This is a genomic window from Acidovorax sp. SRI_002 (assembly GCF_057586455.1).
In genome coordinates, this window is sequence record NZ_JBYCZW010000004.1 from 115,344 (window position 1) to 227,406 (window position 112,063).

The 112,063-nt window shown below is 64.3% G+C and carries 101 protein-coding genes (2 of these 101 only partly in view); 45 read left to right on the plus strand and 56 right to left on the minus strand.

The features are described from left to right. The 5 genes from AC2YJX_RS11805 to AC2YJX_RS11825 form a co-directional block, all read left to right on the plus strand. On the plus strand, positions 1-495 hold the 3' end of the coding sequence (locus tag AC2YJX_RS11805) for a TonB-dependent siderophore receptor (protein ID WP_487256160.1). Its footprint begins 1,692 nt before the window's first position; 495 of the gene's 2,187 nt are visible here — the last part of the coding sequence; its start codon lies beyond the left edge, outside the window; its stop codon occupies positions 493-495. 179 nt (positions 496-674) lie between these two features. Then, entirely contained in the window at positions 675-1,511 is an 837-nt protein-coding gene (locus tag AC2YJX_RS11810; RefSeq protein WP_487256161.1) for a glycosyltransferase family 2 protein, read from the plus strand. Then, complete coding sequence (locus AC2YJX_RS11815) at positions 1,508-1,924, plus strand: sugar 3,4-ketoisomerase (protein WP_487256162.1); 417 nt, start codon at positions 1,508-1,510, stop codon at positions 1,922-1,924. The genes AC2YJX_RS11810 and AC2YJX_RS11815 overlap by 4 nt, the downstream gene beginning before the upstream one ends. A gap of 5 nt (positions 1,925-1,929) precedes the next feature. Further along, positions 1,930-3,138: an FAD-dependent oxidoreductase gene (locus tag AC2YJX_RS11820; protein ID WP_487256163.1), complete on the plus strand. Its 1,209-nt coding sequence runs from the start codon at positions 1,930-1,932 to the stop codon at positions 3,136-3,138. 482 nt (positions 3,139-3,620) lie between these two features. Further along, positions 3,621-4,586 (plus strand): porin, encoded by a 966-nt coding sequence (locus AC2YJX_RS11825; RefSeq protein ID WP_487256164.1) that lies wholly within the window; start codon positions 3,621-3,623, stop codon positions 4,584-4,586. Positions 4,587-4,706: 120 nt separating this feature from the next. On the opposite strand, the gene AC2YJX_RS11830 is transcribed toward AC2YJX_RS11825, so the two are convergent. The 4 genes from AC2YJX_RS11830 to AC2YJX_RS11845 form a co-directional block, all read right to left on the minus strand. Further along, positions 4,707-5,051 (minus strand): PepSY domain-containing protein, encoded by a 345-nt coding sequence (locus AC2YJX_RS11830; RefSeq protein ID WP_055399544.1) that lies wholly within the window; start codon positions 5,049-5,051, stop codon positions 4,707-4,709. A 211-nt stretch (positions 5,052-5,262) separates the two neighbouring features. Further along, positions 5,263-5,946: a GNAT family N-acetyltransferase gene (locus AC2YJX_RS11835; RefSeq protein ID WP_487256165.1), complete on the minus strand. Its 684-nt coding sequence runs from the start codon at positions 5,944-5,946 to the stop codon at positions 5,263-5,265. Further along, positions 5,943-6,491: a MarR family winged helix-turn-helix transcriptional regulator gene (locus AC2YJX_RS11840; RefSeq protein WP_055399548.1), complete on the minus strand. Its 549-nt coding sequence runs from the start codon at positions 6,489-6,491 to the stop codon at positions 5,943-5,945. The genes AC2YJX_RS11835 and AC2YJX_RS11840 overlap by 4 nt, the downstream gene beginning before the upstream one ends. Before the next feature lie 232 nt (positions 6,492-6,723). Further along, a complete protein-coding gene (locus AC2YJX_RS11845) occupies positions 6,724-8,160 on the minus strand; it encodes an NAD-dependent succinate-semialdehyde dehydrogenase (RefSeq protein WP_055399550.1) in 1,437 nt (478 codons plus the stop codon). Between the two features lie 88 nt (positions 8,161-8,248). On the opposite strand from AC2YJX_RS11845, the gene AC2YJX_RS11850 reads away from it, so the two are divergent. Further along, a complete protein-coding gene (locus AC2YJX_RS11850; protein ID WP_377806688.1) occupies positions 8,249-9,421 on the plus strand; it encodes a pyridoxal phosphate-dependent aminotransferase in 1,173 nt (390 codons plus the stop codon). A 997-nt stretch (positions 9,422-10,418) separates the two neighbouring features. Here AC2YJX_RS11850 and AC2YJX_RS11855 read toward each other — a convergent pair. The 4 genes from AC2YJX_RS11855 to AC2YJX_RS11870 form a co-directional block, all read right to left on the minus strand. After that, the gene (locus AC2YJX_RS11855) at positions 10,419-11,918 is read right to left on the minus strand and encodes an efflux transporter outer membrane subunit (RefSeq protein WP_238385702.1); all 1,500 of its coding nucleotides are present in this window, start codon (positions 11,916-11,918) and stop codon (positions 10,419-10,421) included. 100 nt (positions 11,919-12,018) lie between these two features. After that, positions 12,019-15,252 carry an efflux RND transporter permease subunit gene (locus AC2YJX_RS11860; protein ID WP_487256166.1) on the minus strand — a complete coding sequence of 1,078 codons (3,234 nt, stop codon included), beginning with the start codon at positions 15,250-15,252 and terminating at the stop codon, positions 12,019-12,021. 28 nt (positions 15,253-15,280) lie between these two features. After that, positions 15,281-16,534: an efflux RND transporter periplasmic adaptor subunit gene (locus tag AC2YJX_RS11865; protein WP_487256167.1), complete on the minus strand. Its 1,254-nt coding sequence runs from the start codon at positions 16,532-16,534 to the stop codon at positions 15,281-15,283. 500 nt (positions 16,535-17,034) lie between these two features. Beyond that, a complete protein-coding gene (locus AC2YJX_RS11870; RefSeq protein ID WP_176886528.1) occupies positions 17,035-17,913 on the minus strand; it encodes an alpha/beta hydrolase in 879 nt (292 codons plus the stop codon). Between the two features lie 176 nt (positions 17,914-18,089). Between AC2YJX_RS11870 and AC2YJX_RS11875 the strand changes: the two genes are divergently transcribed. The 3 genes from AC2YJX_RS11875 to AC2YJX_RS11885 are packed head-to-tail and all read left to right on the plus strand — an operon-like array spanning position 18,090 to position 19,647. Beyond that, a complete protein-coding gene (locus AC2YJX_RS11875; RefSeq protein ID WP_055400927.1) occupies positions 18,090-19,007 on the plus strand; it encodes a LysR family transcriptional regulator in 918 nt (305 codons plus the stop codon). Positions 19,008-19,050: 43 nt separating this feature from the next. Beyond that, entirely contained in the window at positions 19,051-19,383 is a 333-nt protein-coding gene (locus AC2YJX_RS11880) for a VF530 family protein (protein ID WP_121420665.1), read from the plus strand. A 6-nt stretch (positions 19,384-19,389) separates the two neighbouring features. Further along, positions 19,390-19,647 carry a hypothetical protein gene (locus tag AC2YJX_RS11885; protein WP_487256168.1) on the plus strand — a complete coding sequence of 86 codons (258 nt, stop codon included), beginning with the start codon at positions 19,390-19,392 and terminating at the stop codon, positions 19,645-19,647. A gap of 199 nt (positions 19,648-19,846) precedes the next feature. On the opposite strand, the gene AC2YJX_RS11890 is transcribed toward AC2YJX_RS11885, so the two are convergent. From AC2YJX_RS11890 to AC2YJX_RS11905, 4 genes are all read right to left on the minus strand, one after another. Further along, positions 19,847-20,806, minus strand: coding sequence for an alpha-E domain-containing protein (locus AC2YJX_RS11890; protein WP_055400923.1), 960 nt, complete (start codon positions 20,804-20,806; stop codon positions 19,847-19,849). Then, on the minus strand, positions 20,800-20,955 hold the full coding sequence (locus tag AC2YJX_RS11895; RefSeq protein ID WP_228899455.1) for an alpha-E domain-containing protein: 156 nt from the start codon (positions 20,953-20,955) through the stop codon (positions 20,800-20,802). Before AC2YJX_RS11895 ends, AC2YJX_RS11890 begins: the two co-directional genes overlap by 7 nt. A 2-nt stretch (positions 20,956-20,957) precedes the next feature. Beyond that, entirely contained in the window at positions 20,958-22,493 is a 1,536-nt protein-coding gene (locus AC2YJX_RS11900) for a circularly permuted type 2 ATP-grasp protein (RefSeq protein ID WP_055400921.1), read from the minus strand. A gap of 67 nt (positions 22,494-22,560) precedes the next feature. Then, positions 22,561-25,041: a DNA internalization-related competence protein ComEC/Rec2 gene (locus AC2YJX_RS11905; RefSeq protein WP_487256357.1), complete on the minus strand. Its 2,481-nt coding sequence runs from the start codon at positions 25,039-25,041 to the stop codon at positions 22,561-22,563. A 265-nt stretch (positions 25,042-25,306) separates the two neighbouring features. On the opposite strand from AC2YJX_RS11905, the gene AC2YJX_RS11910 reads away from it, so the two are divergent. After that, positions 25,307-25,765 carry a RidA family protein gene (locus AC2YJX_RS11910; RefSeq protein ID WP_121505846.1) on the plus strand — a complete coding sequence of 153 codons (459 nt, stop codon included), beginning with the start codon at positions 25,307-25,309 and terminating at the stop codon, positions 25,763-25,765. 132 nt (positions 25,766-25,897) lie between these two features. Here AC2YJX_RS11910 and AC2YJX_RS11915 read toward each other — a convergent pair whose 3' ends face one another. The 5 genes from AC2YJX_RS11915 to AC2YJX_RS11935 form a co-directional block, all read right to left on the minus strand. Then, positions 25,898-27,703, minus strand: coding sequence for a methyl-accepting chemotaxis protein (locus AC2YJX_RS11915; protein ID WP_487256169.1), 1,806 nt, complete (start codon positions 27,701-27,703; stop codon positions 25,898-25,900). Positions 27,704-28,034: 331 nt separating this feature from the next. Further along, positions 28,035-29,141 carry a winged helix DNA-binding domain-containing protein gene (locus tag AC2YJX_RS11920; RefSeq protein WP_487256170.1) on the minus strand — a complete coding sequence of 369 codons (1,107 nt, stop codon included), beginning with the start codon at positions 29,139-29,141 and terminating at the stop codon, positions 28,035-28,037. A gap of 4 nt (positions 29,142-29,145) precedes the next feature. After that, positions 29,146-31,503: a DNA topoisomerase IV subunit A gene (gene parC, locus AC2YJX_RS11925; protein ID WP_487256171.1), complete on the minus strand. Its 2,358-nt coding sequence runs from the start codon at positions 31,501-31,503 to the stop codon at positions 29,146-29,148. Further along, positions 31,500-32,333: a lytic transglycosylase domain-containing protein gene (locus AC2YJX_RS11930; protein ID WP_228899446.1), complete on the minus strand. Its 834-nt coding sequence runs from the start codon at positions 32,331-32,333 to the stop codon at positions 31,500-31,502. Before AC2YJX_RS11930 ends, parC begins: the two co-directional genes overlap by 4 nt. 39 nt (positions 32,334-32,372) lie before the next feature. Then, a complete protein-coding gene (locus AC2YJX_RS11935) occupies positions 32,373-34,355 on the minus strand; it encodes a DNA topoisomerase IV subunit B (RefSeq protein WP_487256172.1) in 1,983 nt (660 codons plus the stop codon). 131 nt (positions 34,356-34,486) lie between these two features. Here AC2YJX_RS11935 and AC2YJX_RS11940 point away from each other — a divergent pair, with 131 nt between their 5' ends. The 6 genes from AC2YJX_RS11940 (at position 34,487) to AC2YJX_RS11965 (ending at position 39,465) form a co-directional block, all read left to right on the plus strand. After that, positions 34,487-35,704, plus strand: a complete 1,218-nt coding sequence (locus AC2YJX_RS11940; protein WP_487256173.1) for an MFS transporter — start codon at positions 34,487-34,489, stop codon at positions 35,702-35,704. 32 nt (positions 35,705-35,736) lie between these two features. Beyond that, on the plus strand, positions 35,737-35,892 hold the full coding sequence (locus AC2YJX_RS11945; RefSeq protein ID WP_487256174.1) for a hypothetical protein: 156 nt from the start codon (positions 35,737-35,739) through the stop codon (positions 35,890-35,892). Positions 35,893-35,973: 81 nt separating this feature from the next. Further along, positions 35,974-36,528, plus strand: coding sequence for a class I SAM-dependent methyltransferase (locus AC2YJX_RS11950; RefSeq protein ID WP_487256175.1), 555 nt, complete (start codon positions 35,974-35,976; stop codon positions 36,526-36,528). 30 nt (positions 36,529-36,558) lie between these two features. After that, a complete protein-coding gene (gene dapA / locus AC2YJX_RS11955) occupies positions 36,559-37,455 on the plus strand; it encodes a 4-hydroxy-tetrahydrodipicolinate synthase (protein WP_487256176.1) in 897 nt (298 codons plus the stop codon). A gap of 45 nt (positions 37,456-37,500) precedes the next feature. After that, positions 37,501-38,592: an NlpB/DapX family lipoprotein gene (gene bamC, locus AC2YJX_RS11960; RefSeq protein ID WP_082437569.1), complete on the plus strand. Its 1,092-nt coding sequence runs from the start codon at positions 37,501-37,503 to the stop codon at positions 38,590-38,592. 90 nt (positions 38,593-38,682) lie between these two features. After that, positions 38,683-39,465, plus strand: a complete 783-nt coding sequence (locus AC2YJX_RS11965) for an MBL fold metallo-hydrolase (RefSeq protein WP_487256177.1) — start codon at positions 38,683-38,685, stop codon at positions 39,463-39,465. A 133-nt stretch (positions 39,466-39,598) separates the two neighbouring features. Here the strand turns inward: AC2YJX_RS11965 and AC2YJX_RS11970 are convergent, their stop codons facing one another. From AC2YJX_RS11970 to AC2YJX_RS11980, 3 genes are all read right to left on the minus strand, one after another. After that, positions 39,599-39,853, minus strand: coding sequence for a hypothetical protein (locus AC2YJX_RS11970; protein ID WP_082437568.1), 255 nt, complete (start codon positions 39,851-39,853; stop codon positions 39,599-39,601). Positions 39,854-40,054: 201 nt separating this feature from the next. Then, the gene (locus AC2YJX_RS11975) at positions 40,055-40,576 is read right to left on the minus strand and encodes a hypothetical protein (protein ID WP_218300622.1); all 522 of its coding nucleotides are present in this window, start codon (positions 40,574-40,576) and stop codon (positions 40,055-40,057) included. Positions 40,577-40,602: 26 nt separating this feature from the next. Further along, positions 40,603-41,727 (minus strand): JmjC domain-containing protein, encoded by a 1,125-nt coding sequence (locus tag AC2YJX_RS11980; RefSeq protein ID WP_228899423.1) that lies wholly within the window; start codon positions 41,725-41,727, stop codon positions 40,603-40,605. 54 nt (positions 41,728-41,781) lie between these two features. Here AC2YJX_RS11980 and AC2YJX_RS11985 point away from each other — a divergent pair, with 54 nt between their 5' ends. Next, entirely contained in the window at positions 41,782-42,306 is a 525-nt protein-coding gene (locus tag AC2YJX_RS11985; protein ID WP_487256178.1) for an FKBP-type peptidyl-prolyl cis-trans isomerase, read from the plus strand. Between the two features lie 59 nt (positions 42,307-42,365). On the opposite strand, the gene AC2YJX_RS11990 is transcribed toward AC2YJX_RS11985, so the two are convergent. From AC2YJX_RS11990 to coaBC, 4 genes are all read right to left on the minus strand, one after another. Next, positions 42,366-42,857 (minus strand): outer membrane lipoprotein, encoded by a 492-nt coding sequence (locus AC2YJX_RS11990; protein ID WP_436129729.1) that lies wholly within the window; start codon positions 42,855-42,857, stop codon positions 42,366-42,368. 195 nt (positions 42,858-43,052) lie between these two features. Continuing rightward, on the minus strand, positions 43,053-43,499 hold the full coding sequence (gene dut, locus AC2YJX_RS11995) for a dUTP diphosphatase (protein WP_121505833.1): 447 nt from the start codon (positions 43,497-43,499) through the stop codon (positions 43,053-43,055). Between the two features lie 2 nt (positions 43,500-43,501). Next, positions 43,502-43,972, minus strand: a complete 471-nt coding sequence (locus AC2YJX_RS12000; RefSeq protein ID WP_487256179.1) for a hypothetical protein — start codon at positions 43,970-43,972, stop codon at positions 43,502-43,504. A 21-nt stretch (positions 43,973-43,993) separates the two neighbouring features. Next, a complete protein-coding gene (coaBC, locus tag AC2YJX_RS12005; protein ID WP_487256180.1) occupies positions 43,994-45,217 on the minus strand; it encodes a bifunctional phosphopantothenoylcysteine decarboxylase/phosphopantothenate--cysteine ligase CoaBC in 1,224 nt (407 codons plus the stop codon). A 114-nt stretch (positions 45,218-45,331) separates the two neighbouring features. Here coaBC and pyrG point away from each other — a divergent pair, with 114 nt between their 5' ends. The 6 genes from pyrG to AC2YJX_RS12035 all read left to right on the plus strand — a co-directional run bounded on the left by pyrG (position 45,332) and on the right by AC2YJX_RS12035 (position 50,394). After that, positions 45,332-46,990 (plus strand): CTP synthase, encoded by a 1,659-nt coding sequence (gene pyrG / locus AC2YJX_RS12010; protein WP_108496941.1) that lies wholly within the window; start codon positions 45,332-45,334, stop codon positions 46,988-46,990. Between the two features lie 12 nt (positions 46,991-47,002). Next, positions 47,003-47,857 (plus strand): 3-deoxy-8-phosphooctulonate synthase, encoded by an 855-nt coding sequence (kdsA, locus tag AC2YJX_RS12015; protein WP_121420680.1) that lies wholly within the window; start codon positions 47,003-47,005, stop codon positions 47,855-47,857. A 12-nt stretch (positions 47,858-47,869) separates the two neighbouring features. Further along, positions 47,870-48,175 carry a DUF1330 domain-containing protein gene (locus AC2YJX_RS12020; RefSeq protein ID WP_121420681.1) on the plus strand — a complete coding sequence of 102 codons (306 nt, stop codon included), beginning with the start codon at positions 47,870-47,872 and terminating at the stop codon, positions 48,173-48,175. 24 nt (positions 48,176-48,199) lie between these two features. Then, positions 48,200-49,486 (plus strand): phosphopyruvate hydratase, encoded by a 1,287-nt coding sequence (eno, locus tag AC2YJX_RS12025; RefSeq protein ID WP_055400881.1) that lies wholly within the window; start codon positions 48,200-48,202, stop codon positions 49,484-49,486. 23 nt (positions 49,487-49,509) lie between these two features. Then, positions 49,510-49,788, plus strand: a complete 279-nt coding sequence (locus AC2YJX_RS12030) for a septum formation initiator family protein (protein ID WP_121420682.1) — start codon at positions 49,510-49,512, stop codon at positions 49,786-49,788. A gap of 111 nt (positions 49,789-49,899) precedes the next feature. Continuing rightward, the gene (locus AC2YJX_RS12035) at positions 49,900-50,394 is read left to right on the plus strand and encodes a hypothetical protein (protein WP_487256181.1); all 495 of its coding nucleotides are present in this window, start codon (positions 49,900-49,902) and stop codon (positions 50,392-50,394) included. A 61-nt stretch (positions 50,395-50,455) separates the two neighbouring features. On the opposite strand, the gene AC2YJX_RS12040 is transcribed toward AC2YJX_RS12035, so the two are convergent. The 3 genes from AC2YJX_RS12040 to AC2YJX_RS12050 all read right to left on the minus strand — a co-directional run bounded on the left by AC2YJX_RS12040 (position 50,456) and on the right by AC2YJX_RS12050 (position 52,745). After that, the gene (locus tag AC2YJX_RS12040; protein ID WP_121420683.1) at positions 50,456-50,944 is read right to left on the minus strand and encodes a CZB domain-containing protein; all 489 of its coding nucleotides are present in this window, start codon (positions 50,942-50,944) and stop codon (positions 50,456-50,458) included. A gap of 229 nt (positions 50,945-51,173) precedes the next feature. Then, on the minus strand, positions 51,174-52,166 hold the full coding sequence (gene hslO / locus AC2YJX_RS12045; protein ID WP_487256182.1) for an Hsp33 family molecular chaperone HslO: 993 nt from the start codon (positions 52,164-52,166) through the stop codon (positions 51,174-51,176). Positions 52,167-52,220: 54 nt separating this feature from the next. Next, on the minus strand, positions 52,221-52,745 hold the full coding sequence (locus AC2YJX_RS12050; RefSeq protein ID WP_055398609.1) for a gamma carbonic anhydrase family protein: 525 nt from the start codon (positions 52,743-52,745) through the stop codon (positions 52,221-52,223). A 110-nt stretch (positions 52,746-52,855) separates the two neighbouring features. Here AC2YJX_RS12050 and AC2YJX_RS12055 point away from each other — a divergent pair, with 110 nt between their 5' ends. The 3 genes from AC2YJX_RS12055 (at position 52,856) to AC2YJX_RS12065 (ending at position 56,471) form a co-directional block, all read left to right on the plus strand. Next, entirely contained in the window at positions 52,856-53,659 is an 804-nt protein-coding gene (locus tag AC2YJX_RS12055; RefSeq protein WP_487256183.1) for a ferritin-like domain-containing protein, read from the plus strand. Between the two features lie 184 nt (positions 53,660-53,843). Further along, positions 53,844-55,109, plus strand: a complete 1,266-nt coding sequence (locus tag AC2YJX_RS12060; RefSeq protein WP_055398607.1) for an EAL and HDOD domain-containing protein — start codon at positions 53,844-53,846, stop codon at positions 55,107-55,109. Between the two features lie 81 nt (positions 55,110-55,190). Beyond that, positions 55,191-56,471: an EAL and HDOD domain-containing protein gene (locus AC2YJX_RS12065; protein WP_431149890.1), complete on the plus strand. Its 1,281-nt coding sequence runs from the start codon at positions 55,191-55,193 to the stop codon at positions 56,469-56,471. A 66-nt stretch (positions 56,472-56,537) separates the two neighbouring features. Here the strand turns inward: AC2YJX_RS12065 and AC2YJX_RS12070 are convergent, their stop codons facing one another. The 3 genes from AC2YJX_RS12070 to AC2YJX_RS12080 form a co-directional block, all read right to left on the minus strand. Next, positions 56,538-57,503: a Bug family tripartite tricarboxylate transporter substrate binding protein gene (locus AC2YJX_RS12070; protein WP_487256184.1), complete on the minus strand. Its 966-nt coding sequence runs from the start codon at positions 57,501-57,503 to the stop codon at positions 56,538-56,540. A 67-nt stretch (positions 57,504-57,570) separates the two neighbouring features. Continuing rightward, the gene (gene xerD / locus AC2YJX_RS12075) at positions 57,571-58,470 is read right to left on the minus strand and encodes a site-specific tyrosine recombinase XerD (RefSeq protein ID WP_121505825.1); all 900 of its coding nucleotides are present in this window, start codon (positions 58,468-58,470) and stop codon (positions 57,571-57,573) included. Positions 58,471-58,549: 79 nt separating this feature from the next. Further along, positions 58,550-59,515 carry a tripartite tricarboxylate transporter substrate binding protein BugE gene (locus AC2YJX_RS12080; protein ID WP_055398604.1) on the minus strand — a complete coding sequence of 322 codons (966 nt, stop codon included), beginning with the start codon at positions 59,513-59,515 and terminating at the stop codon, positions 58,550-58,552. A gap of 127 nt (positions 59,516-59,642) precedes the next feature. On the opposite strand from AC2YJX_RS12080, the gene AC2YJX_RS12085 reads away from it, so the two are divergent. Together AC2YJX_RS12085 and AC2YJX_RS12090 are read left to right on the plus strand one after the other, a co-directional pair. Continuing rightward, a complete protein-coding gene (locus tag AC2YJX_RS12085) occupies positions 59,643-60,548 on the plus strand; it encodes an AEC family transporter (RefSeq protein ID WP_121505824.1) in 906 nt (301 codons plus the stop codon). After that, positions 60,545-61,222, plus strand: coding sequence for a GDSL-type esterase/lipase family protein (locus AC2YJX_RS12090; RefSeq protein ID WP_487256185.1), 678 nt, complete (start codon positions 60,545-60,547; stop codon positions 61,220-61,222). The genes AC2YJX_RS12085 and AC2YJX_RS12090 overlap by 4 nt, the downstream gene beginning before the upstream one ends. 97 nt (positions 61,223-61,319) lie before the next feature. On the opposite strand, the gene queG is transcribed toward AC2YJX_RS12090, so the two are convergent. Continuing rightward, complete coding sequence (queG, locus tag AC2YJX_RS12095) at positions 61,320-62,369, minus strand: tRNA epoxyqueuosine(34) reductase QueG (protein ID WP_487256186.1); 1,050 nt, start codon at positions 62,367-62,369, stop codon at positions 61,320-61,322. Positions 62,370-62,381: 12 nt separating this feature from the next. On the opposite strand from queG, the gene tsaE reads away from it, so the two are divergent. The 3 genes from tsaE (at position 62,382) to AC2YJX_RS12110 (ending at position 64,824) form a co-directional block, all read left to right on the plus strand. Further along, the gene (gene tsaE, locus AC2YJX_RS12100; RefSeq protein WP_431149905.1) at positions 62,382-62,900 is read left to right on the plus strand and encodes a tRNA (adenosine(37)-N6)-threonylcarbamoyltransferase complex ATPase subunit type 1 TsaE; all 519 of its coding nucleotides are present in this window, start codon (positions 62,382-62,384) and stop codon (positions 62,898-62,900) included. A gap of 6 nt (positions 62,901-62,906) precedes the next feature. Then, positions 62,907-64,358: an N-acetylmuramoyl-L-alanine amidase gene (locus AC2YJX_RS12105; protein WP_487256187.1), complete on the plus strand. Its 1,452-nt coding sequence runs from the start codon at positions 62,907-62,909 to the stop codon at positions 64,356-64,358. 124 nt (positions 64,359-64,482) lie between these two features. After that, the gene (locus tag AC2YJX_RS12110; RefSeq protein WP_487256188.1) at positions 64,483-64,824 is read left to right on the plus strand and encodes a cupin domain-containing protein; all 342 of its coding nucleotides are present in this window, start codon (positions 64,483-64,485) and stop codon (positions 64,822-64,824) included. 24 nt (positions 64,825-64,848) lie between these two features. On the opposite strand, the gene AC2YJX_RS12115 is transcribed toward AC2YJX_RS12110, so the two are convergent. Next, complete coding sequence (locus AC2YJX_RS12115) at positions 64,849-66,414, minus strand: methyl-accepting chemotaxis protein (protein WP_436129741.1); 1,566 nt, start codon at positions 66,412-66,414, stop codon at positions 64,849-64,851. A 308-nt stretch (positions 66,415-66,722) separates the two neighbouring features. On the opposite strand from AC2YJX_RS12115, the gene AC2YJX_RS12120 reads away from it, so the two are divergent. Then, a complete protein-coding gene (locus tag AC2YJX_RS12120) occupies positions 66,723-66,962 on the plus strand; it encodes a YMGG-like glycine zipper-containing protein (RefSeq protein ID WP_082437237.1) in 240 nt (79 codons plus the stop codon). A 109-nt stretch (positions 66,963-67,071) separates the two neighbouring features. Here the strand turns inward: AC2YJX_RS12120 and AC2YJX_RS12125 are convergent, their stop codons facing one another. After that, positions 67,072-67,719 (minus strand): DedA family protein, encoded by a 648-nt coding sequence (locus tag AC2YJX_RS12125; RefSeq protein ID WP_121420696.1) that lies wholly within the window; start codon positions 67,717-67,719, stop codon positions 67,072-67,074. Positions 67,720-67,828: 109 nt separating this feature from the next. Between AC2YJX_RS12125 and mutL the strand changes: the two genes are divergently transcribed. Continuing rightward, a complete protein-coding gene (gene mutL / locus AC2YJX_RS12130) occupies positions 67,829-69,871 on the plus strand; it encodes a DNA mismatch repair endonuclease MutL (protein WP_487256189.1) in 2,043 nt (680 codons plus the stop codon). Positions 69,872-70,038: 167 nt separating this feature from the next. On the opposite strand, the gene AC2YJX_RS12135 is transcribed toward mutL, so the two are convergent. Next, the gene (locus AC2YJX_RS12135) at positions 70,039-71,202 is read right to left on the minus strand and encodes a glycerophosphodiester phosphodiesterase (protein ID WP_121505819.1); all 1,164 of its coding nucleotides are present in this window, start codon (positions 71,200-71,202) and stop codon (positions 70,039-70,041) included. A gap of 254 nt (positions 71,203-71,456) precedes the next feature. Here AC2YJX_RS12135 and gdhA point away from each other — a divergent pair, with 254 nt between their 5' ends. The 5 genes from gdhA to AC2YJX_RS12160 all read left to right on the plus strand — a co-directional run bounded on the left by gdhA (position 71,457) and on the right by AC2YJX_RS12160 (position 76,853). After that, positions 71,457-72,800 (plus strand): NADP-specific glutamate dehydrogenase, encoded by a 1,344-nt coding sequence (gene gdhA, locus AC2YJX_RS12140; RefSeq protein ID WP_487256190.1) that lies wholly within the window; start codon positions 71,457-71,459, stop codon positions 72,798-72,800. 140 nt (positions 72,801-72,940) lie between these two features. Continuing rightward, positions 72,941-73,774: an alpha/beta hydrolase gene (locus AC2YJX_RS12145; RefSeq protein WP_218300608.1), complete on the plus strand. Its 834-nt coding sequence runs from the start codon at positions 72,941-72,943 to the stop codon at positions 73,772-73,774. A 160-nt stretch (positions 73,775-73,934) separates the two neighbouring features. After that, positions 73,935-75,176 carry a multidrug effflux MFS transporter gene (locus AC2YJX_RS12150; protein WP_426304700.1) on the plus strand — a complete coding sequence of 414 codons (1,242 nt, stop codon included), beginning with the start codon at positions 73,935-73,937 and terminating at the stop codon, positions 75,174-75,176. Beyond that, positions 75,169-76,200, plus strand: coding sequence for a tRNA (adenosine(37)-N6)-dimethylallyltransferase MiaA (miaA, locus tag AC2YJX_RS12155; RefSeq protein ID WP_487256191.1), 1,032 nt, complete (start codon positions 75,169-75,171; stop codon positions 76,198-76,200). Before AC2YJX_RS12150 ends, miaA begins: the two co-directional genes overlap by 8 nt. Further along, positions 76,197-76,853: an ABC transporter ATP-binding protein gene (locus AC2YJX_RS12160; RefSeq protein ID WP_218300605.1), complete on the plus strand. Its 657-nt coding sequence runs from the start codon at positions 76,197-76,199 to the stop codon at positions 76,851-76,853. The genes miaA and AC2YJX_RS12160 overlap by 4 nt, the downstream gene beginning before the upstream one ends. Positions 76,854-76,870: 17 nt before the next feature. On the opposite strand, the gene AC2YJX_RS12165 is transcribed toward AC2YJX_RS12160, so the two are convergent. Together AC2YJX_RS12165 and AC2YJX_RS12170 are read right to left on the minus strand one after the other, a co-directional pair. After that, complete coding sequence (locus tag AC2YJX_RS12165; protein ID WP_487256192.1) at positions 76,871-78,463, minus strand: serine hydrolase; 1,593 nt, start codon at positions 78,461-78,463, stop codon at positions 76,871-76,873. A 424-nt stretch (positions 78,464-78,887) separates the two neighbouring features. After that, on the minus strand, positions 78,888-79,316 hold the full coding sequence (locus AC2YJX_RS12170; protein WP_055393269.1) for an Hsp20/alpha crystallin family protein: 429 nt from the start codon (positions 79,314-79,316) through the stop codon (positions 78,888-78,890). A gap of 322 nt (positions 79,317-79,638) precedes the next feature. Between AC2YJX_RS12170 and AC2YJX_RS12175 the strand changes: the two genes are divergently transcribed. From AC2YJX_RS12175 to AC2YJX_RS12200, 6 genes are all read left to right on the plus strand, one after another. Next, positions 79,639-82,305, plus strand: a complete 2,667-nt coding sequence (locus AC2YJX_RS12175; RefSeq protein ID WP_487256193.1) for an ABC transporter permease — start codon at positions 79,639-79,641, stop codon at positions 82,303-82,305. 374 nt (positions 82,306-82,679) lie between these two features. Further along, a complete protein-coding gene (locus tag AC2YJX_RS12180; RefSeq protein ID WP_255577784.1) occupies positions 82,680-83,234 on the plus strand; it encodes an IPTL-CTERM sorting domain-containing protein in 555 nt (184 codons plus the stop codon). Between the two features lie 2,195 nt (positions 83,235-85,429). Then, positions 85,430-86,581, plus strand: a complete 1,152-nt coding sequence (locus AC2YJX_RS12185) for a collagen-like protein (RefSeq protein ID WP_487256194.1) — start codon at positions 85,430-85,432, stop codon at positions 86,579-86,581. A gap of 206 nt (positions 86,582-86,787) precedes the next feature. Next, the gene (locus tag AC2YJX_RS12190; protein ID WP_487256358.1) at positions 86,788-87,858 is read left to right on the plus strand and encodes a tetratricopeptide repeat-containing glycosyltransferase; all 1,071 of its coding nucleotides are present in this window, start codon (positions 86,788-86,790) and stop codon (positions 87,856-87,858) included. A 31-nt stretch (positions 87,859-87,889) separates the two neighbouring features. Further along, on the plus strand, positions 87,890-88,963 hold the full coding sequence (locus AC2YJX_RS12195; protein ID WP_487256195.1) for a PLP-dependent cysteine synthase family protein: 1,074 nt from the start codon (positions 87,890-87,892) through the stop codon (positions 88,961-88,963). Between the two features lie 49 nt (positions 88,964-89,012). After that, positions 89,013-90,134: a lipocalin-like domain-containing protein gene (locus AC2YJX_RS12200; RefSeq protein WP_121505810.1), complete on the plus strand. Its 1,122-nt coding sequence runs from the start codon at positions 89,013-89,015 to the stop codon at positions 90,132-90,134. Positions 90,135-90,197: 63 nt separating this feature from the next. Here AC2YJX_RS12200 and AC2YJX_RS12205 read toward each other — a convergent pair whose 3' ends face one another. The 5 genes from AC2YJX_RS12205 to AC2YJX_RS12225 all read right to left on the minus strand — a co-directional run bounded on the left by AC2YJX_RS12205 (position 90,198) and on the right by AC2YJX_RS12225 (position 94,932). Continuing rightward, entirely contained in the window at positions 90,198-91,199 is a 1,002-nt protein-coding gene (locus AC2YJX_RS12205) for a branched-chain amino acid ABC transporter permease (protein ID WP_055393257.1), read from the minus strand. 12 nt (positions 91,200-91,211) lie between these two features. Further along, entirely contained in the window at positions 91,212-92,096 is an 885-nt protein-coding gene (locus tag AC2YJX_RS12210; protein ID WP_010463953.1) for a branched-chain amino acid ABC transporter permease, read from the minus strand. A gap of 98 nt (positions 92,097-92,194) precedes the next feature. Then, positions 92,195-93,391, minus strand: a complete 1,197-nt coding sequence (locus tag AC2YJX_RS12215; protein ID WP_055393256.1) for an ABC transporter substrate-binding protein — start codon at positions 93,389-93,391, stop codon at positions 92,195-92,197. 57 nt (positions 93,392-93,448) lie between these two features. Then, positions 93,449-94,162 (minus strand): ABC transporter ATP-binding protein, encoded by a 714-nt coding sequence (locus tag AC2YJX_RS12220; RefSeq protein WP_055393254.1) that lies wholly within the window; start codon positions 94,160-94,162, stop codon positions 93,449-93,451. Further along, positions 94,162-94,932 carry an ABC transporter ATP-binding protein gene (locus tag AC2YJX_RS12225; RefSeq protein ID WP_055393252.1) on the minus strand — a complete coding sequence of 257 codons (771 nt, stop codon included), beginning with the start codon at positions 94,930-94,932 and terminating at the stop codon, positions 94,162-94,164. Before AC2YJX_RS12225 ends, AC2YJX_RS12220 begins: the two co-directional genes overlap by 1 nt. 375 nt (positions 94,933-95,307) lie before the next feature. On the opposite strand from AC2YJX_RS12225, the gene AC2YJX_RS12230 reads away from it, so the two are divergent. After that, on the plus strand, positions 95,308-97,122 hold the full coding sequence (locus AC2YJX_RS12230) for an ABC transporter transmembrane domain-containing protein (RefSeq protein WP_218300599.1): 1,815 nt from the start codon (positions 95,308-95,310) through the stop codon (positions 97,120-97,122). A gap of 164 nt (positions 97,123-97,286) precedes the next feature. Here the strand turns inward: AC2YJX_RS12230 and AC2YJX_RS12235 are convergent, their stop codons facing one another. The 15 genes in view from AC2YJX_RS12235 to AC2YJX_RS12305 are tightly spaced (at most 50 nt apart) and all read right to left on the minus strand, a layout consistent with a single transcriptional unit that may run on beyond the window. Beyond that, positions 97,287-97,772, minus strand: a complete 486-nt coding sequence (locus AC2YJX_RS12235) for a DUF1178 family protein (RefSeq protein ID WP_055393248.1) — start codon at positions 97,770-97,772, stop codon at positions 97,287-97,289. 24 nt (positions 97,773-97,796) lie between these two features. After that, positions 97,797-98,102 (minus strand): DUF2818 family protein, encoded by a 306-nt coding sequence (locus AC2YJX_RS12240; protein ID WP_055393246.1) that lies wholly within the window; start codon positions 98,100-98,102, stop codon positions 97,797-97,799. A 25-nt stretch (positions 98,103-98,127) separates the two neighbouring features. Further along, complete coding sequence (gene nuoN / locus AC2YJX_RS12245; protein ID WP_055393244.1) at positions 98,128-99,621, minus strand: NADH-quinone oxidoreductase subunit NuoN; 1,494 nt, start codon at positions 99,619-99,621, stop codon at positions 98,128-98,130. 13 nt (positions 99,622-99,634) lie between these two features. Beyond that, positions 99,635-101,110 carry an NADH-quinone oxidoreductase subunit M gene (locus AC2YJX_RS12250; protein WP_487256196.1) on the minus strand — a complete coding sequence of 492 codons (1,476 nt, stop codon included), beginning with the start codon at positions 101,108-101,110 and terminating at the stop codon, positions 99,635-99,637. A gap of 12 nt (positions 101,111-101,122) precedes the next feature. Then, a complete protein-coding gene (gene nuoL / locus AC2YJX_RS12255) occupies positions 101,123-103,168 on the minus strand; it encodes an NADH-quinone oxidoreductase subunit L (protein ID WP_055393240.1) in 2,046 nt (681 codons plus the stop codon). A 31-nt stretch (positions 103,169-103,199) separates the two neighbouring features. Further along, the gene (gene nuoK / locus AC2YJX_RS12260) at positions 103,200-103,508 is read right to left on the minus strand and encodes an NADH-quinone oxidoreductase subunit NuoK (RefSeq protein ID WP_005793248.1); all 309 of its coding nucleotides are present in this window, start codon (positions 103,506-103,508) and stop codon (positions 103,200-103,202) included. Beyond that, the gene (locus AC2YJX_RS12265) at positions 103,505-104,173 is read right to left on the minus strand and encodes an NADH-quinone oxidoreductase subunit J (RefSeq protein ID WP_055393238.1); all 669 of its coding nucleotides are present in this window, start codon (positions 104,171-104,173) and stop codon (positions 103,505-103,507) included. The genes nuoK and AC2YJX_RS12265 overlap by 4 nt, the downstream gene beginning before the upstream one ends. 50 nt (positions 104,174-104,223) lie before the next feature. Further along, positions 104,224-104,736, minus strand: coding sequence for an NADH-quinone oxidoreductase subunit NuoI (gene nuoI / locus AC2YJX_RS12270; RefSeq protein WP_010463942.1), 513 nt, complete (start codon positions 104,734-104,736; stop codon positions 104,224-104,226). 12 nt (positions 104,737-104,748) lie between these two features. Then, positions 104,749-105,831, minus strand: a complete 1,083-nt coding sequence (nuoH, locus tag AC2YJX_RS12275) for an NADH-quinone oxidoreductase subunit NuoH (protein ID WP_055393236.1) — start codon at positions 105,829-105,831, stop codon at positions 104,749-104,751. Further along, a complete protein-coding gene (nuoG, locus tag AC2YJX_RS12280) occupies positions 105,828-107,963 on the minus strand; it encodes an NADH-quinone oxidoreductase subunit NuoG (RefSeq protein ID WP_121420709.1) in 2,136 nt (711 codons plus the stop codon). Before nuoG ends, nuoH begins: the two co-directional genes overlap by 4 nt. 14 nt (positions 107,964-107,977) lie before the next feature. Then, entirely contained in the window at positions 107,978-109,333 is a 1,356-nt protein-coding gene (gene nuoF / locus AC2YJX_RS12285; RefSeq protein ID WP_218300594.1) for an NADH-quinone oxidoreductase subunit NuoF, read from the minus strand. Next, positions 109,330-109,821, minus strand: coding sequence for an NADH-quinone oxidoreductase subunit NuoE (nuoE, locus tag AC2YJX_RS12290; protein ID WP_055393230.1), 492 nt, complete (start codon positions 109,819-109,821; stop codon positions 109,330-109,332). Before nuoE ends, nuoF begins: the two co-directional genes overlap by 4 nt. Beyond that, complete coding sequence (locus AC2YJX_RS12295) at positions 109,818-111,071, minus strand: NADH-quinone oxidoreductase subunit D (RefSeq protein WP_182119480.1); 1,254 nt, start codon at positions 111,069-111,071, stop codon at positions 109,818-109,820. Before AC2YJX_RS12295 ends, nuoE begins: the two co-directional genes overlap by 4 nt. 26 nt (positions 111,072-111,097) lie before the next feature. Beyond that, the gene (locus AC2YJX_RS12300; RefSeq protein ID WP_055393297.1) at positions 111,098-111,706 is read right to left on the minus strand and encodes an NADH-quinone oxidoreductase subunit C; all 609 of its coding nucleotides are present in this window, start codon (positions 111,704-111,706) and stop codon (positions 111,098-111,100) included. Positions 111,707-111,716: 10 nt separating this feature from the next. After that, positions 111,717-112,063: the 3' portion of a NuoB/complex I 20 kDa subunit family protein gene (locus AC2YJX_RS12305; RefSeq protein WP_007849129.1), read on the minus strand. It continues 133 nt past the right edge of the window; only the last 347 of its 480 coding nucleotides appear in the window; its start codon lies beyond the right edge, outside the window; it ends in the stop codon at positions 111,717-111,719.

Here is a 112,063-nt window from a genome sequence, read left to right on the forward strand (position 1 = left end):
AAGAACCGCAAGACCACCGACCCGGGCAACCCGCTCAACAGCCTTCAGATCGGCGAGGTCAAGGTCAAAGGTTTTGAGGCCGAAGTGCAGGCCAGCCTGGCGCGCAACTGGGACTTCACGGTCGGCTACGCCTTTACCGACGCCAAGATCAGCCGCAGCAACACCGGCGACCAGGGCCAGCCCGTTGCCAGCACCCCGCGCCACACCGCATCCGCCTGGTTGAGCCACCGCTTCGCCAGCGAAGGCCGTGGCGGCTGGACGGTGGGCGCTGGCGTGCGCTACACCGGCTCGCAGTGGAGCGGCACCAGCGCCATCAGCACCCCGGCCGCCACGCTGGCCGATGCCATGGTGGCCTACGACGCAGGCGACTGGCGCGTGGCCTTCAACGTGGTGAACCTGGCGGACAAGGTGCACATCACGCAGTGCCTGGCGCGAGGGGATTGTTTCTATGGACAGGCGCGGACGTACACGCTGACTTCGACGTACCGGTTCTAACGACTGGAAGGGGCACCCCAAGCGCACTGGGGGTACGCCGTGGGGTGCCCCAACTTAGCCCCCACTCTGCCTCGGCATTCATGCACACAGCAGGCGTGAAGTGGAGGTGGGCGGGTTTCCGCACCGCCCACCTGTTCAGTCCCACTACACTGGGCGTTGGCGTTCACTTCACCCAACCCATGCAACCCCATTCAAAGCCCTCCAAAGTGGCCGCGCTGGTTCCGGCGTGGCAGTCTTCGGCGTTCATTCAAGCAACCCTCGACTCTCTCTCAGCCCAGACTTACCCACACCTGGAAGTCATCGTCTCTGTCGATGAGTGCAATGATTCAACCTATGAGATTTGCATCGCCCATGCTCAGAAAGATGCTCGTTTCCGAGTAATCCGCCAATCGCAGCGGCTAGGGTATGTGGGCAACTGCAACTTTTTGCTCAATCAGGCCGAAGCTGATTACGTACTTTTTGCATTTCATGATGACATCCTGAACCCTGACTACATCACACTGCTGGCAGAAGTGCTTGATGCACGGCCAGAGGTCGTAATGAGTTATTCGGACGTTCACCTGACAAACACCAACGGAACGGAAGAACACTGGGTATTCACCGAACTTGAAGGCGTTCGTGACCCGGTTCAGCGGGGTGTTCTCATGATGAGTGGAAAAAATAAATGGTGGGTGCCCAACCGAGGGTTATTCCGCCTTGGTCAAGCTCGGCAAATCAACGGCCTCAAAACCCACCACGCGGGAGAATTTTCGGCAGACTGGCCATGGATGTTCCATATGAGCCTTTTGGGAGAATTCGCCCGAGTTCCCAAAACCCTGTGCTACAAGTATTACAAGCCTGGAAGCTTGTCGAGAAGCTGGCAGTTTTCCAAGCACCAGATCTATGAAGTTTACGCGGCCATAATGCGCGAAATATGGATTTCCGGCCTTACCACTGAGCAAAAGCTCACGCTTGCCAGTCCCTTGGCAAGATGGCTCTACCACAATAATCCTGATCGACTCGGCGAGGGCAAGTGATAAATACCGCCGACCCGGCATCCTGTTCGAGCTGGTTTGGAGGGCGAGCTCGCCTGGTTGATCTCCCCATTCATTCAGACGAGCGTGGCAACCTGCTACCGCTCGACTTCGACCGCCTTCCGTTCATGCCACGCCGCGTATTCACCGTAACAGGCGTCCCCGCCGGCTCCATCCGGGGGGAGCATGGCCACCGCAGTGGGGAACAACTGCTCGTTTGCCTGCAAGGGAAAATCGACCTCTTGCTCAGAAAGGGGTACGAAGAAACCACTACGGCGCTCACCCCAGCGGGGCCAGGCCTACTTTTGGGCGCAGGCGTGTGGTGCCGCCAGACTTACCTCGTCTCGAATTCCGTGCTATTGGTATTGGCCAGCGAACCGTATGATCCAGAGTCATATATGTCCACCTGGAACTGATATAAATGCGAAAGACTCCCCGAATTGCCATCCTTGGCGCCGGAATCATGGGCTGTTCGACTGCGATATTTCTGGCCCGCAAAGGAATCGAAGTATCTGTCTTCGATATGGCAGAGCAACCATTCAGCGCAGCGAGCCGATGGAATGAAGGGAAAATCCACTTAGGCTGCCTCTACAGCGCAGATCCGTCCCTGAGCACTGCGGACCGTGTCATTCCCGGCGGGCTCAAATTTCGCCCCTTGATCGAGGAATTGGTCGGCACATCCCTCGCTCCAGCGATCACTTCCGAAGATGATCTGTACCTGTGTCACCGCAAATCCGTGACATCTGCGGCAGAAATGAAGACGTACATGGAGAAGGTCGTCGAGCGTGTACGCAATCACCCAGATGCGGCGCAATACTTGGCAGATGCGTCTGGCAGTCGGGTTCACCCGCTGAGCACTTCTGAACTGGCTGGATTGACCTCATCGACAGAGATTGTTGCGGGCTTTCGGACTCCTGAGAGATCCGTTGACACCAATTGGGTGGCTGAACGATTCATACCTGCGATGGACGCAGAAACATCGATCCAGCAGTTTATGAAAACCCGCATCACGGCGGTGCGCCCCGCAAAAGATGGAATCGACGGCAAGTGGGAAATTGAAACTTCCGAAGGCATCTTTGGACCATTCGACTACATCATCAACTCGCTGTGGCAAGGCCGATTGGCCATAGATCGGACTGCTGGGCTGGAGCCCACGGGAGTTTGGTCACACAGATACCGCCAATCCCTGTTCTTGCGCACCAAAGAACCGGTTCATACGCCTTGCGTGGTCATTGCCACCGGACCCTTCGGGGACATCAAAAATTACAACGGGCGGGATTTTTATCTCTCCTGGTATTCCGATGGCTTGCGCGTGGACAGCTCCGATATTTCACCACCGCAGCCTCATTTGACTGCCCAGAACTTGGAGAACTTGCCAAACTCCATTTGCGACCATCTCCAATCCTTGTTACCGTGGGTAGCACAAATTCGCGAGCAAGCGGAGCGCTCCACCATTCAAGGCGGATGGGTCTTTGCTGTCGGGCAAGGTGTGCTTTCAGACCGAGATTCCACACTGCACTCCCGATCGGAATATGGCATTCAAAGACTCGGAAACTATATATCCGTCGACACCGGCAAATACTCAACAGCACCCGCCATGGCCCGCGCCCTGGTAGAAGCGATTATCTAGCCGCCTCAGAAATATCGCTCCTGATGGGCGCCATATCCATCCGAGCATTTGATTGGCCCCGAAGTCTCCGAAGCCTGTGAATACTTGATCGTCGGAACTGCACACGATCAGGCTTACACCACCCACACGCCGCGTGTAGGGCGTGCGGCCACAGAAGAGCCTCGTGCGCCGCATCGGTGCTCGCCCGGACGGGCCTGCACCATCGGCATCGACGAAGCGCCCGAGAGCCCAGCCGGGGCGCTGCAGGAAAAATGTTCCACTTTGTTGCACAGCACCAACACCCCCACGGGTAAAAGGTGTTTACCCCTGTGGCGGACATACAAATAGGCCATTAGCATCCCCCTCCGTTGCAAAGTGCAACGATCACATCACCACAGGCATCAAACTTGCTTGTAGCGACGGCCCGAAAGCATCACCCCTGTGCGTTTTTGGCCGGTGATTATTTGTCATCAAACAAAATTTGATTTAAGGAAACCTTGCTAATGAAAACGATTAACCGCTGCGCCCTCGCCGCGCTGGCCCTGGTGGGTACGTCTGCTGCCTTTGCACAGAGCAGCGTCACCTTGTACGGCCGGGTCAACACCACGTTCGAGCACCAAAAAGAAGGCAATGTGTCCAAGACCGGCCTGTTCAACAACTCCTCCCGCTTCGGCTTCAAGGGCCAGGAAGACCTGGGCGGCGGTTTGATGGCAGGCTTCCAGCTGGAAAGCGGCTTTGACTCCAGCACTGGCGCCACAAGCTCCACGTTCTTCGGCCGCCAGAGCGAAGTGAACCTTGCCGGTGGCTTCGGCATGCTGCGTCTGGGCAACTTCACTTCGGAGTCCTACTACGCCACCGCTGACTTCATCAGCAACCACAACCACGACACCGGTTCGTCGTCGGATGCGCTGTACGCCTACCCTGCCCGCGACGCAAACAAGATCGCCTATCGCGCCCCCAGCCTGGGTGGCGCCACGTTCGAAGCCGGCTGGGCCATGCACGAGCAAGCCAGCGGCACCGGTGGCAAGAACAGCCTCGACCTGGCTGCCAACTACGAGATCGGCAAGCTGGGCCTGGGCGCCGGTTACTCCAAGCTGGACGACCAGAACCAGTTCGCGGTGCGCGCTTCGTATTCGACCGGCCCCTTCGTGGTGGGCGCCTACGTGCAGCGCGACAAGAACGTGTTCTTCGCCAACGGCGGCAACCGCACCAACGTGCGCCTGTCGGGTGCCTACATCATGGGCGTGTCGGAATTCCACCTGAACGTGGGCCGTGCCGGCAAGTACTCCAACGTGGCCGACAGCGCCGCCACCCAGTACACCGTGGGCTACAACTACAACCTGAGCAAGCGCACCAAGATCTACACGTACTACACCCGCATCAACAACAACCACAACGCCACCTACGGCGTGGCCACTGCGGGCAACGACTTCAGCTCCTTCGCGATGGGTGTGCGCCACAACTTCTGATGGCCTGATCCCGCTGCTGCCCTAACTGGTGGGAGGGCAGACACACAGCTATTTACCCCCGCACTTCTTTGGAGTGCGGGGTTTTTTTACGCCACAGCATCCAGCCTTTTGGCAGCGATTTTATTTGGCAATATTCTGCCGCACGAGTTTCGACGTGACAGGGTCGAAATAGGCCTCGACCATATTGCCACTCTTGAATCCGTATATTTCGTAGCAACTGCCATTGGCGATTTTGAATGTGGCGATTTTGTAGCCGCGAAACTCCGCCAGCAGGCGCATTTCCGCCTCAGGCAACCACTGGCTTCGCGGCTCCCGCGTACACACATCTTCAGTGCGCTCGCGGCTGAAACTGGATGGCCCCGCCGACTGGACGGGCGGCTTGTCGGCCTCCGCCGCCAGCGCGGACACAGCCAAGGCCAAGGCTCCCACCGCACTCGCAGCGACGTTTCTCACAGCATGGTTCATCGACAGGCCTCCAATGGAATGATGGTTTCATGCTAGCCATGCCAGATTAATTTCTGCTTAACTCAATTGATCCTGCAAAAAATATCAATGGTTCGGTGAATTTTATTTTCACTCTTCAGAATTTCATTATCCCAAGTCCGCTTAGCCCCTTGAGATGGTCAGCATAAAATGCGGCGGTCTGGGATGGCGTGTCCTCAGCCGGTCTACTGCCTTATTTTCCCAAGACAGCCACCTGCACCTCCGTGCGGATTTCAAACCCCAGGCTTTCGTACAAGGCAATGGCGGCTTCATTCGTGGTCCAGGCATGCAAAAAGGGCTGGTCCCCCCGCTGTTGAATGGCGTGGGCCACCACGGATGAAAGCCGGCGGGCATAACCGCGCCCTCGAAACTCGGGATGGACACACACGCCGCTCACTTCGGTGCCGCCTTCAAAACGCATGCGTTCACCCGCCATGGCCACCAGCACACCTTCGGACCGGATGCCCACAAAGCGGCCCATGGTGTGGGTGCGTGCAAGGAACGGGCCGGGCTCAGTCAACTGCGCCAGGGCCAGCATGGCGGCAGCATCGGCATCACCCAGCACGACGACGGCCTCCGCGCCGGGCTCGGCTGCGATAGCCCGCCCGGCCACCATCTGCACGCCCTCGGCGCGGCGAAGGGCCTGCAGCCCCTTGGGCACAGGCATGGGCTGCGCTTGCAGCACGAAGACCGATTCCCCCTCGGCCACCAGACCGGCCAGCGCGGTAAGGCTGGCGTCATCGGCGTCATCCCGGGCCGAAGCAAACAGGTTGACGTCCCGCCGGTAGCGCTTGGCCAGGTCGCCACCTTCTGCCAGGCCGGGAGTGGAGGTCAGCGATGCCCAGACGGGCCGGTCGAAGGGGTTGGTGGTGGTCATCGTGCTGTTTCCTTTCCTGGGGCACGGGGAGTTTTTTGGCGACGGCCTGTGGCGTGCTCTGCGGCAATGGTGGCAGCTGAGCGCTGCAGCAGCGAGGTGCGCGCAAGCCCCGCCTCCAGCGCCTCCAACTGGTCCAGCAAGGGGCCTTCAAGCGACGCACACACCTGGGCTACGGAGGCTTCCAGCACGGGCCAGACATCGCGTTGCGCCCGCTGCACAAGTGCCTGGCCTTGCGAGCTAAGCGCCACGCGGCGCACACGCCGGTCACCCTCCACCGCCTCCGACTGCACCAGCCCGCTGTCTTCCAGCCCTTTCAAGGAGCGCGTGACCACGGGCTGGCTGACGCCGACGGCCTGGCTCAGCTCGCCCACCCCCAGCGCACCATGCCAATCCAGCGCCGCCAACAGCGGGAAGTGCGCTGCAGGCATGTCGATGCCGTGCTGGGTCAACAGTGCCTGCGTTTGCGCCTGCAGCGCCTCGCCAATACGCTTGAAGCGGGTGCCGAGGGTGAGGAATCCGAGTTCCTTGACGACGTCTTGGATCATGTTTTTTCCTTAGATATATATCATGATATGTATTTGACAGACCACGTCAATCGATTTCTTCGCGGCTGCCCTGGCACTGCTTGTCAGACTGGTTCAGCGCGCAAAAACAAAAGCCTGCGGACGATCTCGCAGGAAGGCTCCTGAAAGATCGCGCGCAAGCTTTGACTGGGCCGCACCCGCAGCCGGGCTGCGCGCGACAGCCCTGCCGCGCCAGCTCTCCGGCGTTTCGTCCTTACACGTTCATGATCGAGACCAGGCGCGTGTTCAGGTGCGCCTCGATGGCCTCGGGGCCGCCTTCCGAGCCATAGCCCGAGTCCTTCAGGCCGCCAAACGGCAACTCGGCCGCAGGTGCGGCGGCCTGGTTGATCCAGAGCATGCCCACTTCCAGGCGCTGCGCCAGCAGGTGCGCATTCTTCAGAGACGATGTGAACGCATAGCCGGCCAGGCCAAACGGCAGGCGGTTGGCTTCGGCAATGGCGTCTTCGATCTTTTCAAACCCACGAATCGCAGCCACGGGGCCAAAGGGTTCTTCGTTCACGATGCGGGCCGACAGGGGCACGTCGTTGAGCACCGTGGGCTGGAAGAAGTTACCTTCGGTGCCGATGCGCTCGCCACCCGTCACCAGCGTGGCGCCCTGCTGCACGGCGTCGGCCATTAGGTCGGCCATCGCTGTGATGCGGCGGGGGTTGGCCAGCGGGCCCATCTGCGTGCCGGCCGTGAGACCATCGCCCACCTTCAGGCCCTGCGCGTACTTGGCGAAGGCAGCCACGAAATCGGCACGGATGCTCTCGTGCACCAGATAGCGGGTGGGCGAGATGCAGACCTGGCCTGCGTTGCGGAACTTGGCCCCGCTGCCGATCTTGATGGCCAGTTCGAGGTCGGCGTCTTCGGCCACGATGACCGGTGCATGGCCGCCCAGTTCCATCGTCACGCGCTTCATGTGCTTGCCGGCCAGCGCGGCCAGTTGCTTGCCCACGGGCGTGGAGCCGGTGAAGGTGACCTTGCGGATGATGGGGTGCGGAATCAGGTAGCTCGAGATTTCAGCCGGGTCGCCATAGACCAGGCCCACGGTGCCTGCGGGCACACCGGCATCGGCAAACGCGCGGATCAGCTCGGCGGGGCTGGCGGGGGTTTCTTCGGGTGCCTTGACCAGAATGGAGCAACCGGCGCCCAGCGCGGCGGCCAGCTTGCGCACCACCTGGTTGATGGGAAAGTTCCAGGGCGTGAACGCGGCCACGGGGCCCACCGGGTCCTTCAGCACCATCTGCGTGGCCTTGAGGTTGCGCGAGGGCACGATGCGGCCGTACACACGCAGCGATTCGTCGGCAAACCATTCGATGATGTCGGCCGACGCCATGGTCTCGACCTTGGCCTCGGCCAGGGGCTTGCCCTGCTCTTGCACCATGATGGCGGCTATTGATTCGGCGCGCTCGCGCATCAGGGCCGCTGCGCGGCGCATGGTCTTGGCGCGCTCGGCGGCAGGCATGTCGCGCCAGGCTTCAAAACCCTTTTGTGCGGCGTCCAGCGCGCGGTCCAGATCGACCTTGGTGGCATGGGCCACGCGGCCGATTTCCTTGCCCGTGGCGGGGTTGAACACGGCAAGGGTCTTGCCTTCAGCGGCGTCTTGCCACTGGCCTGCGATGAAGAGCTGGGTGTTGGGATAGGTCATGAGCGTTGGTTGGTCAGCCAAGGTGGTGAAAAAATCAAAAAAACGACTATACGCCTGCGATGATGGCTGTGTATTTCAAGGAGATTGCATGCGAGAAGTAGTCCAAAGCCTCGAAGAGTCGCGCATCCGCGAAGTGGCCAACGAGGGCCTGGGGCGCAGCGATGTGCTGAAGTTCTGGTTTGGCGAGAGCGACGAGGTGACGCCCGATTTCATCCGCGACGCGGCCATTGCGTCGCTGCAAAAGGGCGAGACCTTTTACGCCCACAACCTGGGCCTGCCCGAACTGCGCCACGCGATTGCGGGCTACATGCACGGTCTGCACCCGCAGCAGCACACCGATGCGTGGTTCGACCGCATCGCAGTGACGTCCGGCGGTGTGAACGGCCTGATGGTGGCCGTGCAGACCCTGGTGGACGCGGGCGACGAAGTGGTGCTGGTGACGCCCGTGTGGCCCAACCTGGTGGCGCAGCCGCGGATTCTTGGGGCGCAGGTGCGCGCTGTGCCACTGGTGGCCGACGTGCACGGCGCGTGGCAGCTGGACATGGATACGCTGCTGGCCGCCATCACACCTGGCACGCGCCTGCTGGTCGTCAACGCACCCAACAACCCCACGGGCTGGACGCTGACGCGCGAGGAGCAAGCCACCATCCTGGCGCATTGCCGTCGCACGGGCACCTGGATCCTGGCAGACGAGGTGTACGAGCGGCTGTACTACGCGGGCGACACGGCCAACGGCGCCGCACCCAGCTTTCTGGACGTGGCCGAGCCCGAGGACCGCCTAGTGGTGACGCACAGTTTTTCCAAGAGTTTTTTGATGACCGGCTGGCGCCTGGGGTGGCTGGTGTTGCCGCCATCGCTGACGCATGCCGTTGGCAAGCTGATCGAGTTCAACACCTCGTGCGCGCCGGTGTTTGTGCAGCGCGGGGCCACGGTGGCGCTGCAGCGCACGGAGGAGGTGACGCCTGCGCTGGTGGCGCATCTGAAGAGCTGCCGGGACACGCTGGTGCCGCTGCTGGCCGGTGTGCCGGGGGTGTCGGTGGCCACGCCGCGTGGGGGCATGTATGCGTTCTTCCGCATCGACGGTTACGACGACTGCCTGACGCTGGCCAAGCTGCTGGTGCGGGAGGCGGGGTTGGGGTTGGCGCCGGGCAGTGCGTTCGGGGGCGAGGCACAGGGGTGGTTGCGGTGGTGTTTTGCGAGCCGGGATGTGGGGAGGTTGGGGGAAGGGGTGGGGAGGTTGAGGGGGTGGTTGAAGGGGTGATGGAAAGGGATTTTTGAACGATTTTGGCTGCTGGCGCTTTTGGAATAAGCGCTGGCAGCTATTGTTTTTATAGTTATTGGGGCTCTCCTTCCCGTTCGCGCTGAGCTTGTCGGAGCCGGTGGAAGCTCGTTCTCTAGTTTGGGCGGCGTGCTTGGGTTGAGGGCAGAGGCCGGGATGTCGCCCCGGCGGGCGAGTCCCTTTCTTTCGCGTCGCCGAAAGAAAGGAACCAAAGAAAGGGCGACCCTACTGTCTGCGACCCCTTCGCTGCGCTGCGGGGCAACCTGGGGTGCTCGGTCACGGGGTGCACCGCAGAACTCGCTGCGCACCTGCGGCGCTCCGCTCGGACAACTGCGGTGAGTCAGTTCACGAAGCATGCGCGCTCCGACGCGCATGCCACCCCGCGCCCTGCGCGCCCCAGGCGCATCCAGAAGGGAACCCGGGGGAGCGGACTTCCACACGGGCCATTGCTTCGCTCGGCCCCATCTCGCGGGCGCAAGCGCCACGCGCTGCGGCGGCAGGGCCGAGCGCAGCGATGGCCCGAAGGGCAGTTTGGCTGTTCGGATGTTCTGCTGCCCCACCCCTGCTGGCTGCGCCTGCGGCGGGGCGGTTGCGGGGTGGCATGGGCGTCGAAGCGCCCATGCTCCGTGAACTGACTCGCCGTGGTTGTCCGAGCGGCGCTGCGCAGCAGCAAAGCGAGTTCCACGGCGCACCCCGCAACCGCCCCGACGCAGGTTTGCCCCGTAGCGAAGCGCAGGGGTCGCAGACTGGGGGTCGCCTCTCTTTGGCTTACTTTTCTTTGGCGAAGCAAAGAAAAGTGAGTCGCCCGCCGGGGCGACAACCCGGCCTCCGCCCTCAACCCCAGCATGCTTTTCAAACCAGCACGCCCCAGCTTCGACAAGCTCAGACCGAACGGCCCAAGTCAACCCCAGTAGCTACAAAAATAATAGCCACCTCCGCTTGATAGATAAGCGCCAGCAGCCAAAATCACTCAAAAAAACTACTGCGACACCTGCGCCACCTTCACAGCAGGCTGATCCCCCCACCCGCCTCCAAGCGCCCGAATCAACCCCACCGTCGCCACATACTGCGCCGTCCGCACCTGCAACTCCTGCCGCCGATTGCGCAATTCGCTGCGCCGCGCGTCCAGCAACTCCAGCTGACTCACCAAGCCATTGCGATACCGCACATCCGACAACTGCGTGGCCCGCCGCGCCGCAGTCACCGCACGCCCTTGCGCCTCGGCCTGGCCAGACAACAAGCGCAGCGAGGTCAACTGGTCCTCAACGTCACGAAACGCGTTGAGCACCTGCCCCCGATGGTCCGCCAGCGCAGCCTCCAGGCGGGCCTTGGCGCCCTCGATCTGTGCATCGCGCTGGCCGCCGTCAAAGATCGGCAGCGACAGCAGCGCACTCACGCCCCAAGCACGGGCCGACCACTTGAACAGGTCACCCAGCTCTGGCGACGCATGCCCCGCATTGCCGGTGAGCGTGACGGCCGGGAACCACGCCTTCTGCGCCACGCCCACGCGTGCCTGCGCGGCCAGCACGGCAGTTTGCGCGGCCGACACATCGGGCCGGCGCGCCAGCACCGTGCCGGGCACGCCCGGCGGAATCACCGGCAACGCGGCATCGCCCGTTGCGGGCGGCAGCACAAAGCCGCTGGCCACCTCGCCGGCCAGCACAGCCAGCGCGTTGGTCAGCAAGGCCTGCTGGCGCTGCAAGCCCAGGGCATCGGACTCGGTGGCCGCCACCTCGGTCTGCACACGGGCCACGTCCAGCTCGGCCACATCGCCGGCTTGCAGGCGGCGCTGTGTCAGGCGCAGGGTGTCCTGGTAAGCGGCCAGACTCTCTTGCACCAGCACCTGCTCGGCCTGCACGGCGCGCAGTTGCAGGTAGGTTTGCGCCACATCGGCCTGCACCATGAGGCGCGTGCTCTGGAGCAAGGCCTCGCGCGTGTCGGCGTCGAGGCGTGCGGCGTCGCTGGTTTGCGAGAGGCGGCCGAACAGGTCCAGCTCGTACGAAGCATTGAGCCCCGCCGTGCCCAGCGTGGATGGCACCACGCTGCCCGTGCTGTTGGCACCGGCCTGGCGTGCAACGCCCGCCGAGGCGCCCACTTGCACCGAGCGCGCGGCGTCGGCAGAACGCAGCAGCGTGCGCGCTTCGGCCAGCCGCGCGGCGGCCTGCTGGATGCTGGTGTTGGCCTGGCCCGCGCGCTGCACCAGATCGGCCAGCACCGGGTCTTGAAAGCCGAGCCACCACTCGCCGCGCGGCTGCGCTTCGGCGGGGGCAGCGACTGTCCAGGGCGCCGCGGGCAGTGCGTCGCCGCCTGCCGTGAAACTGGTGGGCACGGGCACACCCGCATGCGGCGCGGGGGCCACGGGCTGGGTCATGCAACCGGCCAGCACCAGGGCGGCGGCCAGGGGCGCCAGCAGGCTGCGCTTGCGCACGCCAAAGACAGCACCCTCGGTGGAGTTTTTCTTCAAAAGCAATTCGGTCATGGTTGTTCTCCTGCCCCAGTCGTTACGCCCGGTGCATTCGGCAGCGCGGAGCACGTGGCGAGGGCCACAAAGATTTTTCTTGTCACCGTTTTCAAAAGCATCATTCGTGCTCCTTGCGCGGCGCTGCCAGCACCGGGTGGGCAATGCCGCCGCTGCCCGGGGTGTGCGAGATGGGCGCCACATGCGTGCCATGCTCCACCAGCGGGCGGTTGCCTGCCAGCTTGCGCAGCAGCACGTAGAACACGGGCGTAAGGAACAGGCCGAAGGCCGTCACCCCAATCATTCCGGAGAACACCGCCACACCCATGGCGCTGCGCATTTCGGCGCCGGCACCGGTGGACAGCACCAGGGGCAGCACACCCATGACGAAGGCCAGTGAGGTCATCAGGATAGGACGCAAGCGCAGACGGCTGGCTTCGATGGCGGCCTGCACGGGGGTGCGCCCGGCAAACTCCAGTTCGCGCGCAAACTCCACGATCAGGATCGCGTTCTTCGCTGACAGCCCCACCAGCACGATGAGCCCGATCTGCGTGAACACGTTGTTGTCGCCGTTGCTCAGCCACACGCCGGTCATGGCCGCCAGGATGCCCATGGGCACGATCAGGATGATGGCAATCGGCAAGGTGAGGCTTTCGTACTGCGCGGCCAGCACCAGGAACACCAGCAGGATGGCCAGAGGGAACACCAGCACGGCAGAATTGCCCGCCAGGATTTCCTGGTAGGTCAGCTCGGTCCACTCGAAGGTGATGCCCTGGGGCAGCGTCTCAGCCGCGATGCGCTCGATGGCGGCCTGCGCCTGGCCCGATGAATAACCGAGTGCAGGGCCGCCGTTCACATCAGCAGCCAGGTAGCCGTTGTAGCGCATGGCACGTTCGGGGCCGAAGCTCGGCTCCATCTTCATCAGCGCCGACAGGGGCACCATCTCGCCGGTGCTGGAACGCACCTTGAGCAGGCCCACATCCTCAGCCCGCGCGCGGTAGGCCGCATCGGCCTGCACGCGTACGCTGTAGGTGCGGCCGAACTGGTTGAAGTCGTTGGCATAGAGGCTGCCCAGGTAGATCTGCAGCGTGTCAAAGATGTCCGTCACCGGCACACCGAGCTGGCGTGCCTTGGTGCGGTCGATGTTGGCGTACAGCTGCGGCACATTGACCTGCCAGCTACTGAAGATGCCGGTCAGCTCGGGCGTCTGGTAGGCCTTGGCCATGAAGGCCTTCACGGCGCCGTCCATGGCTTCGTAGCCCAGCGAGGCACGGTCTTCGATCTGCAGCTTGAAGCCTCCCGTGGTGCCCAGGCCCGCCACCGGGGGTGGCGGGAACATGGCGATGAACGCGTCCTGAATGCTGCCAAAGGCCTGGTTCAGCTGGCCTGCCACGGCGCCGCCGCTCTGGTCGGCGCGGGTGCGCTCGGCAAAGGGCTTGAGCGTGGCGAACACGATGCCGGCGTTGGAGCTGTTGGTGAAGCCGTTGATCGACAGGCCCGGGAAGGCAATCGCGTCTTCGACGTTGGGGTTCTCCTTCATGATCTCGCCCATGCGGCGGATCACGTTCTCGGTGCGGTCCAGCGTGGCGCCGTCGGGCAACTGCGCAAAGCCGATGAGGTACTGTTTGTCCTGCGCGGGCACGAAGCCGCCGGGCACGATCTTGAACAGGCCCATGGTGGCCCCCACCAGCGCGAGGTAGATCACGAACATCAGCGCCTTGCGGCCGATCACGCGCTTGACGCCGCCGCTGTAGGCCTCGGAGCCACGGTGGAACAGGCGGTTGAAGCCGCGGAACAGGCCACCGAACACTTTGTCCATGCCGCGCGTGAGCGCGTCCTTGGGCTCGTTGTGGCCCTTGAGCAGCAGTGCTGACAGGGCGGGCGACAGGGTCAGCGAGTTGATCGCCGAGATCACCGTGGAGATCGCGATGGTCACCGCGAACTGCTTGTAGAACTGGCCTGTGAGGCCACTGATGAAGGCCAGCGGCACGAACACTGCCACCAGCACCAGCGCAATCGCGATGATGGGGCCGGACACTTCACGCATGGCGCGGTAGGTGGCCTCGCGCGGGGTCAATCCCGCCTCGATGTTGCGCTCCACGTTCTCCACCACCACGATGGCATCGTCCACCACAATGCCGATGGCCAGCACCAGGCCGAACAGGCTCAAGGCATTGATCGAGAAGCCCAGCAGGTGCAGCACCGCAAACGTACCCACCACCGACACCGGCACGGCCAGCAGCGGGATGATGGACGCGCGCCAGGTCTGCAGGAACAAAATCACCACCAGCACCACGAGGGCGATGGCTTCGAGCAGCGTGTGGATCACGGACTTGATCGACGCACGCACGAACTGAGTGGGGTCGTACGCAATGCGGTACTCCACGCCTTCGGGCATGTTCTTCTGGATCTCGTCCATGGTGGCGCGCACGTTGGCCGAAATGTCGAGCGCGTTGGAGCCCGGCGCCTGGAACACGCCCATGCCCACAGCGGGGTCGTTGTTGAGCAGCGAACGCAGCGAGTAGTCGGCCGCGCCCAGCTCCAGGCGGGCGATGTCGCGCAGGCGCGTCACGGCGCCATCAGTACCGGTCTTGACGATGATGTCGCCGAACTCTTCTTCGGTCTGCAGGCGGCCCTGGGCGTTGATGGACAACTGCAGGTCCACGCCGGGCAGGCCGGGCGATGCGCCCACCACACCGGCGGCGGCTTGCACGTTCTGACCACGGATGGCGGTCACCACGTCGCTGGCCGAGAGGCCGCGCTGCGCGACCTTCTGCGGGTCCAGCCACACACGCATGGAGTAGTCGCCGCCGCCGAAGATCTGCACCTGGCCCACGCCCTGGATGCGCGCGAGGCGGTCCTTCACGTTGAGCACGGCGTAGTTGCGCAGGTAGTCGATGTCGTAGCGGTTGTTGGGCGAGACCAGGTGGACCACCATGGTCAGGTCCGGCGCGCTCTTGACGGTGGTGACGCCCAGGCGGCGCACCTCCTCGGGCAGGCGCGGCTCGGCCTGCGAGACGCGGTTCTGCACCAACTGTTGGGCCTTGTCAGGGTCAGTGCCGAGGGCAAAGGTCACGGTCAGCGTCATCACGCCGTCGGTGGTGGCCTGGCTGCCCATGTAGAGCATGCCTTCCACGCCGTTGATGGATTCCTCCAGTGGCGTTGCCACGGTCTCGGCGATCACCTTGGGGTTGGCGCCCGGGTACTGTGCGCGCACCACCACGGAGGGCGGCGCGACTTCAGGGTATTCGGAGATGGGCAGACCGCGCAATGCGATGAGCCCCCCGAGGAAGATGAGCACCGACAGCACCCCGGCAAAGATGGGGCGGTCGATGAAAAAGCGGGACAGGTTCATGGATGCAAATTCCTTGGTTCCGGCGCGCTCAAGCGGCAGGCGACTTGGCGGCGTTCTTGGCTTCCTTGCGATCACCCGCAACTTCGGCCTTGGCTGTCATGGGCACGGGCTGCGGGGCCACCACGGCACCGGGGCGCACGCGTTGCAGGCCATTAACGACGATGTTCTCGCCCGCCTTCAGGCCCGACGTGACCACGCGCAGGCCGTCAATCGGCGCGCCCAGCGTGACTTCGCGGTACTCGGCCTTGTTGCTCTCGCCCACCACCATCACGAACTTCTTGTTCTGGTCGGTGCCCACGGCACGCTCGTTGATCAGCAGCGCCTGCGTGTTGCGGGCCTGGCCCATGCGGACGCGGGCGAACTGACCGGGGATCAGCGAGCCGTCTTCGTTGTCGAACACGGCGCGCACGCGCACGGTGCCGCTTCGGGCATCCACCTGGTTGTCGATGAGCTGCAGGCGCCCGGCGTAGGGCGTACCGCCCGTGGTGCCTGTACCCATCTGCACGGGGATGCGCTCAATGAGCTGGCGGGCGCTGTGGCCTTTGGAGCCGCTTTGCAGGTCTGCCAGCGCCTTCACCACGATTTGCTCGTCGGTATCAAAGCTCGCGTAGATGGGGCTCACGGACACCAGCGTGGTCAGCACCGGGGCGCCCGCACCGGCCGCCACCAGGTTGCCCACGGTGACTTCGATGCGGCCCACACGGCCCGCGACGGGCGCGCGCACCTGGGTGTACGAGAGGTTCAGCTTCGCGGTCTGCAGCGCAGCCTGGGCAGCACGCAGGTTGGCATCGGCCTCGCGCTGGGCGTTCAGGCGTTCGTCGTGCTCACGCTGGGCAATGGCCTTTTCTTCGAGCAGGCGCGTGGCGCGCTCCAGCTCGCTGCGGGTGTACGACAGGCGGGCCTGCGCGGCCACCACCTGGGCTTCGGCACGGTCCACTTCGGCGGCGTAGGGGGCGGGGTCCACCGTGACCAGCAGGTCGCCCTGCTTGACCAGCGAGCCTTCGCGGAAGTGCACGGCCTGCACGGCGCCCGAGACGCGCGGGCGCACGTCCACGCGCTGCACGGCTTCGAGGCGGCCGGAGAACTCGTCCCACAGGGCGATGTCTTTTTGGAGCACGGCCGCCACCGACACCGGCATGGCCGGGGGCGCAGCAGGGGTGCCATCAGCCTGGGCGGCGGGCGCCTGGAACACAAGGATGATGGCGGCCACGGTGGCCGTCACAGCAGTGGCAAGGGTGGCCAGGCCCAGCGGGCGGCTCTTGGAGAGAGGATTGGAGTTCATGGTCGTTTCAATCGTTAAGGCCGCCCTTGTGGAGCGAGCCAGTGGAGGTTTTCTGCCGCGCCCCGGTAGGTGGCGTTGTGCCGACAAGAGTCAAAAAAGGTGTCACAACCGTGGGCAGATGGGCAGTCTCGGCAATGACACCGTGGCAAAGTCAAGGCCCCGGCAGCACACCGCCGGGACACTGAGAACCGACGTCAGAAGACGCGGCAACACTGTGTGTTGTGACAGCCGTGGCTGCAGACAGGCAAGTCGCCCAACGGGTTGTTCATGGTGTGATTTCCTCCGTATGTATCGTTGACATCAATGGCACCTGCCCGCCGTCTGCGCCCTGATGGGCCCGGCGTGCAGAAATACGTGGGCAAAGCTTCTCCCTCCGGCACGTGTGGGCCGGAAAAATCAGCGTTGATAACCAGGTGGTTGGCGGTAAGGCCGCAGTATCAAACCTCAACCAAAGTTGAGGTCAATGACTTTCTGGAGACAGCCTTGCCGGGTTCAGGGTCTCAGGAAGGCACCGGACATCGGGTGGCTTCAAAGAACAGGCGGAACTGTTCCTGCGCACCGGTTGCGCAAGGGCATTCGTGGGGGCCGGTTTGCAGCAAGGCATCGGGCCACTGCGCCGTTTTCGAGAAAACATGGCGGGTCACCTGCAGGCCCGCCGCCTCCAGCCGGGCGGCATAGGCCAGTGCCTCATCGTGCATGGGGTCGGTGTCGCCCACCAGCACCAGCGTAGGCGGCAAGCCGGCCAGACGGTGTGCTGCGGCAGGCACCGCATAGGGGTGCTCGGCATCGCGCGGGCAACGCAGAAAATTGCGCCAGCCTTCGGCCCATTTGCAGCCAGTGGCATTGCCCGTGGCTTCGCGCAGCGAGGCTGTGCCCACACACGGGTCCAGCATGGGCGAGAGCAGGATCTGCCCGGCCAGCGGCGGGTGCGACTGGTCGCGCGCCATCAGCCCCACAGCCGCTGCCAGATTGCCGCCCGCTTCTTCACCCGCCAGGTAGACCAGTGCACCTTGCCCGCCGAGCTTGGTGCGGTTGCGGTGCACCCACTTGAGCACGTCGTAGCCCGTGTCCACCGGCTGCGGGAACGGGGTGAGCGGGTACGCCACCGACACAACAACGGCCCCCACACCTTCCAGCAGCGAGGCCACGGTGCAGCCGTTGTCCAGCCCCCCCGAGGTAAATGCGCCTCCATGAAAATGCACCACCACCGGCGACGCCTGGCCCGTCTTCTTGCGCCCATACATGCGCACGGCCACATCCTGCCCCTTGGTCACTTCAATAGTGGAGTCGGAGCACACGGAGGCGGCCTTGCCCCCTTCGGTGGGTTTGGCAACGGGTGGCAATGTGGAAGATAGCGAGGACGGCTGGTCGGGCTGCATGGCATGTACCCATTGGATTGACGATGGATGAAATGTAGTGGCTCGGGCCTTTCAGATAAACAGGTCAAACACCACCGCACTGTTTCCAAAAGCTCAACAATCAAATGGCAGTGCCCGTGTGAGAATTCCGCAGCACCCACTGGTGGGTGCTGACGTTCCAGATTCAAGGAGAAGCCATGGACCAAATACAGGCCATGCGCATATTCGTGCGGGTGGTGGAGGCCGGCACGTTTACCCGGGCAGCGGATTCGCTATCGCTGCCCAAAGCCACCGTGACCAAGCATGTGCAGGCGCTGGAGGAGCGCCTGCGCGTAAAGCTGCTCAACCGCACCACGCGGCGCGTGACAGTGACGCCCGACGGCGCCGCCTACTACGACCGCACCGTCCGGCTGCTGACCGACCTGGATGACATCGAGGCCAGTATGACCAATGCACGCGCCAATCCGCGCGGTCGCCTGCGCATCGATGTCGGCACGTCGGTGGCACAGCTGCTCATCATTCCGAACCTGGCAGAGTTTCATGCACGGTACCCGGACATCCAGGTGGACCTGGGGGTGAGCGACCGCATCGTGGACCTGATCGGAGATAACGTGGACTGCGTGATTCGCGGTGGCGAGCTCAGCGACCAGTCGCTGGTGGCGCGGCGGGTGGGCAACCTGGAGTTCATCACGGTGGCATCGCCCGACTATCTGGCGCGCAAGGGCACGCCCACCCATCCGCTGGAGATCGAGGAAAAACACGCCAGCGTGATCTATTTTTCTCCGCAAAGCGGCCGGCACTACCCGCTGGAGTTCGTCAAGGGCTCCGAATCCATTGACATCACGGGTCCCTACCAGTTGAGCGTGAATGAAGCCAATGCCTATGTGACGTCCGTGCTGGCGGGGCTGGGCATCGGGCAGATCACCAGCTACCAGGCGCAACAACACCTGCAAAATGGCGCCCTGGTGCGGCTGATGCCAGAGTGGACCCAGCCGCCACTGCCTGTGTACGTGGTGTATCCACCCAACCGCCACCTGAGCGCCAAGGTGCGTGCGTTTGTGGACTGGGCGGCCGAGCTGTTTCAGCGCGAGACCCACCTGCAACGCACGCAGTGAAGGCATTCCACAAAGGCAGGCAGGGGCCTTTATGCTTGGGCCCATGAACGCTACCGAGTCCACCCCCACCCCTGACGCGCGCACCACCGAGGGCAGCCACACCGCGCAAGCTGCTGAGCCCACACCTCCAGCAGCTTCTGCCAAACAGCCCCGCAACCCCCTGCACGGCGTAACGCTGGAAGCCATGGTAGTGGGCCTGGCAGACTATTTTGGCTGGGACGAGCTGGGCCGACAGATCCCCATCCGCTGCTTTCAGATCGACCCCAGCGTGGGCTCCAGCCTCAAGTTTTTGCGCAAAACCCCCTGGGCGCGCGAGAAGGTCGAGAGCCTTTACCTCTTCATGCTGCGCGACCAGCGGCGCAACGCGCAAGAATGACTGGCAATGCGCGCTACCACGCCCCAAGCATCGCCAACCCCGAATGCGTATTCGGCACGGCTGAGCGCACGGTATCGCAATTTTCTGGTCCCCCTGCTGACGCTGGGCGTCATCGGTGGGTTCAATGCTTTGCTGGCGGCTCAGTCCGGAAGGGGTGATGCAGGATGGTGGCCCGTGGCGTGGCTGGCCACCATGTTCTTGGGGGTTTTCTTCAGTGCAGCCTTCATGGCCATGGCGGGTCGCCGCAAGCTGCCGGTGGCCTAGGGCATCGCTCTGGGTGCGACTGTAGGTCTGGGGCTGACGACCTATGGGATTCTGCAGACGAGCCTGCACGCCCCTTGGGGCGCAGTGATGCCCGACTGGCTGCGTGGCGCGCAGGCAAGAGCCTGGCTGGGCTCTCCCTGGGCACCGCTCATTCCCTACGCAGCGGGGCTGGCCTTGCATGGCGTGGCCATGCTGATTTTCAATCGCCGGACGTCACCAGAAAATCGCGGCTGATGCCGCCACCCAGGTCGTTGACCCGGTCCAGGAACTGCGTGAGGAACGCGTGCAGGCCCGTCGCCAGGATCTCGTCGATGCGACCGTACTGCAGGTCGGCCAGCAAGCGCCCTGCCCTGCGGCTGGTTTCGGCGGACTGCCCGTTGGCCAGCACGGCCAGGTTGTCCACCACCTCGCGCAGACAGGCGTGCAGCGATCGGGGCATATCGCGGCTCAGGATCAGCAGGTCGGCCACGCGCCCCGGCGTGATCACATCGCGGTAGACCTTGCGGTACACCTCGAACGCCGACACGCTGCGCAAGATGGCGCTCCAGTGGTAGAAGTCGCTTTCCTGGTTGCGGTCGCTGGGGCGGCCAAAAAAGTCATTCTTCACGGCGTGGAACTTCACATCCAGCAGGCGCGCAGTGTTGTCCGCGCGCTCCAGGAAGGTGCCCATGCGCAAAAAGTGAAACGCCTCGTCCTGCAGCATCGTGCCGAGCACCACGCCGCGTGAGAGGTGCGAGCGGTACTTCACCCATTCAAAGAACTGACCCGGGTCGCGCTCAAAGGCGCCCCCCTCCAGCTGGCGGTGCAGCTCCAGCCAGGTCTGGTTCTGCGTCTCCCACACCTCGGTGGTCAACGCACCGCGCACGGCCCGCGCGTTCTCGCGCGCGGCACGCAGGCACGACAGGATGGACGACGGGTTGTTGCCATCGTGCACCATGAACTCCAGCACGTTGGCGGGCGTCACTTCGCCATGCTTGGCGGTGTAGGCAGGAATCAGCTCGCTGATGGACAGCAGGCCCTCCCAGCCTTTCTGCGCCACATCGGCAGCCTGGGGCAACAGGGAGGTCTCGTAGCTCACATTGAGCATTCTTGCGGTGTTCTCAGCCCGCTCGGTGTAGCGGGACATCCAGAACAGATGGTCGGCGGTGCGGCTCAGCATGCGGCCTCCTTGATCGAGCAGGGCTGAGAACCCCGCACGTGCTGCGCACGCACGCGGTGTTGTGTCGAAAGCCCCATGGCATGGGGCTTTTCAGCCCGCTCGGTGTAGCGGGACATCCAGAACAGATGGTCGGCGGTGCGGCTCAGCATGTTCAGAGGCTCCCTTGCGATTGACTTTGCGACTGGCCCTGGGATTGCGATTGCGACTGGGATTGCACGGCCTTGGGTTGCGCGGCAGGCGCACCCTCGCCCAGCACCCAGGTGTCCTTGGTGCCGCCGCCCTGCGACGAATTCACCACCAGCGAGCCCTCTTGCAGTGCCACGCGCGTGAGGCCCCCTGCGGCCATCTGCACCTCGCGACCGCTGAGCACGAAGGGGCGCAGGTCGATGTGGCGCGGGGCGATGCCGCTTTCCACATAGGTCGGGCAGCTCGACAGGCTGAGCGTGGGCTGGGCGATGTAGCCCGCCGGGTTGGCCAGCAGGGCACGGCGGAAGTCCTCGATCTCGGCCTGTGTGGCGGCCGGGCCGATCAGCATGCCGTAGCCACCCGCGCCGTGCACTTCCTTCACGACCAGGTCCTTCAGGTTGGCCAACACATGCTGCAGATCCTCCTGCTTGCGGCACATCCACGTGGGCACGTTCTTGAGGATGGGCTCCTGCCCCAGGTAGAAGCGGATCATCTCGGGCACGTAGGGGTACACCGACTTGTCGTCGGCCACGCCCGTTCCCACGGCGTTGCAGATGCCCACGTTGCCTGCGCGGTAGGCCTCCATGAGACCGTGGCAGCCCAGCGTGGAGTTGCGGCGGAAGACCTGCGGATCGAGGAAGTCGTCGTCCACCCGGCGGTAGATCACGTCCACCCGCTGCAGGCCGCGCGTGGTGCGCATGTAGACGAACTTGTCCTTGACGACGAGGTCCTGCCCTTCGACCAGCTCCACGCCCATCTGCTGCGCGAGGAAGGCATGCTCGAAGTACGCGCTGTTGTGCATGCCGGGCGTGAGCACCACCACCGTGGGCTCGTCGGCCGCTGCGGGCGCGCTGGCGCGCAGGGTTTCGAGCAGCATGTCGGGGTAGTGGGCCACGGGCGCCACCTTGTGCAGGCTAAACAGCTCGGGGAACAGCCGCATCATCATCTTGCGGTTTTCCAGCATGTAGCTCACGCCGCTGGGCACGCGCAGGTTGTCTTCCAGCACGTAGTACTCGCCCTCGCCCTGCGCGTTGGGCGCGCGCACGATGTCGATGCCGGCAATGTGCGCGTAGATGTTCTGCGGCACATGCAACCCGGCCATCTCGGGCCGGTACTGCGCGTTGTTGAGGATGAGGTCGGCGGGCACGATGCCGGCGCGGATGATGTCCTGGCCGTGGTACACGTCGTGGATGAAGCGATTGAGCGCCGTGACCCGCTGCACCAGCCCCTGCTGCATGCTGCTCCACTCATGGGCCGGAATGATGCGCGGAATCAGGTCAAACGGAATCAACCGTTCATTGCCCGCGCCGCCCTCGTCCTTTGCGCCGTAAACGGCGAAGGTAATGCCCACGCGCCGGAAGATCATCTCGGCTTCGGCCCTGCGGGCCTGCATCACATCAGGGGGCTGTTTGCTCAACCACTGCGCGTAGCGCTTGTAGTGTTCCCGCACATCGCTGCCATCAAAAGGCAGCATGGCGTACATCTCGTCAAATTTCTGCATGAACTGGCCTCCTGAAGACAGGATAGCAAGTTGCGCGCCCACACTCTGCAAACGGCCCCTGGTGGCACTACGGCATCGCGCCTGCTGAGTCCGCCCGGGGCACCATCTGGTGCTGCCAGTAGCGTCGGCCCGCATCGCGTTCACACCCTATTGCTGCGGGTTTGGCAGAGGCCCAGGTCGCGGCGCCGCAGCGCGAAGACTCCACCACCTCGATGTCGCGAAGGCGATAGCGCTGCAACACCTGCGGGGCTGGATGGCCAAAGCGGTTGCGGTACCCGGCTTGCACCAAAGCAGTGCGCGGCTGGACGGCATCCAGAAACGCCGGGGACGACGATGTCTTGCTGCCGTGGTGGGGCACCAGCAGCAGGTCGGCCTGGAGCGCCGCACCGCGCGCCAGCAGGGCCTGTTCCTGCGGGGCTTCGATGTCGCCCACCAGCAAGGCCGACACGCGCTGCGGCCCGGCGGAGGTGATGCGCAGCACACAGCTCAGCGCATTGGGGCGCACGCTGCGCACCGCCGCGTCGTCCGGCTGCGGGTGCAGCACTTCGAAAGCCACACCATCCCACTCCCAGCGCTGGCCCGCCAGGCAGGGCTGGACTGGGCGCAAGGCCTGCAAGGTGTTCTCTGCCTCGATCGAGCCCAACAGCTCCGCATGCGGCTGCTGCGCCAGCACCGCGGCCGCACCGCCGGTGTGGTCTGCATCACGGTGGCTGAGCATGAGGGTGTCCACGCGCTCCCCCAGTGCCCGCAGCAGCGGCACCAGCACGCGGTGGCCCGCGTCGCTCTCGCGGCTGAAACGCGGCCCTGCGTCGTACAGCAGCGTGTGGGTGGCGGTGCGCACCAGCACCGCATTGCCCTGGCCGATGTCTGCGGCCAGCAGTTCAAACTGCCCTGCCGCCGGGCGCACCGGCTGCCACCACAGCGCGGGCCACAGGAGGGGAAATGCCAGCAGCCGCAGCCGCCAGGGCAGGCGCGTGGCCAGCAGCGCCCCTCCGGCCACGGCCAGCATGCCCGCCCACAACGGCGCGGCAGGCAGGAAGACCACGGCCCAGGGCCACAACGCCAGCCATTGCAGCAGAGCTGCCAGCGGCTGCAAACTGAGGGCGGCCAGGCTCCACAAGGGCGCCCACAGCACGCCGCCCAACGCCAGCGGGGTGACCACCAGGGTGACCCAGGGAATCGCCACCAGGTTGGCGGCAAAACCCACCACCGACACCTGGCCAAACAGCAGCAGGGTCAGGGGCGTGAGCGCCAGCGTCACCACCCACTGCTCCCGAATCAATGCATAAAAATGGTGCCTAGCGCTGGTTGGATAAGCGCCACCAGCTATTGAATTAGTAGCAAACAGAATACCCACCGCCACAAAGCTCAGCCAGAAGCCTGCCTGCGCCAGCGCCCACGGGTCTGCCACCACCACAGCTGCACAGGCCCACAGCCACACCTGCGGCCAGGGCCAGCGGCGGCCGCTGAGCTGCAGCACGGCAATGGCCGCCAGCATGATCACCGTGCGCTGTGCAGGCACGCCCCAGCCGCTGAACAGCGCGTAGGCTGCCGCCAGCACCACCCCGGCGGCCAGTGCTGCGGAGGGCGCGGGCACCGCCAGGCACAGCCGGGTGGAACGCCGCCACAGGGCACCCACCACCAGCGCGGCCAGCCAGGCAAACAAGGTGATGTGAAGCCCGGAGATGCTCATGAGGTGAGCCACGCCCGTGGCGCGGAACACATCCCAATCGGCACGGTCAATGGCGCGCTGGTCACCCGTCACTAAAGCCGCCACCACGCCCGCAACGCGCGTGCGGGCCGGGTCACTGCCATCCTGATCGCCCGCCAGGCGCTCCAAGATCGCATCGCGCACCGACTGCCGCATCCGCTCCACCGGATGCAGCCAGGTTGCAGCCACAAACTCCGGCGGCTCGTCCTTGGGCCCTGCACGCACGTAGCCTGTGGCCTGCACGCCCTGCTCCCACATCCACAACTCGTAGTCAAAACCATGCGGGTTGTGCAGCCCGTGCGGCGCCTTCAGGCGCACCGTCAACGCCCAGCGGTCGCCAGCTTTCAGGGCGGGCGGTGGACGCTGCAGGTCCAAGGTTCCGGCCGCATCGCGGAACGGGCCGCCGTACCAGGCCACATCGATGCGCGGCGGCAGCGTCACCGGGGCACCGTTCAGGCGCGCGGCCTCCACGTCCACGCGGATGCGGGTGCCAGCCTCGTTGGTCTGCGGCATGGCCGCCACCACGCCGGTCACACGGATGTCCTGGCCCTCCAGCGCGGGCGCGAGGCCCTGGGCCGCATAGTCCACAGCGCGCAGCCCACACAGGGCGAACATCACCAGCACTCCGGCGGCCACCGCCAGCGCGGTGGCCGCATGAGCGCCCCATCTGCGTCGCCTGGACGCTGCCCGCGCGCACCCGCCCACCACACACGCCGCCACCAGAACCGCCCCGTAGACCACCTCGGGCCACAACACCGGCTGCTGCAGCTGCAGCGCGGCCCCCAATACGGCCCCCAGCAGCCACGCAGGCAAGCGCCAGGGAACGGCGGCGACCATCGCGGAGCTTTCGCTGGCCACGGCGCCATCCAGGCCCACAGGGGCGGATGAAATGGCATTAGGGGCGCTTATGGCGGGCATGGGCTGATGCTAATGCGATGCCTGGGGGCTGGCCGCTGGATTCTGCACACCAGGCTGTGTAACACTCGCGGCCATCCGGGTGCCGCCGGACCGCGAAGCCACCGCGCTGACCAGCAGGCCATGCCGGCGCACCTGCACCGGCCAGCCCCCGCCATCCACCTTCACGCCAAACCGAGGAAAGACCATGAGCGTTTACGACAAGCTGAAAGAACTCAACATCACCCTGCCCCCCGTGTCGGTGCCCGCTGCCGCCTATGTGCCCTATGTACAGACGGGCAACCTAGTGTTCCTGTCCGGCCACATCGCACGCAAGGACGGCAAGCCCTGGGCCGCGCAGTTTGGCCGCGATATCGGCACCGAAGAAGGCAAGGAAGCTGCACGCTCGGTAGCGATTGACCTCATGGGCACGTTGCAGGCTGCCTGTGGCGGCGACCTCAACCGCGTCAAGCGCATCGTCAAGGTCATGAGCCTGGTGAATTCCACGGGTGATTTCACCGAGCAGCACCTGGTGACCAACGGTGCCAGCGAACTGCTGGGCCAGGTCTTTGGCGAAAAAGGCGTGCACGCCCGCAGCGCTTTTGGCGTGGCGCAGATCCCCCTGGGCGCCTGCGTGGAAATCGAGCTGATCGCAGAGCTGGCCTGACAGACCCCACCCCCCTCACCAAAAAAAAACCCATGGCATGACTGCCATGGGTTTTTTTGTTTTCTGCGCTGGGCGGTGACGGATACGCCCCTCCCAGCCGCCATGACACCATGGCTGCCAGTTGTCAGAGCGTCAAAAAGACTCCCAGTCCTCTTCCGATCCCTGGGCCACCGCGGGCTTGCGGCTGGCGGGTGCGGCAGATACCTTGGCAACAGCGACCGCTGCAGCCGGAGCCTTGGCCACCGCAGCGGGCGTGCCGTGGAGTGCCTTCGCACCAGAACCCGGTGCAGGCCGTGCGGGTGCCGAGGGGACAGCGGTAGCGGCGGGTGCCTGTGGCCGCTGGGCAGCCGTAGCGCGCGCCGCACCAATGGCCGCCTGCGCGGGCCCATAGCTGGCGGCATTCACCTTGAACATGGACACCTCGCGCGCCAGGTGGTCTGCCTGCTCACGCAGGCTCTGGGCGGCGGCGGCGCTTTCTTCCACCAGCGCCGCATTCTGCTGCGTCATCTGGTCGAGGTTGCTGATCGCCTTGTTGACCTGCGACACCCCCGCACTCTGTTCGGACGATGCTGCGGTGATCTCGCCAATCATGTCGGTCACGCGCTGCACCGACTGCACGATGTCGGTCATGGTGGTGCCCGCGTCCGACACCAGGCGCGAGCCCGTCTCCACCTTCTCGACCGATGCACTGATGAGCAACTTGATCTCCTTGGCGGCCTCGGCGCTGCGCTGGGCAAGGCTGCGCACCTCGCTGGCCACCACCGCAAAACCCCGGCCCTGCTCACCCGCGCGGGCTGCTTCCACAGCGGCGTTCAGCGCGAGGATGTTGGTCTGAAACGCTATGCCATCAATCACGCCAATGATGTCCGCGATCTTCTTGCTGCTGTGGTTGATGTCCTCCATCGTGGCCACCACCTGGTTCACCACCTCGCCGCCCCGGCGCGCCACGCCCGTGGCGCCCGCCGCCAGGCTGCTGGCCTGCTGCGCACTGCCTGCGCTTTGCTGGATGGTGCTGGTGAACTGCTCCATGGCGGCCGCCGTCTCCTGCAGGTTGCTGGAGGTCTGCTCGGTGCGGGCCGACAGGTCGTGGTTGCCCGTGGCGATCTCGGCGCTGGCGATGGCGATGCTGTCGGTGCTCTGGCGCACCTGGTGCACCATGCGACCCAAGGCGCTGCTCATGGCATACAGCGAACGCAGCAGGTCGCCAAACTCGTCGCCCCGGGTCACGGATTCCTGCATGCTCAGGTCGCCCCCCGCAATGCGTTCGGCCAGCCCGTTGGCCTGCTCCAAGGGCCGCTGGATGCTGCCGATCAGGTAGTAGGCACCCACAATGATGGCCAGCAGCAGCAGGCCCACGGCCACGGCAGCAATCTTGACCGTCAGCATGCGCTCTGCCGCCATCTGCTTCTGAACGGCCTCGGCGCCTTGCTGCTGCTGCTGAACGAACTCACGCAGCGTGGTGGTGTAGGCCGCCACCGAAGGGTTGTACTTCTGGGTGATCAACGTCACAGCCTGTTCTTGCTGCCCATCGCTCTTGAGTTTGCGGGCCTCGCCGCGCAGGTCGATCATGGTCTTGCGCGCAGCGGCGATCTTGGCCATCTGCTGCTTGTCGGCCTCTGACAGGGCCATGGATTCCAGCGACTTTTGCACTTCGCTGATCTGCGCCGATGTGGCCGTGATCACATCCTTGAACTCGGCTTCGACGGCCGGGTCGCTGCTGACGATCAGGGCCTGGGTTCTGGCGGCATTGGTCTCGGTAAGACCCGACCAGCGCAATGCCGCCTGCACGCGCGACTCCATGTCTTTGCTCACCGCATCAGCATGGGCCTGTACCTTGGCAGACCGGTAGGCCGCAAAGCCCACCACCGCCACCAGCATGACCACAATCAAAATCACCGCCAGCCAGAGCTTGTGAGCCATCCGAAGATGCTTGGGCATGGTTGCCTCCTGAAGCGTTGTGTTTGTGTACAGATGTTGCACGCTTTTTCACGATTGCACAAACTCCGTCACTGCACATCAGGGTCTGCCCTGCCTGCATGGGCCCCAGCACATCTCCCGGGGTGCGCGTCATTGCGCCACCAGAGTTCGGCCACGGGGTTTCAGCAAGTCGTGTCGCTCGGGCGAATGCCCCATTCGCATGCCATCTGTACGCCCATCGTCGACAAAAGCGCGGTGCCAGCGGCCCCTGTCGCCCGCTGCGACACCCTGAAAAAAACTGGCGACAGGCGCTAACTCGCAGGCCCGGGGTGCCGGGTGCATGAGCGGGCTGTCAGGCTGCGGAGCCGAGGAAGGCCTCAAAACGCGCCAGTTCCTCGCCCAGCGCGCGCCGGAACCCCGCGTCGCGTGGTGGGCGCCCGACCACAAAACCCAGAGCATGCTGCAGCCGACCACGCTCCACGCGCAGGTTGGCCCAGCCCACCATCTGTTCGCCGCACAGCACCGGCAACGCATAGTGGCCCATGGTGCGCTTGGGCGCCGGTACATACGCCTCGAACCGGTACGCCCAGCCCCACAGCATCTCGAAGCGGCGTCGGTCCCACACCACGGGATCGAACGGTGCCAATAGCCGCACGCCGTTATCCGGCTGGTGGCGGCGCGATGCCGGACTTTCAGCGACAGGCCAAAACCAGGTGGTTCCATCGACCACCGCATGGCCGTAGCGTGACGGTGCGGCCTTGGCCACCGCGCGCGCCTCGGCAGCCAGCTGCGGTGCGCCATAGCGCAGCAGCGTGACCAGGTAGCCCAGGCTGGGGGCAGGCAACGGGGCATACAGCGCCACGATGCGATCCACCAGGGCTTCGGCGCGGGCCAAACGTGCGGCGGGGCTGACGTCCTGCTCGGGATGCGCAACGGGTGCATACACCCGAGTGCCCGACTCGCGGCGGCACACCCGCAACCAGCCGTGGTGGTGCATCGCATCCAGCAGGCGTGTGCTGGCATTGAGCTCGCCGCCCCAGTAGCCCGCCACGCGGCCATGGTGCGCAAACGCTTCGCTCACTTCGCGCGGGTGCACGATGCCCCGCTCCTGCACAAACGCCAGCACCTCACGCGCACGTTCGGTAGTGGCGGCGTCCCACGGCCTGCGCGGCGTGCGCGGGTGCAGCAGCGCCAGCATCTCGCGGGACACAAAGCCGTAGTTAACGAAGGCGTCTTCTTCAATACCTAAGCGCTCGTAGCGGCGTTCCAGGTCACCCGCGCGGTAGTCGCGCACCCGCAGACGCAAAATCAGGTCCTGCGCCCGCGCGGGTGCTCGCATCGGGTCAGCCTGCACAAACCCCAGCTTGCGGATCGCGCCGGGCAGCGTCAGCGGTTTGAACAGGCTGCGCGCAATCGCGTAGCGGCGCAGCTCATCCAGCGTGGGTGAGCGCGACGCCACAGTCTTACTCCACGCGCGTCACTGCGTTGGGCTTGAAGCCCAGGTCCGCCGCCTTGCCCTTGCGGCCTCGCGCGGCGCGGGCGTTGTTCAGGCTGCGGATCTCCAGCGTCTCGTCGCGCTGCTTGCCACCCCGGCCAATGCCATCCAAGCGAATGCTGCGTGTGTAGGCTGCGGCTCCCGCCAGCTGATCCTTGTCTTCGAGGTCGATCAGCATCAGGCCGCGACCGCCGTTGACCATGGTTTTCAGCTCGGTGATCTCGAACGTGAGGATGCGTCCGCCCGTGGAGGCGCAGGCCACGTGCGTGGCAGGCAGCACCGGCTTGCTGCCTGTACTGCCTGCGGCATGCGAAGGCACACACACGGTTTCGCCCTCGCCCAACGTGAGGAAGGCCTTGCCGCCCTTCTGGCGCGAGACCATGTTCTCCACCGCCGCCAGAAAGCCGTAGCCACCGGAGTTGGACAGCAGCAGCGTGGCGTTGGCGGGCCCTGCAAAGTAGTGCAGCAGCTGCGTGCCGGCTTCCAGCTCGATGAGCGTGGTCACCGGCTGGCCGTCACCGCGTGCGCCGGGCAGCAATGACACCGCCACCGAGTACACGCGGCCATTGCTGCCAAAGGCCAGCAAGGTATCGACCGTGCGGCATTCAAACGTGCCATACAGGCCATCGCCCGCCTTGAAGGCAAAACTGGCAGCCTCGTGGCCATGGCCGGTGCGAGCGCGCACCCAGCCTTTTTGCGAGACGATCACCGTCACGGGCTCGTCCACCACCTTCACTTCGGCAACGGCTTTTTTCTCGGCCTGGATCAGCGTGCGACGCGCATCGGCAAAGGTCTTGGCGTCGGCCTCGATCTCCTTGACCATGGTGCGGCGCAGCGAGCCGGGGTTGTTCAAAATGTCTTCGAGCTTGCCCTGGCTTTCGCGCAGTTCTTTCAGCTCTTGTTCGATCTTGATGGCTTCGAGGCGGGCCAGCTGGCGCAGGCGGATTTCGAGGATGTCCTCGGCCTGCCGGTCGCTGAGGTTGAAGCGTGCAATCAGCGCGGCCTTGGGCTCCTCGGCCGCACGGATGATGGCGATCACCTCGTCGATGTTGAGCAGCACGGTCTGCCGCCCTTCGAGGATGTGGATGCGCTCGAGCACCTTGTTCAGGCGGTGCTGGCTGCGGCGCGTGATCGTTGTCTGGCGGAAGGCGATCCACTCTTCCAGCATCACGCGCAGCGACTTTTGCACCGGCTTGCCGTCGAGCCCCACCATGGTGAGGTTGATGGGGGCCGAGGTCTCCAGGCTGGTGTGCGCCAGCAGCGCGGTGATCAGCTCCTGCTGCGGGGTCTTGCCCGTCTTGGGCTCGAACACCAGGCGCACGGGGGCGTCTTTGCTGGATTCGTCGCGCACGACATCCAGCACGGCCAGGATGCTGGCCTTCAGTTGCGTCTGGTCCTGGCTCAGCGCCTTCTTGCCGGCCTTGACTTTGGGGTTGGTGATTTCCTCGATCTCTTCGAGCACGCGCTGCGTGCTCACGCCCGGTGGCAGCTCGTTCACCACCAGTTGCCACTGGCCACGCGCCAGTTCCTCGATCTTCCAGCGCGCGCGCACCTTGAGGCTGCCCCGGCCGGTGCGGTAGGCATCGGCAATGTCACCGGGGCTGCTGATGATCTGGCCACCGCCGGGGTAGTCGGGCCCGGGCACGATGGCCAGCAGCTCGTCTTGGCTCAGCGAAGGTGTCTTGATGAGCGCAATGCAGGCGTCGGCAATCTCGCGCAGGTTGTGGCTGGGGATTTCGGTGGCCAGGCCCACGGCGATGCCGCTGGCGCCGTTGAGCAACGCAAACGGCAGGCGGGCGGGCAACTGGCGCGGCTCCTCGGTGCTGCCGTCGTAGTTGGGCATGAAATCCACGGTGCCTTCGTCGATCTCGTCGAGCAGCAGGCTGGTGATGCGCGACAGGCGCGCCTCGGTGTAGCGCATGGCAGCGGCGCCATCGCCATCGCGGCTGCCGAAGTTGCCCTGGCCGTCGATCAGCGGGTAGCGCTGGGCAAAGTCCTGCGCCATGCGCACCAGCGCGTCGTAGGCCGACTGGTCACCATGTGGGTGGAAGCGGCCCAGCACATCGCCCACCACGCGGGCGCTCTTGACCGGCTTGGCGGCAGTATTGCGCGTGGGGCCGCTGTAGCCCAGGCCCATGCGGTCCATCGAATACAGGATGCGCCTCTGCACGGGCTTGAGACCGTCGCACACATCGGGCAACGCGCGGCCCTTGACGACCGACAGTGCGTATTCAAGGTAGGCGCGCTGGGCATAGCCCGCCAGGCCCACGGAGTCACCCCCGTCATCGCCTGCGGTGGTGAAATCCAAAGTCGGTTGGTCGCTCATTCGTTAACTACAGGTTCTTGATTCAGGTTCTGGTCGCGTGTCTGCGCGACGCGGGTGGGCGGCAGGTTGCCCCTGTTGGTGGCACCGCCCGAGAGCTCCATGCGTACGCGGCCAGGCGCTGCACGCTGTGCCAGCACGGGTGCCGGGGGCTTGAGCTGGGCATACAGGCCCAGCACGGTGCGCACGTAGCTCTGCGTTTCCTTGTACGCGGGGATTTGGTTGCCCGCGCGCTGTACCGCACCTTCACCGGCGTTGTAGGCCGCCACGGCCAGGTCCATGCGACCGGGGAACAGGTCCAGCAGGTGGCGCAGGTAACGGGTGCCAGTGGGCACATTCACCGCCGGGTCGGCCAGCTTCTGTTCCACAGTGCGCTTGGCGTCGCTGCTCACGCCAAAGCGGTTGGCGGTGGCGGGCATAACCTGCATCAGGCCCACGGCGCCCTTGGGCGACACGGCGGTGGCGTCAAAGCCGGACTCGGTCGCGATCACGGCCTGCAGCAGCTCGTAGTCCACACCGTGTTTGGCGGACGCAGCGCGCAGGTGGTGTTTGACGCGTTTGTAGTCGGGGGCGATGTCAAAAAAGGCCAGCAGGCGCGCGCCCGCTGCGGGCAGCGCATAGGGCATGGGCGACGCATTGGCAGGCGCATCGCGGGTGGAGTCAAAGTCGTTGCCGCGAAAAAACAGCTGGTAGCGCGCATCGACCTGCTCGGCCGCAAAGTGCGTCACGCCACGCTCGTCCACATGCGCCCACAGGTCCGCATGGGCCATTTGCTGCACAAAACATAGCAGCAAACCCAATACAGACAAGCGCAGGGCACTGTTTTTATTCATATTTTGATCACAAACACCGGGCGGAGCGCGTCGATGCGGTCAGATATCGATCTCGACCGCATCGCCATGCAACTCCATCAGCTCACGGCGCGCGGCGGCTTCGCCCTTGCCCATGAGCTTGGTGATGAGACCCTCGGTGGCGGCAAAGTCCATGTCGCCCAGCTGCACGGGCAGCAGGCGGCGGGTGTCGGGGTTGAGCGTGGTTTCCCACAGCTGCTCGGCGTTCATCTCGCCCAGGCCCTTGAAGCGGCTGATCTGGCATTTCTCGCGCGGCACGCCGTCTTTTTCAGCCTTGTCGAGGATGGCGGCCAACTCACCATCGTCCAGCGCATACATCTTGGCGGCGGGCTTCTTGCCCCGGGCGGGCACGTCCACGCGGAACAGCGGCGGGCGCGCCACGTAGATGTGGCCGGTTTCGATGAGCTTGGGGAAGTGGCGGAAGAACAGGGTGAGCAGCAGCACCTGGATGTGTGAGCCGTCCACGTCGGCGTCGCTCAAGATGCAGACCTTGCCGTAGCGCAGACCGCTCAGGTCCGGCGTGTCGTTGGGGCCGTGCGGGTCTACGCCGATGGCCACCGAGATGTCGTGGATTTCGTTGTTGGCAAACAGGCGGTCGCGCTCCACCTCCCAGGTGTTGAGCACCTTGCCGCGCAGCGGCAGGATGGCCTGGCTTTCCTTGTCGCGGCCCATCTTGGCGCTGCCACCAGCCGAGTCGCCCTCGACCAGGAAGACTTCGTTGTGGGCGATGTCCTTGCTTTCGCAATCGGTGAGTTTGCCGGGCAATACGGCCACGCCGGAGCCCTTGCGTTTTTCGACCTTCTGGCCGGCCTTCTGGCGGGTTTGCGCGGCCTTGATGGCCAGCTCGGCGAGCTTCTTGCCGTATTCAACGTGCTGGTTGAGCCAGAGTTCGAGCGCGGGGCGCACAAAGCCGCTGACCAGGCGCACCGCGTCGCGCGAGTTCAGGCGCTCCTTGATCTGGCCCTGGAACTGCGGGTCGAGGACCTTGGCACTGAGCACATAGCTGGCGCGCGCAAACACGTCCTCGGGCAGCAGCTTCACGCCCTTGGGCAGCAGGCTGTGCAGTTCGATGAAGCTCTTGACCGCGTTGAACAGCCCGTCGCGCAGGCCACTCTCGTGCGTGCCGCCCGCGCTCGTGGGAATCAGGTTGACGTAGCTCTCGCGCACGGGCTGGCCGTCTTCGGTAAAGGCCACGGCCCAGGCTGCGCCCTCGCCTTCGGCAAAACTTTCGTTGTTGCGGTCGGCAAAGCCCTCGCCTTCAAACAGCGGGATCACCGGGTCGCCGTTGAGCGTCTGCATGAGGTAGTCGCGCAGGCCGCCCTTGTACTGCCAGGTTTGCGTGTCGCGGGTTTTCTCGTTGACAAGCTGCACCGTCACGCCCGGCATGAGCACGGCCTTGCTGCGCAGCAGGTGGGTGAGCTCGCCCATGGGCAGCGCGCTCGACTCGAAATACTTGGCGTCGGGCCATACGCGCACCGAAGTGCCCTGCTTGCGCTCGCCCGCCTCCAGCGGCCTGGCCACCAGGGGTTCAATCACATCACCCGCCGAGAACACCAGGCGCGCCACCTTGCCTTCGCGGTAGCTGGTGGCCTCCAGCCGGGTGGCCAGGGCGTTGGTGACGGACACGCCCACACCATGCAGGCCGCCCGAGAAGCTGTAGGCCCCACCCTTGCCCTTGTCGAACTTGCCACCCGCATGCAGGCGGGTGAACACCAGCTCGATCACCGGCGCGTTTTCCTCGGGGTGCATGCCAAAGGGGATGCCCCGTCCATCATCCTCCACACTGACCGATCCATCGGCATGCAGCGTGACACGGATCTTCTTGCCATGGCCAGCCAGCGCCTCGTCGGCGGCGTTGTCCAGCACTTCCTGAACGATGTGCAGGGGGTTGTCGGTGCGGGTGTACATGCCCGGGCGTTGCTTGACGGGCTCCAGGCCCTTGAGCACGCGGATCGAGCCTTCGGAATATTCGCTGGCGGATGCAGAAGACGGTTTGGCAGACATAGCGGCGGATTGTAGTGCGGCAACGCAGCAATAGCTGGATATAAAACCAGCCTCACCTTCGCCCCTGCTGCCAACTGTATTGGTTCCCGGTGTATCAGCACGTTTCGCGCAATCTGGCTACATTCCTGCGCATGCATACGAATCCCCCCAAACTGTCCATGTTCCAGGTGCTGGCCTGCGGTGCGGCCATCGTGACCCTGTCGATGGGCATCCGCCACGGCTTCGGGCTCTGGCTCTTGCCCATCACCCAGGAGATGGGCTGGACACGCCAGTCGTTCGCACTGGCCATCGCCATCCAGAACCTGTCCTGGGGCCTGATCGGCATTTTTGCGGGCATGGTGGCCGACCGGTTTGGCGCGTTTCGCGTGCTGATGGGCGGTGCCGTGCTGTACGGCCTGGGCCTGGTGGGCATGGCACTGTCGCCCACGCCCACACTGTTTGCACTGACGGCAGGCGTGCTGATTGGCGCGGCACAGGCAGGCACCACCTACGCCGTGATCTATGGCGTGCTGGGGCGGCAGATAGCGCCCGAAAAACGTTCCTGGGCCATGGGCGTGGCGGCGGCGGCGGGCTCGTTCGGGCAATTCCTCATGGTGCCGGTGGAGGGCTGGCTGATTGCGGGCCTGGGCTGGCAACAGGCGCTGCTGGTGCTGTCGATGGCCGTGTTGCTCATCGTGCCGCTGGCCTTTGGCCTGCGCGAGCCGGGCTTCAAGGGAGCGGCCCCCGTGAAGCGCGAGCAGACCATCGTGCAGGCGCTGGGCGAGGCTTTCCGCTACCCCAGCTTCAACCTGCTGATGGCGGGCTACTTCGTCTGTGGATTCCAGGTCGTGTTCATCGGCGTGCACATGCCCAGCTACCTCAAGGACCATGGCCTGTCGCCCCAGGTGGCCAGCTATGCGCTGGCGCTGATTGGCCTGTTCAATGTGCTGGGCACCTATGTGGCCGGCGCGCTGGGCCAGCGCATGCCCAAGCGGTTCATCCTGGCGTTCATCTACTTCGCGCGGGCGGCGGCCATCACCGCGTTCCTCATCGCGCCGCTGTCGCCGCTGTCGGTGTATGTGTTCTCGGCCGTGATGGGCACGCTGTGGCTGTCCACCATCCCGCCCACCAACGCGACCATTGCGCAGATCTTTGGCGTGCAGCATTTGTCGATGCTGGGCGGCTTTGTGTTCTTCAGCCACCAGATCGGCAGCTTCCTGGGCGTATGGCTCGGCGGTTATCTGTATGACGCCACGGGCAACTACGATATCGTCTGGTACATCGCCATCGGCCTGGGCGTGTTTGCCGGGCTGGTAAACCTGCCCGTCAAGGAAAGCCCGATCACGCGTAACGCCCCACAACCTGCCTAGTCCGCCCAGTTCGATTTACCTGACTGCACCGCATGAGCCACCCCACCCCGCCCCGCAAATCCGCGCCGCGCGCCCTTCGCTGGCTGGGTGGTGCCGTGGCCGTGCTGCTGTGCTTGCTGGTGTTTGGCATGTACACCGCGCCCGAGTTCATGGTGCTGCTGGCCGACCAGATGTGGGCGTGTTTTTGACGCCATCCACCGGGTTTTGAAGCGTTTTAGACCTCAGGTGCTAGTGAATAATGCACCGACAGCTATCATTTTTGTAGTTCTATGCACGGTACGGAAGCCCCTTCAGAATGGGTGCGGCGCTGGAGCCACCTGATCACCCCCCACAGCACCGTGCTGGACGTGGCCTGTGGCGCGGGCCGCCACCTGCGCTACCTGCGCGCATTGGGGCACACCGTGGTGGGGGTGGACCGGTCGGCCGAAGCCATTACCGCCTGCGCCGGCCTGGGCGACATGGTGCTGGCCGACATCGAGAACGGCCCCTGGCCTTTTGCAGGTCGCCAGTTCGGCGGCGTGGTTGTCACCAACTACCTATGGCGCCCACTGCTGCCCACCATCGTGGCCAGCGTGGCTCCGGGCGGGGTGCTGGTCTATGAAACCTTTGCCCAGGGCAACGAAACCGTGGGGCGCCCGGCGCGGGCCGAATTCCTGCTGGCGCCCGGCGAACTGCTGCAGGCATGCCGGGACCTGCGCGTGGTGGCCTATGAAGACGGCTTCATCGACGAACCCGCGCGTTTCGTGCAACGCATCACGGCCGTGCGGGAACTCCCACAGCCCGGCTGGACCTCACGACATCTTTTGTCCGTCGCGCCTAGTTAGAATGCCCTTTTACCGTTTTTCACTGCGGACATGACCTCTTCCTCCGTGCCTCTCACCGGCAGCATCGTCGCCCTCGTCACCCCCATGCACGAGGATGGCAGCGTGGACTACCCCACCCTGCGCAAACTGATCGACTGGCATATTGCCGAAGGCACCGACTGCATCGGCGTGGTGGGCACCACGGGTGAATCGCCCACGGTCAATGTCCAAGAGCACTGCGAGATCATCCGCGTGGCCGTGGAACAGGCCGCCAAGCGCGTGCCCATCATGGCAGGCTGCGGCGCCAACTCCACCGCCGAAGCCATCGAGCTGGCCAAGTTCGCGCGCGGCGTGGGTGCCGACAGCCAGCTGCAGGTCGTGCCTTACTACAACAAGCCCACCCAAGAAGGCCAGTACCAGCACTTCAAGGCGATTGCCGAAGCCACCGGCGACCTGCCCATCGTGCTGTACAACGTGCCCGGCCGCTCGGTGGCCGATATGCAACACGACACCGTGCTGCGCCTGACCCAGGTGCCCGGCATCATCGGCATCAAGGAAGCCACCGGCAACATCGAACGCGCCCAGTGGCTCATCCGCGATGTGCCCCAGGGCTTTGGCGTGTATTCGGGCGACGACCCGACCGCTGTGGCGCTGATGCTGTGCGGAGGCCACGGCAACATCAGCGTGACGGCCAACGTCGCCCCGCGCCTGATGCACGAACTGTGTGTGGCTGCCCTGGCGGGCGATGCACGCCGGGCCATGGAAATTCAGTTCAAGCTGATGCCGGTGCACAAGAACCTGTTTGTCGAAGCCAACCCCATCCCGGTCAAGTGGGCCATGGCCCGCATGGGCCTGTGCGGTGGCACTATGCGCCTGCCCATGACGCCGCTGACCACCAGCAACGAGGCTGTGGTCGAATCTGCGCTGCGCACCAGCGGCCTGATCTAATCCGGGCTGCGCCCGCTCCCCGAGACACTCTCCAAGGATTTCCGCGTGAAAGCTGCTACCACCCGCCTGAGCCTGCTGGCCCTTGCCATGGCCCTGTCTGCCTGTGCCGCCCTGGAGGGCGACAAGATCGACTACAAGAGCGCGACCAAAGGCTCGACCCTGGAAGTCCCGCCAGACCTGACCCAGCTGTCGCGTGATTCACGCTACAACGTCCCAGGCGGCGCCGTCTCGGCCGCCGCCATGCAGGCCGGCCAGGCTGCTCAGCCATCGGGCACCGCCAACGCCGCAGCCCTGCAACTGGGCGACGTGCGCATCGAGCGCGACGGCAACCAGCGCTGGCTGGTGGTCAACCGCCCGGCCGACAAGCTCTGGGAACCCGTGCGCGACTTCTGGCAGGAAAGCGGCTTCAACCTGGCGCAGGCAGACGCCAACGTGGGCATCATGGAAACCGACTGGGCCGAAAACCGCGCCAAGCTGCCGCAGGATTTCATCCGCTCGACCCTGGGCAAGCTGCTCGACTCGCTGTACTCCACCGGTGAACGCGACAAGTTCCGAACGCGCCTGGAGCGCAACGCCAATGGCGGCACCGAGATCTACATCACCCACCGCGGCATGATTGAGGTCTACGGCAACGTTTCCAAAGACAGCACCGTGTGGCAACCCCGCCCCTCCGACCCGGAACTCGAAACCGAATTCCTGCGCCGCCTGATGGTCAAGCTGGGCGTGAGCCAAGAGCAGTCCAAGGCAGTGGCTGCAGCCCCCGCCCCACGCGCTCAGTCGGCCCGCATGGCCACGGTGGACAACAAACCCGTGGTCCAGCTTGACGAGGGTTTTGACCGCGCCTGGCGCCGCATCGGCCTGGCCCTGGACCGCACCGGCTTCACGGTGGAAGACCGCAATCGCAATGAAGGCACCTACTTTGTGCGCTATGTGGCGCCCAATGCCGAGAAGAAGGAGCCAGGGTTCTTCGGCAAACTCTTCAGCTCGTCCAACGCCACACCTCCACTCAAGTACCGCATTCTGGTGCGCAGCCAAGGGGAGTCCACCACGGTATCGGTGCTCAACGAAGCCGGCGTCCCCGAATCGTCCGCCAATGCCGAGCGCATCGTCCGCGTGATTGCCGACGATCTGAAATAAGCGACGAACCGCGCGCCTCTTCGCTCCCCCTGACTGGGCCCGGGGTCCAGGCTACAGAGGTGCTGCGCGGCAAGCGCCTTCAACCACGACATGCTGCGTTTCAAGAACCTGGGTAGCGGCAGCACGGGCAATGCCACGGTGGTGGAAGGCAGCAGCGGCACACAGGTACGCCGCCTGCTGATCGATTGCGGATTCGGCATCCGGCAACTGCAGACCCGCCTGGCGCAAGCGCAGTTGCAGATCGAAGACCTGGATGCCGTCTTCATCACCCACGAACACTCGGACCACATCGGCTGTGCACTGGCCGTGGCCGTGCGCTACCGCATCCCGGTATGGATGAGCCAGGGCACCTACGCCGCCCTCGGAGCCCCCGACTTTGATGGCATGCTGCGCATCGCACACGACATGGAGGCTCTGGACCTCGGCACCTTCAGCGCCCTGCCCTTCACGGTGCCCCATGATGCGCGCGAGCCGCTGCAGCTGCGCTGCTCGGACGGCGCATCCCACCTGGGTGTGCTCACCGACCTGGGCCACGCCAGCGACCATGTTCTGCAGCAACTACAAGGCTGCCATGCGTTGATGATTGAAGCCAACCACGACCCCGCAATGCTCGAAGCATCCCGGTATCCGACCTTCTTGAAACGCCGCGTCGGGGGACCGTATGGGCACTTGGCCAATTTTGCGACAGCCGACATCCTGCGTGCCGTGCGGCACCCTGGCCTGCAGCGTGTGGTGGCCGCCCACCTGAGCGCACAGAACAATGCACCCGGCCTCGCTCAACAGGCGCTAGGCCTTGCACTGGAGTGGTCCGCCGAGGAAATCACCGTCGCCAGCCCAACGGTGGGAACGCCCTGGCTTGCAGTTGCAGGATGAAGTGACTCCGGTCACGCCGCAAACGACCAACTCCGGGGAAGGAAAACGCCCCCAAAAAGAAAAAGCCCCGACCTTGCGGTGCGGGGCTCTCGGTCGATAGCAGGTTTTGCAACCTGCTGCGGCCTGCAGCGAATTACTTGGCTGCGGAAGCGCCAGTAGCAGCGGTGGCAGCAGCGTCAGCGGCAGCCTTGGCAGCATCGGCAGCAGGAGCCGAGGCAGCGTCGGAAGCGGCAGGAGCGGCTTCAGAAGCGGCAGGAGCTGGTGCGGGTGCTGGAGCTGGGGCTTCCACGGCAGCTGGTGCTGGAGCAGGAGCGGGCTCTTCCTTCTTGCCACAAGCGGCGAGTGCAGCAGCGGCGATCAGGGCGGCCAGAACGAGAGAGTTCTTCATTTCGATTTTCCTAGTTGGACAGACAGAATCTTGAAAAGCCACGGCGTCAGGCTTTTTGGAAGCCCCGGTACGCTTTGGCACAATGCGCTTGGCTTGCACCTTTTCGGCGCAGCCGCTGATTATATTGGTATTTAGTCAATACAGACTAACACTGACGAAACCTTTACGCCCAATTGACAAGGCGCAAAGCGCGCATTTGGCTCATAACCCCAGCGTCGATGCGGGGAAACCGGGCGTGCTTTTGCTGCGCACCCACTCGTTGAGCGTCTCGCGCAGCAGCACACGGCGATCTGGTTCAAAGCCTGCAACCCCCACGCACCGCTCCGGGTCCAGCCGTTGCATCACCCAGTGCGGGGACCACAATGCACTGGGAATATCCAGGGGATCAGCCGCCGGGCTGCGACGGCAATTGATGATGTGGTCCCAGGTGCCCCGCCAACGCACAAAACGCGCGTGCCGACGGATCACATCATCGTAGCTGCACGCCAGCATGGTGAAACGCCGACTTCCATGGGCCCAATCCTGCAAGGCCTCCACCACACTGCGTTCGCCCAGGGGCCAGTCATGGAAATTCGCATCGCTGATCACAATTTCCTTCCAGCCATCCCGGGCGGCTGTGGCAATCGCGTCGCGCACCATTTGCTGAAACGCTTCACGGCTGCTGAAACGACCCACCGGGAGATCGGGCCGCGAATCGGCGGAACTGGCAGAAGTCTCGGTCATGGCGGTGTCTCCTGGCGTGCTTCGATCTATCCAGCCCAGACGTGGGCCCAGCCCGCATCACACCAGGACGACAGCAGTTCCAGCGCGTCGTCACTGGCGCGCGCAAGCTCGCGGGCGGTCAACTGACGTTCATCAGCCAGGCGGCGCATTAGCGTCGCATCGCGGCCTGCTGCGCGGTAGCTCTCGCCATTGATGAACACATGGTGCGTGTCGTACATCATGCGGCTGCGGCGGTCCAGGCGCACCCCTTCCAGCATCACGCCTGTATCGCCGGGTTCGAACCACACATTCGGCTTGGGCTCAGTCAGATACTCCCCCAGTGCGCGCTCCAAAACAAGGGGCTGCGCCAGTGCGCGGCTCAAAGCATCCCGCGCGAAGTCCTGCAAACCCGCCGGAATGGCCGCGGGTTGAGACACAGCTTCCTGCTGGGCATCGCGGTACAGCAGGGGCTTGTCTTGATCCGCAGCATCCTCGGCCAGGCGCACCAACAATTCCTGGCCCAGTTCGGCGCGCGACGGCACCTTAAAGCCGATCGAATAAGTCATGCATTCGCCCTCGGCGATGCCATCGTGGGCATAACGCGGCGGCAGGTACAGCATGTCGCCCGGCTCCAGCAGGTACTCCTCTTCAGGCTCGAACTGCGCCAGCACTTTGAGGGGAATACCTTCGCGCAGCGTGAGATCCTTCTGGCGGCCAATGCGCCAACGACGCGTTCCGTGGGCCTGCAAAAGAAAGACGTCGTAACTGTCGAAATGCGGGCCCACACCACCGCCGTCGGACGCATAACTGATCATGAGGTCATCAAGCCGCGCCTCCGGCACAAACCTGAACTGCTGCATCAGCGCATGCACGGCGTCGTTGTGCAGGTCAACGCCCTGCACCAGCAAAGTCCAATCGGGCTGCTGGAGCGCAGGCAGGGCACGCCTTTGAAAGGGTCCATGGCGCAGCTTCCACGCCCCTTTGGCCAGTTGCACGAGGCGGGACTCCACTCCCTCCTGGGCGGCCAGCGCGAACAGATCCGACCGCAACACAGGGGGAGCAAACTGGGGAATGGCCTGGCGCACCAGCAAGGGCTTCTTCTGCCAATGGCGGCGCATGAACTGGGCGGGGGTCAGGCCACCGAGCAGGGTAAGGGGTTGCTGGATATCCATGGGAACTGGTCTGCCCCTTTGCGGAGCCGTTGGTCAAACTGCGACAATTCTCCTATGGAAATTACCCAACAATGTGTGGTCGCACTGACCTGGACCCTGAAAGACACCCTTGGCGAAGAACTGGATGTGCTCGAAGATCCCGTAGAGTTTCTGGTGGGCGGCGACGACCTTCTACCCCGCATCGAAGAAGCCCTGCAAGGCCACGGCCCCGGTGCCACGCTGGCGTTGCACCTGGAGCCCGAAGATGCGTTTGGTGACTTCAACGACCAACTGCTGTTCCTGGAGCCACGCGATCTTTTTCCGGCAGAGATCGAAGAGGGAATGACGTTTGACGGCGCCGCGCTGCCCGAGGGCTGCAATCCCGATGCCCCCCGCACGGGGCTCTACACGGTCACGGAGATCTATCCGGAGCATGTGGTCCTGGACGGCAATCACCCGCTGGCGGGCATTGCGCTGCGCTTGCAGTTGACCGTACAGGCCGTGCGGGAAGCCACCGAAGAGGAAATTGGCCGGGGCAGCGCCGGCACAGGCTTTTTTCGGGTACAGCCGCAGGCGCCTGGCAGTAACCTGCTCCACTGAGCTGGGCGAAAGGAAGGCCCTGAATGGTTTTCAGAGCCTAGCCAAGCCCGAATGGTCGATTAAAGGCGTGAAATCTGGCCGTTGTACAGGCGTACACGGTCGCCAATGCGCAAATCGCCGGGGCTGCTTACGTCGTAGACGCGGTAGCCGCCGTGATCGAGTTGCACCGACAGGCGGTAGCCCTGTACTTCCTGGCTGTTGTTGCGGCCTTCAATGGCATTGCCTGCTACTGCGCCTCCAACAATGCCCACGCCGGTTGCGGCGGCACGACCGGAGCCCTTGCCGATCTGGTTGCCCAGAACACCACCGACGACAGCGCCGATCACAGCACCAGCCCCGGAGGTCTGGCCTTGCGACCGCCCCTGCAGCACTTCGATATTGGAAACCCGACCGTACTCCGTGCCGGCCGGATTGTTCGGGTAGGCCGGCGCCGTTTGGTAGCCCCCCGAATATTGTGGCGCAGGGGCCGATCGGTTGTGGCCGCAGGCGGCCAACGAGCCCACAAGGACCACGGCGCCAGCGATGGCGAAAGAACGGGTAATTTGCAGCATTTTCGTACTCCTAAAGTCAGGGGGTGCACACGGCTTGCAGGGAATCCGGCCTTGGTGCGCATACCTAGATTGGAACAACGCCCCAGCCCCCTGTCCCGTAGACGCAGGGGCTGCGCCTGCGTCAGTAACAAACCCATCCAAAGGTAAGCGGCGTCTTACAACCCCAACCTGCCACGACCCCATTAAGCCCGGTGCTCAGGCCTTCCCGGTTGACCCGTAGCCACCCTCGCCCCGCTCCGTCGCTGCAAACTCAGTCACCACATTGAACTGCGCCTGCACCACCGGAACGATCACCAGCTGTGCGAGCCGCTCCATGGGCTCCAGCGTGAATGCGGTGCTGCTGCGGTTCCAGGCGCTCACCATGAGCTGCCCCTGGTAGTCGCTGTCAATCAGGCCCACGAGATTGCCCAGCACGATGCCATGCTTGTGGCCCAGACCCGAGCGCGGCAGGATCAGCGCGGCGTACCCGGGGTCTTTGAGGTAGACGGCAATGCCCGTGGGCACCAGTTGCCAGGCATTCGGCTGCAGGGTGAGCGGAGCATCCAGGCAAGCGCGCAGGTCCAGGCCAGCACTGCCGGGGGTGGCATAGGTGGGCAATTGGTCCGCCATGCGCGGATCCAGAATCTTCACGTCAATCTTCACGGTTATTTCTTCTTTCCAGTTGTGCGCTGCTGGGCCACTTGCCGCAGCCGCTCCTGCAAGGGCTCCACGCCAGACGCGGCCCCGAAGGCTGCGGATGATAGGGCCTTGGGAGCCACGTCGATCAAACGCCCCAACCCCCACCAGATGGCCGCCATGACCGCGAGCCCCGGCAAAGACCCTTGGCTGAACATGAACAGCGCCACCCCGTGCAAGGCAATCAACACCAGCAGCACGGCGCGCACCGCACGCACAACGCCCAGCAAAGGCTTCAGAACCAGAGCGAGATCCGGCGGAGCGGACTGGGGCGCCGGGCGCACCCCACCCGCCCCAGCGGGCTTCTGGGCGGTGGTGGAGCCAGGGGCTGGAGCCTGTACACCTCTGGCAGGTGCAGGCGCGGTCAGCCGTTCCACGTAGCGTGCAAAGTCGCCATCGGGCGGCGTATCCCATTCAGGCTTGGTGGCACCAGTCTTCATACGGCCTCCCGGCAAAGACCTCTAGGAACCCACAGGGGACAACCGCGCCGCAATCTCCCCGATCAGCTGCTGGGCCAGCACCCGTTTGGAAGCCCGGGGCAGCTCGCGGTGCCCCTGGGAGTCCACCAACAGCAGGGCATTGTCATCCTGCCCAAAGGTGGCAGGGCCAATGTTGCCCACCAGCAGCGGCACCCCTTTGCGCGCACGCTTGGCCGTGGCGTGGGCCAGCAGATCATGGCTCTCAGCAGCAAAACCGACGCAAAAGAGATCACCCTCCAGGGCATGCGATGACTTCGCTACCGTGGCCAGGATGTCGGGGTTCTCCACGAAACCCAGGGTCGGGGTCTGGCCCGAGCCGTCTTTCTTGATTTTCTGGGAGGACTGGCTGGCGGGCCGCCAGTCCGCCACGGCAGCGGTGGCAACGAACACCGATGCCACCTGCACATGGCGCTGTACAGCCGCCAGCATCTCCTGGGCCGACTGCACATTCACACGCCGCACCCCACGTGGTGTGGGCACATGCACAGGCCCGGCCACCAAAGTGACTTCGGCACCGGCCTCGCGGGCCGCTCGGGCAATGGCGAAACCCATCTTTCCGCTCGAAAGGTTGGTGATGCCACGCACGGGATCGATCGCCTCGAAAGTGGGCCCCGCCGTCACCAGCACCTTGCGCCCCGCCAGGACCTTGGGCGCGAAGAAGGCAATCAACTCTTCCAGCAGCTCCACAGGCTCCAGCATGCGGCCATCGCCAGTCTCGCCACAGGCCTGGTCGCCATTGCCCACACCCAGCACCACGGCACCGTCCTGCGCCACCTGGGCCAGGTTGCGCTGCGTGGCCGGATGAGCCCACATCTCGCGGTTCATGGCCGGAGCCAGCAGCAACGGCACCCGCTGCGCAGGGCGGGCCAGGCACAGCAAGCTGAGCAGCTCATCCGCCCTGCCCTGCACCAGCCGCGCGATGAAATCGGCGCTACATGGCGCTATCAGGATCGCGTCGGCCTCACGGCTCAGGTTGATGTGGGGCATGTTGTTGGGCTCGCGCGCATCCCACTGCGAGCCGTACACCGTGCGGCCAGACAGCGCCTGCATGGTGACCGGCGTGATGAATTGTTCAGCCGCCTCGGTCATCACCACCTGCACGGTGGCGCCCTCCTTGATGAGCTGGCGGCAGAGATCGGCCGCCTTGTAGCAAGCCACGCCCCCGCTCAGACCCAGAACAATGTGTTTGCCAACAAGCTCATTCATGGGGCGAATTTAGCAGACGGGGGTGACCCTGCCCGGCGGGGTGTCGCCGGGGTGCCATCTATAATCCCAATTTCCCACCACCAGGAGACCTCTCGCGAGAGGCCCCCTTCAGACATGACCAAATTTGTCTTCGTCACCGGCGGTGTGGTGTCTTCCCTCGGTAAGGGAATCGCCTCAGCCTCCCTTGCCGCGATCCTCGAATCGCGGGGACTCAAAGTCACCCTCATCAAGCTTGACCCCTACATCAACGTAGACCCGGGCACCATGTCGCCATTTCAGCACGGCGAGGTTTTCGTGACCGACGACGGCGCAGAAACCGACCTGGATCTGGGCCACTACGAGCGTTTCATCGAAACGCGCATGAAGAAAACCAACAACTTCACCACGGGCAAGATTTACCAGTCCGTGCTGGAGAAGGAACGCCGCGGCGACTACCTGGGCAAGACCGTGCAGGTCATTCCCCACGTCACCAACGAAATCCAGGAATTCATCAAGCGCGGCGCCGGCATCGGCACGCCGGATGCCGTGGATGTGGCCATTGTCGAAATCGGCGGCACCGTGGGTGACATCGAATCGCTGCCGTTCCTGGAAGCCGTGCGCCAGATGAGCCTGCGCATGGGCCCGAACAACGCAGCCTTCGTGCACCTGACCTACCTGCCCTGGATCGCTGCAGCGGGGGAGCTGAAAACCAAGCCCACCCAGCACACCGTGCAGAAGCTGCGCGAGATCGGCATCCAGGCCGACGCGCTGCTGTGCCGCGCCGACCGCCGGATCCCTGAAGAAGAGCGCGCCAAGATCTCGCTGTTCACCAACGTGCCCGAATGGGGCGTGATCAGCATGTGGGACGTGGACACCATCTACAAGGTGCCCCGGATGTTGCACGAACAGGGCCTCGACGGCCTGATCTGCGACAAGCTGCGCCTGAACACCCCGCCCACCAGCCTCAAGCGCTGGGACGACCTGGTGTACGAAACCGAACACCCCCAGGGCGAAGTCACCATCGCCATGGTCGGCAAGTATGTGGACCTGTCGGACAGCTACAAGTCCGTCAACGAGGCCCTGCGCCACGCGGGCATGCGCAACCATGTGCGCGTGAAGATCGACCATGTCGATTCCGAGACAATAGACAGCGCCGACGCGGCCGCCAAGCTGGCCAAGTACGACGCCATCCTGGTGCCCGGCGGCTTCGGCCAGCGTGGCGTGGAAGGAAAGATCGCCACGGCGCAGTTTGCCCGCGAACGCAAAGTGCCCTACCTGGGCATCTGCCTGGGCATGCAGGTGGCCACCATCGAATACGCCCGCCATGTGGCAGGCCTGGCCAACGCCAACAGCACCGAGTTCGACCCCACCACGCCCCACCCCGTGATCGCACTGATCACCGAGTGGAAGGATGCAGACGGCACCATCAAGAAGCGCGATGAAAACTCGGACCTCGGCGGCACCATGCGCCTGGGCGCGCAGAGCTCGGACGTGTCCAAGGACACGCTGGCCCACAGCATCTACGGCGACGTGGTGACCGAGCGCCACCGCCACCGCTACGAAGCCAACGTGAACTACCTGGACCAGCTGCGCAAGGCGGGCCTGGTGATCTCGGCGCTGACCCAGCGTGAAGAACTCACCGAAATCGTGGAGCTGCCGCAAACCGTGCACCCCTGGTTCATCGGCGTGCAGTTCCACCCCGAGTTCAAGTCCACGCCCTGGAACGGCCACCCGCTGTTCAACGCCTTTATCAAGGCCGCAGTGGAACACCAGCAAGCCGCAAAAAAAGCATAAGGGGACTCAAGCATGCAGCTGTGCGGATTCAACGTTGGCCTGGACCAGCGCTTTTTCCTGATCGCGGGCACTTGCTCCATTGAAGGCCTGGAAATGTCGCTCGACGTCGCAGGCCAGCTCAAGGAAGCCTGCGCGCCGCTGGGCATTCCGCTGATCTACAAGGGCTCGTTCGACAAGGCCAACCGCTCCTCCGGCACCAGCAAGCGCGGCGTCGGCATCGACGCTGGCCTCAAGATCCTCGATGAAGTGCGCCGCCAGCTGCAGCTGCCCATCCTGACCGACGTGCACGACACCTCGCACGTGGCCGAGGTGGCCAGCGTGGTGGACGTGCTGCAAACGCCTGCGTTCCTATGCCGCCAGACGGATTTCATCCGCGCGGTGGCGCAAAGCGGCAAGCCGGTGAACATCAAGAAGGGCCAGTTCCTGGCGCCCTGGGACATGAAGAACGTCATCGACAAGGCCCGGGCTGCAGCGGCCGAAGTTGGCCTGTCGGAAGACCGCTTCCTGGCCTGCGAGCGCGGTGTGAGCTTTGGCTACAACAACCTCGTGGCCGACATGACCAGCCTGGCCGAGATGCGCAACTCCGGTGCGCCCGTGGTGTTTGACGTCACCCACTCGGTGCAAAAACCCGGCGGCCTGGGTGCCGTAAGTGGTGGCGCGCGCGACATGGTGCCCGTGCTGGCCCGCGCCGGTGTAGCCGTGGGCGTGGCGGGCCTGTTCATGGAAACCCACCCCCGCCCTGCTGAGGCTTGGTCGGACGGCCCCAACGCCGTGCCGCTCAAGCACATGAAGGCGCTGCTCGAAACCCTGGTGGCACTGGACGACATCACGAAGAAAAGCGGATTTCTCGAAAACAACTTCAACTAACAGGACGACCCCATGCCAGCTGCCTACATCATCGTGGACATGAAAGTGTCCAACCCCGAACAGTACAAAGACTACATGGCGGCCGCGCCCGCAGCCGTGAAGGCCCACGGTGGCGAATACCTGGTGCGCGGCGGAAAGTTCGAGACCCTGGAAGGCAACTGGACGCCCGCGCGCGTGGCGATGCTGCGCTTTCCCAGTTTCGATGCCGCCAAGGCTTTCTACGACGCCGAGCTGTACCGTGCCGCGCGCAGCAAGCGCGCCGGTGCGACCGAGTTTTTCAATATGGTGCTGGTCGAAGGCGTTGACGCCCCGGTCTGACCTCTATCTATCCAAAGGAAAAAAATGAGCGCAATCGTTGACATCGTAGGTCGCGAAATTCTGGACAGCCGCGGCAACCCCACCGTCGAATGCGACGTGTTGCTCGAATCGGGCGTGATGGGCCGGGCCGCCGTGCCGTCGGGCGCATCCACCGGCAGCCGCGAAGCCATTGAAATGCGCGACGGCGACAAGGGCCGCTACCTGGGCAAGGGTGTGCTCAAGGCCGTGGAATACATCAACACCGAGATCAGCGAAGCCGTGCTGGGCTTGGATGCCTCCGAGCAGGCCTTCCTGGACAAGACCCTGATCGACCTCGACGGCACCGAGAACAAGAGCCGCCTGGGCGCCAACGCCATGCTGGCCGTGTCGATGGCCGTGGCCCGCGCCGCCGCCGAAGAGTCCGGCCTGCCCCTGTACCGCTACCTGGGCGGCATGGGCAGCGTGCAACTGCCCGTGCCCATGATGAACGTGATCAACGGCGGCGCACACGCCAACAACAGCCTGGACCTGCAAGAGTTCATGATCATCCCGGTGGGCGCTCCCACTTTCCGTGAAGCCGTGCGCTGGGGCGCCGAAGTGTTCCACGCGCTCAAGAAGATCCTGCACGACAAGGGCATCAGCACCGCCGTGGGTGACGAAGGAGGCTTTGCCCCCAGCGTTGAAAACCACGAAGCCGCCATCCGCCTCATCCTGCAAGCCATTGAAGCCGCGGGCTACACGGCGGGCGAGCAGATCGCCCTGGGCCTGGACTGCGCCGCGAGCGAGTTCTACAAGGACGGCCACTACGTGCTGGAAGGCGAAGGCGGCCTCAAGCTGACTGCGCAGCAATGGACGGACATGCTGGCGGCCTGGGTGGACAAGTACCCGATCATCAGCATCGAAGACGGCATGCACGAAGGCGACTGGGACGGCTGGAAGCACCTGACCGAACGCCTGGGCGACAAGGTGCAGCTGGTGGGTGACGACCTGTTCGTGACCAACACCAAGATCCTGAAGGAAGGCATCGACAAGCGCATCGCCAACTCGATCCTGATCAAGATCAACCAGATCGGCACGCTGACCGAAACCTTCGCCGCCATCGAGATGGCCAAGCGCGCCGGCTACACCGCCGTGATCTCGCACCGCTCGGGCGAAACCGAAGACAGCACCATTGCCGACATCGCCGTGGGCACCAACGCAGGCCAGATCAAGACCGGCTCGCTGAGCCGCTCGGACCGTATCGCCAAATACAACCAGCTGCTGCGCATTGAGGAAGACCTGGGTGAAATCGCTCAGTACCCCGGCCGCGCTGCGTTCTATAACCTGCGCTGATCCCCATCCAGCCCGAGCGAGCCATGGGCTCCCGCCTTGTGCCTGTGATCCTGCTGGCTCTGCTGGCAGCGCTGCACGCCCAGCTCTGGCTCGGGCGGGGCAGCGTGCCGCGCGTCAACGAGATGCAGCGGCAAATCGATGTGCAAAAGGCTGCCAATGACCAGGCCAAGCTGGCCAACGAGCGCTTGTCGTCCGAGGTGCATGACCTCAAGGAAGGGCTCGACATGGTGGAAGAAAAGGCGCGCAGCGAACTGGGCATGGTCAAGCCCAACGAGGTCTACGTGCAGTTCACGCCACGCTGAGTCCTTGTGCTCGCCCCTCCGGGGTTCAATGCCCCGGTCCTCAAAAGCCGCCCGTCGGATGTCTTGATGGTGGATTGGGGACGACGCCCCACCTTCTGCCCCCCTGCCACCGTGCCCTTCCCGCCCACCCTTGTTCTCCTCGGCGCGCCCGGCACCGGGGCCCAGGCGCTGCGCGATGCGCTCCACGCGCAACTTGCCCCCGGCTCCGCGCAAATTCTCTGCAACCCTGGCCTGCCCTCTGAGGGGGCCGTGGATGCCAGCCTGATTCTGCTCATGGGGCTGGATCTGCCCTGCCCCACCAGCGAGCGGGCCGCACAGGAAGCCGCCGATGCACGTTTGCGTGCGGATCTGACCCAGGTGGGTATGGGCTATCGCGTCGTGTATGGCCACGGTGAGCAGCGCATTGCCAATGCGCTGAATGCTATAAAAAACATAGCTTCTAGCACTTACCCATCAAGCGCCAGAGGCAATTTCGATTCAGATTCTGGCTCCAGTACCCGGACAGCGGCCCGCCTGCGCGCCTGGAACTGCGAAAAATGCAGTGATCCCGAATGCGAACACCGACTCTTCACTGCACTGATGGGGCGGGACACAGGCTCCACCTAAAACCCGCGACCCGAGGCATATCCCCAAAAAACGTGGAGGGGATGGAGGTGGAGGGATGAGATCAGGCCTGCTGCACCAGACCGCGCTTGAGCTCCTTGAGCAGCAGCACCACCTGGCTGGAGCCATAGCGGTAGCCGCCATGGAGCACCTGCACGGCCTTGTCCCACTCGCCCTGCTGGGCCAGCTCCACCAGCATCGCGGCCTGTTCGTGGAAATACTGGTGGCGTGCCATCAGCACCGCATACGCAGGCTGGTCGCCCAGCAATTCACCGCCCACCCCATGCAGCCAGCGCCCGAGGGCACCCCGGTCACTGCGGCGCACCTCCGCAGGGTCCAGACCCTCGGTGGTACGGCCTTCCAGGTAGTCCATGAGATGGGTTTTCCAGCGCTCGTGGGCATTGATGGCGGCGTCGATGTCGAGGGCCGCCAGCACGGTGTCCGCGCGCAGCGAATCCTGCGTGCCGGAAGCCCGGCTGCTGTCGCACAGCTCCAGGGAAGGCACAGCCTCTTGCCCCCGGGCACCCCCAAACACACGGCGTAGTAACCCCATAGCTCCTCTTGCACTTGCAGCACCACACCAAGAAAGCGGTGCGGCTGCGGGCCTGCCCCTGGGGTGGCCTTGCAGAGAACCTGCCGTGTGGAAGGCGACATCTTAGGGGCGCACAGCGTGATAAAGCGCGTGCGATTGTCAACGATGGTCATCCGCCCGGCACGTCGGCTGGCCCGTGGAGCGCAGGCAGCCGTGGCTGCGACGGGCGCCGGAAGACCTACCAGATGCCCTACTGGATGCCGGTGGGTCCGGGCGGCTGGCTGACGGTGGGTGGCACAAAAATCTGCGCGGCATCGACCACGTCAAAGCGGTACTGCTGCCCGCAGAACTCGCAGCCCACCTCGATGTCTTCGCGTTCGGAGAGGATGCTCTCGGCTTCTTCGACGCCCAGGTTGCGCAGCATGTTGCTCACACGTTCACGGCTGCAGGTGCAGGCAAACCGCGGGCCGCTGGCGCCCTGCTGGGGCTCGAAGCGCAGCAGCTTTTCCTCCCAGAACAGGCGGCGCAGGATGGTGTCCACGTCCAGGGTCAGCAGCTCTTCGCGCGTGAGGCTGGCAGCCAGGTGGGCGATCCGGTTGTAGTCTTCGTTGTGGCCGATCTGGTCTTCGTTCTCGCGGTGCGTGAGGCCTGCGGCCAAATTGCCCTCGCCCTTGATCGGCATGCGCTGGATCAACAGGCCCGCAGCCACCTGGTCATTGGCGCCCAGCACCAGGATGGTGTCCAACTGCTCGGACTGCAGCATGTAGTGCTGCAACACGTCGGACAGACGCTCCAGCTTCTCGTGGCGGTCGCCATACAGCGGCACCACGCCCTGGTAGGGCTGCTGGCCTGGGTGGCGGTCCTTGGGGTCGAGCGTGATCGCGCAGCGGCCGCCACCGCCCACATTCACCATCTGGCTCAGGGCTGCGCCCTCTGGCACCTCGCTGTTCACGGTGGCCGTGGCTCGCAGGCTCAGGTCCGACTGCACTTCGGCCACGGCGAGCTTTACGGGGCCATCGCCAAACACCTGCAACACCAGTGCGCCGTTGAACTTGATGTTGGACTGCATGAGCACACCGGCGGCGGCCATCTCGCCCAGCAGCTCGCTCACGGGCGCAGGGTAGGCACCCGTGCTGGTGTTGCTGGCGCGGCGGCGCAGGATTTCGGTCCAGGCATCGGTCAGGCGCACGATCATGCCGCGCACGGGCAGGCCGTCGAAAAGAAACTTGTGGAGTTCAGACACGCAGGGGTTCCAGGAGAAAAGTGGACGGCAGCAACGAAAAATGGTTGCCGCCGCTCAGGCGAGCTTGTGCAGGCCGCTGTGATAGCGGCGCGCGTTGTCGATGTAGTGCTGGGCGCTCTGGCGCAGGCCTTCAATCTGCTCGGGGGTCAGTTCGCGCACTGCCTTGGCAGGGCTGCCGATGATCATGGAGCCATCCGGGAACTCCTTGCCCTCGGTCACCAGCGCGCCCGCGCCCACCAGGCAGTGCTTGCCGATCTTGGCGCCGTTGAGCACCACGGCGCCAATGCCGATGAGTGATTCGTCGCCGATGGTGCAGCCGTGCAGCATGACCTGGTGGCCCACCGTCACACGCTCACCCACCACCAGTGGCTTGCCGATGTCTGCATGCAAGACACTGGCATCCTGGATGTTGGAGCCAGCGCCGATGGTGATCGTCTCGGTATCGCCGCGGATCACCGTGCCGAACCAGACGCTGGCGTCTTCGCCCAGCACCACATTGCCCATCACTTGGGCACTGTCCGCCACCCAGGCCGATGCCGCCAACTGGGGCACCATGCCATCGAGTTCGTAAATCGCCATGCACCACTCCAAAAAAGAGGAAAGGCCAGCGTTCGCACAGGCCCAGGGAAGTCGCCAGACGTTACAAAGCGTGCGCCGTGTTCCGCATGGCAGGGCCTAGAATTGTAAGGATGGAGCTTCGCCACCGTGCACTGCAGGTCTTGTGCCTTGCAGACCCTGAACAAAAAGCGGCCGCAGCGCTTGACCTGCAAGCGCAATCAGCTACTCTTTCGATAGCAGAACAATCCCCCACTCCCCCATCTGACGCCAATGCACTGCCCGGCCGTCCCGAGCGGCCGGAGTTGCTTCGCCATACCGACGTCGCCCGCCGTTCGCCGGCCACTCCACAGGGGCGCGCCATTCTGATCCACGCCATTGCGCACATCGAGTTCAACGCCATCAATCTGGCACTCGACGCGGTATGGCGCTTTGACGGCATGCCCCGCAGCTACTACACCGACTGGATGCTGGTCGCTGGGGAAGAGGCCCGGCACTTTCGCCTGCTGCGCGATCACCTGCGCCGCCAGGGCCATGACTATGGCGACTTCCCGGCCCACCAGGGCCTGTGGACGATGTGCGAGAAGACCCAGCACGACATCCTGGCCCGCATGGCGCTGGTGCCGCGCACCCTGGAGGCGCGCGGGCTGGACGCCACGCCGCAGATTCAGGCCAAGCTGCGCCAAGTGGGCACGCCCGATGCGCTGGCCGCCGTGGGCATTCTCGACACCATCCTGCGCGACGAGGTGGGCCATGTGGCCATCGGCAACCACTGGTACCGCTGGCTGTGCGAGCGCCAGGGGGTAGACCCTGAAGCCCACTATGGCACCGTGGTCAAGCAGTACGAAGCCCCCCGCCTGAAACCCCCGTTCAACGAAGCCGCCCGCCGCAAGGCCGGGTTCACTGACAACGAGCTGCGCTGGCTCCAGCAGATCTGACATGGCTTGCGCAAAACAAGGCTCCGTCAAGCGGCCAGTCCCAGGGCGAGAAGGCTGGCGCATCCCGATGTATGCAAGCCCTGTCTGAATTCCTGGTTACAGCGCGCGCCCGCATCGGCTCCTACAATTTGCCGCGCCAGCCCCGCCCGCTGACACTGGCCCCTCTTTCTTCGATACTCCCTCCATGACTTCACCCACTGCCCCCGGCACTCCCACCGCACCGCCCTCCGGCAACCAGTCCTCGGTCGCCATGATCGCGCGGCAGGCCATCGTGAATGCGCAGCAGGTGGTGGTCGGCTATGAGCTGTTCAACCGCTCGCGCAGCGGCGCCGCACACACGGCCGCCACCGACGTGATCCTGGTCTTCACCGCCCTTTCGCACGCTGGCACTGAAGAGCTGGTGGGCAAAAAGCTCATCTTCGTGAACTGCACGCATGAAAGCCTTTCCGGTGGCCACCTCGAACTCGTGGAGCCCGACAAAGTGGTGCTCGAAATTCCTCCACTGGGCCACACTGCGGCCGAAGAAGTCGCCACGCGCCTGCCTATCTTGACCGAGCTGCGCGACCGGGGCTTTCACCTGGCGTTCAACCACACGGTGTTGCAGTCCGCGTATGCCCCGTGGCTGCCGCTGGCGGACTACATCAAGCTGGATCTTTCGGTGCTGGCGCCCGACCAGCTGGCCGTGCTGATCAGCTACGCCGGGCGCCACAGCCAGGCCGAACTGATCGCGGAAAAGGTGGAAACTGCCCAGCAGTACGACATGGTCTCCAGCCAGGGCGTGCAGATGTTCCAGGGCTACTGGTTCGCACGGCCCGCGCTGGTCGAGGCCAAGCTGCTGACCCCGTCACAGGCCAGCATCATTGAACTCATCAACCAGGTGCGCAAACAGGCCAGCACCGATGACATCGAAGAAACGCTCAAGAAAGATGCTGGCCTGGCCTTCAACCTGATGCGCCTGATCAACTCGGCAGGTTTTGGCCTGTCGCGAGAGATCACGTCTTTCCGCCAGGCCGTGATGCTCATGGGCCTGAAAAAACTGTTCCGCTGGGCAGCGCTGCTGCTCACTGCCTCGCGCACGGGCGGCACCCCATCGTCTGTGGGCCAGACCGCCGTGGTGCGGGGCCGCCTCATGGAACTGCTGGCGCTCGAAACCCTTCCGCCCGAAGAAGCCGACCAGGCCTTCGTCGTGGGCATCTTCTCGCTGCTGGACGTGATGCTGTCCATGCCCATGGAATCCGCGCTCGGCCTGCTCAACGTGCCTGAGCCCGTGGCGGCGGCGCTGCTGCGGCGCGAAGGCTTCCTGGGAGACCTGCTGACCCTGGCCGAAGCCTGCGAATCCAGCGACGATGTGGTGTTCGACCGCACGGCGGGCCTGCTGCACCTAACCAGCCAGCAGATCAACTTTGCGCACCTGCAAGCTCTGGCCTGGGCGGACCAACTCACCGACTGAAGCTCACATTGATTGATAGGCGCACGCCACGTGCAGGTCTAGAATCATTGCAGACCCCAGCACATCACTCCAGCAGACCCCATGTCGACCACACCTGAACAAGACGCCCCCGAAGCTGCATCGCCTGCGGTTGACCCTGTAGACGAGAACATCGCCATCATTGCGCGCCAGGCCATCGTGGACGAATCCCGCGCTGTCTATGGCTATGAGCTGTTTGACCGGTCCACCGCCTCCGACGCCCACACAGCGGCCAGCGACGCTGCCCTGCTGTTCAACGCCCTGTCGTACGCCGGCACCGAGGCCCTGGTCGGCAAGAAGACGGTGTTTATTAACTGCACGCACGACAGCCTCTCGGGCGGCCACCTGGAACTGATCCACCCCGAAAAGGTGGTGCTGGAAGTCCCCCCTCTACCCGAAGGCGCCACGCCCGAGGAGATCGAAGGCCGCATTCCCACGCTGGAAGCCCTGCGCACGCGCGGTTTTCGCCTGGCGTTCGACCAGCAGGCCCTCAAGCGCGCCTACACCAGCTGGTTGCCCATGGCCTCCTTCATCAAGCTCGACATGCAGGCCTTCAAGCCTGAACTGGCTGGGCCGTTGGTCAAGTTCTCCACCACCCACAGCAAGGCTACGCTGGTGGCCGAAAAGGTGGAAACCGCCGAACAGTACGAGCTGATGCGCGGTCTGGGCGTCAAGCTCTTCCAGGGCTACTGGTTTGCCCAGCCTTCGCTGGTGAAGGCCACCACCATCCGCCCCTCGCAGGCTACGATCATCCAGCTCATCAACCTGGTGCGCAAACAGGCCAGCACGGCCGAGATCGAAGATCTGCTCAAGAAAGACCCCACGCTGTCTTTCAACCTGCTGCGCTTCATCAACTCCTCCGGTTTTGGCCTGTCGTGCGAGATCACCTCGTTCCGCCATGCGGTGATGATCCTGGGCCTCAAGAAGCTGTTCCGCTGGGCGGCCTTGCTCATGACCACGTCCCGCGCCGGCGGCGCGCCCCCAGCCGTGGGCCAGACCGCCGTGGTGCGCGGCCGCCTGATGGAACTGCTGGCCGCCGAGCTGCTGCCACCCGAAGAATGTGACAACGCCTTTGTGGTGGGCGTGTTCTCGCTGCTGGACACCATGCTGGGGGTTCCGATTGAAAAGGCGCTCGAATCCGTGGCCCTGCCCGAGCCCGTGATGGACGCCCTGCTGCGCGGCACCGGTGTGTTCGCGCCCTTCCTGGAACTGACCAAGGCCTGCGAAAGCGGCGACGAAGTGGCCTTTGCCAAGAACGCCGATGCGCTGCACCTGTCCAACCGCCAGGTCAACTGGGCCCACCTGCAGGCGCTGACCTGGGCCGAGAGCCTCAACGAAGACTGATTCGTCCCAGAAACACCTTTGCCGGTACGGGCCCTGGTCATCCAGGGCCCGTGGTTTTTCAGGCGGTCATTGATTTCCCTGGATGCCCGCCGCGCGGATGATGCGCGCGTTGTTCTCCGACTCCTGCGCAATCTGGCGCGCGAATTCGGCAGCCGTGCCGCCGGTCGGTACGTTGTCCGTGGCCTCGAGCTTGTTGCGGATGTCGGGCAGGGCCAGCGCCTTGTTCACCTCGGTATTGATGCGCTCCAGCACGACCACAGGCGTCTGCGCTGGCGCATAGATGCCAAACAGGGAAGACAGGTTGGCTGCAGGCTGGCCCAGCTCTGCCAGCGTGGGCACCTGGGGCAGCGAGTCGAGCCGCGCTGGTGCGCCCACCGCCAGCGGCTTGAGCTTGCCCGCCTTGATGTGCTGCAGCACGGCAGGCCCCGCATTGGTCGACAGCACTTCGTATTGGCCGCCCAGCGCATCATTCATCTGCTGGCCGCCGCCCTTGTAGGGCACATGGGTGATCTGCACCTGGCTCTTGCCCGCGATCTGCTCCAACATGATGTGGCCCAGCGACGCCTGCCCTGAGGTGGCCCAGCGCACGGCACCCGGCTTGGCCTGCGCAGTGGCGATCAGCTCCTTGAAATCCGCAGCCTTGCTGGCGGTAGTTCCCAGCAGCAGCACGGGCGAATACATCACGCTGACCACGGGCGCAATGTCCTTTTGCGGATCGAACGGAGATTTGCCCAGGTACGGATTGAGCGCCAGCGGGCTCACTGCCGCAAAGCCCAGGGTGTAGCCGTCCGGCGCCGCCTTGGCGACCGCATCCACACCCAGGCTGCCACTCGCGCCAGCCTTGTTCTCGATGACCACGGGGGTGCCCAACTGCACCGCCAGCTTGTCGGCCAGCGCACGGGCCACCGTGTCGCTCACACCGCCCGCAGGGTAGGCCACAACGATGCGGATGGGTTTGGCCGTGGGCCAGGCTTGCGCCATGGCCAGGGTGGCAGCGCTCAGCAGCAGTGAGCCAGCAAATAGTTTTTTCATGAGGGTTCCTGGTGTGAGTGGGGTAGGTATTTATCAACAGGCGCAGCAGTAGCCAGCCTAACCAGCGCTACCCGCGCGGATGGTGTTGCGCATGAAGCGATTTGAGCCGCTCGCGCGCCACGTGGGTGTAGATGGTGGTGGTGGAAATATCGGCGTGGCCCAGCAGCAACTGCACCACCCGCAAATCTGCACCGTGGTTGAGCAGGTGCGTGGCGAACGCGTGCCGCAGCGTGTGGGGCGACAGTGGCACGGTGATGCCCGCCACCTGCGCCCATTTCTTCACGATGACCCAGAACATGACCCGCGTCATGCCGCTGCCCCGCTGGGTGACGAACAGGTCGTCTGTCTGCTGCCCGCCCAGGATGGCGCTGCGGCCCTCCTGCAGGTAGCGGTCCAGCCACTGGCGGGCCACTTCGCCAAACGGCACGAGCCGCTCCTTGCTGCCCTTGCCCATGACCCGCAGCACGCCCTCGTTCAGGCCCAGCTGAAAGGTCTTGAGTGTGACCAGCTCCGTCACGCGCAGGCCGCTGGCGTACATCAGCTCCAGCATGGTGCGGTCACGCAGCCCGAGCGGGTTGCCGACGTCTGGCGCATTCAGCAGGGCTTCCACCTGCGCCTGCGACAAGGTCTTGGGCACGCGCAGGGGCTGGCGTGCAGCCTGCAACCGCACCGTGGGGTCGACCGTGATGCGCCGCTCCCGCAGCGCCCAGTGAAAGTAGCGGCGCAGCACTGTGAGGCGCCGGTTGGCAGACGTAGCGCGGGTCTGCGCATGCCGGGCGGCGAAGTAACCCTGCAGATGGTGCTCGGCCGTGCCGTCCAACGCCTGCGGAGGCTGCTGGTCGGCCAGCCACTGCGCGTACAGCGTCAGGTCACGCCGGTAGGCGGCCAGCGTGTTGCGCGAAAGCCCGTCCTCCAGCCAGAGGGCGTCCACAAAGGTGTCGATGGCGGTCAGGCTGGTGGCAAGCATGCAAAAAACGATAGCACGTAAAAAAGCCGCCCGTGGCAACGGGCGGCTTTGACTGAGAAGTATGGAATACGGCGCTTGCTTATTCCAGCGTCAGCTTCTGCTTGGCGACCACCTGCTTGTAGACCGCGAACTCGGCCTTGATCTGCTCGGCAAACTGCTCGGGCGTGTTGCCCACCACGATGGAGCCAGTGTCTTCGATGCGCTTCTTCACGGCCGGGTCTTGCAGTGCGGTGCGCACGGCTGCGTTGATTTTGTCAACGATGTCCTTGGGCAGTCCCTTGGGACCCAGGATGCCGTAGTAGGCCATGCGGTTCACGGGCTCCAGGCCCAGTTCCTTGAACGTGGGCACATTGGGCAGTGCGGCAACGCGCTGTGGCGCGGCCACAGCGATGGCCACGAGGCGGTTGTCCTTGATGAAGGGCAGCGCGGATGGAATGTTGTCAAAGATGATCGGCACCTGGCCGGCCACGGTGTCGTTCAGCGCCGGGCCCGCACCGCGGTAGGGGATGTGCGTGACGAAGGTGTTGGACAGGCTCTTGTACAGCTCCATCTGCAGGTGGCCAATGCCACCCGTGCCCGACGATGCATACGAGTACTTGCCGGGGTTCTTCTGCACTTCGGCCACAAACGACTTGTAGTCCTTGGCGGGGAAGCTGGGGTTCACGGCAATCAGATTGGGCGTGGCCGCAATGTTGATGATGGGCGTGAAGTCCGTCAGCGGGTTGTACGGGGTCTTGGGGTTGATGGCGGGGTTGGCGGCCGTGGTGGACACCGTGGCCACGCCCAGCGTGTAGCCGTCTGGGGCCGAGCGTGCCGTTTCTGCCGCACCCACGATGCCGCCGCCACCGGCCTTGTTCTCCACGATCACGCTCTGGCCCAGGGCCTTGCCCAGCGGGTCGGCGATCACGCGCGCAATGATGTCGGTGGTGCCACCGGGTGCAAACGGCACCTGCAGCTTGATCACCTTGTTGGGGTAGCCCTGGGCGGCTGCGGTGCCTGCGGCGGCAGCCAGTACGGTCAGCGCGAGCCATTGACGACGATGCATGGAGTTCTCCTTCGAGCGGGGGTAACAAACAGCGCTGATGGTATGCGCAATGGCTGCCTTGGAGCCCTGCGGATTCCACATAAGGGCTAACCCGCAGAGACTGACACGGATCAAGTATTCTCGGCACGTGAATTACGCCCAGCTCCTGATCCCGGACTTCTCCCTCATCCTCTGCGGGTACCTCATCTGCCGGTACACCGCCCTCAACCGCTCGGTATGGCAACCCGTGGAGAGCCTGGTGTACTACCTGCTCTTTCCCGTGCTGTTGTTCCAGTCCATCGTCAAGAGCCCGGTGGACATCGGCGCTGCGTCTGGCCTCATCGCTGCGGGCTTGACCATGGGCATCACGGGCATTGCGCTGGCCTACAGCCTGCCGCACTGGCCCTGGCTGGGCAAGCACATCGACGCACGCGACCACGCGGCCAGCGCGCAGGTGGCGTTCCGCTTCAACTCGTTCATTGGCCTGGCTATTGCCGAGCGCCTGGCGGGCGCTGAGGGACTGCTGATGATTGCCGTGCTGATCGGCGTGTGCGTGCCGCTGTTCAACGTGGCGGCCGTGTGGCCCATGGCGCGGCATGGCCAGCACAGCTTTGCGCGCGAGCTGGTGCGCAACCCGCTCATCGTCGCCACGGTGTCGGGCCTGGTGGCCAACCTGCTGGGCTTTCAGATTCCGGAATGGGCCAGCCCCACGGTCAGCCGCATCAGTGCGGCGTCGCTCGCGCTGGGGCTGATGGCGGCGGGCGCAGGCCTGCAGTTTGGCCTGCTCTCGCGCGGCAAGGCGCTGAGCGTGGCGGTGTTGTCCATCCGGCACCTGGTGCAGCCCCTGCTGGCGTTTGCGATGGCGCGGCTGTTTGGGCTCAACGCCGTGCAGACCACCATGCTGCTCGCGTTCTCGGCCCTGCCCACTGCCTCTACCTGCTATGTGCTGGCAGCGCGCATGGGCTACAACGGGCCGTATGTGGCCGGGCTGGTGACGCTCTCCACATTGCTGGGCATGGTCAGCCTGCCGTTTGCGCTGGGGTTTCTCCGATGACCGATTCCCGCGGAGCCCTGGGTTCCGACGCCTTGGCAAGCCGCCGCGCGTTGATGGCAAGCCTGGGGGCACTGGCGCTTGTGCCGTTGGTGGGCTGCGGGCGCAAAACCCCGCGCGCGCAATCGTTGCCGCCCGATGCCACCGTGCTGGCCCTGGGCGACTCGCTGACATCGGGCGTGGGTGCCTCGGCCGACACCGCCTACCCGGCCGTGCTGGCACGCCTGACAGGCTGGAAGGTGGTCAATGGTGGCATTTCGGGTGACACCTCGGGCGATGCGCTGGCGCGCCTGCCGGGGTTGCTGCAAAAGCACAAGCCGGCGTTGGTGATCGTGAGCATTGGCGGCAACGACTTTCTGCGCCGCCAGAGCGCCACCGCCACCCGCAGCAACATCCGCCAGATCTGCACCGATGCTCAGGCCAGCGGCGCACAGGTGCTGCTGGTGGCGGTGCCCGAGCTGACGATGCTGGCGGCGGTAGGCCGCCTGAGCGACCACGCGATGTACGAAGAGATCGCCGGCGAACTGAAAGTGCCGCTGCACAGCAAAGGCTGGTCGGGTGTACTGGGGCAGGAGCGGCTGCGGGCGGACCAGATCCATGCCAATGCTGCGGGGTATGAAGAATTTGCCCAGGGGCTGGTGTTGACCCTCAAAGACACAGGTTTGCTGGCGCGGTAGCCGCAAGAGCAAAAGCAACACGCCCCAGCAAAGCTGGCACCAATGCTCTTATTTTGATAGCTGTTTGCGCTTATCCATCAAGCGCCAGAGGCCATTTTCATTCAAAATCCAGCGCCCAGGCGACATGCTCGCGCACCAGCTCGCTGGGGTCCTCAACGCGCAATTGCAGCGCGGCACGCACAGACTCATCCCCCGTCGCCCGCAGCGCATTGCCCAGCGCCACAGCCACATTGCGCAGCCAGCGCTCGTGGCCAATGCGGCGGATGGGGCCGCCTTCGGTCATGCGCAAAAAGGTCGGCTCGTCCCACGCAAACAAGTGCACCAGCTGCTGGCCCGCCAGGCCCTTGCGCTCGTCAAAGTCCGGCAGGCGGCTCACCTGGGCAAACTTGTTCCAGGGGCAAATCAGCTGGCAGTCGTCGCAGCCGTAGATGCGGTTGCCCATCAGGGGCCGCAACTCCACGGGGATGGGCCCGGCGTATTCGATGGTGAGGTACGAGATGCAGCGCCGCGCATCAACGCGGTGCGGCGCAATGATGGCCTGCGTGGGGCACACGTCAATGCACGCGCTGCAGCTGCCGCAGTGCGCGGTGACGGGCGCGCTTTCGGGCAGGGCCATGTCCACATAGATTTCGCCCAGAAAGAACATGGACCCCGCCTCGCGGTTGAGCACCAGTGTGTGTTTGCCGCGCCAGCCCTGGCCGCTGCGCGCGGCCAGCTCCGCCTCCAGCACGGGGGCCGAGTCGGTGAACACGCGGTGGCCAAAGGGGCCGATGGCCTCGGCGATGCGGTCACTGAGTTTTTGCAGGCGCGCGCGCAGCACCTTGTGATAGTCCCGGCCCCTGGCGTAGACCGAGACGATGCCCTCCTGCGGGCGCTGCAGGCGCGAAAGCTCCGCCGTCTGCCAGCCTTCGGGCGCATCCATCGCGGTATCGCGCGGCAAATAATCCATGCGCGCCGTGATCACGCTCACCGTGCCGGGCACCAACTCGGCCGGGCGTGCGCGCTTCATGCCGTGGGATGCCATGTAATGCATGTCACCATGGAAGCCCTGCGCCAGCCAGGCCTCGAGCCCGGGCTCTGCCGCAGACAAGTCCACCCCCGCCACGCCGATTTGGGAAAATCCCAGCTCGCGGGCCCACTCCTGCATTTGAGGAACGAGTTGACTGTTGCACCACATACCGGCCAGATTGTAGAAAGTGGCAACCATGCTGCTGCCGAAACTGCGCGCCATTTCACCTGGCACAGCGAGGACGACACCACCGCCTTCGCGCAGCGCCTTGCCGCGCAGCCCCTGCTGGCCAATGCCTTTGTAACCCTGCACGGCGACCTGGGCGCGGGCAAGACCACGCTGGTGCGCCACCTGCTGCGCGCGCTGGGCGTAGAGGGCCGCATCAAGAGCCCCACCTACGCCGTGGTGGAGCCGCACGAGGCCCCGGGCCTCGCCATCTGGCACTTTGACTTCTACCGCTTTGACGACCCGCGCGAGTGGGAGGATGCGGGTTTCAGGGACATTTTTGCCAACCCCGGTCTCAAGGTGGCAGAATGGCCGGAAAAGGCTGCAGCGCTTACCCCGCTTGCGGACCTTGCTATCCACATTGAAGCAATCGACGACACCGAAAGGAAAGTCACCGTGCACGCCCATACCCCCATCGGGCGTGCCTTGCTGCAAGCACTCTGAGACGCCGTGAACGAACCCACCCTGCCCGCTCATCCCCCCGCTGCCCCCCTGCGCTCGCGCCGCGCTGTGCTGCAGGCAGGCAGTCTGGTGCTGTTGCTGGGCACGCAGCAGATTGCACGCGGCGCCACCATCCTGGCCGTGCGCGTGTGGCCCGCCCCCGAGTATTCGCGCGTGACCATCGAATCCGACGGTGCGCTGGTGGCCAAGCAGTTTTTCGTGACCACCCCGCCCCGGCTGGCGGTGGATATCGAGGGCATTGACCTGAGCCCCGAGCTGCGCGAGCTGGTGGCCAAGGTCAAGCCCGACGACCCCAACATCGCCGGCATCCGCGTGGGCCAGAATGCGCCCGGTGTGGTGCGTCTGGTGGTCGACCTGAAACAGGCGGCCATGCCCCAGGTGTTCACGCTGCCCCCCGTGGCGGCCTACCAGCACCGGCTCGTGTTTGACCTGTACCCCGCCGCACCGGTGGACCCGCTGGAGGCGCTGATTGCCGAACGCCTGCGCGAGGCCCCCGCCAAGCCCGCCCCCGCACCCAATCCGCCGCTGACGGCCGCTGCTGCGGCCAACGCCGCCGCAGCGCGCGCCCCCGCAGCGCCCGAGCACGACCCGCTGGGCGACCTGATTGCACAACGCAGCCAGCGCCCCGGCCCGCCCGAGCCCCCACCCATGGTGGCCACCGCGCCGCCACCGCCAGAACCCGCGCGCCCCGGCAACCGAGCCACATCCACCCAGACGGACCGCATCATCATCGTGGCGCTGGACCCTGGCCACGGCGGCGAAGACCCCGGCGCCATCGGCCCTGCAGGCACGCGCGAAAAAGACGTAGTACTGCGCGTGGCGCACCTGCTGCGCGACCGCATCAACGCCACCACCGTGGGCGGCAACCCCATGCGCGCCTACCTGACCCGCGACGGTGACTACTTTGTGCCCCTGGGCACCCGCGTGCAAAAGGCGCGGCGCGTGCAGGCCGACCTGTTCGTCAGCATCCACGCCGACGCGTTCACCACCCCCGCCGCCCGGGGCGCCAGCGTGTTTGCGCTGAGCCAGGGCGGCGCCTCCAGCACGGCTGCCCGCTGGCTGGCCAACAAGGAAAACCAGGCCGACCTGGTGGGCGGGATCAACGTGCAGTCCAAAGACCAGCACGTGCAGCGCGCGCTGCTGGACATGAGCACCACCGCACAGATCAACGACAGCCTGAAGCTGGGCACCGTGCTGCTGGGCGAGATCGGCGGCATTGCCAAGCTGCACAAGCCCCGCGTGGAGCAGGCAGGTTTTGCCGTGCTGAAGGCGCCCGATATTCCGAGCGTATTGGTCGAAACCGCCTTTATCAGCAACCCCGAAGAAGAAAAGCGCCTGCGCAGCAGTGCCTACCAGGAACAACTGGCCGATGCGCTGATGCGCGGCATCACACGTTACTTTGCCAAGAACCCGCCGCTGGCGCGCAGCCGTTCGGTGTAAGAACCTGTTCAAGACACCCCAATGGTGACTCCCCCGCCTTGCGCGGGCCGCGAAGTGCAGGCACAGTAGCCTTCATCGTCCCAGCCCGGCGCGCACCGCGCACCGGCAGGAAAGGAGGAATGCCATGGCACTACCCCACGCCCAATCCGGCCAGATCGTCAGCATGCGCCCCCTGGGCGACCGTTTGCCCGAAACCGTCACCACCGCCATCCTCAAAGCAGGTCAGCTTGAAGTGATACGCGTGGTGCTGCCGGTGGGCAAATCCATGAAAGAACACCAGACCCCCGGCGAGGGCACCGTGTTGTGCATTGAAGGCATGGTGGAATTTGTCAGCGAGCACGGCGTTCAGCAACTGCGCGCGGGCGATTTTGTGCACCTTGCGCCCCGCGCACTGCACTCGCTCAAAGCCGTGGAGGATGCATCGCTGCTGGTCACCATGTGCCTCAAGCCTACCCAAGTAGCATAGGCCCATCACCGGATCAGCACCCGCTCAGCGCCCCAGCCGGAACACGCTCACAATTTCGGCCAGCTTGGCAGCTTGGTGCTTGAGGCTGTCGGCCGCTGCGGCGCTCTGCTCCACGAGCGCCGCGTTCTGCTGCGTGACCTGGTCGAGCTGTGTGACGGCCTCGCCCACCTGACTGATGCCGATGGTCTGCTCGCCCGTCGCACTCGATATTTCGCCGATCAGGTCACTCACACGTTTGACCTGGGCGACGATGTCTTCGATGCTCTGCCCCGCGTTGCCGACCAGGTGCGTACCAGCATCCACCTTCTCCACACTGGCACCAATCAGGGCCTTGATCTCCTTGGCAGCCTCGGCACTGCGCTGGGCCAAATTGCGCACCTCGCTGGCCACTACGGCAAAACCCCGGCCCTGCTCGCCCGCGCGGGCGGCTTCCACAGCGGCATTGAGCGCCAGGATGTTGGTCTGGAACGCGATGCCATCTATCACCGCAATGATGTCGGTGATCTTGCGCGATGCGGCCGAAATGTCCTGCATCGTGGCCACCACCTGGCCCACCACCTCGCCACCCTTCACGGCCGCAGCCGATGCGGTGCCCGCCAGCACGGCGGCGCGCTGGGCAGTGTCGGCATTGTTCTTCACGGTGCTGGTGATCTCCTCCATCGAGGCTGCGGTCTGCTCCAGATTGCTGGCCTGCTCCTCGGTGCGCTGGCTCAGGTCGGCATTGCCCGAGGCGATTTCGCTGGAGCCGGTGGCAATGCTGTCGCTGCTGTGGCGCACATCGCCCACGATGCGCACCAGCGAGGTCTGCATGGCCTCCATCGCCCGCATCATCTCGGCCACCTCGCCCCGCCCGCTGGCATGGATGGGCTGCGACAGATCACCCTCGCCAATGCGCTGGGCGACGGCGCTCACTTCCCCCAGCGAGCGACGGATGCGCTGTACCACCACCCACGACAACACCACCAGCAGCGCCAGCCCCGCCACACCCGCCACCAACACGGTCATGCGGTAGGACTGGATCAAGCCCGCCGCCTCGGCCGCCTGCTCGGCCGAGCGTTGCACCTGGTAGTTCACCATCTTGTCGGCCACGGCGTTGTACTTGTCCAGCACCGGGGCAAAGCTGCCCAGCGCATAGGCGCGCGCCTGGGCCATGTCGCCCGCCTTCTTCAGCGCGAGCGACTTGTCCCGTGTCTCCAGGTAAGACTTGCGGATGGTGGCCAATTCCTCCTGGATGAGCAGCCCCTGCGGGCTGTTTTCCAACTCGGTGTAGCGCTTTTGCACCTTGCTGGTGTCAGCGGTGGTGGCCGCCACAACGTCCTTGAAGTAGTTCTGCAGGTCATCGCCCTCCGTCTGGACGATGGAGAACACCCGCGTGGAGTTGACGGCAATGTTGCTGCGCCAGCGCAGTGCCAGCTGCAGCCGCTCGACCTGCTCGGTGGCCAGGCGGTCCACCGTATTGCCCAGGGTCTGCACCCGCACCAGGCTCAGGGCCAGGATGAGCACCAGCGCAAAAACAGCCACCCCCACAATCAATCCAATCTGTTGCGCCACCGTCAGCTGCGCACCCATCCCCCGTGGTTGCTGGTCCATGGTGTCCCCTTTTTAGATGTATGTGGTGGGTTTGCAGAGAGAAGAAATGATCTTCCTGCGCTCGCCCGTTGGCAACCACCCCACAGGGCACGTAAACCCTGATCACCGGCCTCTGGCCCATGGGCCAAGGACGCCTTACGGCCAAACGCAGCGCCCGCCCCGCACGAGGCCCCATGTCCTACAGACGCTTGCCACAGCTGCCTACGCCGGGCCCCTGGCGCCGAATGGATAGTGAAGCCACAGGTCGAGCCCCAACGCACCCGCTGCTGGGACCCCAGGCCTGACTCCATTCATAAAGGACTCCTGCCATGAAAATCCGTCACATCCTTCTTGCCACCACCTGCACTGCGGCCCTTGCTCTGGGTGGTTGCGCTTCCAATCCGTCGGGCGCCCAGGTGGGCACCGGTGTCGGTGCCGTGGTCGGCGGTGTAGCTGGCAACGCTGTCTTTGGCGGGCCCGTGGGCACCATCGGCGGTGCGGCGGCCGGTGCCCTCATCGGCCATGAGATCGGCGAAGACCGCGATCAACGCAAGCCCTACCGCCGTTAATTCCACTCGCTGTGCCTGACCCTCTGGGGATCAGGCAGAAAAATAGCTGCTAGCGCTTATTCCAAAAGCGCCAGCAGCTATATTTTTTATAGCAATTTCAATCAATAAATCAGGCCGCCTTGGCCTGCCGCCCCGCCCGCCAGGCGCCAAAAATCGCGATCAGGCCGGGCACAAAAATCATCGCCCAGATGATCTTGTCCAGGTTCTCCTTGACCCAGGCAAAGTTGCCAAAGAAGTAGCCTGCAGAGCAAATGCCCAGCACCCAGATGAGTGCCCCGGCCACGTTGAACGCTGTGAACTTGGCACGGCTCATCTCGGCCACGCCCGCCACAAAGGGCGCAAACGTGCGGATGAATGGCATGAAACGCGCGAGGATGATGGTGATGCCCCCATAGCGCTCGTAAAAATCGTGCGCCTGGTTGAAGGCCCGGCGGTTGAACCAGCGCGAGTCCTCCCACTGGAACACCTTGGGGCCAAAGAAGCGGCCAATCGAATAGTTGCACTGGTCCCCCAGAATGGCCGCCGCGATGAGCACCGCGCAGGCCAGCGGAAAACTCATCATCCCCGCGCCGCAGAGGGCGCCCACGATGAACAGCAGTGAGTCGCCGGGCAAAAACGGCATGACCACCACACCGGTTTCGACGAATACGATCAGGAACAACAGCGCATACACCCAGGCGCCATAGGTTTGCACAAAGGCTTCGAGGTACTTGTCGACATGCAGGATGAAGTCGATCAGAAAGGTCACCAGTTCCATGGGGTAGCCGGTGGGGGCACCGGACGCAAAAAAGTTGCGGGCATTATCCCCATCGGCCAATAGGCACCGGCCGATACCCCTGCGCGGCCCCCGCCCTAAAATTGGCCGAGTGAACGACACCACCCCCACCCTTGCAGCGGCGCAGCCTGCCTCTTTGTCCCCCCTCAACAACCGGCGCCCCATTCGCGACCTGCCGGACGAGCTGATCAGCCAGATCGCCGCCGGTGAGGTGGTGGAGCGCCCCGCCTCGGTGGTGCGCGAGCTGGTGGACAACGCGCTGGATGCAGGCGCCACGCAAATCACCGTGCGCCTGTCGGCCGGCGGCGTGCGCCTGATCACCGTGGAAGACGACGGCGGCGGCATTCCACACGAAGAGCTGCCCGTGGCCCTGCGCCGCCACGCCACCAGCAAGATCACCAACCTGAACGACCTGGAAACCGTAGCCACCATGGGTTTTCGGGGCGAGGCGTTGGCGGCCATTGCCTCGGTGTCGGAGATGTCGCTGCTCTCCCGTCCCATCGCCCAGTCCAACGCCTTTTTGCTGGACGCCCGCAGCGGCGAACTGCGCCCCGCCGCGCGGAGCACCGGCACTACCGTGGAAGTGAAGGAGCTGTTCTTTTCCACCCCCGCGCGCCGCAAGTTCCTGAAGACCGACGCCACCGAGCTGGCGCACTGCATCGAATCGGTGCGCCGCCACGCACTGGCCCGGCCCGATGTGGGATTTGCCATCTGGCACGAAGGCAAGCTGGTGGAGCAGTGGCGCGCCACCTTCGTGCTTGGCCAGGGGGATGCGCAGGACGCGCTGGCCCGTCGCCTGTCGGATGTGCTGGGCGAAGACTTCGTCACCCAGTCGGTCGCCGTGCAGCACCGCGTGGGCCCGGTCACCGTGACCGGCCGCGCAGGCCTGCCCGACGCCGCGCGCTCACGGCCCGACCACCAGTATTGCTACGTCAATGGCCGCTTCGTGCGCGACAAGGTGCTCACCCACGCCGCCCGGAGCGCGTATGAAGACGTGTTACACGGCCACAAGCAGCCCATCTACGCGCTGTATGTGGAAATCGACCCGGCGCGCGTGGACGTGAACGTGCACCCCACCAAGATCGAAGTGCGCTTTCGGGACAGCCGCGAGGTGCACCAGGCCGTGCGCCACGCCGTGGAGAACGCGCTGGCAGCGCCCCGCGCCGCAGCGCTGGCGGCGGCTGCAGGGGCTGCCGCTTCAGCAGACACGGGCTCCACGGCACAGGCCCCCATTGAGAATTTCAAGCCAAATCAGCCTCTAGCGCTTAACAGACAAGCGCAAGCAGCTATCAAATTTGAAGAACGTGGCCACCATGTGGCGGACCTGCAGGCGCTGTGGGGACCAAGGAAAGAGGACGCAGCCACACCGTCTGCAGGGCTCACCGCACCGCTGGTGAACTGGGGCGCTGCGGCCAACACCGGCGAGGCAGATGCCATGCCGCAGCCCGTGACACCCACGTCATTCGCCCCCCCTGCTGCGGCCTGGGCCAACAACAGCACCGCGAAAGAAACCACCTGGCCCCAGGGCCAGGGCGGCAACGACACCGCCTGGCCGCTGGGCAAGGCCGTGGCCCAACTCCACGGGGTCTACATCCTGGCCGAAAACGCCCAGGGCATGGTCATCGTGGACATGCACGCCGCACACGAACGCATCGTCTACGAACGCCTCAAGTCCCAGGTGGACAGCGGCGCCCGCATTGCCAGCCAGCCCCTGCTGATCCCCGCCACCTTCGCCGCCACCCCGCAAGAGGTCGCCACCGCCGAAGAATCCGCCGAGGTACTGGCCACGCTGGGCATGGAGGTCGTCCCCTTCTCCCCCAAAACCCTGGCCGTGCGCGCCGTGCCCACCACGCTCGCCCAGGGCGACCCCGTGGAACTGGCCCGCAGCGTGCTCGCCGAACTGGCCGCCCACGACGCCACCACCGTGGTGCAACGCGCGCGCAACGAAATCCTGGGCACCATGGCCTGCCACGGCGCCGTGCGCGCCAACCGCAAGCTCACCATCGACGAGATGAACGCACTCCTGCGGCAGATGGAGACCACGGATCGCAGCGACCAGTGCAACCACGGACGGCCCACGTGGCGGCAGCTCAGCATGAAGGAGCTGGACGCACTGTTCCTGCGGGGCCGGTAAGGTAACCGCAAAAAGATCGGCCCGAGGGCCGATGGACCACCTGCACATCAAGCCCAGGGGCCGCCACAACCGGCACAACCCCAGGCCAGAGCACCCGTGGAACCGGCCTTGCCAGCCCACCGGGTACGTCCCCCTTTGGGGGAAGGCGCGCCGGGCCTCAGTGGGCTTCAGTTATCCCGCGCCGCCTTGGCATGGTCCGGGAAGTCGCTGAACACGCCATCCACGCCCAGCTGATAGAACAGCTTGTATTCCGCCTTGGGGTCGCCCTTGAAGTCCGACGCCAGGCGCTTGGCTTCGCTGCGGAAGGTGTAGGGGTGCACCAGCAGGCCCGCGGCGTGGGCGTTTTTCACCACGTCGGTGGCGGGCATCATCACGCGGTCGCGTTCGTCGATCTTGCCGTCGCCATTGAGGTCGTCGGCCTTGCCGTCCTTGTTGGCGTCCACCTGCTTGGAGGGGATCAGGTAGGGCTTCCAGGGGCCGATGCCGTCGGCGTAGGTCTTCACTTCCTTCAGGCCCGCAGGCGTGAGCAGGCTGGCGAAGGTGCGCGTGTCTCCCGCCACGGCAAAGTCGTACGGTTTGTCGTAGGGGGCGGTCAGGTCCATGCTGCCGTCGGGGTTCACGTCGTTCGCGTCCACCAGTTGCACCAGGCGGATCTGGGTCTTTGTGCGCAGGTACTTGAGGTTGGAGACCTCAAACGACTGCACGATGACCGGCGAGCTCTTGGCGGTGTAGCTGTACTTGGCCAGGATGGTAAGCAGGCGGTCTTCGAGTGGCAGGCCCAGGCGGACGTGGTAGGTGGGGTGCTTGGTTTCGGGGTACACGCCCACGGTGCGGCCCGCCTTGGCGCCTTCGCTCTTGGCCAGGTCCAGCACTTCTTCCAGCGTGGGGATCTGGTACTTGCCGTTGTGCGACTGGTCGCGGTCGGCCAGGGGCTGGATGGCGCGCAGGGTCTTGATTTCGGCCAGGGTGAAGTCCGAGGCGAACCAGCCTTCTTCTTCCACGCCGTCGACCACTTTCTTGGTCTTGCGGCTGGCAAATTCGGCGCGGGTGGACACATCGGTGGTGCCGGTGATGTTGGGCTCGTGGCGTGCAATCAGCGCACCGTCCTTGGTGGCGACCAGGTCAGGCTCGATGAAATCGGCGCCCATCTCGATGGCCCGCTTGTAGCCTTCGAGCGTGTGGTCCGGCAGGTAGCCCGCGGCACCCCGGTGGCCAATCACCAGGGGCTTGTCGCCACTCAAAGTGGGATAGGGGTTGTCATCGCTGCCACCGCAAGCAGCCAGCGTGGCCACCAGGGCCAGCGCACCCAACTTAGCACCGGAAATGTGCATGCTCTTCTCCTCGTTGTGTTTAGAACCGCCGAACTGTGGGCGCCCCCTGTGACAAGGCGATGACGCCCGTTTTGCGAATGGATGACAGCTTCACCGCACCATCCAAACGCACCAAAAAGTGGCAATCACCCTGCCACATTCCCCACCATTGTGCAGAGTCATGCGCATAAACGTATAACTTTTAGACATAATTCGATGTTGCAGCGCGCCATGGCGTGCCACCGCCCCTTGATCTTCAGAAAGTTTTTTGAAATATGAAACACGCGTCCGCAGGCAGCTTCCTCTCACACGTCGCCCTTCGCAACCCAGGGCAGCCCGAGTTTCTGCAAGCTGTCACCGAGGTGATGGAAAGCCTGTGGCCCTTCATTGAAGAACACCCCCGCTACGCCGAGCACGGCCTGCTGGAGCGCCTGGTGGAGCCCGAGCGCATCGTCATGTTCCGCGTGTCGTGGGTGGACGACCACGGCAGCGTGCAGGTGAACCGGGGCTACCGCATTCAGCACAGCATGGCGATTGGCCCGTACAAGGGCGGCATCCGGTTCCATCCGTCGGTCAACCTGTCGGTGCTGAAGTTTCTGGCGTTTGAGCAGACCTTCAAGAACGCTCTGACCACCCTGCCCATGGGCGGCGGCAAGGGCGGCAGCGACTTTGACCCCAAGGGCAAGAGCCCGGGAGAGGTCATGCGCTTTTGCCAGGCCTTTGTGTCCGAGCTGTTCCGCCACGTGGGGGCCGACACGGACGTGCCAGCGGGCGACATTGGCGTGGGCGGCCGCGAGGTGGGCTTCATGGCCGGCATGATGAAAAAGCTCAGCAACCGGGCCGACTGCGTGTTCACCGGCAAGGGGCTGTCGTTTGGCGGCTCGCTGGTGCGCCCCGAAGCCACGGGCTACGGCACGGTGTACTTTGCGCAGGAAATGCTCAAGTCCAAAGGCCGCTCGCTCGACGGCTTGCGTGTGTCGGTCTCCGGTTCGGGCAACGTCGCGCAATACGCCGTCGAAAAGGCCATGGAACTGGGTGCCAAGGTGGTCACGGTCTCGGATTCGAGCGGCACCATCGTGGACGAAGACGGCTTCACCCCTGCCAAGCTGGCCGAACTCATGGAAGTGAAGAATCATCTGTATGGCCGCGTGAGCGACTACGCAGCCCGCACCGGCGCCACCTTTGAAGCCGGGGTACGCCCTTGGCATGTACCAGTGGATGTGGCCCTGCCCTGCGCCACCCAGAATGAGCTGGACGCGAACGACGCGGAGGTTCTGATCAAGAACGGCGTGGTCTGCGTGGCCGAGGGCGCCAACATGCCGTCGACCATCGACGCAGCCAAGGCGTTTGAGGCTGCAGGCGTGCTCTACGCCCCGGGCAAGGCCAGCAACGCAGGCGGCGTGGCCACATCGGGTCTGGAGATGAGCCAGAACGCCGCGCGCCTGTCCTGGCCGCGCGAAGAGGTGGATGCGCGCCTGCTGCAGATCATGCAGGGCATCCACGCTGCCTGCCTGCACTATGGCAAACGCAGCGATGGCACCGTGAGCTATGTGGACGGCGCCAACATCGCCGGTTTTGTGAAGGTGGCCGACGCCATGCTGGCGCAGGGCGTGGTGTAACCCCGGTTCCGAAGGCAAGGCAACCGAAGATGGGACAAGAAGGCGCGTTGCCCGCCATTTCGCTCCATTTGCAGGAAACGGGCACAAACCCTGCTTCGCCGGTCAGAACTTTCTGACGCGAAGCCGAGTCTGTCTCCACCATGAAGCGCACCCCCCTCCTGGTTACCCTGACCTTGGCCATCGCCGTGACGGCGGGCTGCGCCACCCTCGACGCCAAGCAGCGCGAATGGATCTTCCAGCCCAGCGACCGCAGCTGGGGCGGTGCACAGTCCACGGCGGACATGCAGGATGTCTGGATCGACTTCCAGTCCGACGCCAGCGGCAAGGCCGAGCGCCTGCATGGCCTGTGGCTGGCCCATGAGCGCGCCGATGCGCCCGTGCTGCTCTATTTGCACGGTGCACGCTGGAACGTGGCGGGCTCGTCGGGCCGCATCCGGCGCATGCAGGAGCTGGGCTTTTCGGTGCTGGCCATCGACTACCGGGGCTTCGGCCAAAGCAGCGCCGGGCTGCCGTCCGAGGCGACCGCCAGCGAAGATGCCCGCGCCGCGTGGGACTGGCTGGCCCAGCAGCAGCCGGGCAAGCCCCGCTACATCTTCGGCCACTCGCTGGGCGGCGCCATTGCCATCGACCTGGCCCGCCAGGTGTCCGACGAACAAGGCACCATGGTGGAAGGCACGTTCACCAGCATCCCCGATGTGGTCAGCACCTTCAAGTGGGGCTGGTTGCCGGTGTCGGGCCTCATCACGCAGCGATTTGAGTCCGTCCGCAAGGTGGCCGAGATCGGCTCGCCCCTGCTGGTGGTGCATGGCAGCCAGGACAGCCTGATCCAGCCCGCCCTGGGCCGCAAGCTCTTCGAGGCGGCGCAGGAGCCCAAGCAGTTTGTGCTGGTGGAAGGCGGGTCGCACCACAACACCAACTCGGTAGGGCAACCAGCGTATCGGCAAGCCATGGCATCGCTGTTCAAGCTGAGGTAGAGACACCCCCCTGAGGCGCTGCGCGCCTTCCCCCCGCTCTCGCAGCGCTGCGCGCTGTGGGCAGGGGGACGCAGCCCTCGCTGCGGGGCGGCCCTTGCTCGGCTGCCCTGGCCTGGGCCGCGCCGGTATCGAAGGCCCTGTCTGGTACGCTCCAGCGGTTATGTCCGCTCCCTCTACCGCAGCTGCTGGCGCTGCTCCCCCTGCCTCCATCAACCCAGGCATGGCCATCCTGGTGCTGGCCATGCTGCTCTCCATTCAGCCCGTCACCACTGACCTGTACCTGCCCGCATTGCCCGCCCTCACGCGCAGCCTGGGCGCTCAGATGGCCGCGGCACAGCTCACGCTCAGCGGGCTGCTGCTGGCGTTTGGCTGCTCGCAAATGGTGTGGGGGCCGTTGTCAGACCGCTTTGGCCGCCGCCCCATCCTTCTGGCGGGGCTGGGCATCTACACCGTAGCTTCGCTGGGTAGCGCCTTTGCGCCCACCATGACACTGCTCATCGTGTGGCGCATTGCCCAGGGTGCCGCCATGGGCGCGGTGGTGATGTGTGCCCGGGCCATCGTGCGCGACCTGTACACCCCGCTCGATGGCGCGCGCGCCATGTCCAAGGCACTCACCGGGCTCGGGATTGTGGCCTGCATCTGCGCACCACTGGGTGGGGTGCTGAGCGAGTGGCTGGGCTGGCGGGCGGCGCTGATGGCGCTCACGGTGTATGCCGTGGCCACGCTGGCACTGGTGGCGCTGCGCTTGCCCGAGACCCTGGCGCACCGCAACCCGAAAGCCCTGCAGCCCCGTGCACTGGTCGGCACCTGGATGCAGGTTTTGCGCAGCCCCACTTTCTGGGCGTTCTCGCTGCAGACCACAGCCACCTATGGCGGGCTGTTCACCTTTCTGGCCGCGTCCTCTTTTGTCTTCATCGACGTCCTGGGCCTCACCCGCACGCAGTTCGGGTGGACGATGGCGTCGGCCTGCGTGGCGTATCTCGCGGGCACTTTCCTGTGCCGGCGCCTGCTGGTACGCCAAGGCCTGCTGCGCACGGTGGCCATTGCTGGCGCGCTGAGCATGAGCGGCGGCACGCTGATGGCGGCCGTGGCCTTCATGGGCTGGCACCAGCCGTGGGCGCTGCTGTTGCCCTTTTACCTGTTCATGCTGGGCCACGGCATCCACCAGCCCTGCGGGCAAAGCGGTGCGGTGGGGCCCTTCCCCAAAGCGGCTGGCGTGGCGTCCGCGCTCAATGGTTTCATGATGATGCTGGCCGCGTTCGGGATTGGCGGCTGGCTGGGGATGCGGCTGGACGGCACGGTGTGGCCGCTGGTCAACGGCATCTGGTTCTGGTCGGTGGTGCTGGCCCTGATCTCGTGGACGCTGGTGCAAAAATTTGGAGCGCCGCGTGAGCATGCCTGAGCCCCTGTTGCACACCACCCTGCCCGCCATTGCACTCGCGGGCCCCACGGCCTCGGGCAAGACGGCAGGCGCTCTCGCGCTGGCCGCTGTGCTGGGCAAGCAGGGCACGCCGGTGGAGATCATCAGCGTGGACTCGGCCCTCGTATACCGGGGCATGGACATCGGCACCGCCAAGCCCACGCCCGACGAGCTTGCCGCTGTTCCGCACCACCTTATCGACATCCGCGACCCGCTGCAGGCCTACAGCGCGGCCGAGTTCGTGCAGGACGCCACGCGGCTCATCGCCGAGATCCGTGCGCGCGGTGCCCTGCCGCTGCTGGTGGGCGGCACCATGCTGTACTTCAAGGCGCTGTTTGACGGCATTGACGACATGCCCGCCGCAGACCCTGCCGTGCGCGCACAGATCGAAGCCCAGGCCGCAGAGCAGGGCTGGCCCGCGCTGCATGCCGAGCTAGCCCGCGTAGACCCCGTGACGGCCGCACGCCTGGCCCCGGCCGACAGCCAGCGCATTCAGCGAGCGCTGGAGGTGTGGCAAGTGTCCGGCCAACCCCTGTCGAGCTTTCACACTACTAAAAAGATAGCTGGTAGCGCTTGCGGGATAAGCGCTGGAGCCTTTTTTTCCTTAGAACCTGACGACCGCGCCTGGCTGCACGGCCGCATCGCCCAGCGTTTTGACGCCATGCTGGCCAGCGGCTTCATCGACGAAGTGCGGGCCCTGCGCGCGCGCGGCGACCTGCACCCGGACCTGCCCTCCATGCGCTGCGTGGGCTACCGCCAGGCGTGGGAAGAGCTGGACTTCCAGGCGGCCAAGGGCCCCGACGCGCCGCTGAACCTCGCCTTTTTGCGCGAGCGCGGCATTGCGGCCACACGCCAGCTGGCCAAGCGCCAGATCACCTGGCTGCGCAGCATGCACGAGCGCCACACCATCGCCTGCGACCAACCCCACGCCGTCGCCCAGCTCGTGCAGGCCGTGCTGCAGCGGCTGCAGCAGCAGCCGGGCGGACAAGAACCCGCCACCCCATGACACTGCTGCGCGCTGAACAACTGGGCAAACACTACGGTGAAACGCCGGTGTTCTCGCACGTGAACTTCACTGTCGAGCCGGGCGAGTTCGTGGCCATCGTGGGCGATTCGGGCGTGGGCAAGTCCACCCTGCTCAACTGCCTGGCGGGGCTCGACACCTGGGACACCGGCCGCATCACGCACGGCGCCACCGACCTGGGCCAGCTAAGCGACACAGAGCGCGCCCTGTGGCGCCGCGCCCATGTGGGTTTTGTCTTCCAGGCTTTTCATGTGCTGCCGCACCTGGACGTAGCGCAGAACGTGGCCCTGCCGCTGATGCTGCTGGGCCAGAAAGACCCGACGCGCGTACAGCAGATGCTGGACGCCGTAGACATGGCCGACCTGGGCGCGCGGCTACCGCAGCAGCTCAGCGGGGGGCAGCTGCAGCGCGTGGCGATTGCCCGTGCCCTCGTGCACCGCCCCGCCCTGCTGCTGGCCGACGAACCCACCGGCAACCTCGACCCCACCACCGCCGCTCGCGTGATGGACCTGCTGCTGGCGCAGACACGCGGGCATGGGGCGTCGCTGGTGCTGGTCACGCACTCCGACGCGGCGGCAGCCCGGGCCGACCGGGTGCTGCGGCTGCGCAGCGACGGCATCAGCGCGGGCGGCTGACTGAGAGGCCTGCCTGTTCAGGGCTCCAGGCGGGGCGCCCGGAAGCGCCCGTTCTGGTGCAGCACCACGGCACGCACCTCGCCGCTGGGATAGCGCTCAAACTCCAGCTCGGCCCGTACCGCGTCATACGCAAACCGGTCTGGCTGCCCCGGCAGCGGATAGACCGTGAAGCGCGGCTGCGAGCCCAGGCGCACCTGCAGACGACCGTCTTCAGCCTGCACATCCAGCACATTGCCGCCCCGCAGCCGGTAGCGGCCCAGGTAAGGGGCCAGCACACCCTGGGCCTGGGGTGGTACCAGGCCGAGCACCGGCTCTTCGGACCGGATTGCTGTCAGGCGTGCCCCAAAGCGTGTGTAGTGAAGCACTGTGGGTCGGCCTTCCGTATTGCGCTCCAAGCGGAACTGGCGGCCGGTGGCTGGCTGCGTGAACGCATCCGGCCCCAGCACCTGCAGCGGCTCAAACACCCCACCCGTGGGGCGGGCTTGCAGTTGCCCATCCACCATGGCAAGGCTCAGGGCGACGGCAGGAGATACGCGGTACACCCCTTCGTACGGGGTAAGCACGGTCGCATCGGTGGCGGGCTGACCGGGCGGCACGGGGTAACGCTGCTTCAACAGTGGCGTCATCACATCCTGCTGTGCGGCACGCGCGTTGCCCACCAAGGCGATCACCGCCTCACCCCTGTCGGGCGCCAGCAACCACACGCTGCGAAAACCCCCGGTACCGCCGCCATGCAGCCAGGTGCGCACCCCATCGCGCTCGCGCAGCATGATGGCGTAGCCGATCTGGCCACCGTCGTGGTCCGCAAGCGGTGTGAACAGGCGCTCGGCCGCTGGGCCCAAGGGCCCTTGCGCGCCCGCCAGCAGCGCGCGGCTGAGCACCAGCATGTCGGCCGTGGTCGAGCGCAAGGCGCCCGCACCGGCAAAGGCATCAAACTCCCACACCGACACCCGCGTCTCGCCCTCGTGCGGTGCAGCAAGGCGGGGTGCCTTGTCGCCCAGCGACTGCACCGTGTCCTGCATGCCCAGCGGGCCGGTGATGCGCTCGTGCACCAGCACCGCCCAGGGTTTGCCGTAGCGCTGGGCCAGCAGCTCGCCCAGCACCGCAAAACCGAAGTTGCTGTATGCGCCAGCGCACGGCGGCGACTGGGTCAGCCGTGCATCGGCCAGGGCTTGCCACAGGCGGGGGCGGTCGTAGCGCAGATAAGGATTGGCGGGATCGGAATTGTGGCGGAAGTCCGCCGGCAAGCGTGGCAGGCAGGAGGTGTGGGTCACGAGTTGGCGCAATGTGATGGCGGCCACCGGGGCGGGCAAGGCGGGAGCCAGTGCGGATGAGCCATTGAGCAGCCGGCCCAACGTGTCGTCCAGCGCCAGATCGCCGCGCTCTACGGCCTGCGCCAGCAGCAGGCCGGTAAACACCTTGCTGATCGAGCCCACTTCAAACAGAGCCTGCGCGGGTGCATCCGCCGTGCGGTTGCGGGCTGTGCCGAAATGCGCCCGCCCCCCGTGCCACACGCCCACCTCAGCCGCGCCGCGCAACGGGCCCAGCGCTGCAGCCGCCATGGCGTCCGCAGGGCCCGACCAGTCGAAACGGGGTGGAGGGGCAGGCACAGCGGGTGTGGTTGCAGCGTGCCCGGAAAACGCTATCCATAGCGCCCCGGCAGCAAGGGCTTGCCACGCAAGGCGGCGTACCGGGGCAAGGATTCCATCACTGCAAACCATTTGATCGCCTCCCTGAAAGGCACCACGGTACGGGTGCCATGGCGGGCATGGTCGCATGCACTGGCTGTGGGCAGGCTTAAGAAGTGGTTCAACATCTATTGGGGAGCGCCATCCGGCGGCGCTTCGGACGGCCATCCGACGCTCCACGGGCAACGGAGATCCCGGCCACGCAGCCCCATGGATCTGCATGCGGCAGGCCGTTGGCGGGCGACCCAACCGCCGTTTGAGGTTCGTCTTGCGGCCACTCAATCAACCAACCCACTCGCCCTGGGAGGGGCGGTGGATTGCATTTTTTCGCGCAAGTCCGATGGAGTTACTCGATGTTCAACCGCTGCGCCGCCTTGTTCACCTTCTTGGGCAGGTTCAGCGTCAGCACACCGTTGTCGTATTTGGCCTTGGCTTGTGCAGCGTCCACATCGGCGGGCAACTGGAAGCTGCGGGCCACCGCGCCGTAGTAGCGCTCCGAGCGCAGCACCTTCTCGCCTTCGCGCTTTTCATCGTGCTGGCGCACCTCGGCGCGCAGGCTGACCACATTGCCTTCGAGCGAGACATGGATGTCTTCCTTGGCCACGCCGGGCACTTCGGCCAACACGGTGTAGCCGTCCTCGGTTTCCTTCACGTCCACCTTGATCTGGCCGGGGCTGGGCAGGTTGTCGCCGTGCAGCGGGCGCACGTAAAAGCCCGGTGCAATGTCCTTGAAGAAGTCGTCAAACAGACTGCCGCGTGTCACAAGAGAGTTCATGGTTTTGCTCCTGAAAAGGGGTTGAGACAAACAACTGGGCCTGCGCAGGAGGGCGGGCCCCTGAGAAGGTGTGAACGAACCCCACATGCCCGCTCATCCCGCCAAAACGCTCCCGCTCGTTGTTGCAAATGCTCGCCATGGCCCGAGCTATGGCTGCGCTTTGCACCTAGATCGGAAACGTTTTGGCAGCCTGCTCGGGCACGCGGGGCTCATTCACACCTTCTGGCTCCAAGATAGGCGCAGCCTTTCGGCACTTCAAGAGGATGCAAAACGCAAGGTTGACCTGCATCAAACGCTGCTGGGACCAGCCCCTGCGGCCACAATGCAGGCCATGCTTGCATTGCTCCGCACCTTCTCCTGGCAGGACCTGCGCCACCACCCCTGGCGCAGCGCTGCAGCGGTGGCGGCGGTGATGCTGGGCGTGGCGCTGGCGTTTGCGGTGCATGTGATCAATGCGTCGGCGCTGGACGAGTTTTCGCAGGCGGTGCGCGCCGTCAACGGTCAGCCCGACCTGGAATTGCGCCCCATGCAGGGCGATCTGCCCGAGGCGTTGTATGGGCAGCTTGCCACGCACCCCCAGGTGGCGCGCGCCAGCCCGCTGCTGGAGCTGTCGGCCGTGGCGCGAGCCCTGCGGCCACAGCCAGGTGCTGCAAGCGTGCCCTCCCCCACCAGCGCCCCGCTGCGCGTGCTGGGCGTGGACGCCCTGCTGCTGCCCACCATGGCGCCCGCGCTTATGCCACGGCCCTGGGCGGGCGCTGACCGGCTGGCCCTCTTCGCACCGGCCACGGTGTTCCTCAATGCGGCGGCGTTGCAGGCACTGGGTCTGCCCACCACGCCCACCTCATCGACTGAACCGGCACCGCAACTCCTGCTGCAGGCCGGGCTGCAGCAATGGCCGGTGCAGGTGGCGGGCACGGTGGCCGCCGGGGGCGCCCCCCTGGCGGTGATGGATATCGGCGCTGCGCAGGATCTGTTTGGCCGCGCGGGGCAGCTCAGCCGCATTGACCTGCAGCTGCGGCCGGGCACCGACCGCAGCGCGTGGGAGCAGGCCGTGCGCGCGCTGCCCGGCTGGCCGTCGCAGGTGGTGTTTGCGCAGCCGGGCGACGCGGCGCAGCGCATCAGCAATCTGTCGCGCGCCTACCGCGTGAACCTCACGGTGCTGGCGCTGGTGGCCTTGTTCACGGGCGCATTTTTGGTGTTCTCGGTGCTGGCGCTCAGCGTGGCGCAGCGTGCGCCGCAGTTTGCGCTGCTGGCCGTGCTAGGCGCCACACCGCGCCAGCGCCTGGCGCTGGTGCTGGCCGAATCCGCCGTGCTGGGCCTGGTGGGCAGCGCCGCCGGCATCGCCCTGGGCACGGCCCTGGCCGCTGCCGCGCTGCGCCTGCTGGGCGGGGACCTTGGCGGTGGCTACTTTGCGGGGGTGCAGCCGGTTCTGCAGTGGAGCGCGCCTGCAGCCCTGGCCTATGGCGCACTGGGTGTGCTGGCTGCACTGGTGGGGGGCTGGTGGCCCGCGCGCGCCGCGCAGACACTGCCGCCCGCGCAAACCTTGAAAGGCCTGGGCACCGTGTCCAGCCAGGCGGGCAAAGGCTGGATAGGTATTATTTTGATAGCCATTGGCGCTGTACTGACGAGCGCTCCGCCCATTTTTGGCATACCACTTGCCGCGTACCTGGCCATCGGCCTGTTGCTGGTGGGCGGCATTGTTGTACTGCCCTGGGCCATGGCCTGGCTGTTGCACCACCTGCAGCCGCTGGCCGTACGCCACGCCCTGGCGCTGCTGGCACTGGAGCGCGCGCGGCGCATGCGTGGCACGGCCGCTATCGCAGTGGGCGGCGTGGTGGCCAGCCTGAGCCTGGCCGTCGCGCTGACGGTGATGGTGTCGAGCTTTCGCGGCTCGGTCACGCAGTGGCTGGACGCAGTGCTGCCATCGCCCCTGTATGTGCGCTCGGCCCTGGGTGTGCCGGGCAGCGAGGCTGCACTGCTGCCTGCGGGCTTCGCCGAATCCGTCGCGCAATTACCTGGACTGGCGCGTGTGCAAGCCCTGCGCGCGAGCCCGCTGCAGCTGGATGCCACGCGCCCCGCGCTCACGGTCATCAGCCGCCCACTGGGTAACGATCCGGCGCAAAGTCTGCCACTGGTGGGCGAGGCCCTGCGCGTGCCCGCGGGGCGCACTGGCGTCTACATCAGCGAGGCGGTGGAGGACCTGTATGGGCTACGCCCTGGTATGGAGTGGCCTGCACTTTCTGATGCTTTTAGCCCCCTGGCGCTTGATAGACAAGCGCAACCAGCTATCTTTTATATAGCAGGCGTATGGCGCGACTACGCCCGGCAGTCGGGCGCCGTGGCCATGGACCGCACCGTATGGCTGCGCCTGACCGGTGATGCCCGCACCAGCGACCTGGCGCTGTGGCCCGCCGAGGGAGCAGACATCTCAGCGTTGCAGGATTCGATCCGCGCAGTGGCAGCCGCGCAGGCGGGCCGTGTGCCCAAGGCCCGGGAGAGCGCCAGCGCGGTGGACGGGGCCCTGGTGGAGTTCGTCTCCGCAGGCGCTATCCGTGAACGGTCGCTGCGCATCTTCGACCGCAGCTTTGCCGTCACCTACTGGCTACAGGCCGTGGCCATCGGCATCGGCCTGTTTGGTGTGGCCGCCAGCTTCAGCGCCCAAATCCTCGCGCGCCGCAAGGAGTTCGGCCTGCTCGCCCACCTGGGCCTCACGCGGCGCCAGATCCTGGCTGTGGTGGCCGGCGAGGGCGCCGCCTGGACGGGCGTGGGCGCGGCCGCAGGCTTGCTGCTGGGCCTGGGCGTTTCGGTGGTACTGGTGCACGTGGTCAACCCGCAGAGCTTTCACTGGACCATGGACCTCAGCCTGCCTGCCGGGCGGCTGCTGGGCTTGTGCGTGGCCGTGGTCGCATCGGGCACCGTCACGGCGTGGCTTGCAGGGCGGGCTGCGGCGGGGCGGGATGCGGTGATGGCTGTGAAGGAAGACTGGTAGCCAGCGGAACACAGCCCTGCAACGGCCCACCAGGCCCATGCAACAAATTGGTGCAGACACGTCACACCGACCAAATTTTGTTTGCAAATTGCAAACTCTTTCACGAAGATAGTAAACACGCTACAAAAATCATCGCGCTGTAACCAGCACACAGGCCGCAGGCATCCGCCCGAAACGCGCCTCACTGTGGTGCAGCGTTTGCCTGATCAACGAGGGAAAATCCAATGCAACGAAAGATTTCACGCCTTTTGGCCGGTTGTGCCATGGCCTTGTGCTTGTGCGCCCCTGCGGCAGCGCAAATTGTCATTCCACCCGGCGCCTCGCTGGACGCTCCAAGTGGCTCCATCGTTGATTTGAGCTGTAGCACCGTGGATATGCAAGGCACGCTCAACATCGGTGGCACGCTGAGTGTAGACAGCGACGTTACCTTCGGCTCCAGTGCCATCGTCTCCGGCAGCAACGGGATCATCTCGGTGGGTGGCAATCTCTCCGCCACAGGCCCCATCGACACCGGCAACAACACAGTGGTGCTGCGCGACGGCTGCATCGGCAACACCAGCCAGATCAGTGGCAATTTCGTGTTCCAGAACCTGACCCTGTCCAGCACCACGGGCCGCACCTTTGTCATCCCCGCAGGCGCCAACATCACCGTGCTGGGCACCCTGACCCTGCAAGGAGCGCCCGGTCAAAACATCCAGCTGGTGTCCTCGGGCGGTGGCACTGCCGTCATCAACCTGGGCCCCGGCGCAACGGTCACCCGCAACAACGCCACTGTCAATGGCGGCGTGCAAATCGGCGGCGCGGCAGCAGCCACCAACATTCCAACTTTGAGCGAATACGGCCTCATGCTGATGGCATTGTTGATGGGCTTGGCAGCCTTGTGGCACCAACGCCGTGTCCCAGGCGCAACGGGCAATCGACGCATCTGAAACTGCCGGAACCAGGAGTTTTCATCCATGAAGTCATCGTTTCATCCTCTGCGTCTGATCTGCGCCCTGAGTGCTGTCTATGCGCTGCACACGCCCCTGGCCCTGGCTGCCGATATCAGCTTCACCCCGCCCAGCGGCGGCGGTTTTGTGATCAAGAGCCCGGGCGGTGCCCAGGAACGGTTTCGTGTGCAGGGCACTGGCGAGGTCACCGTCCCCGGCTTGAACGGGGCCCCCACCGCCAACAACCTCACCTGCTTTGATGGCGCCGGGCGCCTCGGGCCTTGTGCGGCAGGTATCGGATCTGGCGCCACGGGTGCCACAGGCCCTACCGGGCCAACCGGCGCAACGGGTGCATCCGGCCCCACCGGGGTCACTGGCGCCGCAGGAGCTACAGGCGCAACCGGCGTCACAGGCCCAACCGGTGCCACAGGGGCTACTGGCGCTTCTGGCACCGGTGCCACTGGCGCAACAGGAGCGACCGGAGCCACTGGCGCTACCGGCGCAACGGGTGCTACTGGGGCCACCGGGCCAACGGGTGCCACCGGTGCCGACAGCACCGTGCAGGGGCCTACGGGGCCTCAAGGTATCCAGGGCATTCAAGGGCCTGTCGGCCCTACCGGTGCAGACAGCACCGTGCCCGGGCCACAGGGGAACACCGGTGCAACTGGCGCCACAGGGCCAACCGGCGCTACGGGCGCCACAGGGGTTGCTGGACCATTAACGCTGACTACGGTCACCAACAATGACTCATGGGCCGCAAATGCTGGTGCAGTCTCGGTGACTGCAACGTGCACGGCAGGAAAAACGGTGGTCAGTGGAGGATGTCGTATGACATTAAACGCCGCTGACCACTATTTTGGAGGGGGCTACCCAGCTGCAGCCGACCAATGGACCTGTGAGTACAGTGTTTTCGGAAGTACGGCTGCAGCCACGGCCTACGCCATCTGCCAGTAGTTGAGGACCTTCCCCCATCGCGTACCGCACACGGGGCATGGGATGGAATGTCTTTGTGATGAGCCGCGCAACCCACTGGTGTGGGACAGTCGGCTGCATCACTGTTCAGCTCGCTTTCGCGGTTGCCGACAAGCCGCGGCTTGCATCACGGGGTGATGCCTGACTTGGCATTGTCCCGCCACTCTTCCCAGAGCTTCATCCAGAAGCCACATCCTCAACAAGCCCAGCACATCACCATGAAGCCCAAGTACCAACCACGCTACCTGTTCGCTGTGCTGGGAGCCGCCTACGCACTGCACACCCCCCTGGTCTTGGCTGCCGATCTCAGCTTCACCCCGCCCAGCGGCGGCGGTTTTGTGATCAAGAGCCCGGGCGGTGCCCAGGAACGGTTTCGTGTGCAGGGCACTGGCGAGGTCACCGTCCCCGGCCTGAACGGTGCCCCCACCGCCAACAACCTCACCTGCTTTGATGGCGCCGGGCGCCTCGGGCCTTGTGCGGCAGGTATTGGCTCTGGCGCCACCGGTGCGACAGGCCCTACCGGGGCTACCGGACCCACAGGCAATGCAGGGCCCACGGGGGTCACCGGCGCGGCAGGAGCCACGGGCGCGATGGGCGCTACAGGCCCCGCAGGTGCCACCGGAGCGACTGGCGCCTCTGGCACAGGTGCCACTGGCGCAACAGGTGCGACCGGAGCTACGGGGGCGACTGGCTCTACCGGGGCCACCGGAGCAACAGGCGCCACTGGCGCAGACAGCACGGTGCCCGGCCCCCAAGGTGTTCAGGGCGTTCAGGGAGTCCAAGGACCTGTCGGGCCTACTGGGGCAGACAGCACTGTGCCAGGGCCACAGGGCATCCAAGGGACTCAAGGGATTGCAGGCCCCACAGGGCCAACGGGGGCAACCGGAGCAACGGGGGCAGGAACAGTGACACTGACCACCTACACGTCTACCGCTGAAACGCTTGTCGGCGCTTGGTACAACGTTACCGCGACCTGCGGTGCAGGCAAAACCATAGTCACTGGCGGCTGCAATACCACCGATGGCGATGTAGTGTCGAAAGGCGATGTCTTGGGCGCAAGCTATCCAGGATCCACCACCACATGGGTTTGCAAGTTCGCCATTACTGACCCGCAAGTCACGCATACAGCGTTTGCTATATGCCAGTGATTTTGAGTTTCTAGCCTGAGCCGATTTCCAGTCGATCACAACCTCAGCAACGCGGGCAAAAAGCGCATTCAAACCATGAAAACCTCATTTCACCCTCTGCGTCTGATCTGCGCCCTGAGCGCTGTCTATGCACTGCACACGCCGCTGGCCCTGGCGGCGGACTTGTCCTTCACGGTCCCCGGCGGTGGTGGGTTTGTGGTCAAGAGCCCCGGCGGCCAGGAACGGTTTCGCGTGCAGGACAGTGGCGAGGTGCGCGCACCCGGTCTGAGTGCTGCCACACCCAACACCAGCCTCACCTGCTTTGATAGCGCCACAGGTCGCCTGGGCCCTTGTGCGGCAGGTATTGGCTCTGGCGCCACGGGTGCCACAGGCCCTACCGGGCCGACCGGCGCAACAGGCGCTTCCGGCCCCACTGGGGTCACGGGCGCCGCGGGAGCTGCAGGCGCAACCGGCGTCACAGGCCCAACAGGTGCCACAGGGGCTACTGGCGCTTCTGGCACCGGTGCCACTGGCGCAACAGGAGCCACCGGTGCTACCGGTGCAACGGGCGTCACAGGGCCTACCGGAGCAACGGGTGCCACCGGCGCCGACAGCACCGTGCAGGGGCCTACGGGGCCTCAAGGTATCCAGGGCATTCAAGGACCTGTCGGGCCAACGGGTGCCGATAGCACGGTGCCCGGCCCCCAGGGCATCCAAGGGACTCAAGGGATTGCAGGCCCCACAGGGCCAACGGGGGCAACCGGAGCCACTGGGGCCGCAGGCGGCGGAGGCGGCGGCATCCTGTTCGGCACCGCGGCGATCATGCCAGCGACGACCGACTCGGCCGCTTTTGTGCCTTTTGGCATCGGAGGCATGTCTGGCGGCAACTTTGACTATTCGCGATGCGCGTTCACTGCAGGGTCGGCCTGCACCATCGACCCAACGGTGTTCGCCAATGCCTCGTCCCCAGCCTTTGCGACCTGCACCACCACAAAGCTGCACGTGAGAAACTACACAGCCGTGCCAACGATTCCCCTGACGGTGACGCTCTATAAGAACGGTGCCTCGACGGGTCTGAGTTGCACGGTGGGCGCTACACCTGCTGCCACCTGCACCAGCACCACGGCGGTGGCCCTCTTGCCCACTGACAACATTGCGCTGCAGATGAGCACAACCAACGTTGGCGGCTTTACCTCTGGGGGAAGCGCGATCGAAGGAACCGCCATCAGCGCCGTGCACTGCGAGTGATTCAAGAGGCCGGCCCCGGCATAACCGGCCCCAGTCAATGCGATCCGTAGCTTTCTGGTTGCTTGCTTGCAGATAGGATGGAGACGCCGCCCCCGCCAGAGGACAACTGGCGGGGACCGCGCAGACTGCCAACACCGGCCTGCGCGCAATCTGCCGGGGTCCGGATTCCCCGCCTCTAAAGCCCACGCTGAAGACCTATGCGACACATGCCCCCCGTCGTGCTCAACATGATCATCAAGAACGAGGCCCCGGTGATCACCCGGTGCCTCGCTTCGGTCAAGCCCTGGATAGACCACTGGGTCATCGTGGACACGGGCTCCACCGATGGCACGCAGGACATCGTCCGCGAGTTCATGCACGACGTTCCCGGCACGCTGTTCGAGCGCCCCTGGAAAAACTTTGCGCACAACCGCAACGAAGCACTAGAGTTGGCGCGCCCCTATGGCGGCTACCTGCTCTTCATTGATGCCGACGAGCAACTGCGTGTGCCGCCCGAATTTGCCTGGCCCGCGCTCTCGGCTGACGGCTACACCCTGACCTGCCACATGGACGGCTGGGAATACCAGCGCAACAGCCTGATTGCCACACGCATCGGCTGGCACTGGGAGGGCGTGCTGCACGAGTACCTGACTGCCAAGCAGCACGGCCCCTGGCAAACGCTGCAGGGGCCGGTCATCCACGTCTCCCATGATGGCGCCCGTGCACGCGACCCGGAGACTTACCTGCGCGACATGGCCTTGCTGGAGCAGGCCGTGCGCGACGACCCCACCAACACGCGCAACGTGTTCTACCTGGCCCAGAGCTGCCGCGATGCCGGGAAGATCGAGCCCAGTTTGTTGTGGTACCAGCGCCGGGTGGATATGGGGGGCTGGGAAGAAGAGCGCTGGTACGCCCTGTTCCAAATCGCCGTGCTGCACGAGCGCAACCAGGCCCCCACCTCCATCGTGCGCGAGGCCTATCTGGCCGCCTACGCAGCCCGCCCCCAGCGGGCTGAACCGCTGTGCGAACTGGCCCGCTACCACCGCGAACGTGGCGAACATGCGCTCGCCACGGTGTTTGCGCTGCAGGCGTCGCAGATTGCGCAACCCGCAGACATTCTTTTTGTGGACACACAGGTGTACGCCTGGCGTGCACTGGACGAGCTGGCCGTCAGTGCCTTCTACACCCCCCACCGTGATCTGGGCCGTGCCGCGCTGCAGCGGCTGCTGGCCAAACGCCGCTACCCTGAGGCACAAGCCCAGCGCATAGAGGCCAACCAGGCGTTCTACGGGCTTTGACCACCCTGGTGACCCGATGAGGGCTGCGACAATGCAGCCCATGCAGAAACAGCCCTCCGCTTCTCCCTGGCTCCACGAAGCCATCGCCCGCATCGAAGCCGACTACCAGCGCAGCGCCGACACGCACCTGATCCCACTGCGCCTGCCTGCCTTTGCCGTGCATGGCATTGACTTGTACCTCAAGGACGAATCCACCCACCCCACAGGCAGCCTCAAGCACAGGCTGGCACGGTCGCTGTTTCTGTATGCACTGTGCAATGGCTTGGTGCATGAGGGCTCGACCATCGTCGAATCGTCCAGCGGCTCCACCGCAGTGAGCGAAGCCTACTTTGCGCGGCTGCTAGGGCTGCCGTTTGTGGCGGTGATGCCGCGCACCACGTCACCCGAAAAAATTGCGCAAATCGAGTTCCATGGCGGGCGTTGCCACTTCGTGGACAGCGCGGGCGCGGTGTACGACGCGGCCCGCACCATTGCCGCCGAAACCGGCGGCCACTACATGGACCAGTTCACCTATGCCGAGCGGGCCACCGACTGGCGCGGCAACAACAACATTGCCGAAAGCATGTTCACGCAGATGGCGCGCGAGCCGCACCCTGTGCCGCGCTGGATTGTGGTGGGCGCGGGCACGGGCGGCACCAGCGCCACCATTGGCCGCTATGTGCGCTACCAGCGCCATGCCACGCAGGTGTGTGTGGCCGACCCGGCGGGTTCGGTGTTCAGCGCCTACCACCGCACAGGCGATGCCGCGCTGACAGCGCCGGGCTCACGCATCGAGGGCATCGGCCGGCCGCGTGTGGAGCCGAGCTTTATCCGCACGCTGGTGGACCGCATGGTGGATGTGGCGGACTGCGAATCGGTTGCTGCCATGCGCGCGCTGTCGCAGTTGCTGGGACGGCGTGTGGGGCCGTCCACGGGCACCAACTTTGTAGCCATGCTCACGCTGGCCAGCGAGATGCGCGAGCGGGGCGAGCGCGGCTCCATCCTGTCTCTGCTGTGCGATGCGGGCGAGCGCTACCTGCCCACGTACTTCGACACCGACTGGGTGGACCGCACGTTTGGCGATTGCTCGGCGGCGCAGCAGAAGGTGGATGCGTTGATGGGCTGAGCGCCCTGCCCCGTCCCGCAATTCCATCCCGTACCTTGACCCCCACACCATGCACAGCTCCACACGCCGCCAGTGGCTGATGGGGGCCAGCCTACAGGCAGCCGGGCTGGGTGCGCTGCTCTGGCCGGGTGCGGCGCAAGCACTGCCCGCGCGCGCTCTGGCCTTTCCGCGCGACCACGGCAGCCACCCGGAGCTGCGCACTGAGTGGTGGTACATCACCGGCCATGTGCAGGCGCTGGGCCTGCCGTGGGGGTTTCAGCTCACGTTCTTCCGGTCGCGGGTGGATGCCACGCAGGGCCTGCAATCGGCGTTTGCGGCCAAGCAGCTGCTGTTTGCGCATGCGGCCATCACCGACGTGAAAGGCCAGCGCCTGCGGCACGACCAGCGCATTGCGCGTGCGGGTTTTGGCGTGGCGCAGGCCAGCGAAGCGGACACGCGCATCCGGCTGCAGGACTGGACGCTGGAGCGCAGTGATGTGCCGGGCAGCACTCCCGGTGAGGCGCCGCGCAGCCGCTACACCACGCGCATCACCGGCAGCGAGCTGGGGCTAGAGCTGCAGTTCGACAGCACGCAGCCCGTGCTGCTGCAAGGCCAGCAAGGCCTGTCGCGCAAGGGGCCGGAAGCGACGCAGGCGAGCTACTACTACAGCCAGCCGCAGCTGGCCGTGAGCGGGCACCTGACAGTGGCGGGCCGCCGCATGGCGGTCGAGCCTGGCACCGGCCGCGCGTGGATGGACCACGAGTGGAGCGAGGCGCTGATGCACCCCGAGGCCCAGGGCTGGGACTGGATCGGCATGAACCTGGCCGATGGCAGCGCGCTCACGGCCTTCCGCCTGCGGCGCGCGGATGGGTCTGCGCTGTGGGCCGGAGGGTCGTGGCGGGCACCAGGGCAGGCCGCGCAGGTGTTTGGTGCGCAGGCCGTGGTCTTCACCCCGCTGCGCACCTGGGCCAGCCCGCACAGCGGCGCGCGCTACCCGGTGCAGTGGCGGGTGCTGACGCCGGTGGGGCAGTTTGAGGTGCGCGCGCTGTTGGACAACCAGGAGCTGGACAGCAGTGGGTCCAGCGGCGCGATTTATTGGGAGGGGCTGTCCGACCTGCTGGACGGCAGCGGACAGCCCGTGGGCCGGGGCTATCTGGAGATGACCGGATATGCAAAGCCGCTGCGCCTGTAAGGGCGGAAGCGGCTTTTTGAGCAGCATCCAGGTAGCAGCCCGCCGTTGCGGGCCATGACGGGGTCAGTGCTTGGCAGTGTTGCCCGCGCGGCGCTGTGCCAGCCAGGCAATGATTTCGCCCATGATGCCCCGGCGGAAGGCCAGCACGCAGATCACGAAGATCAGCCCCGTGACCATGGTGACGGATTCGCCCAGGGTCTTGAACCACTCCACGCTGGTCAGCGCCGCCAGCAGGTTGCCGAATTCACCGATCTTGTTTTCGAGCAGAACCACCACGGCCGAGCCGATGAGCGGGCCCGACAGTGTGCCCAGGCCGCCCACCAGCGTCATCAGGATGACCTGACCCGAGGCCGTCCAGTGCACGTCCGACAGCGTGGCAAAGCCGAGCACAAGCGTCTTGAGGGAGCCCGCCAGCCCCGCCAGCGCAGCCGACAGCACAAAGGCCAGCAGCTTGAAGCGGTGTGTGTCGTACCCCAGAGAGATTGCGCGGGGCTCGTTCTCTTTGATTCCCTTGAGCACCTGGCCGAACGGCGAGTGGATGGTGCGCACGATAACGAGGAACGCAGCCACCACGATGACCAGCGCCACGTAGTACATGACCAGATCGTCCTTCAGATCGATCAGGCCAAAGAGCTTGCCGCGCGGCACGCCCTGCAAGCCGTCTTCACCCCCGGTGAAGGGCGCTTGCAAGCACACAAAGAACAGCATCTGGGCCAACGCCAGCGTGATCATTGAAAAATAAATGCCCTGGCGGCGGATGGCCAGCCAGCCAAACAGCAGGCCCAGCAAAGCCCCCCCGGCCGTGCCCAGCAGCAGGCCCACCTCGGGCGTGAGGCCCCACACCTTGATGGCATGCCCCGCCACGTAGGCCGCCCCGCCCAAAAATGCTGCATGCCCGAATGACAGCAGGCCGGTGTAGCCCAGCAGCAGGTTGAACGCCGAAGCAAACAGTGCAAAGCACATGAGCTTCATCACAAAGATGGGATAGGCACCAAGGAAGGGGGCGGCAATCAGGCCCAGCAGTAGCAGGCCGTAGCCGATGGTGGCAGTGTTCTTGAGATTCATGCTGGCTGCCCCTTATTTTTCTTTGCCGAACAGGCCGGCGGGGCGGATGAGGAGAACGATGACCATGATGACAAACACCACGGTGGACGATGCTTCGGGATAGAAGACCTTGGTGAAGCCTTCGATGACGCCCAGGCCCAGCCCGGTCAGGATGGAGCCCATGATGGAGCCCATGCCGCCAATCACCACCACGGCAAACACCACGATGATGAGGTTCTGGCCCATGAGCGGCGTGACCTGGTAGACCGGGGCCGCCAGCACGCCAGCGAAGGCAGCCAGCGCGGCGCCAAAGGCGTAGGTCAGGGTCACCATCACGGGCACGTTGATGCCGAAAGCTTCCACCAGGCGTGGGTTTTCAGTGCCCGCGCGCAGATAAGCGCCGAGCTTGGTCTTCTCGATCACATACCAGGTGGCCAGGCACACCACCACCGAGGCCACCACCACCCAGGCCCGGTAGTTGGGCAGGATCATGAAGCCCAGGTTGGTCGCGCCTTCCAGCAGCTCAGGGGTGTCATAGCCCAGGCCCGACACGCCATAGATGGAGCGGAACACGCCTTCGATCAGCAAGGTGAGGCCGAGCGTGAGCAGCAGGCCATAAAGATGGTCCAGCTTGTAGATCCAGCGCAGCAGCAAGCGCTCGATCAACACCCCAAACAAGCCCACCACCAGCGGCGCCAGCACCAGCATCCACCAATAGTTGATGCCGAAGTAGTTCATCGCCATCCAGGTCATCAGGGCGCCCGTCATGAACAGCGCCCCGTGGGCGAAGTTGATGACGTTGAGCAGGCCAAAGATCACGGCCAGGCCGAGACTGAGGATGGCGTAGAACGACCCATTGACCAGCCCCAGAAGGAGCTGGCTCAACAGGCCCGGCAATGAGACACCAAAAATTTCCATGGGAGGCAGCGGCAGGTGGAGGGGGTTCAGGTCAGGGGGCACAACGCGCCAGGCCAGCCCATCTGGGCGGCTGAGCGCGTTGAGTCCGGCTCAGGGCTTTACTTCCAGAGCGCGCACTTGCTCTCAGCCTTGGTGGTGAACACCGTGTCGCCGGGCAGCTTCTTGACGAGCTTGTAGTAGTCCCAGGGCTTGGTGGACTCCGAAGGCTTCTTCACTTCCATCAGGTACATGTCATGCACGTAACGGCCATCGGGGCGCAGTTGGCCAGACGCAAAGAAGTCGTTCATCTTCATGCCCCGCCATGTGGCCATGACCTTGTCGGCATCCACCGTCTTGGCTGCTTCCACGGCCTTGAGGTAGTTCATCGTGGCGGAGTAATCGGCCGCCTGGATTTCGGTGGGCATGCGCTTGGTCTTCTCGAAGAAACGCGCGGCAAATTTGCGCGTGTCGTCGTTCAGATCCCAGTACCAGCTGGTGGTGAATTGCAGGCCTTCGGTGTTGCGCAGGCCCAGGCTGTGCACGTCGCTGATGAAGATCAGCAGACCCGCCAGCTTCATGCTCTTGCCAATCCCGAACTCCTTGGCAGCCTTGATGGCGTTGATGGTGTCGCCGCCAGCATTGGCGAGACCCAGAATCTGTGCCTTGGAGTTCTGCGCCTGCAACAGGAAGGACGAGAAGTCGGACGCGTTGAGCGGGTGGCGCACGGTGCCCACCACGGTGCCGCCCTTGGCCTTGACCACCGTGCTGGTATCGGCTTCGAGTGCATGGCCGAACGCATAGTCTGCCGTGAGGAAGTACCAGGACTTGCCGCCGGTATCCACGATGGCCGAACCCGTGCCCTTGGCCAACGCCACGGTGTCATAGGCATAGTGCACGGTGTAGGGCGTGCACTGGTCGTTGGTCAGCGCCGAACTGGCGGCGCCGTTGTTGATGTACACACGTTTCTTTTCGGCCGCCACCTTGGCCGATGCCAGGGCCGTGCCAGAGTTGGTGCCACCAAACAGCATGGTCAGGCCCTGGGTGTCGATCCACTCGCGGGCCTTGGAAGCCGCGATGTCGGCCTTGTTCTGGTGGTCTGCGGTGAGCAGCTCGATGGGCATGCCCAGCACCTTGCCGCCAAAATCATCAATCGCCATCTGGATGGCCACCGCACCGTTCTTGCCCTCCACGTCGGCGTACAGGCTGGACATGTCGGTGATGAAGCCGATCTTGACCTTGTCTTGCGCATGCGCGGCCGAGGTGGCCAGGCCAGCGGCGCCCAGCACCAGTGCCAGCGTTTTGAGTTTGTTCTTCATGGATTGTCTCCTGTGGGTGTGGTTGAAGAAAACGGGAAGCAAGACTTCGGGGCGCGTTCAAACGCCCAGCAGTTCGGTGAGCACGGGCATCTTTTCTTCCAGCTCCGACGCGCCAAATTTTTCGACGATGCGGCCGTGCTCCATGACGTAAAAGCGGTCGGCGAGCGGTGCGGCAAAGCGGAAGTTCTGCTCGACCATGACCACGGTGTAGCCTTTCTCGCGCAGCATCATGATCATGCGGGCCAAGGCCTGCACGATGACCGGCGCCAGGCCCTCGGAAATCTCGTCGAGCAGCAGCAACTTGGCGCCAGTGCGCAGAATGCGGGCCACGGCCAGCATCTGCTGTTCGCCGCCCGACAGGCGTGTTCCCTGGCTGTTCTTGCGCTCGGCCAGGTTGGGGAACATGGCATAGATCTCCTGCACCGACATGCCGGGCGTGCCGGTCTTCAGTGCCGGGGGCAGGAGCAGGTTTTCTTCGCACGACAGGCTGGAGAAGATGCCGCGCTCTTCCGGGCAGTAGCCCACGCCCAGGTGCGCAATGCGGTGCGTGGCCATGTGGATGGTCTCCACACCATGGATCTTGACCGAGCCCTTGCGCGCACCGGTCAGGCCCATGATGGCGCGCATGGTGGTGGTGCGGCCCGCGCCGTTGCGGCCCAGCAGCGTGACCACCTCGCCGGGCTGCACAACGATGTCCACACCATGGAGCACGTGCGACTCGCCGTACCAGGCTTCAAGGTTCTTGATTTCGAGGGCGGGAGCGGCAGCCATCAATGCGCTCCTTGGAGTTGACCGTCGGTGGTGCCCATGTAGGCTTCCATGACCTGTGGGTTGTTCGAAACTTCTTCGTAGGGCCCCTCAGCCAGCACTGCGCCGCGCTGCAGCACGGTGATGCGGTCCGCAATGGTGGAGACGACCTTCATGTTGTGCTCGACCATCAAGATGGTGCGACCGGCAGAGACCTTTTTGATCAGCTGGGTGACGCGGTCCACGTCTTCGTGGCCCATGCCCTGGGTGGGCTCGTCCAGCAGCATCAGCTCGGGTTCCATGGCCAGTGTGGTGGCGATCTCCAGCGCGCGCTTGCGGCCGTACGGCAGGTTGACCGTCACTTCGTCGGCCAAGTCTTCCAGGCCCACTTCTGTCAACAACTGCATCGCGCGGTCGTCCAGTTGCGACAGGGTGCGCTCGCTGCGCCAGAAGTGGAACGAGGTGCCCAGCTTGCGCTGCAGGCCCAGGCGCACGTTCTCCATCAGCGTGAGGTGGGGGAACACCGCCGAGATCTGGAACGAGCGGATGACGCCGCGGCGCGCGATCTGTGCGGGCTGCTCTCGCGTGATGTCGTGCCCGTTGAACCGGATGGTGCCCGAGGTGGGTGTGAGAAACTTGGTCAGCAGGTTGAAACACGTGGTCTTGCCTGCGCCGTTGGGGCCGATCAGCGCATGGATGGAGCCCCGGCGGACGGCCAGATTCACATCGCTGACGGCGGTGAAGCCCTTGAACTCTTTGGTCAGGCTGTGGGTTTCAAGAATGACGTCGCTCATTGCGCCTGGGTCGCTCCGTTGGGTGCTGGGGAAAGAAGCCTTGGCCAGCAAGGTCCTCATACATGCGTTGTGATCGCAGTGCATCGTATGCCCCCCTACCCCGCAGTAGATACTGGGACTAATGCCTATGTATAAACGCCTACGCTTTCGGACATCGCGACCTGCGGCGGTGCCCATGGCAACGGTGCACAGGCACGGCATCGCCCGCCCTTGCTGGTTTTGGAGGCGATACCCCGCACAAAGCGGTCTGTGGCTCGCCCCCGCTCACGCGTCAGCCCGCCAGGCAGAACACTGACTTTTTTCTTACATCTTGTCTTGCCAGTGCCACGATGGCGCGCCCAGCGGCGCATGGACGGTCCCTCTACACTGACCCCCATGGCTTCCACCCCCACTCAACCCTCCAGCGGCGCCCCACGGTCCCTGACGGGCCTCCTTCCCTTTCTGCGACCGTACCGCGCACGCATCGCGCTGTCGGTGGTGTTCCTGGTACTGGCAGCGCTTGCCACCCTGGCCTTCCCCCTGGCCTTGCGCAACCTGGTCGATGGTGGCCTGGTGAACCCCGACAAGGGGGCCCAAACCATGGCACTGCGCAATCATTTCGAGGCGCTGTTTGCCGTGGCGGTGGCACTGGGGGTGTTCTCCGCCGCGCGGTTTTACATGGTGAGCTGGCTGGGCGAGCGGGTGACCGCCGACCTGCGCAACGCGGTATACGGACATGTGCTGCAACAAAGCCCGCAGTTCTTTGAGACCACCCAGACCGGCGAAGTGCTGTCGCGCCTGACCACCGACACCACGCTGGTACAGACCGTCGTCGGCTCCTCCCTGTCGATGGGACTGCGCAACGCCGTGATGGGGGTCGGGGCGCTGGCCATGCTGGTGTGGACCAACCCCTACGTCATGTCGGTGGTCATGGTGGCCGTGGTGCTGGTGGTGCTACCCACCATGTGGATCGGCAGGCGCGTGCGGCGCCTGTCGCGCGACAGCCAGGACCGGGTGGCCGATTCCAGCGCCATAGCGGCCGAGGTGCTCAATGCCGTGCCGGTGGTGCAAAGTTACACGGCAGAACCCCGCGAGACCACCCGCTTCATGCAGGCCACCGAGAACGCGTTCCAGGTCGCCATCAAGCGCACCGGGGCCCGCGCCCTGCTCGTGGCCTTCATCATCATTGCAAACGCCGCACTGCTGCTCTGGGGGCTGTACCGGGGCACGGAGGCGGTGTTGGCGGGCAAGATGACAGCCGGGCATCTGGGGCAGACCGTGGTGTATGTGATCTTGCTGGCCGGTGCCGTGGCCGTGCTGGGCGAGGTCTATGGCGATCTGCTGCGCGCTGCGGGCGCCACGGAGCGGCTGATGGAATTGCTCGCGACCCGATCGCCCGTGGCAGACCCGATCGCGCCGCAGGACCTGCCTGTATCGGAACGGGGGCTGGAGGTGGAGTTTGAGAACGTGTGGTTCCACTACCCCTCGCGCCCCGACCAGCCCGCGCTGCACGACTTTACGCTGCACCTGGCGCCGGGCGAAACGGTGGCGCTGGTGGGCGCCAGCGGCGCGGGCAAAACCACGGTGTTCCAGCTGCTGCAGCGCTTTTACGACGTGGACACCGAGGCACAGGGCCAACCCCAGGGCGCCATCCGCCTCAACGGTGTGGACATCCGCCAACTGCGCCTGGAAACCCTGCGCTTGCACACGGGCACCGTACCGCAGGACGCCGTGATTTTCTCGGCATCGGCCATGGACAACATCCGCTACGGGCGCCCCCAGGCGACAGACGAAGAAGTCATGGCAGCCACACGTGCCGCCTTTGCACACGACTTCATCATGGCGCTGCCCGAGGGCTATGGCACTTTCCTGGGTGAACGGGGCGTGCGGCTGTCCGGCGGCCAGCGACAGCGCATTGCCATTGCCCGGGCCATGCTCAAAAACCCGCCCCTGCTCCTGCTAGACGAAGCCACCAGCGCGCTGGACGCAGAGAGCGAACGCATGGTGCAGGCGGCGTTGGATACCGCCATGCAGCGCCACACAGGTCGGCGCACCACGCTGGTCATTGCCCACAGGCTGGCCACGGTGCAGAACGCGGACCGCATTGTGGTGCTGGAACATGGGCGCATCGTTGAGCAAGGCACCCACACGGCCCTGCTGGCGCAAGGCGGCGTCTATGCCCGCCTGGCGGCGTTGCAGTTCACGGTGTAACGCCCGCACTGTCAGATCGCGGCCAACAGTGGGGGTTTACGGAGGGTTTCCGGCTAATCCCAGGCCGCCCGTCATATTGATATCAAATTGATAGCAATACTGTCTTACCCATCAAGCGCCAGCAGCCTAAAACATTTAATATTTTGGGCCCAAGCATCGATGGCCTACTGGAGCGTTTCCTTGGCGGCGGCGGGCAGAGGCAAGGGCATGACGGCGATCCCCTCCTCCAGCAACTCCATCGCCTCATCCGGAGTGGCCTGCCCGCGAATCGCGCGCTCCTGCACCTCACCGTGGTGCATGCGCCGGGCCTCCTGCGCAAAGCGCGCACCCACATCCTCGGTATTCGCGACGATCTTGCGGGCAAGGTCCAGCCAGGCAGCCTGTAATGCGGGGGGAAGTGCCGGAGAGTTTCCGACCTGGAGACTGCCGCCCTCGGGTGCGGCAGACGGTGTAGGCACGGCTGACGGTGCAGATGGCTCGCGCGCCCCCAGGTTCAGCCGGGGAGCACTCAAGCGTTTTTCAATGTGATCGTCCGCGCACAGCGGGCATTGCACCAATCCACGTTGCTTCTGGCCCTGGAAATCGTCTTCCGAAGCGAACCAGCCTTCAAAGACATGGCCCTGCCGGCATTGGAGATCAAGCACCTTCATGGCAAACCTTGGGCACGCTGGCCATCAGCCGTGGCGGCGCAGCAGGTAACGATAAACAAAACCTGGAAAGGCGAGTGTAAGGAACAGCGTCCCGGTGATCGCATAGAACTCCCAGCCTTGCGAAGCAATCTGCCCGGCCCTGCGCTCCAGCAACAGCGCCAAGCCACCCACCAGAAAGTACAGCAGGATCAGCTCGCCCAGGCGGCCCACCAGCGGCTTTCTCGGATTGGACTGTGGCCCTACCGCCAGCCAGCGGTGGTTGACAAAAGGCAGGTTGGCAGCAATGAACGCTGCCACGATGACCAGCCAGACGGACCCGGTAAGCGACACAGGAACAGCAGGCAGTGGGGAACGCTTAGGTGGCCAGCGCGCGCACGACAGCGTCAGCGCAAAGGGCCATCAAGCCGCCGGGCAGAAGGCCCAGCACCAGCAGGAGCGCGCCGTTAAGGGTCAGCACCACACGCACATCCGCCGGGGCGGACACGTTCGAGGCCGTCAACGGTGCGTCGAAGTACATGACCTTCACCACCCGCAGGTAGTAGAAGGCGCCGATCAGCGACATGATCACCGCGAACACCGCCATCGCGATGTACAGGGTCTGGCCTGAGGCCACCAACGCCTGCAGCACGGCCAGCTTGGCGTAGAAACCCACGAGCGGCGGAATACCGGCCATCGAGAACAGGCAGACGGCCATCACACCGGCGTACAGGGGGCTACGCTGGTTGAGGCCAGCAAAGTCCGAAATTTCCTCGCTTTCGAAGCCTTCGCGGGCCAGCAGCAAGATCACGCCAAAGGCTGCCAGCGTGGTGAGCACATAGGTCACCACGTAGAACATCGAGGCGCTGTAGGCGTTCTCAACGGCCGTAGCATCCACATTGCCGTTCACCACACCCGACATCAGACCCAGCAGCACAAAGCCCATTTGCGAGATGGTGGAGTACGCCAGCATGCGCTTGAGGTTGGTCTGCGCGATGGCGGCCAGGTTACCCACGAGCAGCGAGCCAATCGCCAGCACTGCCAGCATCTGCTGCCAGTCGATGGCCAAGGGCAACAACCCGTCCACCAGCAGGCGGATGGTGATGGCAAACGCTGCCAGCTTGGGCGCACCACCGATCATGAGCGTGACCGCCGTGGGAGCGCCCTGGTAGACGTCGGGAATCCACATGTGGAAAGGCACGACACCCAGTTTGAAGGCCAGACCGGCCACCACGAACACGAGGCCGAAAACCAGCACCTGGTGGCGAATCTGGCCTGAATTGACGGCCTTGAACACCTGACCGATATCGAGCGAACCCGTGGCGCCGTAGATCATGGACAGGCCGTACAGCAGGAAGCCGCTGGCCATGGCGCCGAGCACGAAATACTTCATGGCCGCTTCTGTGGCCGTGGCATTGTCACGGCGCAGGGCCACAAGCGCGTAGCTCGACAGGGTCAGCAGCTCCAGACCCAGGTAGATCACGAGGAAGTTGTTGCCCGAGATCATGATGAACATGCCCAGCAGCGCAAACATCGACAAGGTGAACATCTCGCCGCCACGCATCATGCCGCGATCTGCCGCGTAGGGTCGGGCATAGACCAGCGTGATCATCATGGCCACCGTGGCGAAGCACTTGAGCCAGTTGCCCATGGCATCGCTCACCACCATGTTGCCAAACCCATAGAAGGTGTTGCCGCTGCTGGCGTACATGGCCTGCAATCCAGCCACCACGGCGAGCGTGAGCAGGGTGAGCACGTAGGTGGCGGTGCGGCGGGCGCTGTGCACGCCCAGGTCGACCAGCGCGATCACGCAGGCCATGGTCAACAGCACGATTTCGGGGTAAATCGCGAGCCAGCTGATGTTGTCAATCATCTTCTTGAATCTCTTAGTTCAGCTTCGACAGCGCAACATGCTTGAGCAGTTCCGCCACCGAGGTGTCCATCACGTCCGTGAACGGACGGGGATACAGGCCCATGGCCAGAACGGCAATGCCTAGCAAGGCAAGCACCAGGAATTCGCGGCTGTCGATGTCGGTCAGGCCCTTGACGTTGTCATTGCCCACTGGCCCCAGGTATACGCGCTTGAACATCCACAGCGTGTAGGCGGCACCAAAGATCAGCGCAGTGGCGGCGGCCAGACCGATCCAGAAGTTGGCCTTGACAGCGCCAAGGATCACCATCCACTCGCCCACAAAGCCGGCAGTGCCTGGAAGGCCGCAGTTGGCCATCGCAAACAGCAGCGCAAAGGCCGTGAAGTTGGGCATGGTGTTGACCACACCGCCGTAAGCGGCGATTTCACGCGAATGCACGCGGTCATACAGCACGCCAATGGACAGGAACATCGCGCCTGAGACAAAGCCGTGGGCAATCATCTGCACCAGACCGCCAGACACGCCCAGATCGTTGAAGATAAAGAAGCCCAGAGTCACAAAGCCCATGTGCGCCACAGACGAATACGCCACCAGTTTCTTCATGTCCTTCTGGACCATGGCCACCAGACCCACATAGATCACGGCAATCAGCGACAGGGCAATCATCAGCCAAGCCCACTCGCGCGAGGCATCGGGGGCGATGGGCATGGAGAAACGCAGGAAGCCGTATGCGCCCAGCTTCAGCATGATGGCGGCCAGCACGGCGGAGCCTCCGGTGGGCGCCTCCACGTGCACGTCGGGCAGCCAGGTGTGCACCGGCCACATCGGCACCTTCACGGCAAACGCCGCAAAGAAGGCAAAGAACAGCAGCGTCTGCGCCGTACGGCTCAACGGCAACTGGTGCCACGTGGCAATGTCGAAGCTGCCGCCTGACTGGTTGTACAGGAAGATCAGTGCGATCAGCATCAGCAGCGAACCGAGCAGCGTATACAGGAAGAACTTGAACGCCGCGTAGATCTTGTTGGGGCCACCCCAGATACCGATGATCAGGTACATCGGAATCAGCGTGGCTTCGAAGAACACGTAGAACAGCATGCCGTCCAACGCCGTGAATACGCCAATCATGAGGCCCGACAGGATCAGGAAAGCCCCCATGTACTGGTTGACGCGCTCGGTGATGGACTCCCAGGAAGCCACTACGACGATGACCGTGATGAATGCCGTCAGCGGCACGAACCAGAACGAGATGCCATCCACACCCAGGTGATAGTGGATGTTGAAGCGTTCGATCCAGGCTGCCTTCTCGACAAACTGCATCGCCGCCGTGCCCAGCTGGAACCCATCGTACAGGGGTAACGTCACCAGGAAGCCAGCCACGGCCCCCACCAGCGCCAGCCACCGCACCGCGCGGGCATGCTCATCCCGCCCAATGGCCAGCAGCAGTACACCGAAGGCAATCGGTGCCCAGATTGCAAGACTCAACAGACCCATTTGTTGTTTTCCTTATTTGATGAGCTGCAACAGAGCATCGCCCCAGACAAACCAGGTCATCAGCGCGAAGACACCCAGGATCATCACCAGCGCGTAGTGGAAGATAAAGCCCGACTGCATCCAGCGCACGATGCCGGAAACTCCACGCACCAACTTCCAAGAACCGTTCACGAGAGCGCCGTCGATGATGGCCTGATCGCCTACCTTCCACAGCCCGACACCCAGCGCACGAGCACCACGGGCGAGGATGTTCTCGTTGATCCAATCGAGGTAATACTTGTTCTCCAGCAAGGTGTACAGCGGCTGGACACGTGCCTTGATGCCCGCAGGCAGCGCAGGATTGACCATGTACATGTAGTACGAAGCAGCCACCCCCGCCAAAGCAAGCCAGAAAGGCGCTGTCTGCAGACCATGCAGTGCCATCCCCACCGGACCGTGGAAGATTTCTGCCAGCTTCGCCATGGCCGGGTGCTTGGCCGCATCGACAAAGATCACGTCCTTGAAGAAGTCACCAAACAGCATGGGCTGGATGAACATGAAGCCCACCACAACCGAAGGAATGGCCAGCAGCACCAGCGGCACCGTCACCACCCAGGGGGATTCGTGTGGCTTGGCATCGTGCCCGTGGTGATCATCATGACCATGATGGTCGTCATGGTGCGCATCCGGGTTCTGGTCGTAGCGCTCCTTGCCATGGAAGACCAGGAAATACATGCGGAACGAATAGAACGCCGTGATGAACACACCTGCGAGCACGGCAAAGTGCGCAAAACCGGCTGCGGGCAGTTGGCTGAAGTGCACGGCCTCAATGATGCTGTCCTTGGAGTAGAAGCCCGAGAACAGCGGTGTACCGATCAACGCCAGCGAACCCAGCAGTGAGGTGATCCAGGTGATGGGCATGTACTTGCGCACGCCGCCCATCCAGCGGATATCCTGGTTGTGGTGCATGCCCATGATGACCGAGCCGGCCCCGAGGAACAGCAGCGCCTTGAAGAACGCGTGGGTCATAAGGTGGAACACGGCCACCGAGTAAGCCGATGCGCCCAGCGCTACGGTCATATAACCCAGCTGCGACAGCGTGGAATAAGCCACCACACGCTTGATGTCGTTCTGGATGATGCCCAGGAATCCCATGAACAACGCCGTGATGGCACCAATCACGAGGATGAAATTCAGGGCCGTATCAGACAGTTCAAACAGGGGCGACATGCGCGCCACCATGAAAATGCCCGCGGTCACCATGGTTGCCGCGTGGATCAGCGCCGAGATAGGGGTTGGACCTTCCATCGAGTCGGGCAACCACACGTGCAGCGGGAACTGGGCCGACTTGCCCATCGCACCAATGAACAGGCAGATGCAGATCACGGTGATCAGCATCCAGTCGGTGCCGGGGAATGGCAGACCACCCAGCTCACCCGTCTTCGCGAACACTTCGCCGTAGTTCAACGTGCCAGCGTAAGCTGCGATCAGGCCAATGCCCAGGATGAAACCGAAGTCGCCCACCCGGTTGACCAGAAAGGCCTTCATGTTGGCAAAGATCGCCGAAGGCTTGTTGAACCAGAAGCCGATCAGCAGGTAAGAGACCAGGCCCACGGCTTCCCAACCGAAGAACAGCTGCAGAAGGTTGTTGCTCATCACCAGCATCAGCATGGAGAACGTGAACAACGAGATGTAGGCGAAGAAACGGTTATAGCCGTCGTCCTCTTCCATGTAGCCAATGGTGTAGATGTGCACCATCAGCGACACGAAGGTCACCACGACCATCATCATGGCGGTGAGGCTGTCCACCAGGAAGCCCACTTCCATCTTCAGACCACCAACAACCATCCAGGTGTACAGCGTCTCGTTAAAACGCGCGCCATCGATCGCAACGCTCTTGAGCGTCATCGCAGACAACACGAACGCCACGAGCACGCCCAGGATCGTCAGGGTATGGCTCAGGCGTCGGCCTATCCAGTTACCACCAAAGGTCGTACCAAAGATGCCGGCCAGCAAAGCACCCGCCAGCGGAGCCAGTGGCACGGCCAGGAGCGTTGAAGCAGAGAGGGTTTGACTCATTCTTGAGAACCTTGGGAATACGGGTAGCCCATCAACCCTTGAGGGTGTTGAGGTCTTCCGCGTTGATGCTGGACTTGTTGCGGAACAGCAGCACCAGGATGGCCAGGCCGATGGCCGATTCGGCTGCCGCCACGGTCAGGATGAAGAACACAAACACCTGGCCGTGCATGTCGCCCAGGTAGTGGGAGAAAGCCACGAAGTTCATGTTCACCGCCAGCAGCATCAATTCGATGGCCATCAGCAGCACGATCAGGTTCTTGCGGTTCAGGAAAATCCCGATCACCGCGAGCGCGAACAACATCGCACCCAGCGAGAGAAAGTGTCCCAATGTCAGCGTCATGCTTTTTTCTCCTCGACGGCCGGCTCTGCCTGTGCTTCGTCCACCGGCTTCTGGGTCGCTGCGACCTTCACCACTTCCAGGCGGTCCGCAGCACGGACGCGGATCTGCACCGAAGGATTGATGGCCTTGCTGTCCTTGCGCTGGCGCAGGGTGAGCGCAATGGCGGCAATCATGGCCACCAGCAGAATCACAGCTGCGATTTCAACGGGATAAAGGTATTCGGTGTAAAGCAGCTTGCCCAACGCCTTGGTATTCGAATACGGGACCACCTGCCCCGCAGCATCCACCATGGTGGCGACGGCCTTGGGCTCGTCCATGCCACGAAACCCGCCCATCAGCACAGCGGCCATTTCCAGCGCAATCAAAGCGCCTACCGTGGCGGCCAGGGGAAAGTGCTTCCAGAAGCCTTTGCGCACCGTGTCGATGTGAATATCAAGCATCATCACGACGAACAGGAACAGCACCATCACCGCGCCCAGGTACACGAGCACCAAGGCAATGGCGAGGAATTCGGCTTTGAGCAGCAACCACACCGCTGCCGCCTGCGAAAACGCGAGGATGAGATAGAGCACGGCATGCACAGGATTGCGCGCAGTGATCACCCGGAAGGCTGCAAACAGCAGCACAACCGAGAAGAGGTAGAAGAAACCAGTCTTGGCGTCCATGAATCGGGTCTTTATAGAAAGTCTGGCAAAGAGGCTGAAGCCTGCACCGCTCAGCGGTACTTTGCGTCCGCAGCCTTGGCTGCCGCAATTTCACCTTCGTACCGGTCGCCCACGGCCAGGAGCATGTCCTTCGTGAAATACAGATCGCCACGCTTTTCGCCGTGGTATTCAAAGATGTGCGTCTCCACGATGGAATCCACCGGGCAGCTTTCTTCACAGAAACCGCAGAAGATGCACTTGGTCAGATCGATGTCATAGCGAGTGGTGCGGCGGGAGCCATCGGCACGGACGTCTGACTCAATCGTGATCGCCATGGCGGGGCAAACGGCCTCGCACAACTTGCAGGCGATACAACGCTCTTCCCCGTTGTCATAGCGTCGCAGCGCATGCAGACCGCGAAAACGGGGTGAAAGAGGCGTCTTCTCTTCCGGGAACTGCACAGTCACCTTGCGGCGAAAGGCATAGCGGCCCGTGAGGGCCATGCCCTTGAGCAACTCCACGAGCATGAAGCTCTTGAAGAAATCCTTGAACGAAAAAGGTGCAGCAGCAGCAACAGCAGTCATTTGTGTCCCCGCTTATTTCCAGATATTCCAAGGCGAGAGCAACCACCCGCCGACAAACAACAAATACACCAGCGTGACTGGAATAAAGATCTTCCAGCCCAGACGCATGATCTGGTCATAACGGAAACGGGGGAAGGTCGCCCGGATCCAGATGAACATGGACACCACAAGGAAGGTCTTGATACCCAGCCAGATCCAGCCGGGAATCCAGTTGAACAACGCACTGTCGATGGGGGGCAGCCAGCCGCCAAGGAACATCAGTGCAGCCAGGATGGAAACGAGCCACATGCTGGCGTACTCAGCCAGGAAGAAGATCGCAAAGCCCATGCCGGAATACTCCACCATGTGGCCGGCCACGATTTCCGCCTCGCCTTCCACCACGTCAAACGGGTGGCGGTTCGTTTCAGCAACCCCAGAGATCAGGTAGACCAGAAAAATGGGCAGCAGCGGGAGCCAGTTCCAGGACAGGAAGGTCAGGCCCTTATCCGCAGCCATGCCACGCCCCTGCCCCATCACGATTTCGGTCAGGTTCATGCTACCGGAGACCATGATCACGACCAGGAAGCAGAAGCCCATGGCAATTTCGTAGCTCACCATCTGTGCGGAAGCACGCAGCGCACCGAGAAAAGCATACTTGGAGTTCGAGGCCCAGCCAGCGATGATCACACCATAGACCTCGATCGAGGTGATGGCCATGACCAGCAGCAGACCTGCATTCACATTGGCCAAGGCCACATCGGGGCCAAAGGGAATAGCCACCCAGGCAGCCAGTGCCGGCATGATGGCCATGACAGGTCCCAGGACAAACAAGCCCTTGCTGGCCGCCGTGGGCTGGATGATTTCCTTGGTCAACAGCTTCAGCGCGTCAGCGATAGGCTGCAGCAACCCCATGGGACCCACGCGGTTGGGTCCATGGCGCACCTGCATGAAGCCCAGGAGCTTACGCTCCCACAGCGTGAGGTAGGCCACCGCACCCATCAAAGGCGCCAGGATACAAACGATCTTGATCAGGATCCAGAGCACCGGCCAGACGATGCCAGTCCACCACCCAAAAGAAAGCAGGTTCAGGCCCGCGTTGTAGATCGCGTCGATCATGCGGCCACTCCTTCACGTGCCATGCGCGCGTCGGCAGTGAGCTGCAACGACGTGGAACGGCGCACCAGGCCGTCTAGTTGATAGATGGATGCGACCACGGGTTCACCTGCTGCGGCTGTCGCAGCGACTGGCACCGTCCTCACAGCGTTCGACATCTGAGCAGCCGCCAATTGCGTGACCGTGCCCGCTGGGGCATTCGTGGCACGGGCCAGCACGTCCTGCGAGGTTTCAAAGTCGAAGCCCGGCACACCCAGCAGATTGGCCAGAACGCGCAGAACCTTCCATGCAGGACGGGCGTCACCCAGAGGGCGCACCACGGCGTGGAAGCTCTGCAGACGGCCTTCCGCATTGACGAAGCTGCCAGACGTCTCTGTGAACGGGGCAATTGGCAACAAAACGTCACTGAACTCCATGTTGGCCTTGAAGGGGCTCAACGTGATCACCATGTCTGCACCAGACAGCGTGGCAGCAGCACTGGCGCCCGCAGCGGAGTCGTACACCGGCTCAGTATTGAGCAACAAGGCTGCCTTCAGACCACCGGAAAGCATCTGGCCCGCATTCAAGCCACCATTGACAGGATGAGCCCCCACGAACTGAGCACCCACCGTATTGGCGGCTTCCGTCAGGTAGCCGACGGATGCCCCCGTGTTCTCACCAATCCAGTTGGCCAGCGCCAGCAATTGCGTAGCTTGTGCATGGTGCGCAGCTGCATTGCCCAGCAACAGCGCCTTTCGTTCGCCACCCAGCAGGGTACGGGCGATCGCCAAGGCACCCTCGGTCACTGCACCTGCCCCCGCAGGCGCAGAAGCACCTTTCTCCTGCGCCACCGCAGCAGCGATGCCGCCAAGCGCCGCCACCCATTGGGCAGCAGGCTGCAGCAGGGAGTGTTTCACCGGCATTGCCCAGTCAGCCAGGGCCGAATCGACCACACTGACCTGACAGCCGTGGCGTGCTGCCTGGCGAATGCGCTGGGCGAACAACGGATGGTCCTTGCGCAGGTTGGAGCCCACCACAAGCACACTCTGCAACGTGGACAACGAGGCAATGGACGTGCCAAGCCAGCGGATACCTTCGGGCGCTGCAAATTCAGCATTGCGCAGGCGGTAGTCAATGTTGTCACTGCCCAGACCACGCACCAATGCAGAAGCCAGGTACAACTCTTCGACCGTGCTGTGCGGACTGACCAGAGCGCCAATGCTGTTGGCGCCGTGGTCATTCTTGATGTTCTTCAAACCGTTGGCGACGTATTCCAGTGCGGTCTGCCAATCGACCTGCCTCCACACCCCGCCCTGCTTGAGCATCGGCTGGGTCAGGCGTTCGTCGCTGTTGAGCGATTCGTACGAGAAGCGGTCACGGTCGGCAATCCAGCATTCGTTGACAGCCTCATTCTCGAACGGCACCACGCGCATGACCTTGTGGTTCTTGACCTGAACAATCAGGTTGGAACCGGTCGAATCGTGGGGGCTCACCGAACGGCGGCGCGACAACTCCCAAGTACGGGCGCTGTATCGGAAAGGCTTGCTCGTGAGCGCACCGACCGGGCAGATGTCGATCATGTTGCCCGACAGCTCGGAGTCCACCGTATCACCGGTGACCGTTGTGATCTCCGAGTGCTCGCCGCGATGGATCATGCCCAGCTCCATCACGCCGGCCACTTCCTGGCCAAAGCGCACGCAGCGGGTGCAATGGATGCAACGGCTCATTTCCTGCATGGAAATCAGCGGGCCGACATCCTTGACAGGCACCACGCGCTTTTCTTCTTCGTAGCGCGAAGAAGAGCCGCCATAGCCCACGGCCAGGTCCTGCAACTGGCATTCACCGCCCTGGTCGCAGATGGGGCAATCCAGCGGGTGGTTGATCAGCAGGAACTCCATGACCGACTGCTGGGCTTTGATAGCCTTGTCGCTCTTGGTGCGCACGATCATGCCCTGCGTCACCGGCGTAGCGCACGCTGGCATGGGCTTGGGAGCCTTTTCCACATCCACCAGGCACATACGGCAGTTGGCGGCGATCGAAAGCTTCTTGTGGTAGCAGAAATGCGGAATGTAGGTGCCCGCCTTCTCGGCCGCATGCATCACCATGCAGCCTTCGGCGACTTCCACTTTCTGACCGTCCAGTTCAATTTCAACCATATGTTTTCTCGCGATCAGACGGAGGTCGCGGCCTGCGGGGCCTTGTTCCGGATCAGTGCCTCAAACTCGGGACGGAAATGTTTGATCATGGCGCGCACAGGCATGGCAGCGGCATCGCCCAGCGCACAGATCGTGCGCCCCTGGATGTTGTCTGCCACAGAATTGAGCAGGTCCAGATCGCCTTCGCGCCCCTGACCGTGCTGAATACGGTCGATCACGCGCCACATCCAGCCCGTGCCTTCACGGCATGGCGTGCACTGGCCACAGGATTCGTGGGAATAGAAGTACGACAGGCGCAGCAGACTCTCGACCATGCTGCGGGAATCGTCCATCACGATCACAGCGCCCGAACCCAGCATGGAGCCAGCCTTTGCAATGGAGTCGTAATCCATCGTGCATTCCATGATGATGGAGGCAGGCAGCACCGGGGACGAGGAGCCACCGGGAATCACTGCCTTGAGCTGGCGCCCCTTGCGCACGCCACCGGCCAGTTCGAGCAGCTTGGCAAAAGGCGTGCCCATGGGCACTTCGTAGTTGCCGGGCTTTTCCACATCGCCCGAAACCGAGAAGATCTTGGTGCCACCGTTGTTGGGCTTGCCACACTCCAAGTAGGCTTGGCCGCCATTGCGGATGATCCACGGCACGGCCGCGAAGGTCTCCGTGTTGTTGATGGTGGTGGGCTTGCCGTACAGACCGAAGCTGGCAGGGAACGGCGGCTTGAAGCGCGGCTGGCCCTTCTTGCCTTCGAGCGATTCGAGCAGCGCAGTTTCTTCGCCACAGATATAGGCACCGAAGCCATGCGCCGCATGCAGCTGGAAGCTGAAGTTGCTGCCAAGGATCTTGTCACCCAGGTAACCGGCTGCGCGCGCTTCTTCCAACGCTTCTTCAAAGCGGTCGTAGGTCTGGAAGATTTCACCGTGGATGTAGTTGTAGCCCACAGAGATGCCCATCGCGTAGGCCGCGATGATCATGCCTTCGATAACGATGTGCGGGTTGAACTGAAGAATGTCGCGATCCTTGCACGTGCCAGGCTCGCCTTCATCGGAGTTGCACACGAGGTACTTCTGGCCTGGGAACGAGCGGGGCATGAAGCTCCACTTGAGGCCGGTGGGGAAACCCGCACCGCCACGGCCGCGCAGGCCGGATTCCTTGACAGTGGCGATGACCTGGTCCTGCGTGAGCGGTTCACCGCCATCGGTGCCCAGGATCTTGCGCAGCGCAGCATAGCCGCCGCGCGCTTCGTAGTCCTTGATGCTCCAGTTCGCACCATCCAGGCCCGCGTAGATCTGCGGGTTGATGTGGCGGTCGTGGAAGCAGGTCTGGACGCCCGTGGCCTGGAACTGCGAGAGGATCTGTGCAGCGGTGGTCATGCTTGTCCCTCCGCCGCACGCAGGCCGTCGACCAACTGGTCGAGCTTGTCGTTGTCCATGAAGCTGCACATCGTGCGGTCGTTGACCAGCATCACGGGCGCATCGGCGCAGGCGCCCAGGCACTCACACTGCTGCAGGGTGAACAGGCCATCGGCCGTGGTCTCGCCCATGGTCACACCAAGCTTCTTTTCAAGGTGGTGCAGCGCCTTCTGTCCGTCGCGCAGCTGACAAGGCAAGTTGGTGCACACGTTGAGCTTGTACTTGCCCACCGGCTGCTGGTTGTACATGTTGTAGAAGGTCGTGACTTCATGCACGGCGATCTGGGCCATGCCCAGATACTCGGCAATCACCGCTTCACTTTCAGCACTGACAAACCCCTGCTCCTGTTGCACGATAGACAGGCAGGCCATCACTGCAGACTGCTTCTGCTCGGCGGGGTACTTGGCCACTTCACGCGCAAAACGCGCGCGGGTCGATTCGGTAATCATCGGTCAATCTCTCCGAACACGATATCCATGGTGCCAATGATGGCCACGGCGTCCGCAATCATGTGGCCGCGAGCCATTTCGTCCAGCGTGGCCAGGTGCGCGAAACCAGGCGCACGGATCTTGAGGCGGTACGGTTTGTTGGCGCCGTCGCTCACCAGGTAGATGCCAAACTCGCCCTTGGGATGCTCCACCGCAGCATAAGCCTCACCCTCGGGCACGTGAAACCCTTCAGTGAAAAGCTTGAAGTGGTGGATCAACTCCTCCATGTTGGACTTCATGGACTCACGAGCGGGCGCAGCCACCTTGTGATTGTCAGTAATGACAGGACCCGGATTGGCTTTGAGCCAATCCACACACTGCTTGATGATGCGATTGGATTCGCGCATTTCCTGCACGCGCACCAGATAGCGGTCGTAGCAGTCACCTGTCTTGCCCACGGGTACATCGAAGTCCACACGGTCGTAAACATCGTACGGCTGGGTCTTGCGCAGGTCCCAGGCAATACCGGAGCCACGGATCATGGGGCCGGTCATGCCCAGGTTCAGCGCACGCTCTGGCGGCACCACACCAATACCCACGGTGCGCTGCTTCCAGATACGGTTGTCGGTCAGCAGGGTCTCGTACTCATCTACGCAACCGGGGAAGCGCTTGGTGAAGTCGTCGATGAAATCAAGCAAAGAACCTTGGCGGTTCTGGTTCATGGCCTCCAGGGCCTTGGCGTTCTTGATCTTGCTGACCTTGTATTGCGGCATGGAGTCCGGCAGGTCACGGTACACACCGCCTGGACGGAAATACGCTGCATGCATACGCGCGCCAGAGACGGCTTCGTACATGTCGAACAGGTCTTCGCGCTCGCGGAAGGTATAGATCAGAATGGTGGAGCTGCCGCAGTCGTTGCCATGCGAACCCAGCCACATCAGGTGGTTCAGCAGGCGCGTGATTTCCGAAAACATCACGCGGATGTACTGCGCACGCAGGGGCACTTCCAGGCCCAGCAGCTTTTCGATGGCCAGGCAGTAGGCGTGCTCATTGCACATCATCGAAACGTAGTCCAATCGGTCCATGTAGGGCAGCGACTGGATGTAGGTCTTGTGTTCGGCCAGCTTTTCGGTGGCACGGTGCAGGAGGCCGATGTGCGGGTCGGCGCGCTGTACGACTTCGCCATCGAGCTCCAGCACCAAGCGCAGCACACCGTGCGCCGCCGGATGCTGCGGACCAAAGTTCAGGGAATAGTTCTTGATTTCAGCCATGGTGGTTCACATGGGGCGCGGGCGCCTTAGTGCAGGCCTCCGTACTTGTCTTCGCGGATGATGCGCGGCGTGATCTCCCGCGGCTCGATCGACACGGGTTCGTAAACCACCCGGCGCAGCTCTGCGTCGTAGCGCATCTCAACATGACCAGACAGCGGAAAGTCTTTGCGGAAGGGATGGCCAATGAAGCCGTAGTCGGTCAGGATACGGCGCAGGTCGTTGTGGCCGTCGAACACAATGCCGAACAGATCAAACGCTTCGCGCTCGTACCAGTTGGCGGAGTTCCACAGGTCGGAGACCGAGGCCACCACCGGAAAATCATCATCGGCGCAGAACACCTTGACCCGCACACGCTGATTCAGACTGACGGACAACAGGTGCGAGACCACGCAGTAGCGGGCTCCTTCACGCACGGCATCGGCATATGCCGAATAGTCCACGCCACACAAATCGATCAGTTGCTCAAAGCGGCAACCTTCAGCGTCACGCAACACGCGCATGGATTCGAGGTAATCAGCCGCATCAACGACCAAGGTGACCTCATCCAACGCCACTGTGATCTGACGCACCATCGCCCCCAGGGCGGCGGCAATATTGTCTTTGAGTTTTTCAGGCCGAATGGCAACAGCGGTCATCATCAACCCTTCAGACACGAGCAATGGTGTTGGTACGGCGAATCTTCTGCTGCAGCTGGATGATCCCGTAGATCAACGCCTCCGCCGTGGGCGGGCAACCTGGCACGTAGACATCCACCGGAACAATGCGATCGCAACCACGCACCACGGAGTAGCTGTAGTGGTAGTAACCGCCGCCGTTGGCACACGAGCCCATCGACAACACCCAACGCGGCTCGGACATCTGGTCGTACACCTTGCGCAACGCAGGCGCCATCTTGTTGCACAGCGTGCCGGCCACAATCATGAGGTCAGACTGGCGCGGGCTCGCGCGGAACACTTCCGCCCCAAAACGACCAATGTCGTAACGCGCCGCCG

What these genes read in the sequence shown, in the direction of transcription:
- dapA (WP_487256176.1), top strand. Translation starts at nt 36,559, where the DNA reads ATGACCTCTTCCTCCGTGCCTCTCACCGGCAGCATCGTCGCCCTCGTC.
- AC2YJX_RS12215 (WP_055393256.1), bottom strand. Translation starts at nt 93,391, where the DNA reads ATGAAGAACAAACTCAAAACGCTGGCACTGGTGCTGGGCGCCGCTGGC.
- AC2YJX_RS12110 (WP_487256188.1), top strand. Translation starts at nt 64,483, where the DNA reads ATGGCACTACCCCACGCCCAATCCGGCCAGATCGTCAGCATGCGCCCC.
- AC2YJX_RS12065 (WP_431149890.1), top strand. Translation starts at nt 55,191, where the DNA reads ATGTCGACCACACCTGAACAAGACGCCCCCGAAGCTGCATCGCCTGCG.
- AC2YJX_RS12205 (WP_055393257.1), bottom strand. Translation starts at nt 91,199, where the DNA reads ATGAATCTCAAGAACACTGCCACCATCGGCTACGGCCTGCTACTGCTG.
- nuoK (WP_005793248.1), bottom strand. Translation starts at nt 103,508, where the DNA reads ATGACGCTGACATTGGGACACTTTCTCTCGCTGGGTGCGATGTTGTTC.
- AC2YJX_RS11935 (WP_487256172.1), bottom strand. Translation starts at nt 34,355, where the DNA reads ATGTCTGCCAAACCGTCTTCTGCATCCGCCAGCGAATATTCCGAAGGC.
- AC2YJX_RS12210 (WP_010463953.1), bottom strand. Translation starts at nt 92,096, where the DNA reads ATGGAAATTTTTGGTGTCTCATTGCCGGGCCTGTTGAGCCAGCTCCTT.
- AC2YJX_RS11830 (WP_055399544.1), bottom strand. Translation starts at nt 5,051, where the DNA reads ATGAACCATGCTGTGAGAAACGTCGCTGCGAGTGCGGTGGGAGCCTTG.
- AC2YJX_RS11820 (WP_487256163.1), top strand. Translation starts at nt 1,930, where the DNA reads ATGCGAAAGACTCCCCGAATTGCCATCCTTGGCGCCGGAATCATGGGC.
- AC2YJX_RS12220 (WP_055393254.1), bottom strand. Translation starts at nt 94,162, where the DNA reads ATGGCTGCCGCTCCCGCCCTCGAAATCAAGAACCTTGAAGCCTGGTAC.
- AC2YJX_RS11840 (WP_055399548.1), bottom strand. Translation starts at nt 6,491, where the DNA reads ATGATCCAAGACGTCGTCAAGGAACTCGGATTCCTCACCCTCGGCACC.
- AC2YJX_RS12030 (WP_121420682.1), top strand. Translation starts at nt 49,510, where the DNA reads ATGGGCTCCCGCCTTGTGCCTGTGATCCTGCTGGCTCTGCTGGCAGCG.
- nuoL (WP_055393240.1), bottom strand. Translation starts at nt 103,168, where the DNA reads ATGAGTCAAACCCTCTCTGCTTCAACGCTCCTGGCCGTGCCACTGGCT.
- AC2YJX_RS12175 (WP_487256193.1), top strand. Translation starts at nt 79,639, where the DNA reads ATGCAGGCCATGCTTGCATTGCTCCGCACCTTCTCCTGGCAGGACCTG.
- AC2YJX_RS11890 (WP_055400923.1), bottom strand. Translation starts at nt 20,806, where the DNA reads ATGCTGAGCCGCACCGCCGACCATCTGTTCTGGATGTCCCGCTACACC.
- nuoF (WP_218300594.1), bottom strand. Translation starts at nt 109,333, where the DNA reads ATGACCACCGCTGCACAGATCCTCTCGCAGTTCCAGGCCACGGGCGTC.
- AC2YJX_RS11930 (WP_228899446.1), bottom strand. Translation starts at nt 32,333, where the DNA reads ATGAATAAAAACAGTGCCCTGCGCTTGTCTGTATTGGGTTTGCTGCTA.
- AC2YJX_RS12250 (WP_487256196.1), bottom strand. Translation starts at nt 101,110, where the DNA reads ATGGGTCTGTTGAGTCTTGCAATCTGGGCACCGATTGCCTTCGGTGTA.
- AC2YJX_RS12195 (WP_487256195.1), top strand. Translation starts at nt 87,890, where the DNA reads ATGCAGCCCATGCAGAAACAGCCCTCCGCTTCTCCCTGGCTCCACGAA.
- AC2YJX_RS11860 (WP_487256166.1), bottom strand. Translation starts at nt 15,252, where the DNA reads ATGAACCTGTCCCGCTTTTTCATCGACCGCCCCATCTTTGCCGGGGTG.
- AC2YJX_RS11845 (WP_055399550.1), bottom strand. Translation starts at nt 8,160, where the DNA reads ATGACCTATCCCAACACCCAGCTCTTCATCGCAGGCCAGTGGCAAGAC.
- AC2YJX_RS11810 (WP_487256161.1), top strand. Translation starts at nt 675, where the DNA reads ATGCAACCCCATTCAAAGCCCTCCAAAGTGGCCGCGCTGGTTCCGGCG.
- AC2YJX_RS11880 (WP_121420665.1), top strand. Translation starts at nt 19,051, where the DNA reads ATGAACGCTACCGAGTCCACCCCCACCCCTGACGCGCGCACCACCGAG.
- AC2YJX_RS12230 (WP_218300599.1), top strand. Translation starts at nt 95,308, where the DNA reads ATGGCTTCCACCCCCACTCAACCCTCCAGCGGCGCCCCACGGTCCCTG.
- AC2YJX_RS11945 (WP_487256174.1), top strand. Translation starts at nt 35,737, where the DNA reads ATGAGCCACCCCACCCCGCCCCGCAAATCCGCGCCGCGCGCCCTTCGC.
- nuoH (WP_055393236.1), bottom strand. Translation starts at nt 105,831, where the DNA reads ATGATCGACGCGATCTACAACGCGGGCCTGAACCTGCTTTCTTTTGGG.
- nuoG (WP_121420709.1), bottom strand. Translation starts at nt 107,963, where the DNA reads ATGGTTGAAATTGAACTGGACGGTCAGAAAGTGGAAGTCGCCGAAGGC.
- AC2YJX_RS11825 (WP_487256164.1), top strand. Translation starts at nt 3,621, where the DNA reads ATGAAAACGATTAACCGCTGCGCCCTCGCCGCGCTGGCCCTGGTGGGT.
- kdsA (WP_121420680.1), top strand. Translation starts at nt 47,003, where the DNA reads ATGCAGCTGTGCGGATTCAACGTTGGCCTGGACCAGCGCTTTTTCCTG.
- AC2YJX_RS12180 (WP_255577784.1), top strand. Translation starts at nt 82,680, where the DNA reads ATGCAAGGCACGCTCAACATCGGTGGCACGCTGAGTGTAGACAGCGAC.
- AC2YJX_RS12070 (WP_487256184.1), bottom strand. Translation starts at nt 57,503, where the DNA reads ATGAAAAAACTATTTGCTGGCTCACTGCTGCTGAGCGCTGCCACCCTG.
- AC2YJX_RS12060 (WP_055398607.1), top strand. Translation starts at nt 53,844, where the DNA reads ATGACTTCACCCACTGCCCCCGGCACTCCCACCGCACCGCCCTCCGGC.
- AC2YJX_RS12020 (WP_121420681.1), top strand. Translation starts at nt 47,870, where the DNA reads ATGCCAGCTGCCTACATCATCGTGGACATGAAAGTGTCCAACCCCGAA.
- AC2YJX_RS12150 (WP_426304700.1), top strand. Translation starts at nt 73,935, where the DNA reads ATGTCCGCTCCCTCTACCGCAGCTGCTGGCGCTGCTCCCCCTGCCTCC.
- AC2YJX_RS12200 (WP_121505810.1), top strand. Translation starts at nt 89,013, where the DNA reads ATGCACAGCTCCACACGCCGCCAGTGGCTGATGGGGGCCAGCCTACAG.
- AC2YJX_RS11985 (WP_487256178.1), top strand. Translation starts at nt 41,782, where the DNA reads ATGGAAATTACCCAACAATGTGTGGTCGCACTGACCTGGACCCTGAAA.
- AC2YJX_RS11970 (WP_082437568.1), bottom strand. Translation starts at nt 39,853, where the DNA reads ATGAAGAACTCTCTCGTTCTGGCCGCCCTGATCGCCGCTGCTGCACTC.
- AC2YJX_RS11990 (WP_436129729.1), bottom strand. Translation starts at nt 42,857, where the DNA reads ATGCTGCAAATTACCCGTTCTTTCGCCATCGCTGGCGCCGTGGTCCTT.
- AC2YJX_RS12040 (WP_121420683.1), bottom strand. Translation starts at nt 50,944, where the DNA reads ATGGGGTTACTACGCCGTGTGTTTGGGGGTGCCCGGGGGCAAGAGGCT.
- miaA (WP_487256191.1), top strand. Translation starts at nt 75,169, where the DNA reads ATGCCTGAGCCCCTGTTGCACACCACCCTGCCCGCCATTGCACTCGCG.
- AC2YJX_RS11855 (WP_238385702.1), bottom strand. Translation starts at nt 11,918, where the DNA reads ATGACCGAATTGCTTTTGAAGAAAAACTCCACCGAGGGTGCTGTCTTT.
- AC2YJX_RS12090 (WP_487256185.1), top strand. Translation starts at nt 60,545, where the DNA reads ATGACCGATTCCCGCGGAGCCCTGGGTTCCGACGCCTTGGCAAGCCGC.
- AC2YJX_RS12145 (WP_218300608.1), top strand. Translation starts at nt 72,941, where the DNA reads ATGAAGCGCACCCCCCTCCTGGTTACCCTGACCTTGGCCATCGCCGTG.
- AC2YJX_RS11850 (WP_377806688.1), top strand. Translation starts at nt 8,249, where the DNA reads ATGCGAGAAGTAGTCCAAAGCCTCGAAGAGTCGCGCATCCGCGAAGTG.
- eno (WP_055400881.1), top strand. Translation starts at nt 48,200, where the DNA reads ATGAGCGCAATCGTTGACATCGTAGGTCGCGAAATTCTGGACAGCCGC.
- AC2YJX_RS12050 (WP_055398609.1), bottom strand. Translation starts at nt 52,745, where the DNA reads ATGGCGATTTACGAACTCGATGGCATGGTGCCCCAGTTGGCGGCATCG.
- AC2YJX_RS12295 (WP_182119480.1), bottom strand. Translation starts at nt 111,071, where the DNA reads ATGGCTGAAATCAAGAACTATTCCCTGAACTTTGGTCCGCAGCATCCG.
- AC2YJX_RS11905 (WP_487256357.1), bottom strand. Translation starts at nt 25,041, where the DNA reads ATGGTCGCCGCCGTTCCCTGGCGCTTGCCTGCGTGGCTGCTGGGGGCC.
- AC2YJX_RS12235 (WP_055393248.1), bottom strand. Translation starts at nt 97,772, where the DNA reads ATGAAGGTGCTTGATCTCCAATGCCGGCAGGGCCATGTCTTTGAAGGC.
- pyrG (WP_108496941.1), top strand. Translation starts at nt 45,332, where the DNA reads ATGACCAAATTTGTCTTCGTCACCGGCGGTGTGGTGTCTTCCCTCGGT.
- AC2YJX_RS11870 (WP_176886528.1), bottom strand. Translation starts at nt 17,913, where the DNA reads ATGCAGCCCGACCAGCCGTCCTCGCTATCTTCCACATTGCCACCCGTT.
- AC2YJX_RS12135 (WP_121505819.1), bottom strand. Translation starts at nt 71,202, where the DNA reads ATGCACATTTCCGGTGCTAAGTTGGGTGCGCTGGCCCTGGTGGCCACG.
- parC (WP_487256171.1), bottom strand. Translation starts at nt 31,503, where the DNA reads ATGAGCGACCAACCGACTTTGGATTTCACCACCGCAGGCGATGACGGG.
- AC2YJX_RS11875 (WP_055400927.1), top strand. Translation starts at nt 18,090, where the DNA reads ATGGACCAAATACAGGCCATGCGCATATTCGTGCGGGTGGTGGAGGCC.
- AC2YJX_RS11940 (WP_487256173.1), top strand. Translation starts at nt 34,487, where the DNA reads ATGCATACGAATCCCCCCAAACTGTCCATGTTCCAGGTGCTGGCCTGC.
- nuoE (WP_055393230.1), bottom strand. Translation starts at nt 109,821, where the DNA reads ATGATTACCGAATCGACCCGCGCGCGTTTTGCGCGTGAAGTGGCCAAG.
- AC2YJX_RS12185 (WP_487256194.1), top strand. Translation starts at nt 85,430, where the DNA reads ATGAAAACCTCATTTCACCCTCTGCGTCTGATCTGCGCCCTGAGCGCT.
- xerD (WP_121505825.1), bottom strand. Translation starts at nt 58,470, where the DNA reads ATGCTTGCCACCAGCCTGACCGCCATCGACACCTTTGTGGACGCCCTC.
- nuoI (WP_010463942.1), bottom strand. Translation starts at nt 104,736, where the DNA reads ATGACTGCTGTTGCTGCTGCTGCACCTTTTTCGTTCAAGGATTTCTTC.
- AC2YJX_RS12120 (WP_082437237.1), top strand. Translation starts at nt 66,723, where the DNA reads ATGAAAATCCGTCACATCCTTCTTGCCACCACCTGCACTGCGGCCCTT.
- AC2YJX_RS12225 (WP_055393252.1), bottom strand. Translation starts at nt 94,932, where the DNA reads ATGAGCGACGTCATTCTTGAAACCCACAGCCTGACCAAAGAGTTCAAG.
- AC2YJX_RS11975 (WP_218300622.1), bottom strand. Translation starts at nt 40,576, where the DNA reads ATGACCGAGACTTCTGCCAGTTCCGCCGATTCGCGGCCCGATCTCCCG.
- AC2YJX_RS11835 (WP_487256165.1), bottom strand. Translation starts at nt 5,946, where the DNA reads ATGACCACCACCAACCCCTTCGACCGGCCCGTCTGGGCATCGCTGACC.
- AC2YJX_RS12115 (WP_436129741.1), bottom strand. Translation starts at nt 66,414, where the DNA reads ATGGACCAGCAACCACGGGGGATGGGTGCGCAGCTGACGGTGGCGCAA.
- AC2YJX_RS11950 (WP_487256175.1), top strand. Translation starts at nt 35,974, where the DNA reads ATGCACGGTACGGAAGCCCCTTCAGAATGGGTGCGGCGCTGGAGCCAC.
- AC2YJX_RS11900 (WP_055400921.1), bottom strand. Translation starts at nt 22,493, where the DNA reads ATGCAGAAATTTGACGAGATGTACGCCATGCTGCCTTTTGATGGCAGC.
- AC2YJX_RS11895 (WP_228899455.1), bottom strand. Translation starts at nt 20,955, where the DNA reads ATGCTGAGCCGCACCGCCGACCATCTGTTCTGGATGTCCCGCTACACC.
- nuoN (WP_055393244.1), bottom strand. Translation starts at nt 99,621, where the DNA reads ATGATTGACAACATCAGCTGGCTCGCGATTTACCCCGAAATCGTGCTG.
- AC2YJX_RS12125 (WP_121420696.1), bottom strand. Translation starts at nt 67,719, where the DNA reads ATGGAACTGGTGACCTTTCTGATCGACTTCATCCTGCATGTCGACAAG.
- coaBC (WP_487256180.1), bottom strand. Translation starts at nt 45,217, where the DNA reads ATGAATGAGCTTGTTGGCAAACACATTGTTCTGGGTCTGAGCGGGGGC.
- AC2YJX_RS12055 (WP_487256183.1), top strand. Translation starts at nt 52,856, where the DNA reads ATGGAGCTTCGCCACCGTGCACTGCAGGTCTTGTGCCTTGCAGACCCT.
- AC2YJX_RS11865 (WP_487256167.1), bottom strand. Translation starts at nt 16,534, where the DNA reads ATGAACTCCAATCCTCTCTCCAAGAGCCGCCCGCTGGGCCTGGCCACC.
- AC2YJX_RS12265 (WP_055393238.1), bottom strand. Translation starts at nt 104,173, where the DNA reads ATGGACGCCAAGACTGGTTTCTTCTACCTCTTCTCGGTTGTGCTGCTG.
- AC2YJX_RS11915 (WP_487256169.1), bottom strand. Translation starts at nt 27,703, where the DNA reads ATGCCCAAGCATCTTCGGATGGCTCACAAGCTCTGGCTGGCGGTGATT.
- AC2YJX_RS12170 (WP_055393269.1), bottom strand. Translation starts at nt 79,316, where the DNA reads ATGAACTCTCTTGTGACACGCGGCAGTCTGTTTGACGACTTCTTCAAG.
- AC2YJX_RS12190 (WP_487256358.1), top strand. Translation starts at nt 86,788, where the DNA reads ATGCCCCCCGTCGTGCTCAACATGATCATCAAGAACGAGGCCCCGGTG.
- AC2YJX_RS12160 (WP_218300605.1), top strand. Translation starts at nt 76,197, where the DNA reads ATGACACTGCTGCGCGCTGAACAACTGGGCAAACACTACGGTGAAACG.
- AC2YJX_RS11965 (WP_487256177.1), top strand. Translation starts at nt 38,683, where the DNA reads ATGCTGCGTTTCAAGAACCTGGGTAGCGGCAGCACGGGCAATGCCACG.
- AC2YJX_RS11980 (WP_228899423.1), bottom strand. Translation starts at nt 41,727, where the DNA reads ATGGATATCCAGCAACCCCTTACCCTGCTCGGTGGCCTGACCCCCGCC.
- AC2YJX_RS12300 (WP_055393297.1), bottom strand. Translation starts at nt 111,706, where the DNA reads ATGACCGCTGTTGCCATTCGGCCTGAAAAACTCAAAGACAATATTGCC.
- AC2YJX_RS11910 (WP_121505846.1), top strand. Translation starts at nt 25,307, where the DNA reads ATGAGCGTTTACGACAAGCTGAAAGAACTCAACATCACCCTGCCCCCC.
- AC2YJX_RS12000 (WP_487256179.1), bottom strand. Translation starts at nt 43,972, where the DNA reads ATGAAGACTGGTGCCACCAAGCCTGAATGGGATACGCCGCCCGATGGC.
- queG (WP_487256186.1), bottom strand. Translation starts at nt 62,369, where the DNA reads ATGCAGGAGTGGGCCCGCGAGCTGGGATTTTCCCAAATCGGCGTGGCG.
- gdhA (WP_487256190.1), top strand. Translation starts at nt 71,457, where the DNA reads ATGAAACACGCGTCCGCAGGCAGCTTCCTCTCACACGTCGCCCTTCGC.
- AC2YJX_RS11885 (WP_487256168.1), top strand. Translation starts at nt 19,390, where the DNA reads ATGCGCGCTACCACGCCCCAAGCATCGCCAACCCCGAATGCGTATTCG.
- AC2YJX_RS12080 (WP_055398604.1), bottom strand. Translation starts at nt 59,515, where the DNA reads ATGCATCGTCGTCAATGGCTCGCGCTGACCGTACTGGCTGCCGCCGCA.